Source organism: Natrinema salifodinae (assembly GCF_900110455.1).
Classification (GTDB): Archaea; Halobacteriota; Halobacteria; order Halobacteriales; family Natrialbaceae; genus Natrinema; species Natrinema salifodinae.
The window spans coordinates 1-114458 of sequence record NZ_FOIS01000002.1; the positions used below are offsets into that span (position 1 = coordinate 1).

Annotated in this window: 107 protein-coding genes, 1 tRNA gene and 1 pseudogene (1 of these 109 running past the window's edge); 54 read left to right on the forward strand and 55 right to left on the reverse strand. The window is 62.7% G+C overall.

Annotated elements, in window-relative coordinates; translation table 11 throughout:
- From BMY29_RS05495 to BMY29_RS05530, 8 genes are all read left to right on the forward strand, one after another.
- Positions 1-412, forward strand: a 412-nt coding sequence (locus BMY29_RS05495) for a methyltransferase domain-containing protein (protein ID WP_143067657.1), incomplete at its 5' end; no start/stop codon positions are given.
- Positions 413-724: 312 nt separating this feature from the next.
- Positions 725-1615: a 1,4-dihydroxy-2-naphthoyl-CoA synthase gene (locus tag BMY29_RS05500; protein WP_049990528.1), complete on the forward strand. Its 891-nt coding sequence runs from the start codon at positions 725-727 to the stop codon at positions 1613-1615.
- A gap of 27 nt (positions 1616-1642) precedes the next feature.
- Positions 1643-2944 carry a DUF7350 domain-containing protein gene (locus BMY29_RS05505; RefSeq protein WP_049990527.1) on the forward strand — a complete coding sequence of 434 codons (1302 nt, stop codon included), beginning with the start codon at positions 1643-1645 and terminating at the stop codon, positions 2942-2944.
- 68 nt (positions 2945-3012) lie between these two features.
- Positions 3013-3960 carry a 1,4-dihydroxy-2-naphthoate polyprenyltransferase gene (locus BMY29_RS05510; protein ID WP_049990526.1) on the forward strand — a complete coding sequence of 316 codons (948 nt, stop codon included), beginning with the start codon at positions 3013-3015 and terminating at the stop codon, positions 3958-3960.
- Complete coding sequence (locus BMY29_RS05515) at positions 3957-5054, forward strand: mandelate racemase/muconate lactonizing enzyme family protein (RefSeq protein ID WP_049990525.1); 1098 nt, start codon at positions 3957-3959, stop codon at positions 5052-5054. Before BMY29_RS05510 ends, BMY29_RS05515 begins: the two co-directional genes overlap by 4 nt.
- The gene (locus BMY29_RS05520; protein WP_049990586.1) at positions 5051-6694 is read left to right on the forward strand and encodes a class I adenylate-forming enzyme family protein; all 1644 of its coding nucleotides are present in this window, start codon (positions 5051-5053) and stop codon (positions 6692-6694) included. The genes BMY29_RS05515 and BMY29_RS05520 overlap by 4 nt, the downstream gene beginning before the upstream one ends.
- 100 nt (positions 6695-6794) lie before the next feature.
- Positions 6795-7631, forward strand: coding sequence for an NRDE family protein (locus tag BMY29_RS05525; RefSeq protein ID WP_049990524.1), 837 nt, complete (start codon positions 6795-6797; stop codon positions 7629-7631).
- A 72-nt stretch (positions 7632-7703) separates the two neighbouring features.
- Positions 7704-8054, forward strand: coding sequence for a helix-turn-helix transcriptional regulator (locus BMY29_RS05530; RefSeq protein ID WP_049990585.1), 351 nt, complete (start codon positions 7704-7706; stop codon positions 8052-8054).
- Between the two features lie 362 nt (positions 8055-8416).
- Here the strand turns inward: BMY29_RS05530 and gatA are convergent, their stop codons facing one another.
- Positions 8417-9691, reverse strand: coding sequence for an Asp-tRNA(Asn)/Glu-tRNA(Gln) amidotransferase subunit GatA (gene gatA / locus BMY29_RS05535; RefSeq protein ID WP_049990523.1), 1275 nt, complete (start codon positions 9689-9691; stop codon positions 8417-8419).
- A 2-nt stretch (positions 9692-9693) separates the two neighbouring features.
- Positions 9694-9972, reverse strand: coding sequence for an Asp-tRNA(Asn)/Glu-tRNA(Gln) amidotransferase subunit GatC (gene gatC / locus BMY29_RS05540; protein WP_049990522.1), 279 nt, complete (start codon positions 9970-9972; stop codon positions 9694-9696).
- Positions 9973-10178: 206 nt separating this feature from the next.
- Here gatC and BMY29_RS21580 point away from each other — a divergent pair, with 206 nt between their 5' ends.
- The 8 genes from BMY29_RS21580 (at position 10179) to BMY29_RS05575 (ending at position 17736) form a co-directional block, all read left to right on the forward strand.
- Positions 10179-10304, forward strand: a complete 126-nt coding sequence (locus BMY29_RS21580; RefSeq protein ID WP_275041249.1) for a hypothetical protein — start codon at positions 10179-10181, stop codon at positions 10302-10304.
- Between the two features lie 161 nt (positions 10305-10465).
- The gene (locus BMY29_RS05545) at positions 10466-11407 is read left to right on the forward strand and encodes an alpha/beta fold hydrolase (protein WP_049990521.1); all 942 of its coding nucleotides are present in this window, start codon (positions 10466-10468) and stop codon (positions 11405-11407) included.
- 213 nt (positions 11408-11620) lie between these two features.
- The gene (locus tag BMY29_RS05550; protein WP_049990520.1) at positions 11621-12295 is read left to right on the forward strand and encodes a helix-turn-helix domain-containing protein; all 675 of its coding nucleotides are present in this window, start codon (positions 11621-11623) and stop codon (positions 12293-12295) included.
- A 387-nt stretch (positions 12296-12682) separates the two neighbouring features.
- Positions 12683-14317 carry a 4Fe-4S ferredoxin N-terminal domain-containing protein gene (locus tag BMY29_RS05555; protein ID WP_049990519.1) on the forward strand — a complete coding sequence of 545 codons (1635 nt, stop codon included), beginning with the start codon at positions 12683-12685 and terminating at the stop codon, positions 14315-14317.
- Positions 14314-15729, forward strand: coding sequence for an NrfD/PsrC family molybdoenzyme membrane anchor subunit (nrfD, locus tag BMY29_RS05560; RefSeq protein WP_049990518.1), 1416 nt, complete (start codon positions 14314-14316; stop codon positions 15727-15729). The genes BMY29_RS05555 and nrfD overlap by 4 nt, the downstream gene beginning before the upstream one ends.
- Positions 15726-16040, forward strand: coding sequence for a hypothetical protein (locus tag BMY29_RS05565; RefSeq protein WP_049990517.1), 315 nt, complete (start codon positions 15726-15728; stop codon positions 16038-16040). Before nrfD ends, BMY29_RS05565 begins: the two co-directional genes overlap by 4 nt.
- A gap of 186 nt (positions 16041-16226) precedes the next feature.
- Entirely contained in the window at positions 16227-17318 is a 1092-nt protein-coding gene (locus BMY29_RS05570; protein WP_049990516.1) for an Mrp/NBP35 family ATP-binding protein, read from the forward strand.
- A 91-nt stretch (positions 17319-17409) separates the two neighbouring features.
- Complete coding sequence (locus tag BMY29_RS05575) at positions 17410-17736, forward strand: cupin domain-containing protein (RefSeq protein ID WP_049990515.1); 327 nt, start codon at positions 17410-17412, stop codon at positions 17734-17736.
- A gap of 16 nt (positions 17737-17752) precedes the next feature.
- Here BMY29_RS05575 and BMY29_RS05580 read toward each other — a convergent pair whose 3' ends face one another.
- Together BMY29_RS05580 and BMY29_RS05585 are read right to left on the reverse strand one after the other, a co-directional pair.
- Entirely contained in the window at positions 17753-18934 is a 1182-nt protein-coding gene (locus tag BMY29_RS05580) for an asparagine synthase C-terminal domain-containing protein (protein ID WP_049990514.1), read from the reverse strand.
- Positions 18931-19614 (reverse strand): PHP domain-containing protein, encoded by a 684-nt coding sequence (locus BMY29_RS05585; protein ID WP_049990513.1) that lies wholly within the window; start codon positions 19612-19614, stop codon positions 18931-18933. Before BMY29_RS05585 ends, BMY29_RS05580 begins: the two co-directional genes overlap by 4 nt.
- Positions 19615-19885: 271 nt before the next feature.
- On the opposite strand from BMY29_RS05585, the gene purL reads away from it, so the two are divergent.
- Together purL and BMY29_RS05595 are read left to right on the forward strand one after the other, a co-directional pair.
- On the forward strand, positions 19886-22057 hold the full coding sequence (purL, locus tag BMY29_RS05590) for a phosphoribosylformylglycinamidine synthase subunit PurL (RefSeq protein WP_049990512.1): 2172 nt from the start codon (positions 19886-19888) through the stop codon (positions 22055-22057).
- 194 nt (positions 22058-22251) lie between these two features.
- Positions 22252-22839 carry a response regulator transcription factor gene (locus tag BMY29_RS05595; protein WP_049990511.1) on the forward strand — a complete coding sequence of 196 codons (588 nt, stop codon included), beginning with the start codon at positions 22252-22254 and terminating at the stop codon, positions 22837-22839.
- Between the two features lie 56 nt (positions 22840-22895).
- Here BMY29_RS05595 and BMY29_RS05600 read toward each other — a convergent pair whose 3' ends face one another.
- A complete protein-coding gene (locus tag BMY29_RS05600; protein WP_049990510.1) occupies positions 22896-24812 on the reverse strand; it encodes a PAS domain-containing protein in 1917 nt (638 codons plus the stop codon).
- Positions 24813-25224: 412 nt separating this feature from the next.
- Between BMY29_RS05600 and BMY29_RS05605 the strand changes: the two genes are divergently transcribed.
- Complete coding sequence (locus BMY29_RS05605) at positions 25225-25434, forward strand: hypothetical protein (protein ID WP_049990509.1); 210 nt, start codon at positions 25225-25227, stop codon at positions 25432-25434.
- Positions 25435-25489: 55 nt separating this feature from the next.
- On the opposite strand, the gene BMY29_RS05610 is transcribed toward BMY29_RS05605, so the two are convergent.
- Entirely contained in the window at positions 25490-26767 is a 1278-nt protein-coding gene (locus tag BMY29_RS05610; protein WP_049990508.1) for a GNAT family N-acetyltransferase, read from the reverse strand.
- A 277-nt stretch (positions 26768-27044) separates the two neighbouring features.
- Here BMY29_RS05610 and BMY29_RS05615 point away from each other — a divergent pair, with 277 nt between their 5' ends.
- Positions 27045-27401, forward strand: a complete 357-nt coding sequence (locus tag BMY29_RS05615) for a hypothetical protein (RefSeq protein ID WP_241471292.1) — start codon at positions 27045-27047, stop codon at positions 27399-27401.
- A gap of 38 nt (positions 27402-27439) precedes the next feature.
- Here the strand turns inward: BMY29_RS05615 and BMY29_RS05620 are convergent, their stop codons facing one another.
- The 3 genes from BMY29_RS05620 to BMY29_RS05630 all read right to left on the reverse strand — a co-directional run bounded on the left by BMY29_RS05620 (position 27440) and on the right by BMY29_RS05630 (position 29821).
- Entirely contained in the window at positions 27440-28597 is a 1158-nt protein-coding gene (locus tag BMY29_RS05620; protein ID WP_049990506.1) for a pyridoxal phosphate-dependent aminotransferase, read from the reverse strand.
- A gap of 2 nt (positions 28598-28599) precedes the next feature.
- A complete protein-coding gene (locus BMY29_RS05625; protein WP_049990505.1) occupies positions 28600-29085 on the reverse strand; it encodes an Lrp/AsnC family transcriptional regulator in 486 nt (161 codons plus the stop codon).
- 109 nt (positions 29086-29194) lie between these two features.
- Complete coding sequence (locus tag BMY29_RS05630; RefSeq protein ID WP_049990504.1) at positions 29195-29821, reverse strand: hypothetical protein; 627 nt, start codon at positions 29819-29821, stop codon at positions 29195-29197.
- Positions 29822-29994: 173 nt separating this feature from the next.
- Here BMY29_RS05630 and BMY29_RS05635 point away from each other — a divergent pair, with 173 nt between their 5' ends.
- The 3 genes from BMY29_RS05635 (at position 29995) to BMY29_RS05645 (ending at position 32799) form a co-directional block, all read left to right on the forward strand.
- Positions 29995-30570, forward strand: a complete 576-nt coding sequence (locus tag BMY29_RS05635) for a thioredoxin family protein (RefSeq protein ID WP_049990503.1) — start codon at positions 29995-29997, stop codon at positions 30568-30570.
- 130 nt (positions 30571-30700) lie between these two features.
- A complete protein-coding gene (locus BMY29_RS05640) occupies positions 30701-31495 on the forward strand; it encodes an HpcH/HpaI aldolase family protein (RefSeq protein WP_049990502.1) in 795 nt (264 codons plus the stop codon).
- Positions 31496-31638: 143 nt separating this feature from the next.
- The gene (locus BMY29_RS05645) at positions 31639-32799 is read left to right on the forward strand and encodes a mechanosensitive ion channel family protein (protein ID WP_049990501.1); all 1161 of its coding nucleotides are present in this window, start codon (positions 31639-31641) and stop codon (positions 32797-32799) included.
- 114 nt (positions 32800-32913) lie between these two features.
- Here the strand turns inward: BMY29_RS05645 and BMY29_RS05650 are convergent, their stop codons facing one another.
- On the reverse strand, positions 32914-34038 hold the full coding sequence (locus BMY29_RS05650; protein WP_049990500.1) for an NADH:flavin oxidoreductase/NADH oxidase: 1125 nt from the start codon (positions 34036-34038) through the stop codon (positions 32914-32916).
- 138 nt (positions 34039-34176) lie between these two features.
- Between BMY29_RS05650 and BMY29_RS05655 the strand changes: the two genes are divergently transcribed.
- Positions 34177-35028: a BtpA/SgcQ family protein gene (locus BMY29_RS05655; protein WP_049990499.1), complete on the forward strand. Its 852-nt coding sequence runs from the start codon at positions 34177-34179 to the stop codon at positions 35026-35028.
- A gap of 11 nt (positions 35029-35039) precedes the next feature.
- On the opposite strand, the gene BMY29_RS05660 is transcribed toward BMY29_RS05655, so the two are convergent.
- From BMY29_RS05660 to BMY29_RS05675, 4 genes are all read right to left on the reverse strand, one after another.
- Positions 35040-36290: a tripartite tricarboxylate transporter permease gene (locus BMY29_RS05660; RefSeq protein WP_049990584.1), complete on the reverse strand. Its 1251-nt coding sequence runs from the start codon at positions 36288-36290 to the stop codon at positions 35040-35042.
- 172 nt (positions 36291-36462) lie between these two features.
- Positions 36463-36810 carry a 50S ribosomal protein P1 gene (gene rpl12p, locus BMY29_RS05665; protein ID WP_049990498.1) on the reverse strand — a complete coding sequence of 116 codons (348 nt, stop codon included), beginning with the start codon at positions 36808-36810 and terminating at the stop codon, positions 36463-36465.
- 26 nt (positions 36811-36836) lie between these two features.
- Positions 36837-37880, reverse strand: a complete 1044-nt coding sequence (locus tag BMY29_RS05670; RefSeq protein WP_074854648.1) for a 50S ribosomal protein L10 — start codon at positions 37878-37880, stop codon at positions 36837-36839.
- A gap of 1 nt (position 37881) precedes the next feature.
- Positions 37882-38514, reverse strand: a complete 633-nt coding sequence (locus BMY29_RS05675; protein WP_049991991.1) for a 50S ribosomal protein L1 — start codon at positions 38512-38514, stop codon at positions 37882-37884.
- Positions 38515-38803: 289 nt separating this feature from the next.
- On the opposite strand from BMY29_RS05675, the gene BMY29_RS05680 reads away from it, so the two are divergent.
- Entirely contained in the window at positions 38804-39409 is a 606-nt protein-coding gene (locus BMY29_RS05680; protein WP_049991992.1) for a hypothetical protein, read from the forward strand.
- Positions 39410-39628: 219 nt separating this feature from the next.
- Here the strand turns inward: BMY29_RS05680 and BMY29_RS05685 are convergent, their stop codons facing one another.
- From BMY29_RS05685 to BMY29_RS05695, 3 genes are all read right to left on the reverse strand, one after another.
- Positions 39629-40108: a 50S ribosomal protein L11 gene (locus BMY29_RS05685; RefSeq protein ID WP_049991993.1), complete on the reverse strand. Its 480-nt coding sequence runs from the start codon at positions 40106-40108 to the stop codon at positions 39629-39631.
- A 99-nt stretch (positions 40109-40207) separates the two neighbouring features.
- The gene (gene cutA, locus BMY29_RS05690) at positions 40208-40510 is read right to left on the reverse strand and encodes a divalent-cation tolerance protein CutA (protein WP_049991994.1); all 303 of its coding nucleotides are present in this window, start codon (positions 40508-40510) and stop codon (positions 40208-40210) included.
- 118 nt (positions 40511-40628) lie between these two features.
- Positions 40629-40820 (reverse strand): HEWD family protein, encoded by a 192-nt coding sequence (locus tag BMY29_RS05695; protein WP_049991995.1) that lies wholly within the window; start codon positions 40818-40820, stop codon positions 40629-40631.
- Positions 40821-40972: 152 nt separating this feature from the next.
- Between BMY29_RS05695 and BMY29_RS05700 the strand changes: the two genes are divergently transcribed.
- Positions 40973-44362, forward strand: a complete 3390-nt coding sequence (locus tag BMY29_RS05700; protein WP_049991996.1) for a disk-shape morphogenesis protein volactin — start codon at positions 40973-40975, stop codon at positions 44360-44362.
- A 94-nt stretch (positions 44363-44456) separates the two neighbouring features.
- Here the strand turns inward: BMY29_RS05700 and BMY29_RS20520 are convergent, their stop codons facing one another.
- Both BMY29_RS20520 and BMY29_RS05705 read right to left on the reverse strand, forming a co-directional pair.
- The gene (locus BMY29_RS20520; RefSeq protein WP_143067658.1) at positions 44457-44588 is read right to left on the reverse strand and encodes a rubrerythrin-like domain-containing protein; all 132 of its coding nucleotides are present in this window, start codon (positions 44586-44588) and stop codon (positions 44457-44459) included.
- A gap of 60 nt (positions 44589-44648) precedes the next feature.
- Complete coding sequence (locus BMY29_RS05705; RefSeq protein ID WP_049991997.1) at positions 44649-45875, reverse strand: MFS transporter; 1227 nt, start codon at positions 45873-45875, stop codon at positions 44649-44651.
- Between the two features lie 99 nt (positions 45876-45974).
- Here BMY29_RS05705 and BMY29_RS05710 point away from each other — a divergent pair, with 99 nt between their 5' ends.
- Positions 45975-46565 carry a class I SAM-dependent methyltransferase gene (locus BMY29_RS05710; RefSeq protein ID WP_049991998.1) on the forward strand — a complete coding sequence of 197 codons (591 nt, stop codon included), beginning with the start codon at positions 45975-45977 and terminating at the stop codon, positions 46563-46565.
- Positions 46566-46725: 160 nt separating this feature from the next.
- Here the strand turns inward: BMY29_RS05710 and BMY29_RS05715 are convergent, their stop codons facing one another.
- From BMY29_RS05715 to BMY29_RS05725, 3 genes are all read right to left on the reverse strand, one after another.
- Entirely contained in the window at positions 46726-47196 is a 471-nt protein-coding gene (locus tag BMY29_RS05715; protein WP_049991999.1) for a DUF7992 family protein, read from the reverse strand.
- Positions 47197-47306: 110 nt separating this feature from the next.
- A complete protein-coding gene (locus BMY29_RS05720; protein WP_049992000.1) occupies positions 47307-48584 on the reverse strand; it encodes a M20 family metallopeptidase in 1278 nt (425 codons plus the stop codon).
- Positions 48585-48657: 73 nt separating this feature from the next.
- Positions 48658-49107 (reverse strand): DUF7992 family protein, encoded by a 450-nt coding sequence (locus tag BMY29_RS05725; RefSeq protein ID WP_049992001.1) that lies wholly within the window; start codon positions 49105-49107, stop codon positions 48658-48660.
- 164 nt (positions 49108-49271) lie between these two features.
- Here BMY29_RS05725 and BMY29_RS05730 point away from each other — a divergent pair, with 164 nt between their 5' ends.
- Together BMY29_RS05730 and BMY29_RS05735 are read left to right on the forward strand one after the other, a co-directional pair.
- Positions 49272-49718 carry an SHOCT domain-containing protein gene (locus tag BMY29_RS05730; protein ID WP_049992002.1) on the forward strand — a complete coding sequence of 149 codons (447 nt, stop codon included), beginning with the start codon at positions 49272-49274 and terminating at the stop codon, positions 49716-49718.
- Positions 49719-49776: 58 nt separating this feature from the next.
- Positions 49777-50556: an HAD-IIA family hydrolase gene (locus BMY29_RS05735; protein ID WP_049992003.1), complete on the forward strand. Its 780-nt coding sequence runs from the start codon at positions 49777-49779 to the stop codon at positions 50554-50556.
- A gap of 86 nt (positions 50557-50642) precedes the next feature.
- Here the strand turns inward: BMY29_RS05735 and BMY29_RS05740 are convergent, their stop codons facing one another.
- Together BMY29_RS05740 and BMY29_RS05745 are read right to left on the reverse strand one after the other, a co-directional pair.
- Positions 50643-51434, reverse strand: a complete 792-nt coding sequence (locus BMY29_RS05740; protein WP_049992004.1) for a DUF2182 domain-containing protein — start codon at positions 51432-51434, stop codon at positions 50643-50645.
- Positions 51435-51466: 32 nt separating this feature from the next.
- Positions 51467-52078 (reverse strand): DUF1326 domain-containing protein, encoded by a 612-nt coding sequence (locus BMY29_RS05745; protein ID WP_081985517.1) that lies wholly within the window; start codon positions 52076-52078, stop codon positions 51467-51469.
- A 272-nt stretch (positions 52079-52350) separates the two neighbouring features.
- Here BMY29_RS05745 and BMY29_RS05750 point away from each other — a divergent pair, with 272 nt between their 5' ends.
- Complete coding sequence (locus BMY29_RS05750) at positions 52351-52590, forward strand: glycine zipper 2TM domain-containing protein (protein ID WP_049992005.1); 240 nt, start codon at positions 52351-52353, stop codon at positions 52588-52590.
- A gap of 150 nt (positions 52591-52740) precedes the next feature.
- On the opposite strand, the gene BMY29_RS05755 is transcribed toward BMY29_RS05750, so the two are convergent.
- Positions 52741-53193 carry an acyl-CoA thioesterase gene (locus BMY29_RS05755; protein ID WP_049992006.1) on the reverse strand — a complete coding sequence of 151 codons (453 nt, stop codon included), beginning with the start codon at positions 53191-53193 and terminating at the stop codon, positions 52741-52743.
- A gap of 175 nt (positions 53194-53368) precedes the next feature.
- Here BMY29_RS05755 and BMY29_RS05760 point away from each other — a divergent pair, with 175 nt between their 5' ends.
- The 3 genes from BMY29_RS05760 to purM all read left to right on the forward strand — a co-directional run bounded on the left by BMY29_RS05760 (position 53369) and on the right by purM (position 56829).
- The gene (locus BMY29_RS05760; RefSeq protein ID WP_049992007.1) at positions 53369-55138 is read left to right on the forward strand and encodes a TraB/GumN family protein; all 1770 of its coding nucleotides are present in this window, start codon (positions 53369-53371) and stop codon (positions 55136-55138) included.
- Positions 55138-55767, forward strand: coding sequence for a zinc metalloprotease (locus BMY29_RS05765; protein ID WP_049992008.1), 630 nt, complete (start codon positions 55138-55140; stop codon positions 55765-55767). Before BMY29_RS05760 ends, BMY29_RS05765 begins: the two co-directional genes overlap by 1 nt.
- Positions 55768-55836: 69 nt before the next feature.
- Positions 55837-56829, forward strand: a complete 993-nt coding sequence (gene purM / locus BMY29_RS05770; protein WP_049992009.1) for a phosphoribosylformylglycinamidine cyclo-ligase — start codon at positions 55837-55839, stop codon at positions 56827-56829.
- Between the two features lie 68 nt (positions 56830-56897).
- On the opposite strand, the gene BMY29_RS05775 is transcribed toward purM, so the two are convergent.
- The 3 genes from BMY29_RS05775 to BMY29_RS05785 form a co-directional block, all read right to left on the reverse strand.
- Positions 56898-57341, reverse strand: a complete 444-nt coding sequence (locus tag BMY29_RS05775; RefSeq protein ID WP_049992010.1) for an SPW repeat domain-containing protein — start codon at positions 57339-57341, stop codon at positions 56898-56900.
- 174 nt (positions 57342-57515) lie between these two features.
- Complete coding sequence (locus tag BMY29_RS05780) at positions 57516-58055, reverse strand: macro domain-containing protein (protein WP_049992011.1); 540 nt, start codon at positions 58053-58055, stop codon at positions 57516-57518.
- A 110-nt stretch (positions 58056-58165) separates the two neighbouring features.
- The gene (locus BMY29_RS05785; RefSeq protein WP_049992012.1) at positions 58166-58489 is read right to left on the reverse strand and encodes a hypothetical protein; all 324 of its coding nucleotides are present in this window, start codon (positions 58487-58489) and stop codon (positions 58166-58168) included.
- A 234-nt stretch (positions 58490-58723) separates the two neighbouring features.
- Here BMY29_RS05785 and BMY29_RS20950 point away from each other — a divergent pair, with 234 nt between their 5' ends.
- Positions 58724-58891, forward strand: a complete 168-nt coding sequence (locus tag BMY29_RS20950) for a hypothetical protein (RefSeq protein ID WP_173424951.1) — start codon at positions 58724-58726, stop codon at positions 58889-58891.
- Positions 58892-59061: 170 nt separating this feature from the next.
- On the opposite strand, the gene dpsA is transcribed toward BMY29_RS20950, so the two are convergent.
- On the reverse strand, positions 59062-59607 hold the full coding sequence (gene dpsA / locus BMY29_RS05790) for a DNA starvation/stationary phase protection protein DpsA (RefSeq protein WP_049992013.1): 546 nt from the start codon (positions 59605-59607) through the stop codon (positions 59062-59064).
- Positions 59608-59813: 206 nt separating this feature from the next.
- Here dpsA and BMY29_RS05795 point away from each other — a divergent pair, with 206 nt between their 5' ends.
- Entirely contained in the window at positions 59814-61283 is a 1470-nt protein-coding gene (locus tag BMY29_RS05795) for an aldehyde dehydrogenase family protein (RefSeq protein ID WP_049992014.1), read from the forward strand.
- A gap of 119 nt (positions 61284-61402) precedes the next feature.
- Here BMY29_RS05795 and BMY29_RS05800 read toward each other — a convergent pair whose 3' ends face one another.
- A complete protein-coding gene (locus tag BMY29_RS05800; protein WP_049992015.1) occupies positions 61403-62542 on the reverse strand; it encodes a hypothetical protein in 1140 nt (379 codons plus the stop codon).
- A gap of 171 nt (positions 62543-62713) precedes the next feature.
- On the opposite strand from BMY29_RS05800, the gene BMY29_RS05805 reads away from it, so the two are divergent.
- The 6 genes from BMY29_RS05805 (at position 62714) to BMY29_RS05830 (ending at position 68530) form a co-directional block, all read left to right on the forward strand.
- A complete protein-coding gene (locus tag BMY29_RS05805) occupies positions 62714-63730 on the forward strand; it encodes a carbohydrate kinase family protein (protein ID WP_049992016.1) in 1017 nt (338 codons plus the stop codon).
- 68 nt (positions 63731-63798) lie between these two features.
- On the forward strand, positions 63799-64974 hold the full coding sequence (locus tag BMY29_RS05810; protein ID WP_074854649.1) for a YhjD/YihY/BrkB family envelope integrity protein: 1176 nt from the start codon (positions 63799-63801) through the stop codon (positions 64972-64974).
- Between the two features lie 92 nt (positions 64975-65066).
- Positions 65067-65495 (forward strand): DUF7988 family protein, encoded by a 429-nt coding sequence (locus tag BMY29_RS05815; RefSeq protein WP_049990595.1) that lies wholly within the window; start codon positions 65067-65069, stop codon positions 65493-65495.
- Positions 65496-65699: 204 nt separating this feature from the next.
- Complete coding sequence (locus BMY29_RS05820; protein ID WP_049990596.1) at positions 65700-66773, forward strand: metal ABC transporter substrate-binding protein; 1074 nt, start codon at positions 65700-65702, stop codon at positions 66771-66773.
- Positions 66770-67507: a metal ABC transporter ATP-binding protein gene (locus tag BMY29_RS05825; RefSeq protein WP_049990597.1), complete on the forward strand. Its 738-nt coding sequence runs from the start codon at positions 66770-66772 to the stop codon at positions 67505-67507. Before BMY29_RS05820 ends, BMY29_RS05825 begins: the two co-directional genes overlap by 4 nt.
- Before the next feature lie 3 nt (positions 67508-67510).
- Positions 67511-68530, forward strand: a complete 1020-nt coding sequence (locus BMY29_RS05830; protein WP_049990598.1) for a metal ABC transporter permease — start codon at positions 67511-67513, stop codon at positions 68528-68530.
- A gap of 29 nt (positions 68531-68559) precedes the next feature.
- Here BMY29_RS05830 and BMY29_RS05835 read toward each other — a convergent pair whose 3' ends face one another.
- Positions 68560-69030, reverse strand: a complete 471-nt coding sequence (locus BMY29_RS05835; protein ID WP_049990599.1) for a hypothetical protein — start codon at positions 69028-69030, stop codon at positions 68560-68562.
- 169 nt (positions 69031-69199) lie between these two features.
- On the opposite strand from BMY29_RS05835, the gene BMY29_RS05840 reads away from it, so the two are divergent.
- The 3 genes from BMY29_RS05840 (at position 69200) to BMY29_RS05850 (ending at position 72933) form a co-directional block, all read left to right on the forward strand.
- A complete protein-coding gene (locus tag BMY29_RS05840) occupies positions 69200-71317 on the forward strand; it encodes an acetate--CoA ligase family protein (protein WP_049990600.1) in 2118 nt (705 codons plus the stop codon).
- 2 nt (positions 71318-71319) lie between these two features.
- Positions 71320-72516, forward strand: a complete 1197-nt coding sequence (locus BMY29_RS05845; RefSeq protein ID WP_049990601.1) for a phosphotransacetylase family protein — start codon at positions 71320-71322, stop codon at positions 72514-72516.
- Between the two features lie 123 nt (positions 72517-72639).
- Complete coding sequence (locus tag BMY29_RS05850; protein WP_049990602.1) at positions 72640-72933, forward strand: PRC-barrel domain-containing protein; 294 nt, start codon at positions 72640-72642, stop codon at positions 72931-72933.
- Between the two features lie 19 nt (positions 72934-72952).
- Here BMY29_RS05850 and BMY29_RS05855 read toward each other — a convergent pair whose 3' ends face one another.
- Positions 72953-74404 carry a DHH family phosphoesterase gene (locus BMY29_RS05855; RefSeq protein ID WP_049990603.1) on the reverse strand — a complete coding sequence of 484 codons (1452 nt, stop codon included), beginning with the start codon at positions 74402-74404 and terminating at the stop codon, positions 72953-72955.
- A gap of 170 nt (positions 74405-74574) precedes the next feature.
- Between BMY29_RS05855 and BMY29_RS05860 the strand changes: the two genes are divergently transcribed.
- Positions 74575-74648: transfer RNA gene (locus BMY29_RS05860), tRNA-Lys, on the forward strand.
- A 526-nt stretch (positions 74649-75174) separates the two neighbouring features.
- Here BMY29_RS05860 and BMY29_RS05865 read toward each other — a convergent pair.
- The 8 genes from BMY29_RS05865 to BMY29_RS20400 all read right to left on the reverse strand — a co-directional run bounded on the left by BMY29_RS05865 (position 75175) and on the right by BMY29_RS20400 (position 88612).
- Positions 75175-75714 carry a DUF7342 family protein gene (locus BMY29_RS05865; RefSeq protein ID WP_049990604.1) on the reverse strand — a complete coding sequence of 180 codons (540 nt, stop codon included), beginning with the start codon at positions 75712-75714 and terminating at the stop codon, positions 75175-75177.
- Between the two features lie 73 nt (positions 75715-75787).
- Positions 75788-75955 (reverse strand): hypothetical protein, encoded by a 168-nt coding sequence (locus tag BMY29_RS20955; protein WP_160290104.1) that lies wholly within the window; start codon positions 75953-75955, stop codon positions 75788-75790.
- Between the two features lie 294 nt (positions 75956-76249).
- Complete coding sequence (locus BMY29_RS05870) at positions 76250-79855, reverse strand: helicase-related protein (protein ID WP_206539062.1); 3606 nt, start codon at positions 79853-79855, stop codon at positions 76250-76252.
- A 44-nt stretch (positions 79856-79899) separates the two neighbouring features.
- The gene (locus tag BMY29_RS05875; RefSeq protein WP_074854650.1) at positions 79900-82755 is read right to left on the reverse strand and encodes a DUF1156 domain-containing protein; all 2856 of its coding nucleotides are present in this window, start codon (positions 82753-82755) and stop codon (positions 79900-79902) included.
- A 5-nt stretch (positions 82756-82760) separates the two neighbouring features.
- Entirely contained in the window at positions 82761-83399 is a 639-nt protein-coding gene (locus tag BMY29_RS05880) for a DUF7680 family protein (RefSeq protein WP_074854651.1), read from the reverse strand.
- Entirely contained in the window at positions 83396-86680 is a 3285-nt protein-coding gene (locus tag BMY29_RS05885) for an ATP-binding protein (protein WP_049990607.1), read from the reverse strand. Before BMY29_RS05885 ends, BMY29_RS05880 begins: the two co-directional genes overlap by 4 nt.
- Positions 86681-87380: 700 nt before the next feature.
- Positions 87381-87845 carry a RipA family octameric membrane protein gene (locus BMY29_RS05890; protein WP_143067659.1) on the reverse strand — a complete coding sequence of 155 codons (465 nt, stop codon included), beginning with the start codon at positions 87843-87845 and terminating at the stop codon, positions 87381-87383.
- Positions 87845-88612: a TIR domain-containing protein gene (locus BMY29_RS20400; RefSeq protein WP_160290105.1), complete on the reverse strand. Its 768-nt coding sequence runs from the start codon at positions 88610-88612 to the stop codon at positions 87845-87847. Before BMY29_RS20400 ends, BMY29_RS05890 begins: the two co-directional genes overlap by 1 nt.
- A gap of 174 nt (positions 88613-88786) precedes the next feature.
- Here BMY29_RS20400 and BMY29_RS05900 point away from each other — a divergent pair, with 174 nt between their 5' ends.
- The 3 genes from BMY29_RS05900 to BMY29_RS20960 all read left to right on the forward strand — a co-directional run bounded on the left by BMY29_RS05900 (position 88787) and on the right by BMY29_RS20960 (position 90842).
- Positions 88787-89863 (forward strand): DUF4238 domain-containing protein, encoded by a 1077-nt coding sequence (locus BMY29_RS05900; protein ID WP_074854652.1) that lies wholly within the window; start codon positions 88787-88789, stop codon positions 89861-89863.
- 333 nt (positions 89864-90196) lie between these two features.
- A complete protein-coding gene (locus BMY29_RS21585; protein ID WP_275041250.1) occupies positions 90197-90328 on the forward strand; it encodes a hypothetical protein in 132 nt (43 codons plus the stop codon).
- 358 nt (positions 90329-90686) lie between these two features.
- Positions 90687-90842, forward strand: coding sequence for a hypothetical protein (locus BMY29_RS20960; RefSeq protein ID WP_160290106.1), 156 nt, complete (start codon positions 90687-90689; stop codon positions 90840-90842).
- Here the strand turns inward: BMY29_RS20960 and BMY29_RS05905 are convergent.
- The 5 genes and pseudogenes from BMY29_RS05905 to BMY29_RS20525 all read right to left on the reverse strand — a co-directional run bounded on the left by BMY29_RS05905 (position 90823) and on the right by BMY29_RS20525 (position 95070).
- The gene (locus tag BMY29_RS05905; RefSeq protein ID WP_241471295.1) at positions 90823-91035 is read right to left on the reverse strand and encodes a DUF8065 family protein; all 213 of its coding nucleotides are present in this window, start codon (positions 91033-91035) and stop codon (positions 90823-90825) included. The genes BMY29_RS20960 and BMY29_RS05905 overlap by 20 nt on opposite strands.
- A gap of 48 nt (positions 91036-91083) precedes the next feature.
- Positions 91084-91560, reverse strand: a complete 477-nt coding sequence (locus BMY29_RS05910) for a hypothetical protein (RefSeq protein WP_049990611.1) — start codon at positions 91558-91560, stop codon at positions 91084-91086.
- An 89-nt stretch (positions 91561-91649) separates the two neighbouring features.
- Positions 91650-92394 (reverse strand): annotated as a pseudogene (locus BMY29_RS21700) (recombinase family protein).
- A 780-nt stretch (positions 92395-93174) separates the two neighbouring features.
- Positions 93175-93726, reverse strand: a complete 552-nt coding sequence (locus BMY29_RS05925; RefSeq protein ID WP_049990613.1) for a hypothetical protein — start codon at positions 93724-93726, stop codon at positions 93175-93177.
- Between the two features lie 843 nt (positions 93727-94569).
- Positions 94570-95070 (reverse strand): hypothetical protein, encoded by a 501-nt coding sequence (locus BMY29_RS20525; RefSeq protein WP_143067660.1) that lies wholly within the window; start codon positions 95068-95070, stop codon positions 94570-94572.
- 1081 nt (positions 95071-96151) lie between these two features.
- Here BMY29_RS20525 and BMY29_RS20530 point away from each other — a divergent pair.
- The gene (locus BMY29_RS20530) at positions 96152-97099 is read left to right on the forward strand and encodes a hypothetical protein (RefSeq protein WP_143067661.1); all 948 of its coding nucleotides are present in this window, start codon (positions 96152-96154) and stop codon (positions 97097-97099) included.
- A 618-nt stretch (positions 97100-97717) separates the two neighbouring features.
- On the opposite strand, the gene BMY29_RS05940 is transcribed toward BMY29_RS20530, so the two are convergent.
- Genes BMY29_RS05940 through BMY29_RS05950 form a run of 3 tightly spaced genes read right to left on the reverse strand, consistent with a single transcriptional unit; the run spans position 97718 to position 100684 of the window.
- Complete coding sequence (locus BMY29_RS05940) at positions 97718-99019, reverse strand: helix-hairpin-helix domain-containing protein (protein WP_049990616.1); 1302 nt, start codon at positions 99017-99019, stop codon at positions 97718-97720.
- A 2-nt stretch (positions 99020-99021) separates the two neighbouring features.
- A complete protein-coding gene (locus BMY29_RS05945; protein ID WP_049990617.1) occupies positions 99022-99990 on the reverse strand; it encodes a PD-(D/E)XK nuclease domain-containing protein in 969 nt (322 codons plus the stop codon).
- Complete coding sequence (locus BMY29_RS05950) at positions 99983-100684, reverse strand: hypothetical protein (RefSeq protein ID WP_241471297.1); 702 nt, start codon at positions 100682-100684, stop codon at positions 99983-99985. Before BMY29_RS05950 ends, BMY29_RS05945 begins: the two co-directional genes overlap by 8 nt.
- A gap of 146 nt (positions 100685-100830) precedes the next feature.
- On the opposite strand from BMY29_RS05950, the gene BMY29_RS05955 reads away from it, so the two are divergent.
- Positions 100831-101316, forward strand: coding sequence for a GmrSD restriction endonuclease domain-containing protein (locus BMY29_RS05955; protein ID WP_143067662.1), 486 nt, complete (start codon positions 100831-100833; stop codon positions 101314-101316).
- A 476-nt stretch (positions 101317-101792) separates the two neighbouring features.
- Here BMY29_RS05955 and BMY29_RS05960 read toward each other — a convergent pair whose 3' ends face one another.
- Positions 101793-103151 (reverse strand): ApeA N-terminal domain 1-containing protein, encoded by a 1359-nt coding sequence (locus tag BMY29_RS05960; RefSeq protein WP_049990619.1) that lies wholly within the window; start codon positions 103149-103151, stop codon positions 101793-101795.
- A gap of 441 nt (positions 103152-103592) precedes the next feature.
- Positions 103593-104042: a hypothetical protein gene (locus tag BMY29_RS05965; RefSeq protein WP_049990620.1), complete on the reverse strand. Its 450-nt coding sequence runs from the start codon at positions 104040-104042 to the stop codon at positions 103593-103595.
- A gap of 441 nt (positions 104043-104483) precedes the next feature.
- Between BMY29_RS05965 and BMY29_RS05970 the strand changes: the two genes are divergently transcribed.
- The gene (locus tag BMY29_RS05970; protein ID WP_049990621.1) at positions 104484-105398 is read left to right on the forward strand and encodes a hypothetical protein; all 915 of its coding nucleotides are present in this window, start codon (positions 104484-104486) and stop codon (positions 105396-105398) included.
- A gap of 1 nt (position 105399) precedes the next feature.
- Here BMY29_RS05970 and BMY29_RS05975 read toward each other — a convergent pair whose 3' ends face one another.
- The 4 genes from BMY29_RS05975 to BMY29_RS05990 form a co-directional block, all read right to left on the reverse strand.
- On the reverse strand, positions 105400-106299 hold the full coding sequence (locus BMY29_RS05975) for an AlbA family DNA-binding domain-containing protein (RefSeq protein WP_074854654.1): 900 nt from the start codon (positions 106297-106299) through the stop codon (positions 105400-105402).
- A gap of 409 nt (positions 106300-106708) precedes the next feature.
- Positions 106709-107710 (reverse strand): hypothetical protein, encoded by a 1002-nt coding sequence (locus BMY29_RS05980; protein WP_143067663.1) that lies wholly within the window; start codon positions 107708-107710, stop codon positions 106709-106711.
- 164 nt (positions 107711-107874) lie between these two features.
- Positions 107875-108897, reverse strand: coding sequence for a tyrosine-type recombinase/integrase (locus tag BMY29_RS05985; RefSeq protein WP_074854655.1), 1023 nt, complete (start codon positions 108895-108897; stop codon positions 107875-107877).
- 443 nt (positions 108898-109340) lie between these two features.
- On the reverse strand, positions 109341-110840 hold the full coding sequence (locus tag BMY29_RS05990) for a hypothetical protein (RefSeq protein WP_049990624.1): 1500 nt from the start codon (positions 110838-110840) through the stop codon (positions 109341-109343).
- 490 nt (positions 110841-111330) lie between these two features.
- Here BMY29_RS05990 and BMY29_RS05995 point away from each other — a divergent pair, with 490 nt between their 5' ends.
- From BMY29_RS05995 to BMY29_RS06005, 3 genes are all read left to right on the forward strand, one after another.
- Positions 111331-112290 (forward strand): extracellular solute-binding protein, encoded by a 960-nt coding sequence (locus BMY29_RS05995; protein WP_049990625.1) that lies wholly within the window; start codon positions 111331-111333, stop codon positions 112288-112290.
- A complete protein-coding gene (locus BMY29_RS06000) occupies positions 112287-113144 on the forward strand; it encodes an ABC transporter permease (RefSeq protein ID WP_049990626.1) in 858 nt (285 codons plus the stop codon). The genes BMY29_RS05995 and BMY29_RS06000 overlap by 4 nt, the downstream gene beginning before the upstream one ends.
- Before the next feature lie 132 nt (positions 113145-113276).
- A complete protein-coding gene (locus tag BMY29_RS06005; protein WP_049990627.1) occupies positions 113277-113945 on the forward strand; it encodes a helix-turn-helix domain-containing protein in 669 nt (222 codons plus the stop codon).
- Between the two features lie 142 nt (positions 113946-114087).
- On the opposite strand, the gene BMY29_RS06010 is transcribed toward BMY29_RS06005, so the two are convergent.
- A protein-coding gene (locus tag BMY29_RS06010) for a sensor histidine kinase (RefSeq protein WP_049990628.1) crosses the window boundary here: on the reverse strand, positions 114088-114458 show its final stretch. Its footprint extends 1201 nt past the window's final position; only the last 371 of its 1572 coding nucleotides appear in the window; its start codon lies beyond the right edge, outside the window; its stop codon occupies positions 114088-114090.

The window sequence follows — 114458 nt, forward strand, 5'->3', positions numbered from 1 at the left end:
CGAGAACGTCGAATTCCGTCTCGGTGAGATAGAACACTTGCCCGTCAGCGACGAGACGATCGACGTCATCATCTCGAATTGCGTCCTCAATCTCTCGCCCGACAAACAGCAGGTGTTCGAGGAGGCGTATCGCGTGCTCTGTCCTGGCGGCAGAGTGGCCATTTCGGACGTCGTACTGACCGCGGCACTTCCCGACGAATTGCGGGCCGATCTCGACTCGATCGCGGAGTGTGTCGGCGGCGCGTCGCGGATCGACGAGGTGGAAACGCTTCTCGACCAGGCGGGTTTTCAGGATATCCAGATCGAACCCATCGACGAAACCCGCGACTTCATTCGGGAGTGGGGAGATGACCGAGACTTAGACGATGTCCTCGTCTCAGCGAGGATTACCGGAGCCAAACCGAGCGGATAGATCCGGTTCGCTACGTTCATCGGTCGAATTTTCGATCGGCGTCGCCGTTCGGTCTAGCCTGCTTCGAACGGACTTATCAGTGGGTTCCTCGATCGTTTCCGCGTCCCACGCACATCCCCGACAGTCCTGGCCGATCGCGCAGTTATTCGGACCGTCATTCCGTCGCCGTCACGCCTGCTTTGGGGGACCGAACGCGACGCGGCTGTAGACGGTTCGACTCGCATCGCGATCCCCGGGCGCGCGGTTGGCGGCCGATCGCTTGCCGGCCGCGACGCGAATCTATTTCAGCCACCGCCGACCAAAGACGAGCCAATGGTTTCGGAACTGTTCGATCCCGAGCGCTGGGAGCCGTTCGAACTGAACGACGACTTCCGCGATATCACCTACCACCGGGCGGTCGACTCCGGGACGGTGCGGATTGCCTTCGACCGGCCGGACGTCCGCAACGCCTTCCGTCCGGGAACCGTCGACGAGTTGTACGACGCCTTGGACCACGCCAAGCGCCAGACCGACGTGGGCTGTATCTTGCTGACCGGCAACGGGCCGTCGCCGAAGGACGGCGGCTGGGCGTTCTGTTCGGGCGGCGACCAGACGATCCGCGGCGAGGACGGCTATCAGTACGAGGGCGACGAGGAGCGGGCGTCCGAACAGGGTCGGCTCCACATTCTCGAGGTCCAGCGGCTGATCCGCCACATTCCGAAGGTCGTCGTCTGCGTCGTCCCGGGGTGGGCCGTCGGCGGCGGCCACTCCCTGCACGTCGTCTGCGACCTCACGCTCGCGAGCGAGGAGCACGCGAAGTTCCTCCAGACCGACCCCGACGTGGCCAGCTACGACGCCGGCTTCGGCTCGGCGTACCTGGCCAAACAGATCGGCCAGAAGAAGGCCCGGGAGGTGTTCTTCCTCGGGAAGACCTACGACGCCGAGGAGGCCGCGGAGATGGGAATGGTCAACGAGGTCGTCCCTCACGAAGACCTCGAGGAGACCGCCCTCGAGTGGGGTGAGCGGATCAACGCCAAGAGCCCGACGGCGATGCGGATGCTCAAGTACGCGTTCAACATGACCGACGACGGCCTGGTCGGCCAGCAAGTCTTCGCCGGCGAGGCAACCCGGCTGGGGTACATGACCGACGAAGCCGAGGAAGGCCGGGACGCCTTCGTCGAGGGCCGCGAACCGGACTTTGACGACTTCCCGTGGCACTACTGATCGCGGCGGTACTCGAGTGACCCGACTATGAACCGACGAACGTTCCTCCGACGGACGGCGCCGCTTTCGCTCCCGGCCGCGGCCGGCCTGGCGGGCTGTGCGGCGCCGGGGACCGAACCCGGAACTGACGGTGACGGCGAAGAGTCCGGGTCCGACGAGGGCGGCGAAGACATCACGGGGACCGCGCCGATCCCGATGCTCGACGACCCGCCGGACGCGGTGTACCTGCCGGGCCACCGGAAATCGATGCGGCTACTCGAGCCGGTCGCGGCCGGCGAATACATGCTGACGCCGATGCTCTCGTATCCGCATCCGTTCTGGGTCGTCACCGGAACCGATCGCCAGCTCGAGGAACTCGACGTCGGTCGCGGCGTGCACCTAATGCTCACCGTCTGGGATCCGGACACGGAGCGCGCGCTTCCCGTCGATATCAGCCCGCACGTGACGATCGAGCGGGCGGACACCGGCGACGAAGTCGCGTCGCGGTCGCTGTGGCCCATGCTCTCCCAGGAGATGGGGTTTCACTTCGGAGACAACGTCTCCCTGCCGGCCGACGGGAGCTACGCCGTCCGCGTCGCGCTGCCGCCGGTGCCGATCCGTCGGACCGGCGCATTCGCGGGGCGGTTCACCGAGCGCGCGACCGCGACGTTCGAGTTCACCTACGACCAGGCCTTCCGCGACGAGATCGTCGACGGCATCGACCTGTTAGCCCGGGACCGCTGGGGCGATCGGGGTGCGCTCGAACCGATGCCTCATCGAAACGGGACGGCGGCCGACGGTTCGGAGAACGGGCACGGCGGGCACGACGACGTCCCGTACTCCGCGCTGCCGCCGGCCGACGAGTATCCCGGTACCAGGCTCGTCGATCCGAACGCAGATGCCGACGCGACCGACGAGGACGGCCGCCTGCCGCGCAGCGGCGACGCGGTCGTCGTCGCGACGCTGTTCGAAGCGGGCTCGCGTCTGGTGGCTGGTGACGACAGTGGCGACGCTGGCGATGGTACCGACGGCAGTGACGACGCTGACGATAGCGACGACGGCCGCTACCTCCTCGTCTCGCCGCGGACGCCGTACAACCGCGTGCCGCTCTCGAACACGTCGCTGCGCGCCGTCGTCGAGCGCGACGGCGAGGCGGTCGCCGATCGGATGCTTCAGGCCACGCTGGACGACGAGTACGGCCTCCATTACGGCCGGACGCTCGCCGACGTTCGCTCGGGCGATTCGGTGCGGATCGTCGTCGAGTCGCCGCCGCAGACGGCCCGCCACCAGGGCTACGAGACGGCGTTTTTCGAGATGGAATCGGTCGAATTAGCGGTGCCCGGGGACTGACGCGGCGGTCGGCGGGCGGCGAGTCGCAATGCCAACGTTGACACTCTCTCGAGTGGGACACTCGACCCATGAGTACGGCCGAGGTCGAAATCTCACGGACGAAGGCGTGGCTGATGGCGGCCCGCCCGCAGACCTTGCCCGCGGCCGCGGCCCCGGTGATCGTAGGGACGGGACTCGCGGCCCACGAGGGCGTTTTCGCGCCGCTGCCGGCGTTTTTTGCCTTCGTCGGAGCGGCACTGATCCAGATCGGAACGAACTTCGCGAACGACTACTACGACGCGGTCAACGGCGCCGACACCGAGGACCGCGAGGGATTCACGCGCGTCACGCAGTCCGGGCTCATCTCCCCCGAGAAAGTCAAGCTCGCGACCGTCGTGACGTTCGGCCTGGCGATCCTCTCGGGAACCTACCTCGTCTACGTCGGCGGGCTCCCCATCCTCGTCGTCGGGCTGGTGAGTGTCCTCTGTGGCTGGGCGTACACCGGCGGCCCCTACCCGCTGGGTTATCACGGCCTGGGCGACCTGTTCGTCTTCGTCTTCTTCGGACTCGTCGCCGTGACGGGGACCTACTACGTTCAGGCAGCGGACGTCCTCGCGGCGCCGCTGACGACGACGATCCCCGACGGGACGGTCACGCTCGAGGCCGTCGCCGCGAGCCTCCCCGTGGCCGGCATCTCGACGGCCATCATCATCGTGAACAACGTCCGCGACTTGGAGACCGACGCCGCGACCGGCAAGCGCACCCTCGCCGTTCGGCTCGGCTACCGGTGGAGCCGCGTCGAGTACGTCGCCGCGCTCGCGCTGGCGTACCTCGTCCCGCCCTGGCTCTGGCTCGGCGAGACGGGCTTCGGCCCCGGCGTCCTGCTGCCGCTGGTCACGCTCCCCTACGCCGTCGTAATCGCCCGAACGGTGTGTACGCGAACGGACGGCGAGGCGCTCAACCCCGCGCTCGAGGGGACCGGCAAGCTGCTCGCGGCGTACGCGATCTGTTTCGCCGGGGGTCTGGTGGTGCTATGAGCGCGCACGAGGACCTCTCCCTCGAGTACCGATCGTTCTCGCTCGACCTCGAGGAACCATTCGAGACGGCCGACGGGACGATCGACACCCGGGACGGCTTCCTCGTTCGCCTGGTCGACCAGGCGGACGACGGAGACGCCGCCGACCCCGGCGACGAACCGCCCGTCGGCTACGGCGAGGCGACGCCGCTGCCCGGCTGGACGGAATCGAAAGCGGACTGCGAGCGAGCGCTCGACCGCGCCCGGGAGGCGCTCCGGGAGGGCGGACCGAGCGAGGCGCTCGAGGCCGTCGACCGGCAGGTCGCGGCCAGGCACGCGCTCTCGCTGGCGCTGGCGGACCTGCAGGCGACACGGAAGGCGACGCCGTTGTACCGCTATCTCAGCCAGGGGCCGATGGTCGGCCGGGTGCCGGTCAACGCGACGATCGGCGACGGGTCGCCGGACGAGACCGTCGCCGAAGCGCGCCGCGCGGTCGAGCGCGGCTTCGACTGCTGCAAGCTGAAGGTGGGGCTCCGCAGCGTCGAGGAGGACGTCGAGCGCGTCCGCCGCGCTCGCGAGGTCGTGGGCGATGCGGTCGAACTCCGGGCGGACGCCAACGAGGGCTGGACCTACGAGGAGGCCGAATCGGCGCTGGACGGGTTCGCGGACCACGGCGTCTCGATCCTCGAACAACCCCTCCCCGCGGGTGCCCTCGAGGGCCACGCGGACCTCCGAGAGCGCAGCCGCGGCGTCTCGATCGCGCTCGACGAGGGCCTGCTCGAGCACGGCGTCGACGCGATCTGCGAGGCCGGCGCGGCTGACGTCGTCGTCCTGAAACCGATGGCGCTGGGCGGGGTCGACGTGGCGCGCAAGGTCGCCGCCTGGTTGACCGAACTCGATATCACGCCGCTGGTGACGACCACCATCGACGGAGTCGTCGCGCGGACGGGCGCGGTCCACCTCGCGGCGGCGATCCCCGACATCCCCGCCTGCGGGCTCGCGACGGGCGAACTGCTCGCGGAGGACCTCGGCCAGGATCCCGTCTTACTCGAGAAGGGGTCGGCGGTCGTTCCCCAGGCGAAAGGCCTCGGCGTCGATGGGGTGTGGCGGCGATGATCGGCGACCCGGTCGACTGGCCGACGCGGGACCTGGTCGCCCACCGCGCGGCGACCACGCCCCAGCGGACGGCGCTGATCGACGTCGAGACGGACGCGAACTGGACGTTCCGCGAGTTCGACCGCCGCGTCGACCGCGCGGCGGTGGGTCTCCGGTCCGTCCTCGACCGCGACGGGGACGAGGGGGGAGACGGCACCGAACGGCTCGGCGTGCTCATGGACACCAGGCCGGCCTTCGCGACGCTCTTCTTCGCGGCGATGCGGACCGGGACGACCGTGGTCCCGCTGAACGTCCGCGAGACGGCGGGCGAACTCGCGGGAAAGGTCGATCGGACCGGTCTCGGGGCGATCGTCTGCGAGCGGGCGACCGAGGAAGCCGCGCTCGCGATTACGTCCGAGACCGACGATGGGGGGACCGACGTTGACGTTTACTCGGTGGACGACCCGGAAGTCGATCGGATACGGTCCCTGATCCCGCCTCGGGGGAGCACTGACGTGGATGCCGATCGCGACCGCGAGTCTCGGTCGGTCGATCCGGTTCCGCTCGACCGCGATGACGAACAGCTGCTCATGTTCACCTCTGGCACGTCCGGCCGCCCGAAGGCCGTCCGCCTGACGGTCGGCAACCTGGTCGCGAGCGCGACCGCCTCCGCGTTCCGGCTGGGGGTCACTCCCGACGACCGGTGGCTATGCTGTCTCCCGATGTATCACATGGGCGGCCTGGCGCCCGTCTTCCGCTCGGCGCTGTACGGGACGCCGGTCGTGATCCAGCGCGAGTTCGACGCGGACGCGACGACCCGCGTGCTCGCCGATTACGACGTGACCGGGGTCTCGCTGGTTCCGACGATGTGCAAGCGGCTGCTCGACGCCGGCTGGGAGCCGACCGACGCCCTGCGGTTCGTCCTGCTCGGCGGCGCGCCCGCCACGGACGAGTTGCTCGCGCGTTGTCGCGACCGAGGCGTGCCGGTCCACCCGACCTACGGGATGACCGAGACGGCGTCCCAGATCGCGACGGCGACGCCGGGCGAGACCGCGACCCACGAGGGAACCGTGGGTCAGCCGCTGCTCTTTACCGACGTGACCGTCGTCGGCGAGGACGACAATCCGGTCGATCCGGGCGAGCAGGGCGAACTCGTCGTCTCGGGGCCGACGGTGACGCCCGGCTACCTCGACCGAGACGCGACCGAGGCGGCGTTCGGCGAGCGCGGACTCTACACCGGCGACGTCGGCTACCGCGACGACGACGGCCGGCTGTGGGTCCTCAATCGCCGCAGCGACCGCATCGTTACCGGCGGCGAGAACGTCGACCCGGGCGAAGTGCGCGCGATTCTCCGGTCGCACCCCCGCGTCGCGGACGCCGCGGTCGTCGGCCTCGCGGACACGGAATGGGGCGAGCGGGTCGCGGCGCTCGTCGAGCGCGACTCGCCGGCCGGCTCGGGTTCGGACGGCGACGGGGGCCACGAGTCCCTCAACCTCGACTCGCTGCTCGCTCACTGCGATGCCCGTCTCGCCGGCTTCAAGCGGCCGAAGACGATCGGCGTCGCCGATTCGCTCCCCCGGACCGCGTCGGGCACGATCGACCGCGAGGCGGTTCGGGAACGGCTTCGCCAGGCGGGGACGGACGCGACCGAGGTGACGTGACGCCGGGCGCGCCCGCCGACGCTGATCGGCATTGACGGCGTTTCTCGTCGCCGGTTCCGCTTGAATCGGAGTTAAGACGCTGGCTCTCCTAGTGGGCCCCGTGTGTACGCTCACCCTCGCCTGGCGAGTCTTCGACGACGCGCCGGTCGCGGTCGCCGCGAACCGGGACGAAGCGTTCGGGCGGGAGTCGGTGCCGCCCGCCGTCTATCGCGACGAGCCGCTGGCGGTCGCCCCGCGGGACGCCGAGGCCGGCGGCACCTGGATCGGCTACAACGAGCACGGCGTCTTCGTCGGCATCACGAACAAGTGGACCGACGCCGACCTCGCCGGCGAGCGCTCGCGGGGGCTGCTCGTCGCCGACGCCCTCGCGGCCCGCTCGGCCGCGGAAGCCCGGTCGATCGTCGAGGACGCGACCGCAAACGCCGAGTACGACGGCTTCTATCTCGTCGTCGCCGACGCCGACCAGGCCGTCTGCTATCGGTGGGACGGCTCGCTCTCGGCGACTGAGTTCGAGCCGGGTGTCCACGTCGTCGTCAACGTCGCGGTCGACGACGAGGTCGACGCGCCGTCGATCCGAACCGACGCGGGACGCGACCAGGCGGCGAACGCGCGGGCGGTTCGGGAGGTGCTCGCAGCCGGCCCGAACGAGACGGCCGCGGAGTGGCTCGAGCGAGCGGGCGCGGTCTTAGGCGACCACGAGTACGGCGTCTGTATCCACCGAGACGGATTCGGAACCCGATCGTCGTCGCTGATCGCCCTCGGACCCGAGACCGCGAGCTACGAATTCGCGCCGGGGCCACCCTGTCGGACGAGCTACCGGCCCGTCGATATCGCCGCCGACATCGGTAGCGACCGCGATATCGACAGCACCGCGGACGGCATGGAAGTCGAGGACGACCGAGGAGTCGGCGGCGTTGACGGGGAAGGGCACATTTAAGCGGCTCGCCCCCCGTCGTATGGACATGGACGCACTCCTGCCTGTAGCGACGCGCACGGAGAGGTGGTCGCCGTGAGCGTGTCTGCGGCCGAAGCCGAACTCACCGAGGACGAGCGAGCAGGTCTCGAACTCGTCCGCGAGACCGGCGGCATCCACCAGAGCGACTTCTGGAAGGAACTCGGCGTCTCCTCACGCAAGGGCAGCCGGATCGTCGAATCGCTCGTCGAGAAGGACCTGGTCGACCGGGAGGAAACGGTCTACGACGGGCACAACACCTACTACATCGCGCCGACCGCCCGCGATCTGGATTTCACGCTCCTGATGGCCGGCGACATGCTCTCGCCGTTTATCGGCGAGGAAGAGGTCGATCCCAACAGCGACGCCTTCTCGCAGTGGATCATGAACCTCGCGTACGAGGAGTAACGATCCGGCGCCGTCGACCGACGCGAGAGCGTGGCGACGGCCGCTGGACGATGGCCTGGTCGATCGGATCGACCGATCGGACGAGTTCGAGACCGAGACCGAGAATCAGAGACCGTATTTTGATTTTTGCCTACCGAATCGACGACGCTACTCGTCGCGGTCGAGCGCTTCGATGAATCGCCGGTGCACTTCGCGCACAGCCCGTCCCGCGTCCGGCTCCGGCCGGTGACGGCCTGCAGTTCGAACCGGCCATTCCGTGGAGCCGGAGCAAGGTCTAGCAGGGTTCCGTCGTCGGACTAGTAGCGACCGATCCCTGACCGATCGGCCCGTCGATCGCGACGGGATCGGCGTCGAGCCGCCGATCAGGCGAGCGCGCTTGCGGCCCGGATCAGCCGCGCTTCGCTGAAGGCGGGACCGACGAGCTGGAGTCCGACGGGGAGCCCGTCGGTCTCGCCCGCCGGGACCGAGATCGCGGGCAGGTCCGCGAGGTTGACGGGAACGGTGTTCGCGTCGGCCAGGTACATCTGGAGCGGATCGTCCAGGCTCTCGCCGAGTTCGAACGGCGGGACCGGCATCGTGGGGCTGGCGAGCACGTCGGCCTCCGAGAGGGCCTCGTCGAAGTCCTGCTTAACCCACGCTCGGGCGTCTTGGGCCTTCTTGTAGTACTTGTCGTGGTACCCCGCCGAGAGCGCGTACGTCCCCAGCAGGATACGGCGCTTGACCTCGTCGCCGAAGCCTTCCTCGCGGGTCTTCGCGAACGTCTCGTTCCAGTTCCCCTCGGCGTCGCTCGAGTGGCCGTAGCGGACGCCGTCGAACCGCGCGAGGTTCGAGGAGGCCTCCGACATCGCGATCACGTAGTAGGCTTCGACGGCGTGCTCGACGGAGGGCAGGGAGACCTCGTGGTACTCTGCGCCCCGGTCCTCGAGGTCGGCGATGGCGTCCCAGAAGGTCTCGACGACGCCCTCGTCGGCGCCGTCGAGCAGTTCCGTTGGCACCCCGATCGAGAGGCCGTCGACGTCCCCGGTCGCGGCGTCGACGTAGCTCGCGTCGTCCTCGCGCGGCACCTCACGTGTCGTCGCGTCGCGCTCGTCGCTCCCGGCGATCACGTCGAGCAACTGCGCGGCGTCCTCGACGGTCTCGCCGAAGGGACCGATCTGCTCTAAGCTGTTCGCGTAGGCGACCAGGCCGTACCGGGAGACCAGGCCGTAGGTGGGCTTGATGCCGACGACGCCGCAGAAGGCGGCGGGACAGCGGACCGAGCCGCCGGTGTCCGAGCCGAGCGCGACGTCGGCCTCGCCGGCGGCGACCGCGGCCGCCGAACCGCCCGAGGAGCCGCCCGGAACGCGACCGGGCGCAGCGGGGTTGTCCACCGAGCCGAAGTGGGAGGTCTCGTTGGTCGTTCCCATCCCGAACTCGTCCATGTTGGCCTTGCCGACGATGGTCGCGCCGGCCTCCTTGAGGCGGGAGACGACCGTCGCGTCGTACGGCGGGACGTAGTCCTCGAGCATCGCCGAGCCGCAGGTCGTCCGGACGCCCGCGGTCGAGATGTTGTCCTTGACGGCGACGGTCGTGCCGGCCAGCGGCCCGTCGTCGGCGCCCTCGATCCGCTCCTCGGTGATGAAGATGTTCTCCGACATGGTTACGAGACGTTCGGGCCTTTGAAGTAGCCGTCCTCGGTCTCCGACGCGTTCCGGAGCGCCTCCTCGCTTTCGAGCGAGGGGCGTTCCTCGTCGGGGCGCATCACGTTCGCGAGGTCGGCGTCGCGGTCGACTTCCGGCACCTCGTCTAGGGTCTCGAAGTACTCGAGGATGTCCGCGAACTGCTCGGTGAACCGGTCGACCTCGTCGTCCGCGAGGTCGACGCGAGCGAGCTCCGCGACGTGGCGGACCTCCTCAGGATTGACGGCGTCGTCGCTCATACGTGTCCGCACCGGCCTGCAGGGAGTAAGGGTTTCGATACGCCCGGCGCGGCGGCCTGAACGCTCGCCGAACCGCCGGGAGCCCGCCAAATCAGTTGCACAACGTGATATTGACGATTTCTAATACGTTATTAGCGAACCGATCGGAACGACGCAACCGGGATAACCGACCTATACTCAAGACCGATCCCGTCGCGCGTCCCGGTATGCACTGCGACAACTGCGACGCCGACGAGGTCGCGTACACGCTGACGACCTACGTCGAACCGGACGATCAGGAGGACGTCGAACTGCACTTCTGTTCGACCGACTGCCTCCGCGTCTGGACGTGACGGCGGGGATCGCTGCGCTCGACCGATCGACGAGCCAGCGACGCGTCTCCGACCGTCGTCTCCGTCGGACCAGGCGAGGTCCTCGGCGATCCGCGAGACGCGAGTCACCGTCCCTCGCTACCCCCAACCGATATGACCGCTCGCGGTGCAGGTCGCAGTAAATGAGTTCGACGCCGCGAGCGAGCGCGACGGCGGACGCCCTCGAGGCCGCCGTTCCGCGATCGGTCGATGCGACCGCGACTCGCCGCACCGTCGACGGCGTCGAGCTACACGTCGTCGCCGCCGGCGACGACTCGGCCCCGCTTGTCGTTCTCCTCCACGGGTTCCCCGAGTTCTGGTACGGCTGGCGGACTCAGATCGGGCCGCTCGTCGAGGCCGGCTACCGGGTGCTCGTCCCCGACCAGCGCGGCTACAACCTGAGCGAGAAGCCCGCGGGCGTGCGACCCTACCGGACTCGCGAACTCTCCCGGGACGTCGCCGCCCTGATCGCGACCGAGGGCCGGGACCGGGCGCACGTCGTCGGCCACGACTGGGGCGGCCTGGTCGCCTGGGACCTCGCGCGCCGCCATCCGGCGGTCGTCGATCGGCTCGCGATTATCAACGCGCCGCATCCGACCGCGTACCGCCGGCAGCTGCTCGCGAACCCCGAGCAACTGCGCCGGAGCTGGTACGCCGCCGGCTTTCAGCTCCCGTGGCTTCCCGAACGCATCTGCCGGTACGACGACTACCGGCTGCTCGAACGCGCGCTTCGCGGAACTGCCGCGCCGGGAACGTTCAGCGACGACGATCTGGCGCGCTACCGTCGCGCCTGGGATCGAGCGGGCGCGCTCACCGGCATGCTCAACTGGTACCGCGCAGCGGCGCGGTATCCGCCGCGGCCGTCGACCGAACGGGTCGACGCGCCGACGCTCGTCGTCTGGGGTGCGGACGACGTCGCGCTCGTCTCCTCGCTGGCAGTCGACAGCGCGCAGTTCTGTCGCGATTCGCGCGTCGAGGTGCTGCCCGAAACGAGCCACTGGGTTCCTCACGAGAAACCGGCCCGCCTGGCGACCCTGCTGCGCGAGCACTTCGGGTCGCCGGACGCCGGTCGGGCACGAGGATAGTCGGTAGCGCGTCACGCCGTCCGGTGACGGTCGCGTCTTCGTCGTCGGTTCGATCGCCCAGTCCGCTGCTTCGACCACCGGCACCGCTCCAGGGTCGCGATCGCTCGGACGGGCGTTCGAACGTGTTCGCAGCTAGTGGGATTCCCACGCGGCTGGAATCGAACGAATATATTCGTAGGCACCGGGATATAGATCCGGACGAAACACGTTCGTATGGCTCACGCGACCCTCACTATCACCCTGCCCGAGGAGGTCTGGATCCAGCAGCTATCGACCGACTACCCCGAGTCCACCTTCCAGGTCCTCGCGGCCGTCCCCGGTTCCGAGACCGGCTTCGCCCTCGTTCGGGTCACCGGCGCGTCGGTCCCCGACGCGATCGAGGACATGGACGATCACCCGCAGCTCACCGAACTCACGCTCGCCCAGTGGGCGGACAACGAGGCGACGGTCCACTTCGAGACCACGGCCCCACTCCTGCTGTTCTCCGCCCGCGAATCCGGGCTGCCGATCGAGTTGCCGATCGAAATCCGAGATGGCCAGGCGACGATCGAGGTCACCGGCTCCCGCGAGCGCCTGGCCGAACTGGCCGATCAGCTCGAGCACTTCGGGTTCCAGTACCGGATCGAGCACGTCCGCGAGCGACTCCACGAGAGCCAACTGCTCTCGGAGCGCCAGCTCGAGGTGGTCGCCGCCGCGGTTGAGCAGGGGTATTACGACACCCCGCGTCGCTGTTCGCTGACCGAGCTGGCCGACCACCTCGACATCGCCAAATCGACCTGCAGCGAGACGCTCCACCGAGCCGAAGAGGCCATCATCAAGCGGTTCGTCGACGACCTGCCTGGCGTCGCCGGAGACGGGAGTCTCGAAGATCAGCTCGCGAGTACGTGAGCAGCCTCGGTTCGCTGTGGCATGGGCTATTTGGAAGTCCCGACCGCCGAAACCACGAAATCGGTACTGTTACTTGGCTCGAGCAGACGAGCCGATCTGTGTCATTGATACTCATTCTCTCGGCTGAAATACGGCGCTCAGTCTCCGTCTGACTCTCGGAGAGTACGGCGTTCGTGTTCGTGAGTAGACAGGGTCGTTCGATCCCTCTTCGAAATATATCACCGAACAAGTTCGGGTCGATTCTCACAGGCTGGAAATCGGGTTTACATTTCATCCGAGTTGGGTTGCGAGACGGGGAATGAGGATCACAAATGAACGATTTCAAGTGCATGCCGTCGAGTACCTCCGGCATGACACCAGTGTCATATTCAGAGGTGTTCTGATCTAATGAGCACGGACGATGAATCATTCCACCCGCTCGGGGACGAGTGGGAAGACGAACTCGAGACGATGCTCGACGATACCGAGTACGACAGCCAGCTCGGTATGGACATGGCCCGTGACGCGATGCGCGTCACCAAGGGCGAACTCTCCGAGGCCAAATTCCACGAGAAGTATCACGAGGACGTGATGGAGGAGTTCGGCGAGGACGAGCGCCCGACCAAGGAAGCCTACGAGGCTGCCAAGGAAGAGACCAAGGGCACCGTCTCCCGGATGCTCAGCAAGTTCGACGGCGACGGCGAGGAGACCCGTCGCGAGACGATGAAGAAGATGGGCGTCGGTGCGGCGGCCGTCGGGGTCGGTGCCTTCGGCGACGCCGTCGACGGTCCTCAGAGCCTCGCCGAAGAAGAAGGCCCGCACAGCGAATCTCAGGAGGTCCATGAGCGAGACGTCCAGTGGGGGATGACGATCGACCTCGAGCGGTGTGACGGCTGTCTCTCCTGTATGACCGCCTGTACTGAGGAGAACGACCTCGATCAGGGTGTCAACTGGATGTACGTCATGGCCTTCGAGGACGAACTCACCTCCTCCCCGTCCCCGGAGCCCACCGTGGAGGGCGGGAACAGCGACTTCAACATGCTCGTCCGGCCGTGCCAGCACTGTACGGACGCCCCCTGTGAGAAGGTCTGTCCGACCACGGCCCGTCACACCCGCGACAAGGACGGCCTGGTGCTGACCGACTACGACGTCTGTATCGGCTGCCGGTACTGCCAGGTCGCCTGTCCCTACGGCGTCAACTACTTCCAGTGGGACGAGCCCGACACGTCCTACGACCAGATCGCGGATAATCAGAACGTCGACGACTCCGACGAAGTCACGCACGCCGAGTACGACCACGGCGAGCGCTGGGTCGACAGTCGCTCCCCCCGCGGCACGATGAGCAAGTGTACGATGTGCCCGTCCCACCAGGACGGCAACCGCGGCGACGACATGCGCGGGACGACCGCCTGCGAGGAGGCCTGCCCGCCGAACGCGATCCAGTTCGGGAACGTCAAGGACGAGAAGAGCGACGCCAGCCAGCACCGCGAACACCCGATCAAGAGCCGGGCCGTCATCGACGTCGAACGCGACGTGCCCTCGGTCGACACGATCGACGAGAACCTCAGCGAGGACGACGACCTCGCGTCCGCGACCGAGGCCGTCGAGGACCTCGACACCGAGCTCGTCAGTATCATGAAGGCGATCGAGATCGCCAGCCAGGACACCGAAACCGATCCGGGCGAGGAGGAGAACAACACGATTCTCCAGAAGCAGGAGACGATCCTCGAGTCCCTCGAGGCGCTCGAACAGTACGTCGACCTCGAGAGCGAGGACGTCCTCACCGAACTGCGACTCGGCTCCGGCGAAGCCGAGGACGCTCAGGTCCGGCTCCAGCAGTTCGCCGGCAACCCGAGCGCGAAGTTCAAGCTGCTCGAGGACATCGGCACGCACCCGAACATCACGTACCTCGGTCAGGAACCCGGTCCGGAAGCCGAGCAGGTCGACGGGCCGACGAAGTACGAGGACGTCGGGCTGACTGACAAGCGTCAGGATGTCCTCGACGAGGGAACGGTCGGTCACGTTGACGGTGTCTCACTATGAGCACGAAAACGCCGTCCGAGGAGGACATCCTCCGACCGATCAACACGTTCACGAAGAAGTACGTCATCCTCTATGGCGCCGCAGCCCTGGGGCTCGTGGCCTTCCTCGTGGCCTGGTCCTACCAGCTCCGGGAGGGCATGATCGTCACCGGCCTCGGCGACTGGGGTACCGGTGGCGGCTCGACCTGGGGCCTGTACATCGGCGCGTTCATCTGGTGGGTCGGCGTCGCTCACGGCGGCATCATCCTCTCGGCCGCCGTCCGACTGCTCGGCATGGATCGGTACATGCCGATCGCCCGTATCGCGGAGCTGACGACGATCGGCGGTCTCTCGGCCGCCGGCTTTTACATCCTGGTCCACATGGGCCGTCCGGACCGGATGGTCACGAGCGTCATCGGTCACTACCACATCACGGTCAACAACTCGCCGCTGGTGTGGGACGTGACGGTCATCACGGCCTACTTCGTGCTGTCAGCGACCTATCTCGGGCTGACGATCCGGTACGACGTCGCCCGGCTGCGTGACGACCTCCCTTCGTTCGCACCGAAGGTCGGGGGCGTTCAGCTTCCGGACCTGTACGGACTGGTCTACAACGTGCTGACCTTCGGCTACACGAAGAAAGAAGACAAGATCATCGAGCGGATGGTCTGGTGGCTCGCGGCCGCGGTCATCATCATGGCCCCGCTCCTGCTCCACGGCGGCGTCATTCCGTGGCTGTTCTCGGTCCTCCCGGCGATGCCCGCCTGGACCGGCGGGATCCAGGGGCCGATGTTCCTCAGCATCGCGCTGATGTCGGCGATCAGCGGCGTGACGATCATCTCGTACTCGTTCCGCCGCGCCTACGACTGGGACCACATCATCACCGACGACATCTTCCGCGGGCTGCTCCTGTGGCTCGGGTTCTTCACCCTGTTGTTCCTGTGGTTCCAGCTCCAGTACGTCCTCAACGGCATCTTCCTCGGTCCGCTCGACCGGGCACACGCGTCTGAGGCGAAAATCGCCCACCCGCTCTACCGCATCGCGATCGGGATGATCTTCGCCACGCTCGTGTACATCTTCCTGCAGGCGATCCGCCCGGCGCTGTTCAGCAAGAAGCGGGCCCTCATCGCCAGCTGTGCGATTCTGGCCGGGACGCTGACCGAGAAGGTCCTGTTCGTCGTCGAAGGCTTCATGGACCCGCACTTCAACATCTACGCCGCGACGCCCGGGGAGTACTTCCCGAGTGTGATCGAGTGGCTGTCGCTCGTCGGGACGGCCGGTCTGGTCGCACTTTTATTCCTCAACGTCTCGAAGTTGGTCCCAGTGGTCGAGCTCCACGCGATCGAACACCTGCGCGGTGACCACGATCACGAGCACGAGCACGAGCACGAGCACGAGCACACTGACGCGACCGAACCCGAGGTGGAAGCATGAACACAGCAATCGCAACTCTCCCGTCGAAAGTCCTGTACCACGGCTACGACGGCACCGCCGGCTTCACCGGCTTCGCCAACGAGGGGACCTGGATCATCTTCGCCGTCATCCTTGTCCCGGTCTACATCATGCTCGCGGCCTGGTTCCTCGGTGAACCCCGCGACACGAAGACCGGACTGCTCGGCGTGAGCTACCTGGTCGGTCTGACGACGACGATGTGGGTCTCGATGCTGGTCCTGACGGTACTGATCGGCCTCCTCTTCTACGGCGGCGCGCCGGAGCCGTTCAGCAGCGTCGGCCCGCCGTCGTAACGTCGTCCGTATCGCATCCGAACACGAGTACCGCGGTTTCATTTTTCGCAGCCGAAATCCGACACAGCCACGGCCGGCGTCTCGCAGATGCGTCCGCCGGCAGCCGGAGTCCGTGCCGCCTGTCGAGTCCCGAACCATCACACGTATCCCGTTCCGCACCCTTCCTACGGCTAGCACATCGCCACTATGAGCATCACTGAACACGAACTCGAAATCAAACTCGAGGAGGTCGAAGACCCGGACATCGGCGAGGATATCGTTTCGCTGGGCCTGGTCAACAACGTCTCCATCGACGACGAGACCGCCCGGATCTCGCTGGCCTTCAACGCGCCCTACGCCCCCTCCGAGATGGAGATCGGCAATCAGGTCCGCGACGTCATCGAAGACGCCGGCCTCGAGGCCGACCTGCGCGCACACGTCGACGAGGAACACGGTTTCGACGACGAGGTCCTCCCGCGGGTTCGCAACGTCATCGCCGTCTCATCGGGGAAGGGTGGGGTCGGCAAGACGACGGTCGCGGCTAACCTCGCGGCCGGCCTCGAGAAACGCGGTGCGATGGTCGGCCTGCTCGACGCGGACATTCACGGGCCGAACATCCCCCGTATCCTGCCGGTCGAGAGCGACCCCGGCGTCACGCCCAACGAGGAGATCGTCCCGCCGCGGTCGGACGGCGTTCGGGTCATCAGCATGGGCCTCATGATGGAGGAGGAAGACGACCCCGCGATCCTCCGCGGCCCGATGGTCAACAAGTTCATGATGAAGTTCCTGGAGGGCGTCGAGTGGGGCCGCCTGGACTACCTCATCGTCGACCTGCCGCCGGGGACCGGCGACGCGACGCTGAACCTGCTGCAGTCGATGCCCGTCACGGGCTCGGTCGTCGTCACGACGCCCCAGGAAATGGCCTTAGACGACACCCGCAAGGGGATCCAGATGTTCAACAAGCACGACACCCCGGTGCTGGGCGTCGTCGAGAACATGAGTTCGTTCATCTGTCCGTCCTGTGGCGACCAGCACGGCCTGTTCGGCACCGGCGGCGCGGAGACCATCGTCGACAAGTACGACGTCCCGCTGCTGGGCCAGATCCCGATCCACCCCGACTTCGGGGCCGACGGCAGCGAGGGGGCGCTCGTCAAGGACGACGACAGCGAGGTCCAGAGCCACCTCGAGGACCTGGTCGGCGAGGTCGCCAACCGGATCGGCGAGGCCAACCGCCGGACGGTCGCGGACAACGTCGAGCACGAGCCAGCGAACAAGCTGCCGACCGAGACGGAAGACTGAGTCGGGTCCCGCTCGCGCAGTCCGCTTCTCTTCTGCTCCTTTCCTCTCCGTCCCCCTGTCGTTATGGTGCCGTCCGTCCAACCGTCAGTTCATGCTCGATCGATACGCCGATTCGATCGCCGATCTCGAACCGGACGACGGCGACGTCGAAACCGCGGAACTGGTCGTCACCGACGACGTCCTCGTGAAGGCGTTCGCGCTCGGCCCGGGCGCCGAACTCGAGCCCCACGAGCACGCCGACAGCACGAACGTCTTCCACGTGCTCGAGGGAACGGTGACCGTGATCCAGGGCGAGGAGAGCGAGGCAATCGAAGCGCCAGGCGTCGTTCATCACGAGCGCGGCGTCGACCACGGCGCGAGAAACGAGACCGACGAGACGGTGGTGTTCACGGCGAGCCTCTGTCCGCTGCCGTCCTAACCGGCGAGGACGCGAGTTATTCTCCGTCCGCGTCGGCCCCGACCGGCTCGGGAGCGTCCCCGTCCGCGAGCAGCGACGCGACGTACTTGCCGACGTGGTCGTCCATCCGTCGCTTGTAGCCCGCCTGGCGAGCGAGCCGATCGAGTTCGCGAGCGACCAGACTGCCGTACTGGACCGCCTTCTTGTCCCGGTGGGCGACCTCGTCTGGCAGATACCAGGCCGCCACCTGCCGGAAGCCGCGCTTTCGCCGCTCCTCGTCGGCCAGAAGCTCGTCGGGCAGGCGCAGCGCTGCCTCGACCACGGCGTCGTGGAGGAACGGCGCGACCGGCGCCAGGCCGGTCGCCTCGATCGTCAGGACGTCCCGCGGGAGCTGGTCGGGGAGGCTTCGGATCTGCTCGCGGACGGCGCCGCGGACCGTCTCGGCGTCGACGCGGTGATCGAGCCGGACGACCTTCTCGTAGCCGCCGAACAGTTCGTCCGCGCCCTGGCCGACCGCGAGCGCGTCGAACCCGTCGGCGGCAACGCGCTCGCCGACGAGAGACAGCGGCAGCGCGATCTGGACGTCCATCGCGTTTGTCCGGCCGGTCGCCCGCGCGACCTCGGGAACGGCGCGTTCGAGATCTACCGGTTCGAGTTCGATGACCGTGAGGTCGCGGCCCATCGCGTCGGCGGCCGTTCGTGCGGCCTCGACGTCGTGGCTGTCCGGGAAGCCGACGACGTACAGCGGCGCGTCGAGCAGTTCGGCGACCAGCGCCGAGTCGACGCCGCCGGAGAAGGCGACGGCGATCTCGCGGTCGTCCCGCTGGGCGGCCTCGGTCGCCGTCCGGATCGCGTCGTCGAGGGCTTCGAGCGCGGCATCCCGATCCGCGGGGTCGGGATCAGGGAGCGTCCAGCGGGACGCCTGGCCGGCCACCGGATCGTCGACGGGCGCGACAGTCCCCGCCGGAAAGAGCGTCGGCTCCTCGAGCGCGGTCGGCTCGAACGACCAGGTCGGCTCGTCGGGGTCGGAATCGGTCTCGGCCCCCGATTCGACGAACAGGGGCACCCGCCCGAGCACGTCGCGAACGAGTCGGCCGTCGACCGCGCCCGCGAACCCGGTCGTTCCCGGCAGCGGTTCGCCGGTATCGAGGGCGTCGCGGACGGTCGTCGGCTCGGCGCCGCGGAGCGCGGCGTCCGCGTCTGTGTCCGTATCAGTCATCGGAATAGTTTCAGAACGTGGCCCACTCGGCGCGTGACGCCGCCGGCGAACTGCTGAATGCTGATGTGCCACGGCGTCCGTTTCCCTTCGACGGTCGTCTTCCCCTCCGCGATGGCCGCGAGGATTGCGTCGGCCGATCGTTCCTCGGCGTCGACGCGGGTGACCGCCTGGCCGACCATCTCGCTGATGTGGGCGTCGCTGCCGGCGGTCATCGGCAGGTCTCGCGAGCGGGCGTAGCGCTCGGCCTGGCGGTTGGCTCGGCCGGTGAACAGCCGAGAGTTGTAGACCTCGATCGCGTCGCCCAGCGCGAGTTGCTCGCGGGAGATGCGGGCCATCACGCCGTGGCGAGACTCCTGGAAGGGGTGGGGGATCACCGCCAGGCCGCCCTGGTCGTGGATCGCTTCGATGGTCGACTCGTAGGAGAGCCCTGGCGGGACGGCCTCCTCGAGACCGAAACCCAGGATGTGGCCGGCCTTGCTCGAGATCTCCATACCGGGGATCCCGACGAGACCGTAGTCGGCGGCGCGCTCGGCGGCCGCCAGGCTCGCGTCGATCTCGTCGTGGTCCGTGACCGCGATCGCGTCGAGGCCGACGGCTTCGGCCTGCTCGAGGATGAGATCGACAGGGTCGCGACCGTCGTAGGACAGCGACGAGTGCGTGTGAAGTTCGACCGACAGCACGAATGGTTGTTTTTCGCGATTGATCAAAAGCGCCCCGATAAGCGGACGCCGTCGAACTCCCCGATGCTGGACGATGCTGGGCCGAACGAGGGCGATATCGGCGGCCGTTGCCGCGAGCCGACCGCAGCGACCGCGCCATTACGTTGCGCGGGAGTTCGGAGCGATCGACGACGAACCGCACGGATCGCTGCAACGACGACCTGCCGCCGAATCAATACACGAACGTGCATATGGAAACCCATTTACCGACCGACTTTCATCACTTAGATGAATGAGTCTTGCCGATTCGGACCGCGAACTGGTCGTCGCCGAGTTAGACCGGGAGCCGACTCGGGCAGAGGCGGCGCTGTTCGAGAACCTCTGGAGCGAGCACTGCGCGTACCGCTCCTCGCGACCCCTGCTGTCGGCGTTCGACAGCGAGGGCGAGGGGGTCGTCATCGGGCCGGGTGACGACGCGGCGGTCGTCGCGCTGCCGGGCGAAGACGAGAGTGGTGATGGCGACGGTGAGAACGCGACCTACGTTACGCTGGGCATCGAGAGCCACAACCATCCGTCCTACGTGGATCCGTTCGATGGCGCCGCGACGGGCGTCGGCGGCATCGTCCGCGACACCCTCTCGATGGGCGCCTACCCGATCGCGCTGGCCGACTCGCTGTACTTCGGCGAGTTCGACCGCGAGCACTCCAAGTACCTCTTCGAGGGCGTCGTCGAGGGGATCAGCCACTACGGCAACTGCATCGGCGTCCCGACGGTCGCCGGCAGCGTCGATTTCCACCCCGACTACGAGGGGAATCCGCTGGTCAACGTCGCCTGCGTCGGCCTGACCGACGAGGAGCGCCTGGTCACTGCCGAGGCTCAGGAGCCGGGAAACAAGCTCGTCCTGGTCGGGAACGCCACCGGCCGCGACGGGCTCGGCGGGGCCTCCTTCGCCAGCGAGGACCTGGCGGAGGACGCCGAGACCGAGGACCGACCCGCGGTTCAGGTCGGCGACCCCTACGCGGAGAAGTTGCTGATCGAGGCCAACGAACAGCTCGTCGACGAGGGCTTGATCGAATCGGCCCGCGACCTCGGTGCCGCCGGCCTCGGCGGCGCCTCGAGCGAGCTGGTCGCCAAGGGCGGGCTCGGCGCCGAGATCGAACTCGAGCGGGTCCACCAGCGCGAGCCGAACATGTCGGCACTCGAGATCCTGCTCGCGGAGTCCCAGGAGCGGATGTGCTACGAGGTCGAGCCCGAGAACGTCGACCGCGTGTGCGAGATCGCCGAGCGGTTCGATCTCGGCTGCTCGGTCATCGGCGAGATCACCGAGGGCAACTACGTCGCCACCTTCGAGGGCGAGACGGTCGTCGACGTTGACGCCGAATTCCTCGGCGAGGGCGCGCCGATGAACGATCTCCCGTCTGACGACCCCGAACAGCCCGAGACCGAGCTCCCCGAGGTCGACCTCGCGGAGGCCGTCGAGACCGTCGTCGCCAGCCCCAACACCGCCTCGAAGCGGTGGGTCTACCGCCAGTACGACCACGAGGTCGGCGTGCGCACGAGCGTCGGCCCGGGCGACGACGCGGCGATCATCGCAGTCCGGGAAGCCGACCAGGGGCTCGCGATCTCGTCCGGCGCCGCGCCGAACTGGACCGACGCCGCGCCCTACGAGGGCGCCCGTGCGGTCGCGCTCGAGAACGCGACGAATATCGCGGCCAAGGGCGCGACGCCGCTTGCCGCCGTCGACTGCCTCAACGGCGGCAACCCGGAGAAGCCGGACGTCTACGGCGGCTTTACCGGAATCGTCGACGGCCTGGCCGAGATGTGCGAGACGCTGTCGACGCCGGTCGTCGGCGGGAACGTCTCGCTGTACAACGACTCCGTCGCCGGCCCGATCCCGCCGACGCCGACCCTGGCGATGATCGGCGCGAAAGAGGGCTACGACGCGCCGCCGCTGTCGGTCGAGTCCGAAAGCGAGAGCGAGCTGGTCCTCGTCGGCGACCTCGGCCTCGAGCGCGGCGAGTGCCGCCTCGGCGGCTCCGAGTACCTCGCCCAATTCGACGGCAGCGACCGGTTCCCGGCCCTGCCCGACGAACCCGCGGCCCTGATCGAGGCCCTCGCCGCGGTCGCGGACGACGACGCGACGCTGGCCGTCCACGACGTCAGCCACGGCGGCCTGGCCGTCGCGCTCGCCGAGATGGTCACGGACGAGGCCGGCCTCGACGTATCGCTGCCCGGCGACGACCCCACGGGCGAGCTGTTCCACGAACAGCCTGGCCGCGCGCTGATCCAGACCGAGTCGGTCGACGCGGTCCGAGAGGCGTTCGACGGCGTCGCACCGGTTTACGAACTGGGGTCGGCGACGGGTGACGGCGCCCTCGCGATCGACGTCGGCGACGAGACGATCGCGACGGATGCGGCCGAGATCGGCGACCTGCGCGAGACGATCGAGCGCGAACTCGAGTAACCGCTCCCGCCCCTGCCCCCGGCCGCGGTCCGGTTCCGTTTCGAGACACGTTCACTGTCGCGATCGATCGGCAGCGGATCGACCGTCGGCGATCCGAAATCCGAATTCGGCACGCGATTCCCGTTCGATTCTCCGGTATCTTGATATGCGCCGGGGACGATTTGACCGACGAACCGATAGTCCCAGAGCCCCCGATGCCCACCGATACTCCGTCCGTCCTGATCGTCGAAGACGAACCCGACCTCGCGAGCCTGTACGCCACCTGGATCGGCGACGAGTACGACGTCGAGACGGCTCACGACGGCTCCGAGGCGTTAGACGCCATCGACGAGACGACCGACGTCGTTCTCCTCGACCGACGGATGCCGGGGCTCTCCGGCGACACCGTCCTCGACGCTATCCGTGACCGATCGCTCGACTGCCGGGTCGCGATGGTGACGGCGGTCGAACCCGACTTCGACATCGTCGAACTGGGCTTCGACGACTACCTCGTCAAACCCGTCTCGAAGGACGAACTGGCCGAGACCATCGACCAACTGTTGCTCCGGTCGACGTACGACGAGCAGCTTCAGGAGTTCTTCGCGCTCGCCTCGAAGAAGGCGCTGCTCGACGAGCAAAAGACCGAGGCCGAACGCAAAGCCAGCCAGGAGTACGCCGAACTCGAGGACCGCCTGGCCGTCCTCCGCGTCACGGTCGACGATACGATGCGAGAGCTGCTGGATCAGGGCGGATACCGGCAGCTCTGTCGGGATATCGTGCGCGAATCCGTGGCCCAGGAGTAGCGGGTAGCGACCGGCCGGCCCGCTGCCGCGGACCGGCTCGGGTCGGTGGTAGCTGCTTATTCGATGCGCTGTTCGAGCGTCGTGATATCCCGGATCTCGATCCGCGTCCCGCCGTTTTGCCCGTTGGTGACGGTACACGTCCAGTCGTGGGCCTCGGCGATGGCTCGGACGAGCGCGAGGCCGAGCCCGTCGATCGCGGTGTCGTCGTCGGCGGTCGGGTCGAGCACCCGGTCGTGTGCGGTCGGCGGGATCTCCGCGGCGTCGTCGAGCACGAAGAAGCCGCGGCTGCCGCGGTCGTCGAAGCCGACCAGGCCGATCTGGATCGTCACGTCGCCATCGGCGCCGGCGCGGGCGACGGCGCTGTCGAAGGCCGTCTCGAGGAGGTGGACGAACCGGTCGGGGTCGGCTCGAAGCGCAGCTGCGGCGTCGACGACGACGGCGTCCTCGTCGAGGCGGGAGTCGCGGACCGCGTCCTCGACGGCCGATTCGAGGCGGAGCCGGCTGCGCGGGCCGACGGCGGTGGCGTTGCGGGCGAACTCGCGGACGTCGTCGACGAGCCGTTCGGCCCGGTCGAGGGTCGTCTCGACGGCGTCTTCCGCGAGCGGGAACTCCCACTCATCGGTCTCGATCCCGGCTCCGGCTTCGGTTTCGGTTCTTCCCTCGGCCCCGGTCCCGTCGGCAGCGAGCGCGTCGGCGACGGCCTCGAGTTGGCGTTGCAGATCGTTCGAGAGAACCTCGGCGACGGCCTCGAGGCGCTCGGTCTGGCGTTCGAGTTCGGCCGTCCGGTCTCTGAGAACGCGCTCTCGCTGGGCGCGATCGAGGGCGGCGCGCGTGTTCTCGACGAGCGTCGAGAGGAGTTCGACGTCGGTCTCGTCGAACTGGTCGGGTTCGAGCGAGCCGGTCATGAGCACGCCGTGGGTCCCGATCGGCGCGATGATCTCCGAGCGGATCGGCGTGTCGGGGTTGTAGAGGTCGTCGACGGTCGCGAGGTCGTCGAACCGCTCGACCTCGCCGGCTTCGAAGACGTCCCAGACGAGCCCCTCGCCGGGGTTGAACCGTGGAAGGCCGCCGAACTCGTCGTAAGCGCCGGCGGTGCCGGCGATCGGCTCGAGGTAGCCGTGTTCCTCCTCGAGCAGCCAGACACCGCTGATCGGGAGTTCGAGCAGGTCGCTACCCGAGTGGACGGCGATCGCACAGATCTCCTCGGGATCGTCGGACTCCAACAGCCACCTGGTGATCTCGTGCAGCGACGTGACGACGCGCTCGTACTCGTGGCGGTCGGTGACGTCGCGGACGACGGCGGCGACGGTCGCGGTGTTGTCTTCGACGGGCACGAACCGGAACTCGCCCATCCGATCGTCGCCGTCCGGACCGGTGTAGGGCAACTCGAGTTGGCGACGATCGGCGTTGCCGACGTCGACGTCGGTAATCGCCCGGCCGATCGCGACGGCGTCCTCGTCGGCGATTCCCGCCTGGTCGGTCAGCGTTTCGACGTGTTCGCCGACGAGCGCGGTCCGGTCGGCGCCGAGGACCGCCTCGGTGGCCCCGTTGACCGTGACGATCTCTCGGTTCCGATCGAGCGTGACGACGGCGTCCCGGATCGCCTCGACGACCGCGGCGTGTTGGGCCAGGGTGGTCTCCTGGGCCTTCCGCTCGCTGACGTCGCGCATGTAGACCGACAGACCTGATTCCGAGGGATAAGCTTTCGCCTCGAACCAGGTCTCCAGATGCGTGTGGTAGATTTCGAACGAGACCGGGACCTGTTCGTCCATCGCGCGGTGAAAGCCCTCGGGGAACTGCGTCTCGACGGTCTGGGGGAACTCGTCCCACATGACCCGGCCGATCAGCTCCTCACGGGAGCGTTTCAGCAGCGTCTCGGCCCGTTCGTTGAGGTAGGTGAACCGAAAGCCCGTATCGAGGGCGAAGAAGGCGTCGGTGACGCGGTCGACGATCGGGACCGATCGCGTCGTCACGGCTTGCCACCCCCGCGCTCGCTCTCGTCCGGCGGGCCTGGCTCCCCCTCGTCGAGACAGACCTCGCTCACAACCGTTGGATACATCGACAGGCAGTCACGACATAATTCGTGAACGTCCTATTTCAGTGTCGTGGCCGAACGACGGCGTGCGCTCCAGTCTCACGACGCAGCCGACTTACCGCGCGACCGCCGTCGGGCGGCGCTTCGCCCGGGAACACGGATCCGTTCGTGGCCGCCGTCACGACGACCGTGACGTCGCTGATGACCCGGTGAGGACGCGCAACCGGCATCACGGGCCGAGCCGATCGCGAGTCGGTTCCCGGTTTCGGGTGCGAGAGACACTCACGCCGGAGTGGGCCGGTGATTCAGGCAGGCAGCTTATTACGTCCGACTGGGTAGGGACCGTCGCTATGACTGGGTTCGTCGGCCGACTTTCGGTACTGGGTGGTATCGCGACCGTCATCGCGGTGGGGATCATTCTCCTTGCGGGCGGCTTCGTCGAGTTCGGACTGAACGACGGGTGGCGATCCGGGGTCGTCCCCGGCCTCGCGCTCTTCCTCCTCTCCGGCCTGATCGCGGCCTGGTACGAATCGGGCGACCGCGACGAGAAGTCGTCCTGAGCGAACGCCGGGTTTCTCTTCGCGTCGCGACGTTTTCGCCGACGGCCCCGCTACCTCAGAACCGATCCCCGAGATAGACGTCCGTCTCCGGAAACAGCGCTGCGAGCCTGTCGCGCGTCCTGCTCGACGCCACCTCGAGCCGGCCCGTCCGCTCGAGTGCGTCCGCCGACCGAGCGCCGACGGCGAGTTGCGAAAGCGCCGCGATATCGAACGTGGCGTCGGGCTCGTGGTCCGCGTCATCGCGTTCGCAGTCGACCTGCCCGTCGGCGACCGTGAGCCGAAACGTTCCGTCGTTCCAGTCGACCAGCGGGTCCGTGACGGCGATCACCAGGCTCGCGTCGGAGACCTCGCGATTCTCATCCCCGTCGGGCACGGAGAGTGCGGACAGCGCGTCGGCCACGTCGACGAGTCGAACCATCGGCCCGTTCGCGACGCCGGTCTCGATCTCGTCCGGCTCCCGCGTGACCTCCCGAAGCGGAACGTCCTCGGGAACTCGGAGTCGGACCCGCTGAACCTGCGATTCGTGGCGGTAGCAGAACGACAGCAGCGCCAGGAAGGCCCCGTGGTCGACGAACGCGAGTTCGGAGACCGACAGCGTTCGGTCGCCCGGTTCCCCGTCGATTGTGTAAACGAGATACCCCTGGACCTGCCCGTCGCGCTCGTAGGCGTAAACGAAGGGGTCGCGCTCGTGACCGGCGAACACCCGGTGGCGCCACCACTCCTCGTCGCGCTCGATCGCCAGGCCGTACCGCTCGGCGTGGGCGTCGTAGACCGGTTCGAGGGCCTCGTACTCGTCGGCCGCAAGTCGGCGGAACGATCCTGCGCCCGCGGCCGGGTCGGCGGCCTCGGTCGCGAACGCGAGATCGGCCGGCTCGCACTCGTGGGTCACGATCTCGTTGCTCGTCTCCCAGCCGTACTGCCGGTAGAACCGGTACCGGAACGGCCACAGGACCGAGAACCGGATGCCGCGGTCGCGGTACTCGGCGAGCGACCGGGCGAGCAACTGGCGGACGTGGCCGTGCCGGCGGTACTCGGGCGGCGTCGCGACCGACGCCAGGCCGGCGGTCGGCTGGGAGTCGCCGCGGACGCGAGTCGAGAGCCAGTAGTGGCGGCAGACGCAGCGCGGTCTCCCGTCTCCGCTGGCGTTACCGCCACCGTTCTCGACGGCGGCCGCGTCGGATTCGTACAGCCCGCGACGCGCGCCGAGGGACGCTCGCGGCGTCTCGTGTTCGTCGGGATCGTACGCCGGGATTCCCGATTCGGGACTGAACGCGTAGCTGCGGTACTCGTGGAAGACGTCCCGTTCGTCGGGGATGGGACGATAGTCGACCATGCGAACGAGAGGGCGAGCGACCGGGAAAACTGTTCGTGATCGCGAGACGCCGGGCCAGCGGCTCGAAACGGATACCGCAGCGCAGGCGCTTCCGCGCTCAATAGCGAGGCGATACGCGAAATACAGCTACTGTCAAATAATTATCAGGTCTGCCATTGGTTCTTCTGTAAATCCCTCGAACAGAACACAAGGTGGCAGAATGAGTTTGGTATCTTCACTGAGTGAGCAATCGATTCGACCATACGCGTTCCTCTATCCGCTCGGAGGGTGGATCGTCATGGCAGTTGTCGCCATCCTGAACGGCGGATTCCGAGAAGTAGTCCTTATTCCACGCGTCGGCGAATACGTTGGTCACATCGTCAGCACCGCGCTATTGGTCGTTGCGATCCTCACCATTTCGTTCGTCTATTTCTCTGAAACGTCGATCGAGTACGCCCGAGCGGAGTTGGGACTCATTGGCATCCTCTGGACGGTGTTGACGGTCGGATTCGAGTTCGGAGTCGGGTACGTCGAAGGAACACCTGTTTCGACGACGATAGGGCAATATAACGTACTAGCCGGACGTGTATGGATCGCCGTTCCGATCACGTTGCTTTTCGCACCGCTCTTGTTCGGCTGGTACCTCTCGGTCTGACGACCGACTGCGCACCGTGCTGATCAGAGCATGGCGGATCAGGCCTGGTCGCGGACGAACGCCTCGATCCGGTTCATCGCTTCCCGGAGGTCCTCGAGCCCGGTCGCGTAGGAGATCCGCAGGTGGCCCTCGCCGCCCGCGCCGAAGACGTCGCCGGGGACGACGGCGACGCCCTGTTCGCGGAGCGCCTGCTGGGCGAACTCCTCGGCGGTGAATCCGTCGGGTACCTCGGGGAAGCAGTAGAACGCGCCCTTGGCCTCGAAGACGTCCATGCCGATCTCTCGGAACCGCGAGAGGACGAACCGGCGGCGCCGATCGTACTGGTCGACCATCTCCCGGACGTCGTTCTCGCAGGAATCTAAGGCCTCGAGCGCGGCGTACTGGGCTGTCGTCGGCGCCGAGAGCATCGTGTACTGATGGATCTTGTTCATCGCGCCGATGGCGTCGGCGGGGCCAAGCGCGTATCCCAGCCGGAGGCCGGTCATCGCGTGGGCCTTCGAGAACCCGTTGAAGACGATGGTGCGCTCGCGCATCCCCTCGAAGCTCGCGATCGAGGTATGCTCACCGTCGTAGGTGAGTTCGGCGTAGATCTCGTCCGAGAGAACCGTCAGGTCGTTCTCGCGGGCGAACTCGGCGATCGGTTCGAGGTCCGATTCGGTCATGATCGCCCCCGTCGGGTTGTTAGGGTAACAGAGGACGAGCAGGTCTGCGTCGGCCGCGCCGGCCGCCTCGAGGCCCTCGACGGTGAGCCGGAAGTCGTCTTCCTCGGTCGTCGGCACGGGCAGCACCTCGCCGCCGGCGAAGATCACGCCAGGCTCGTAAGAGATGTACGAGGGCTGGGCGATCGCGACCGTGTCGCCGGGATCGACGAACGCCCGGAAGGCCAGGTCGACGGCCTCGCTCGCGCCGGCGGTGACGAGGATCTCCTCGTCGGGATCGTAGCCGAGATCGAACCGGTCGGCGACGTAGTCGGCGATCGCCTCGCGGAGCTCGCGCGTGCCCCGGTTGGCGGTGTAGGAGGTCTTGCCCTGTTCGAGGGAGGTGATCGCGGCGTCGCGGGCCGCCCACGGCGTCGCGAAGTCCGGCTCCCCGACGCCCAGCGAGATGACTTCGTCGCGCTCCTCGGCGATCTCGAAGAACCGGCGGATGCCCGACGGCGGGACCGCCTTGACGCGATCTGACAGTTCGAAGGTCATGGTTACGGTGAGAACGAGAGCCGGTCGTCGTCCTCGCCGTCGCCGAGCTCGATCCCGTTCTCCTTGTAGGAGGTCATCACGTAGTGGGTGACCGTCTGGGTAATCTCGGGGACGGGCGCGACCTTCTCGCTGATGAATTGGGAGACCTCGCGGATGGAATCGCCCTCGACCTCCATGTCGAAGTCGTAGTCGCCGCTGACCAGGCGCAGCGCTTTGACCTGCGGGAACCGTGCGAGGCGCTCTGCGATGTCGGCGTAGCCCGTCTCGCGGTCGAGGCGGACGTTCAACTCGACCTCGGCGCGGACGCGTTCGTCCTCGAGCTTGTCCCAGTCGACGACCGCCTGGTAGCCGCGGACGACGCCCGCCGCCTCGAGTTCCTCGATTGCCGCCTCGACCTCGTCTTCCTCGAGGTCAGTCATTCGCGCGATGTCGGCCGCGGAGTACCGCGCGTTCTCACGAAGCAACTCGAGCACCTCGCGTTCGCTCATACGGCTTGGATGCGCGAGCGTGTGTAAAGTTCTAACGTTGTTCGTCCGCCGATCGCAGGGACGGCGACGCCGGGTGCGAGCCGACGATCCGCGGAGCATCGATGGCCGGTTACCGGTAGTTCTTGAACAACAGCGCCCGCACGTCGTCTTTCGTCTGGACCTGCTCGACCGAGCCGTCGGGGAGTTCGACCGCGTACCGGTAGTCCGCCGAGTCCGACTCCTCCCACTTGTCGTCGTGGGTCTCGAGCAGGCTCATCATCTCGTCTAGCATGTCGTCGTCGTCGGCCGACCCGTCGCCGTCTCCGCCATCGTCGGCGCCGTCTTCCCCGTCCTCGGTTTCGTCGTCGGCCGTCGTATCCGTCTCATCCGTCTCGTCCTCGTCGTCCCCGTCGTCGGCGGCCGTTCCGTCCGGTTCGTGATCGACGTCGGCGTCCCCCTCGTCGATGACCTCGTCGGCCGTCGTGGCCTGGTCTTCGACGTAGGAGAGCGCTTCGAGGTCGTGGGGATCGTCCTCGCCGTCGATCGCGGCCCCCACCGAGGCGGCGACGTCGTCGGTCGCCGAGGAGTCGAACTCGTCGGGGTCGAGTTCGATATCGCCGTCGGCATTGTCGATGAGATACTGGACGGCGTCTCGTTCGCGGACGAAACCGTACTTGCCGACGACCGATTCGGAGATCTCCTCGCGGAGGTGTTGGATGAAGGCGTACTGTTCGTCGGTAACCTTGAGCGTCTGCATACCCCGTCGATGCGGCTACGAGTACAAATAGGTAGGTCGTCATCCGTCGCTCTCGCGGGCCGAGTCGCACTCGGACGCGCTCGCCTGGCCGCTGTCGTCCACTGCGTCCCGGCTACCATTTTCGGTCCGGTACGAGCGGGATCATTAAGAACAAACGAAACGAACGGTCTCGTATGGTCCTACAAGAGTCCGACTCCGAACTCGCGGCGGGCGACACCGCGCCCGACTTCGAACTGCCCGGCGTCGACGGGGAGACGTACGCGCTCGACTCGTTCGCCGACGCCGAGGCGCTGTTGCTCGTGTTCACGTGCAACCACTGTCCGTACGCCCAGGCGAAGTTCGACCTGCTGAACGACCTGTCCGACGAGTACGACGACGTCGCGGTCGTCGGGATCAACTCGAACGACGCCGAGGAGTACCCCGAGGATTCCGTCGAGAAGATGCGAGAATTCGTCGACGACGGGAGAGTCTCTTACGACGCGTACCTCCGGGACGAGAGTCAGGACGTCGCCCGGGAGTACGGTGCGGTCTGCACGCCGGACCCGTTCCTCTTCGAACGGAACGACGGAGACGAGGACGGCGCGTTCCGCCTGGTCTACCACGGCCGACTCGACGACGCCCTGAACCCCGACGACGAGCCGACTCGGTACCAGATCCGCGAAGCGATCGAGGCCGTCCTGGCGGGCGAGGAGGTCGACCTCGAGTGGCAGCCGTCACAGGGCTGTTCGATCAAGTGGAAGGACGACTGAGCTGCTGAAGCGGCCGCAATCACTGATTCTCGGGCGACCTCGTACCGCGCAGTTGTGGACGGGTACTGAGCGGATACCGGCGTCGGTCGGCCCCAGACTTTAGTCGCGGGCGGGTGTGGGAGTCGCCGGTATGCCTGCGAACCACGACCCGCGCGGCAACGCGCTCCGGGAGTCGCTCGAGAACGACGAAGTCGCGCTCGGCGTTCTCGACAGCACCTACAATCCGACCGTCGTCGAACTCTACGCGGCGCTCGGCGTGGACTTCGTCTGGATCGATCTCGAGCACGGCGGGCCGAGCCCGCGGGACGCGGAGCGACTAGAGGAACTGCTGCGCGCCGTCGACGGCACCGAGACCGAGTTGCTGGTCCGCGTTCCCGACACCGATCCGTCGCTCGTTCGGAAGGTCCTCGACGCCGGCGTCCGAAACGTCTTTCTCCCGCGAGTCGGCAGCGCCGCGGAACTCGAGCGGGCGGTCCGGGCCGGTCGGTTCGAGTACGACGGCGAACCCGGTCAGCGCGGCCTGGCGAACCCGCGCGCGAGCCGGTGGGGACTCACCGACGACTACGAGACGACCGAAGACGAGTCGATCGTCGTCGGCGTGACCGTCGAAACCCGTGAGGCGCTCGACGATCTGGACGAGATCCTCGACGTGCCGGAACTGGGCTTCGTCTTCATCGGTCCGCTGGACCTCTCGGTGTCTCTGGGCCATCCGGGTGAACTCGACCATCCCGATGTCGAGGAGGCCGTCGAGACGATCCGCTCGGCGGCCGTCGACGCGGGTGTCCCCGTGGGCGGGCTCGGCTTCGGCATGGACGACGTCAACGAGAAGGCCCAACACGGCTATCAGCTCCTGAATATCGGGACCACGACCGGTGCGCTACAGTCCGCGGTCTCCGACTGGCTGGCGAAGTACGAGGGCGAGTAACCCGTCCGGACGCCGACCGGGATTCGAGATCGGACTCGGATACGCCACGATGAGGTTCCGAAAAGCGACGCCAGGCGCCGGGTCAGTTGAACATGCCGGGTCGGTGCTCAACTATGCGGGCTCGGTATATCACCGACGCCGCAATGGTTCGTCTCCCTTCGATCGTCCTGTCGCTCCAGTCCCCGCTGCGCCCGGATCCGATCCTGCGCCTTCAGGAGCTGTACTTCTCCTCGTTCGAGACGCAAGTGTTCGCGACGCTGTTCTTGATCGCCCTCCTCCCGCTCGGCGCCGAGGTCGCCTCGCACGTTCGGACGAGGGTGCGCCGTCGGTACGGGCGACAGCTCGCCGAGGCGAGCTCCGTCCTCGTGCTCGCGGCCGTCGTCGTCGCGGACGTCTACGCGTTCAGCGTCGTCTGGCACGTGACGTACATGCTCCGGTACACGCTCGACGTGATGCTGATCGACCGGTGGCTGGCCGCCCGTCAGCTCGTCAGCGCCGCGGTGGCTGTCACCGCCTACCTCGCGATCCGGTTCGTCAACCGGTCGATCGACAAGCTCGCTCAGACGGACGCGATCACGAAACACCAGAGCGAGGTCGCGTACCACGTCACCGACATCTGTATCGTCGGCTTCGCCGGGACGATCCTACTCTCGCTCTGGGGAATCGACCTCACCAACATCTTCATCGGCGCCGGCGCGATCACGGCGGTCGTCGCGCTGACGGCCCGCGAGACGCTGGCGGCCATGCTCGCCGGCTTCATCCTGCTGTTCTCCCGGCCGTTCTACGTTGGCGACTGGATCGCGATCGATGAGACCACCGGCATCGTCACCGACGTCACGATCTTCACCACCAAGATTCAGACGTTCGGCGACCGACACGTCCTCGTCCCGAACGATCAGGTGACCAGCAGCCCGCTGATCAACTACTCGCGGAACGACCAGCTCCGCGTCGACGTCGAAGTCGGCGTCGGCTACGACACGGACCTCGAACACGCCCGCGCCGTCGTCGCGGACGCCGTCGCTGATCTCGAAGAGATCAAGAACGCGCCCAACCCGCAGGTCGTCGCGACCCGGTTCGACGACTCGGCGATCACGCTCGAGTGTCGCGTCTGGATCGGCGACCCAACGATGCGTCGCAAGCTGGACGCGCAGACGGCCGTGATCGAAGCCATCGTGGACGCGTTCGATCGCGAGGGGATCGAGATTCCCTACCCGCAGCGCGTCCACGCCGCCCGCGACGATCCGGGATTTCGGGTTCGATCCGCAACCCCGGAGGAGACGGAGCTCGGAACGGCTACTGATTGAGAGCGGAAGAGAACAGAGAAAAACGAGCGCACCCGCGACGGCGGCCGAGACGACTATCCGTCCGACCGCCGTCGGCCGTTCGACGGTGTCTCTCCGACCGCGGTGTCCGACCGCTTACCGCCGGACCGCGCGCCGGTACTGCACCGGCCACTGCTTCGCCGCTTCCGCCGGATCGCGTTCGAGTTCGTCGGCGGCGTGAAGCCCGAAGTACGGATCGCGCAGGAACTCCCGCCCGACCAGCACCAGGTCGGTCCGGCCGTTGCGGACCAACGCGTCGGCCTGTTCGGGCTCGGTGACGCCCCCGACGGCTCCGACGGCGACGTCGGCGCCCTCACGGACCCGCTCGGCCAGGGGCACCTGGAAGTTCGGCCCGCCCGGAATCGCCTCGTCGGGGTGGAGCCCGCCGGAGCTGACGTCGACCAGGTCGACCCCCAGCTCGGCGAGGTCGTCGGCCAGGCGGACCGACTGCTCGATATCCCACGATTCGGGCTCGCGGTCGTCGAGCCAGTCGGTGCCGGAGATGCGGACGAAGACCGGCTTGTCCTCGGGCCAAACGTCGCGGACTGCTCGAACGACTTCGCGGACCAGGCGCGTGCGGTTCTCGAAGCTGCCCCCGTAGTCGTCCTCGCGGCGATTCGTGACCGGCGAGAGGAACTCGTGGAGCAGGTAGCCGTGGGCCGCGTGGATCTCGGCGATCTCGAAGCCGGCGTCGAGCGAGCGTTCGGCGGCGGCGCGGTAGGCGTCGATCACGCCCTGGATGTCGTCCTGATCGGCCTTCCGCATCGCGGGGCGGTCGCCCTCGAACGGCGGGTAGGCGTCGGGCGACGGCGAGAGGACTTCCCAGCCCGTCGCACCGTCGGGATCGGTCTCGTCGGGCCCGATCGGAACGTTCCCGTCCCACGGGCGGGTCTTGCTGGCCTTGTGGCCCGCGTGGGCGAGCTGGATCGCCGGGACGCCACCCTGATCGCGGACGAACTCGGTGATCGGCTCGAGCGCGGCCGCGTGCTCGTCGCTCCAGATCCCAAGGTCGTGGGGGGTAATTCGGCCGGCTGGCTCGACGGCGGTCGCCTCGGTCATGACGATGCCGGCGCCGCCGACGGCCCGGCTGCCGAGGTGGACGCGGTGCCACTCGGTCGGCAGGCCGTCGTCCTCGCAGGTGTACTGGCACATCGGCGAGACGGCGATTCGGTTCGGCGCCTCCACGTCGCGCAACGACAACGGAGCGAGCGCGTCTGTCATCGCCCGCCCGTAGCCGTGGCGGAAGGAAAACGCCCGTGGACGGGGAGGGCATTGCCGCCTAGTACGCCGCTGTATAGCAGGTCACGCCCGTGATCCGGTCCCACGACCACTTATTTCAGTCCCGAACCGAGTACCGGTATGACCGCGACCCCGTCCGTTCCGGACCTGTTCGACGCCGACCGCCCCGTCCTCGGCATGGTGCACCTCCCGCCGCTGCCCGGCGCACCCGACTTCGGCGACGGAGAAGCGGACGACCGCCAGGCCGTTCGCACTCGCGCGCTCGAGGACGCGCGCCGACTCGAAGCCGGCGGCGTCGACGGCATCGTCGTCGAGAACTTCGGCGACGCGCCGTTCTACCCCGAGGACGTGCCGAAACACGTCGTCGCGGAACTGACCGCCGTCGCGACGAGCCTGACCGACGCCGTCGACGTGCCGGTCGGGGTCAACGTGCTCCGCAACGACGCCGAAGCGGCGCTGTCGATCGCCGCGGCCGCCGACGCCGATTTCGTCCGCGTCAACGTCCACGTCGGTACCGCCGCCACCGATCAGGGCGTCATCGAAGGCCGGGCTCACGAGACGCTCCGCCTCCGGGATCGGCTCGACGCCGCCGTCGCGATCCTCGCGGACGTCCACGTCAAGCACGCCAGGCCGATCGGCGAGCGGGACATCGAACGCGCCGCCCTCGAGACGGTCGAGCGGGGCAAGGCGGACGGCGTGATCGTCTCCGGGTCGGGAACCGGTGCCGAAACGCGGGTGGCGGATATCGAACGTGTCGCCGACGTGCTGGCCGACCCCGACGGCGAGCGCGCGTCGGTGTTCGTCGGTAGCGGCGTGACGACCGAGACGGTCGGCGACTGCTTCGCCGCGGGCGCGGACGGCGTCATCGTCGGCACCGCGCTCAAGCGCGGCGGCGAGACGACCGCTCCCGTCTCCGAGGAGCGCGTCGCGGACCTCGTGGACGCGGCGCGGGCGGCGGACGCGAGCGATTGACAGTCAGTCGGTCAGAGCCCGAGCATCAGGGGGCCGATCAGGACCCCCATCAGATGGACGCGGCGGGCTCGCAGCCGGACTGGAACCATCCCGACCGCGGCCGCCGCGACGAAGATCGCGATCCCGATCGGGCCGGTGAACAGATACGAGAGCACGAGTAACAGGACCAGAACCGCGACCGATACCTTCCAGTACGCGAGCCGACCGATCAGGTCCAGATAGGCGTCCCCGACGGCGATGACGAGCGCGAAGCCGACCAGGCCGGCGAGGACGACGGCCGCGAGCAGAACCGGGAGTGCAAGCGGCGCGCTCGTGCGCTCGAAGGCCACCAGCACGCCGGTCCGCGGCTGGCCGATGGCAGCCAGCGCGAAGAGTGCGAAAATGGTGTTCGCGGTGTCGACGCCGCTGGTCGCGACGATATAGCCCCGGTCGCTGGCGCCCTCCGGCACGACGATCAGCACCGCGACGGCGGCGATGGCCGCCGTGATGCCGGGGACGTACCCGACGATGGCACCCGCGAGCGCGCCGGCGACCGCCGTGGCGCCGACGACGCGCCGCGAGACGTTGATCGTCCCGTTGGCCTGGCGGGGGAGTCCGCCCCCGCGGATCGCGTCGAGCAACACCGGCGCGCCGAACAGCCCCGCGAAGAGGGGTGCGAGGGTGCCGCCAGCCGCGAGCGGCGCATCCGGCGAGAGGTCCAACGTGAGCGCGCCGAGGCCGGCGGCGAGCGCGAACGAGAGCAGGCCGCCGACCCGACCGCGTCGGGAGCGTTCCGTTGCGATCATCGTCACTGCGACCGCCGCGAGGACGAGCGACAGGTGCGCCCGGAGCGTCGGGTAGACGGTCGTGACGGCCCGGGTCACCGGCACGGCGAGGGGCACCGCGGCGAGCACGGCGAGGAGGCTGCCAACCGCGGAGAGCCGGATCGCCTCGTAGCCGCGGCCGGCGAGCACCAGGCGGTGGCCCGGAAGTGCGGTGACGGCCATCTCGGCGTCGGGGACGCCCAGCGCCATCGCGGGGACAGCGTTGCAGAAGGTGTGGACGACGCCGGCGGCGAGCATCGCGCAGCCGACGAACAGCGGCGGCCCGGGAACCGACGGTGCGAGCCCTGCTAGCAGGAGCGCGAAGTTGTTGGCGTGTAGCCCCGGCACGAGCCCGCTGCAGGTCCCCAGCAGCGCGCCGGCGAGCACCCAGGCGAGGAGCCGCAGGGACAGCGCCGGGTCAGCGACGAGTTCGACTGCCTCGACTGGAGCGGCGGCCATCGGCTCGCCTGGCCGCGGCATGGGTTATAGACTCTCGGCTCGGTGTTGCAGCGGTCGAACGGAGACTGGACACGACCTGTGAAGGCGGTAGTGTCGCCACTCATCGGGAAGCGTTGAGAAAAATTCGGGATTCGAAACTCGTCGGAACCGAACCGACGTGAGTGGACGGGACTTATCCGAAGAGCTCGCCGAGGCCCTCGCCGCTGGCCTCTTCGTCTTCGTCGTCGTCCTCGTCTTCGTCCGTCGTGTCCGGCACGTCGCTGGTCTCTTCGGCCTCTTCCTCTTCGGCTGCGGCTTCGCCGCCAGCAGCAGCGCCACCCGCGGCGGCTCCGCCGGCGGGGACGGCAGCGGCCTCGGAGACAGCCTCGTCGATGTCAACGTCCTCGAGCGCGGCGACGAGCGCCTTCACGCGGGACTCTTCGACGTCGACGCCGGCGGCGTCGAGCACGTCGGTGAGGTTGTCTTCGTTGATCTCTTCGCCCGATTCGTTCAGGATGAGTGCAGCGTAAACGTATTCCATTGTAATGTCCTCCGTTGATCAGTTGGTTAGCCGAACATTTCGCCGAGCCCTTCCGCGCCGCCATCGCCGTCGTCTTCGTCGTCATCGTCGGTGTCGGCGTCCTCGGCTTCGGTCTCGGCAGCGTCCTGTTCGTCAGCCGATTCGTCTTCGTCCTCGGCACCCGCCGATTCGGCGGGCGCCGCGACGTCCTGCAGTTCCTCAGGCAGAGCCTCCTCGTCGTCGATCTGGGCCGCGAGCGCACGCAGCTGTGCGTCGGCCTTGCTGACGAGGTCCGGCATCAGATCTTCGTCCTCGATCGCGGCCTGCAGGCCGAGGCTCTTGGCCTCGCCCGTGGCCTTGGCGATGAGCGTCGGGGCCGTCGTCGCGGTCGGGAAGCTCGCGTTGACCGAGAGGTTCCGTGCGCGAGCGGCGGCCGCCTGGACGTCGCTCTGGTAGGCCTCGACGTCGATGTCGAGGTCCTCCGGGCCGAAGAGCACGCCGTCGGCGACGACAGCGCGCAGGTCGAGACCGACCTCCTTCGGCTCGATACCCAGTTCGTTGAGGACGTTCGCCAGATCCGCAGAGACTTCCTCGCCGGCCTCTAAGACCGTCGAGTCCTCCATAACCTGGATCGAACCGTCCTCGATCCGTGCGTTCGCGCCGATGCTCTGGAGTTCGCCGACGAACGGCCCCGGATCGACACCGGTGTCCCCTTCGGGGATGACGATGTCGTTCGGCGCCACTTCGCCTTCGTTGATCGGCGCAGGCGTCTTCGACGCCTCGAGCTCCTTGTACAGCGAGAAGGGGTTCTCGTCGGTCGCGACGAGTCCCACCTGCCCCTCGATGTGGTCGACGAGGTCGCCGAGTCCGGCGTCCTCTAAGGCACGGACCTGCAGCGTATTGCGGCTGACGCGCAACACGGCGGTACCGTGCAGGTCACGACGCATGTCCTGGAGCTGTTTCGAGGGAATGCCGGCGATGCCGACGACGCCGACGCTCTCGTACTCGTCGATGAGGTGTTCGAGCTCGTCGACCTCCTCTTTCTTCCACTGGGGAAGGTTTTCGGTCTTGCGTTCAGCCTGTGCGCTCATATTAGGCCACCTCCACGGAGGGCCCCATCGTCGTCTTCACGTAGACGATGTCGATGTTCTGGGGTCCCTTCTCGAGGTCGGCGTGCAGACGACGCAGGATGACGTCGATGTTGTCGGCGATGTTCTCGGCATCCATGTCCTCGGCGCCGACGAGCGTATGGAAGGTCCGTCGGTCGCGGGAGCGAAGCTGCACGGTGTTTTTCAGTCGGTTGACGGTCTCGACGACGTCCTCGTCCGGCGAGAGCGGGTCCGGCATCTTCCCCCGGGGACCGAGAATGGTACCCAGGTGCCGGGCGATATCTTGCATCATCGCCTCTTCGGCGATGAAGAAGTCCGTCTCGTCGGCCATATCCTTGGCTTCGTCATCGTCCAGATCGGCCACGTCGTCTTCCGAGAGGACCTCGTCCGCGACCTCTTCGGCGCGGACTGCGGTCTCGCCCTCGGCGATGACGACGATTCGCGTCTCCTGGCCGGTTCCGGACGGCAGGACGACGGACTCGTCAACACGGTTCGACGGTTCGTTTAGGTCGAGGTCGCGCAGATTAATCGCGAGGTCCACCGTCTCGGTAAAGTTCCGGTTCGGTGACTCCTCGAGTGCGCGAGCTACTGCGGTTTCAATATCCGAATCTGCCATCGTTCACCTCCGTAGTACGCAGGACTGCTCCTACGGGTCAGTGAAACAGGCGATGCCTGTCTCTTTTGAACCAAATGCCATGGCGAACTTAAACCCGTCGAACTGGCGCGCACCTCCCCGTTCGCGACCGGCCTCGACGTGCTGCACGCGGACATCAGTTCCGGCCGTTCACGGTCCCAGTACGGTCGCATTCGAGCCGCTGAAACCACTGCGAGCGATCGATCCGAGATCCCGCTCACAGTCATGGCAACCGAAAATTCTATTATACGGACTTGTGTACTCCCGTCCCATGTGGCCATTAGACTTATATGCTATAATCGGGCCGGCGGTCCTCGAATCAGTCACCACGCTCGACGTCGGGGGGACGCTCGACGCGTACCGATCGCTCGAACCGCTGCTCCGGCTTGGCGGCCAGTTCGCCGGCACCGCCCTCGTCGCGCTGATCGTACTCGGACTGCTCCAGCGGTCCGCCCCCCACTCGGTGACGAAAGCCCGCCGCAGTCCCGTCATCTCGCTGTGTATCGGACTGCCTGGCCTGGCCATCGTCGGCGGCCTGGCGAGTACGGGATACCTTATCATCGATACGGGCGTCGGGGCGTTCTTCGGGGTGCCGCTGGTCATTCTCGGCGCGTCCGTACTCCCGGTGGTGACGGCGCTCGGGTTCGTCGCGATCGGTCGCACCGTCGCCGCGCGGCTCGGCGTCGACCGGCTGTGGGTCGGCATCCTCGTCGGCGCCCTCTGCAGCGGACTCGCCGGCCTCTCGCTCCCGACGACCGTCGTACTGGCCGGCCTGGCCGGCGCGCTCGGCCTGGGTGCGAGCGTCCGCGTTCTGTTCGGCGGCGTTGGTGCTGCGCGCCCGGACGAGCGTACCGTCCCGCCCGCGAACAAGATCTAATCCGGTCGCTTCGAGCTGTCCTGCGCGTCGAACGATCGCCCTGTTCGTTCTCGGCGACGTGTGCCCCTCGGTCGCGTTCGATCGAGAAATCGATGGGGCCTGTACGCACGTGCGTTAGAATGAAGGTACAAGACACGTACAAAGTACGCGAAGATTTAGCTACGCAGAGATTCGTCTGTGACGGGACGAACGGAAAACCGAAAACTCGGATCGGCTCGGTTACGCTTCAGCGAGGACGTCGTCGTACTCGCCGTCGTCGACGCGCTCCTTGAACTCGCGGGCGTCGTTGCCCTCGATGGTGACGCCCATCGAGGCGCAGGTGCCGACGACTTCCTTCGCGGCGTTTTTCACGTCGTAAGCGAGCAGGTCGGGGTGTTTCTGCTCGGCGATCTGTCTGACCTGATCGACGGAGAGGTCCGCGACGAAGTCCTCCTGGGGTTCGCCGCTGCCGGTGTCGAAGCCGGCCTCGTCCTTGATGAGTTCGGCCGTCGGCGGGACACCGACGTCGATCTCGAAGGAGCCGTCGTCCTCGTAGTCGACGGTGACGGGGACTTCGGTCCCGTCGAACGCCTCGGTCTGATCGTTGATCTCTTGGACGACCGCCTGCACGTCGACGGGCGTCGGTCCGAGCTCGGGACCGAGCGGCGGGCCGGGATCGGCCTGGCCACCCGGAACGAGCACTTCGATGGTTCCAGCCATACCCGTCACAACCCGTGCGCGAGTTTTAAGGATTGCTTTTTCGGGCAGTCTTCGTCTGTGACCATCTGACGTGCTACTTACTTTCGTGATCGAGGTCGATCACTCGACGCTTTCCGCTCGCCACTCGGCGAACGAGTCGAGGACGTCGCTCTCGTCGAAGCGCTCGATACAGGGAACGTCGTAGGGATGGACCTCTCGCACGCGTGTGACGAGGTCGTCGTACGCCTCGTCGGTGGTCTTCGCGAGCAGGACCTCCTCGTCGTCGTGGTGGATCTCGCCGTCCCAGCGGTAGGTCGAGGTCGTCGCGAGCCGGTTGACGCAGGCGGCGAGTCGCTCCTCGACCAAGCGGTCAGCGAGCTCGTCGGCCGCTTCGGGCGGAGCCGTAATGTAGACGGTCGGCATACCTGCGGCTACGACCGAGTCGAGGAAAAGCGCACCGTCACGGTTCGAGTTCGGGCTCCGCCTCGGCTCGGCGGCCGCCCGCGACGGCGCAACGACGCGACGGGAGAAGCGGAGACGATCAGCTATCGGGGCCGTCGACCGGATTGAACGTGCCGTTGATGTCCCACTCGTGGATGCAGTGCGGGTTGCCGACTCGCTTTTCGCCGTCCTCGCGGGCGATCTGCCAGGCCTCGAGGTCGTCGTCCCACGCTTCCGCTCGGTCGCACTCCTCGCAAACTCTCGCGGTCGGTTTTCGTACCTGTGCGCTCATTACCACACCGTGCGAACTCGACGCATATAACGGTATTCGTGTGCGGCAAGTGCTGCCCGCCGGTGACAGGTTCCGATCGGGGTTCCGGACTCGTTTTCACATCTGGTACTCGCGGGCGAAGTTCCAAGAGGGTGGCTTCGGTTGCCGGGGGCATGCACTACGGTCTCGACATCGGACCGGAAGCGGTTCGGGCCGCCACCGACGCGGACGACGACCCGGCGATCGAGTCGCTCCCGCCAGTCGTGGCACCGGTCGACGACGCCGCGCTCGACGCGGCGGACCTCTCGGGGGAGGGACGAACCGTCAACGGGGATGGAACGACGTACGCGGTCGGCGCGGACGCGAGAGCGGTCGCCGAGGTGAGCGACGAGGAGACGGCGTCGCTGTTCGAAAACGGCATCCTCCACGAGGACACGACGGCGTACGCCGCGCCGGCACTGGACGCGCTCATCGACGATATCGTCGACGATGCGACCGCCGAACGACTCTGCTACACGACGCCAGGCGCGCTCGTCGACGCGGCGGTGCCGACCGACGCGCACCGCGAGGCCGTCGAATCGGTCCTGGCCGACCGCGGGATCGACGCGACGCCGATTAGCACCGGCTTCGCCGTCGTCTACGACCAACTCGCCGACGATAACTACACCGGGCTCGGGATCCGCCTCGGCGCGCAGACGAGCAGCGTCGCGCTCGCGTACTACGGCGTCCCGGCGATGGCCGTCTCGATCGCGAAGGGCCGCGATTGGGTCATCGAGCGCGCGGCCGGGGACACCGGTTACGCGCCCGAGCAGGTCGCCGGCGTGCTCGATGACTTCGTGCTCGATCCCGACGCGGCGGCAGGCGGCGTCGAGAGCGCGCTTGCACAGGCCTACGACGACCTGGTAGCCGAACTGATCGACGCGATCCGGACGGCGGCCGACGAGAGCGACGTCCAGCAGGGCCTGGCGGTCCCGATCGCGATCGCAGGCGCAGGTGCGATCGAGGGCGTCGAGTATCTGGTCGGCGGGCGGTTCGACGCCGCGGCCCTGCCGTTCTCGGTCCGGGGCGTGCGGCTCGCGGCCGATCCCGCCGAGAGCGCGGCCAGGGGTGCGCTCGCCGCGGCGCGGGACGACGTCGACGCCTACGAGGAGGTCATCTGGTCCGAGTCCGGCTCCGAGTCCGCGTTCGACTCCGACGGCGGCGGCAGCGCCGGCGATCGGAACCAGGCCGCGGCTGCCAATGCAGCCGCCGGGCTCGAGCGGACCGAACTCTCGTTCGACGACGCGACGGCCGAGGCGGCGGCCGATCGCGCCGACGACGCCATCGACCAGCTGTTCGACCGGCTCGCGAACCGCGACGAGGAGATCGAGGCCGTCCGCGAGGACCTCGAGCAGCTGTTCGACGACCTCGAGTACGTCGAGGAGCGGACGGCCGCGGCCGAATCCGTCGACGCACTCGACGATCGCCTCGAGTCGGTCGCGGACGACCTGGCCGACCTCGAAGCCGAGAGCGAGACCCACGCGAGCGACGAGGCGGTCGACGCGCTCGACGATGACGTCGAGGCCCTTTCGGACGCGTTCGCGGAACTCGAGGCCGACGTCGACAACCTCGACGACGCACTCGAAGCGATCGAGACCACCGCGGCCGACGAACGAGCCGCCATCGACGAGCGCGTCGCCGGCCTGGCGACCGATCTCGACGCCGTCACCGAACGAGCGGACGCGGTCGACGAGCGGCTCGACGCCGTTCGAACCGCCCTCGACGAGTTCGAGGCGACCGCCGCGACCGAAGCGGCACTCGAGGAGGTGGACGAAACCGTCGCGGGCCTGATCGGCGAATGCGAGGCCCTCGAGGCGGACATCGAGCGGATCGAACCGCGCGTCGACGGGCTCGCCGGTCGGTTGGAAGAACTGAACACCCGGATCGACGGCGTCTCGGGCCGGCTCGAGGAGCGATCCGAACGGACCGACGCGCGGTTCGAGGACGTCGAGGAAGCGCTCGACGAGGAGATCCGCGCCGTCGGCGACGACGTCGCGGCCGTCGACGACGCCGTCACGGCGGTCCGCGAGACGGTCGACGACCGCGCCGCGGCGCTCGAGTCCCGCCTCGACACCCTTCGGGACGGACTCGACGACCTCGACGCCGCGACGGCCGACGGTGAGCGCGTCGAGACGCTGGCGGACGACCTCGGAGCGCTCGAATCGGCGCTCGAGGGGCTCGAGGAAACGGCAGCGGACGAGCAGCGCCTCGATTCCGTCGCGGACGACCAGGCGACCATCGAAACGACGCTCGGCGACCTCGACGACGCGGTCGCCGAACTGTCGGACCGGTTGGACGGCCTCGCGGACCGCGCGGCAGACGCCGCAACGGTCGACGCGCTCGCGAGCGATCTCGAGGCGGTCGACGGCGACGTGGCCGCGCTCGAATCGGAATTGGAGGCGCTCGACGATGCGTTCGACCAGCGACTCGACGAAACGGTCGCCGATATCGAATCCCGGATCGACGAGGGGACGGACGCGCTCGAGGCGGAGGTCGCCGCGCTCGAGACGACGATCGAACGGCTCGAGGACAAGACGGTCGACACCGACGAGTTCGCAACGGTGCGCGAATCGCTCGAGGACACCCGCGAGGGGGTCGATGCGGTGGATTCGGAGGTCGACGACGTCGCGATGGACGTCGCGGCCGTCGCGGACCGGGTGGACGGCGTCGAGACCGACCTCGCGGACCGGATCGACGACGTTCGCACGGCGATCGACGACCAGGTCGGCGAGGTTCGGACCGACGTCGACGAGCGGATCAACGGCGTCCGAACGGACCTCGACGAGGAAGTCGGCGACGTTCGGACGGATGTCGACGCCCGAATCGATGACGTCCGGACGGCACTCGACGACGCTGCCGCGGAACTCGAGGCCGAGATCGAGCGCGAAACCGACTCGCTCGCCGACTCCCTTACCGATCTGGCCGATCGCGTCGACGACACCGAGCGACGAGTGGACGACCAGGCCGACCGCGTCGACGAGACCGCGGGAACGCTCGCGGCTGTCGAAACCACGGTCGAAGACGTCAGCAGCGACCTCGAGGCGCTCGCGGACCGGGTCGACGACCTCGACGACGCGGCGAGTACCGAGACCGTCGCCGCGATCGAGGACGACGTCGCGGCCGTCAACGATCGCCTCGAGTCGCTTCGCGCAGCCCACGACGATTTGGTCGGGACCGTCGAGTCGGTCCCCGACGAATCGACCGTCGAGTCGCTCGACGATCGCCTTGCGGCGGTCAGCGAGCGGCTCTCGGACGTCGAAGGTCAGCTCGAAACGGTCGATGAGCGGTTCGGCGGGGACGAGGAATGGGTCGCGGAAATCGACGCGCTCCGGACCGAACTCGAAGCCGTTCGCGCCGACGCGACGACCGCATCCGCCCTCCCGTCCGCGGCCGTCGCCGGCGGCGGCGGTGCGGGTATCGTCGCCGGCGGCGTCACCGCGCTGGCCGGCGAGGCGATGATCGGCGCCGGCGCGGCCGTCGCCGGCCTGGTCCTGCTCGCCGTCGCGGTGTCGCTCGCCGAGTAGTCGGGGCCGAACGCCACTATTTCCGGAGAAAGGACGGGAACGCGGACCGGTGGCACCGCTCGACGGCGGCGACAGGGTCCGACGCGATCCGCGACTAGTCCCGAACCAACTCGACGTTTCGCATCTCGCCCCCGCACTGCCGGCAGGTACTGACGAGCGCGCCGCTGACCGTCTCCCGCCGGCCACACTGGACGCACTCGTACTCGCGACGGTCGTCGTCTGCCATGTGTTAGCACACGAATCTCATCGTGTTAACTCTTTCCTCGGTAAATCGCGATCGCCGGCCCTAATCACGGTCGAGCAGCCAGAGCATGCATCCGAGCAGCGACGCCCCGGCAATCGTCGTCGCCAGGAGCCAGAACGCGGCCCTGAAGCCGACGGTCTCCGAGAGCGCGCCGACGATCGCCGGCGCGATCGCGCCGGCGGCCATCAACAGCGTCCGCACGACGCCCAGGCCGCCGCCGGCGACGTCGTCCGGAATGGCCGCCATCAGGTACGCGCCCCTAACTGGCCGGAACCCGTGCGCTCCGATGCCGACCGTGACGAGGAGCCCGCCCAGCAGGATCGGATTACCCGTTCCGGTCAGCGAGACGAACGCGACCAGGCCAACCGACGCGAGCCCGAGGGTAGTGACGATCAGCGGCAGCCGCCCCACCCGATCGCTCAGGTTCCCGGTTACCAGTTGCACCAGGCTCGCGAGGAAGAGCGCGCTGTAGAGCAGGCTCGCGGTCGCCGTGGTAAGCCCGGCTTCGGTCGTGAGGTATCGCGGCGCGAACGCAACCAGTCCGTTGTAGGTAAACGAGAACAGCACCGTCACGAGGGCGAACGCCGAGAACCGCCAGTCGCGGAAGAGCGCGGCGTACTGCGCGACATCGGTGTCCCGCTCGTTCGCGGTCGCCTCCTCGCCGACGGAATCGTCGGACACCCGCTCGGGGACCCGGACTCGAAACGTCACTGCGAGCGCCAGGCCGACCAGGCCGGCGACCAGAAAGAGCAGCCGCCAGCTCGCGACCGGCCCGAGGGACAGCGAGGCGACGGCGACGACGGCGGGAGGCGCGACGACGCCGCTGAAGGCGCCGAACGTGTCCAGAACGCCGAGCGCGCGCCCCGTTCGCGAGGGATACGCGCGGGCGAGGAGTCGAACGGCGACGGTCTTGTGCACGCCGGTGCCGGCGCCCAACACGAGCATCGCGCCGACGAGGACGAGAAAGGACGAGTCGACCACCAGCGCGAGCGAGGCGGCGGTCGCGACGAGCACGCCCGCGGTGATGACCGTCACGGATCCGAGCCGGTCCGCGAGCACGCCCGAGGGGAACTGCATGGCCGCGTAGACGAGCATGAGCCCGGAGAAGGCGGTCCCGAGGACGGCGTCCGAGACCCCGTAGCTCGCCTCGAACGCGTCGAACAGCGGCGGAAAGGCGTAGCGAAGGAACTTCGCCAGAAACCAGATCGCGGCCGTCAGGACGAGCGCGTCGTATCCCGCGAATCGCCCGGCCGCTCGTCGAACCGTCATGCGTTCTTACCGGGAGTACGCGAGCGGAGGACCGAGAGTCCTCCGGTCGCGGTCCAAATCGAACGCAACGCGGAAGGCCTGGCGACGCGGAGCGACCGTATGGGCTATCACACGTACCCGGTCGAGCGAGCGGACGCCCTCGAGGATCCCGGTCGCTACCGGTACTGTTCCCGCGAGGAACTGCTCACGATGCTCGATCCCACGGACGACGATCGCGTGGCCGATCTCGGCTCCGGCACGGGGTTCTACGCTGACGACGTCGCGCCGTTCGTCGACACGCTCTACGCCGTCGACGTCCAGCAGGCGATGCACGACCGCTATCGCGAGAAGGGCACCCCCGACGCCGTCGAGTTCATCACGGCCGAAGTCTCGTCGCTCCCCTTCGACGACGATCACCTCGACGGCGCCTACTCGACGATGACCCATCACGAGTACGCGGCACCGGTGAACGGGACTGACGCTGACGCCGATGCTGGCGACGGCGCGCTCGCCGAACTCGCGCGAGTGCTCCGGCCCGGCGCTCGCCTGGTCACGGTCGACTGGTCGGCCGACGGCAGCGGGGAGTCCGGCCCGCCGCTGGCGGAACGGTACGATCTCGACGAGGCGACAGCCCAACTGGAGGCCGCCGGATTCGAGATCGAGACCGCCAGCGACCGACCGGAGACGATCGCGATCGTCGCGACCCGATGACGGCGGACCGAACGGGCGGACGATAAATCACTCAAATTCGGCCGATCACGGCGTCGCCGCCTGCCCGCACTCCGAACACCGTGACTGCGGGTACCGGGAGACGGCCGACGGCCTCGACGGCAGTCCGGGATGTGACGGATCAGCCGGGCGCGCTCGCTGCTCAGTCGAAGTCGGGCAGGTCCTCCGGCGGTTCGTACTCCGCCTCCCAGTCGACGTACTCCTCCTTGAGCGTGACCGAGACGATCTGGCCGAACTCTGTCAGCTCGGCGTTGATCGAGGAGACCGTCCCCCAGGTGTCGAGGTCGGGGTGGTACTCCCGGGCCTGCCAATCCTCGGGGATACCGGGCGCGTGATAGCCGACGCGGTCGGCGAAGTCGTCCCAGAAGAAATCGAAGCCGGCGAAGAGATCGAGGTCGCGGGCGATTCCGTACTCGCGCTCCTCGAGATCGGTGTCCGCGCGCCACTCGTCGAACGCTTCCTCCCAGGCGCCCTCCTCGAGGAACGCCTGGAGCTCCTCGCGCCGGTAGTCGATCTCCTCGGTCCCGTCAGCGCTGATGGTCGCGTCCTCGTACTCGTTGGGATCGACGAACTCCAACTCCGGCGGCTCGGGGGGGTCGACCTCGAGTGTCATGGGCGGACGTAGGGCGGGTCACCGGATAAGAATTCCCACCTTTCGGTCGCGATCACGGCCGCGGTTGCGGTCGTCGTCGCCCGCTCGGGACGGCGGCGCCCGATTCGGACTCAGCCGTCGCGTCGCCGCTCGAGTTCGCGTTCGAGTTCGAACGGCAGCCGCGCGTACGCGAACGCGTTCTGGCGGAGTTTGTCGACGGTCGTGTACTCGTCGATCGCGTGAGCCGTTCCAGTGCCGGTCGCGAACTCGACGGTCGGAACGCCGGCCTCCCGGAACACCTGGGCGTCGCCGCTGCCCGTTGCGAACCGGCGGTAGACCGGCGTCGGGAGGACGTCGTCGGCGACCGCGGTCGTCGCGCGGACGATCGGCGACTCGGGGTCCGTGTACGACCCCTCGGTCCACCTGACGTTCGTGAGCGTCGCGGCGGCCCGATCGTCGAGACAGTCGCGGATCCGCGAGACGATCGCCTCGGGATCGACCGACGGCAACACGCGGATGTCGAGTTGCGCCGTGGCGCTCGGGGGAACGGTATTGACGGCGTCACCGCCGGCTAATGTCCCGAGGTTGACGGTCGGCGAGTGAAACAGGTCCACCGCCGCGTTCTCGTTGAGATAGTGCGAGTAGTACTCGACGCTCTCGGCGAGGATCGCGTCGTCGATCCCCTCGGTTGGGACGTCGAACCCGTGAAGCCGGCGTCGGCACGTCTCGACGACCTCGTAGAGGCGATCGATCGCGTTCTCGCCGAGCATCGGCCGCGACCCGTGGGCGGCGCGGCCCTCGTACTCGATCGAGGGCCAGATGTACCCCCGGTCGCCGACCGCGATCGAGTTGACGTCGCGCCGGCCGGTCGCCTCGCCGATGACGCAGGCGTCGGGGTCCAGTCGGTCGCTCTTTAACCGCGCGGTCAGTCCCACGTCGCCGCCGACTTCCTCGTCGCTTACGAAGGCGAACTGCAGCGTCACCGGCGGCACGGTGTCGGTGCGAGCGTACGCGCGAGCGACCTGGACCATCGCGCCGATGGCCCCTTTCATGTCCGTCGTGCCCCTGCCATACAGCCGGTCGCCGACGACGTCGCCAAGCGGATCGTAGTCCCACTCCGCGGCGTCGAACGGGACCGTATCGACGTGGCCGTTGTACATGAGCGTGAAGTCGCTGGCGCCCGGCAGCGTCGCGACGACGTTCGGTTTCATCGGATCGACGGCAAACCGCTCGCAGTCGAGGCCGAGCGATTCGAACTCGTCGGTGAGCCGCTCGATCAGTTCCCGCGTGTTGCCCGGCGGATTCCGGGTGTCCGCGGCGACGATCCGCCTGGTGGTCTCGAGTAGCTCGCGGGTGTTGTCCGCCAGATACGTTCGTACGGAGCCGACGGCGCCGCGCTCGTCGTCCATACCGGTCATATCGGTCGTTGATCGGCTAAAATCTCAGGCTCGATTTCAATTTCCATCTGTGAATCGAGTTATGTTACCCCCAGTCGTAGCCGAACTCCTCGGCGTCGCGGTGGATATAATCGGTCTCGAGCGCTTCGCTCACCATTCGCGCGAGGTCGTCTAGCTCCTCCTCGATGTCCTCGATATCGTCCGCGTCGAGGTCGTCGTGCGTTTCCGGCAACTCCGCCGGAACCGCCGGCGCGCGGTAGCCGACGTCCGCCGCGGCCGGGTTCCAGTAAAAGTCGAGTTCGTCGAGCAGCCCCAGCTCGCGGACGGCCCGGAATTCGTCCTCGGTCAGGTAGGTGTGTGCGGCCCATTCGTCGAAGACGTCCTCCCAGGCGCCCGCTGCCAGGAAGTCGGCCAGCTCCTCCCGGCGCGTGTCGTCACCCGTCCGCTCGTCCGGTTCGTCGACGGCGTCGTAGTCGCCCGGATCCTGCGGGCCGCTGAGCGTCGGCGGATCGGGAATCTCGACATCGAGCGTCATACCCGAACGTTCGCCCGGCGGCGGTATGGGCGTTTGCCCGGCAGGAGACCGGGTCGGGCCGTCGCCGGCGCGCGTCGATACGGCCTGGTTCGGGTCGATCCGTCCGATTCCCGCCTTTGAACGCGTCCCCTATAGTTATTTCAACCGCGATACAACCACCATGTATGGCCAGCGGGAGCGACGGCGGTCGGGAGTACTCCCTCGTCGAGCTGTTCGCTATCAAGTTCGTCCTGGCCGACGTACTGATCATCGCGGTCTTGCTGCTGTCCGGACCGCTGTACGCCATCCTGCTAACCGCCCTGCTCGTGCTCGGCGGCCTCCTCCTGTGGTATCTGGTTGAACGAGCCGGCACCGGGCCGTCCAACGCCGTCGATGCCGACCGGTCCGTCGAACGGCCGGCCGACTACGGCCAGGCGGGCGCGGGGTCCACCTCCGATTTCGAGTCCGATCCCGATCCCGACCCCGTGACGATCCTTCAGGAACGGTACGCTGCCGGCGAGCTCACCGAGACCGAGTTCGAGGCGAAGCTAGACCGACTGCTCGAGGCCGACGAGCGCGCCGAGGCGGCGGGCGTCGAGACGGAGTCGCTGTCGCTCGAACGGACCGACTGAAACCGACCACCGACCGCCATCCCAACACTCAATCGCCGGCCCATCGTAGCGCCGCGTAATGACCGACTACGAGGCAGCGATCCTCGACGTCGACGGGACGATCGTCCGGGGCGAGGAACTGCTCCCCGGCGCCACCGACGGCCTGCGCGCACTCGACGCGGCCGGCTGTTCGCGATTACTCTTCTCGAACAACCCGACGCGGGGAAGCGACCACTACCGCGAGAAGCTCGCACCCCACGGGATCGACGTCGATCCGGAGACCGTTCTCACGTCCGCGACCGTCTCGGCGGCGTACCTGACGTCGACCCATCCCGGCGAACGGGTCTACCTCGTCGGCGGCGAACGCCTCGAATCGATCCTCGAGGAGGCGGCCGTCGAGTTGACGACAGACCCCGACGCGGCCGAGGTCGTGCTGGGATCCTTCGACGAGAATTTCTCGTACAGCGCGCTCCGGTCGGCCCTGCGGGCGCTCGACGGCGACGTTCCCTTCTACGGTACCGATCCGGACGCGACGATTCCGGTCGACGGCGGCGAGATTCCCGGTTCGGGCGCGATCCTCGCCGCGATGGCGGCCGTCGCCGGCCACGAGCCCGACGCTATCCTGGGCAAGCCCTCCTCGGTCGCGGCCACGGCAACCATGGATCGCTTAGACGCCGATCCGACGCAGACGCTGGTCGTCGGCGATCGGCTCGACACCGATATCGCGCTCGGGAACCAGGCCGGCATGGAAACGGCGCTGGTGCTCACCGGCGTCACCGAGCGGGCGGACCTGGCGGCGGCAGACGTCGAACCGGATCACGTCCTCGAGTCGCTGGCCGCGGTCGAGACGCTCCTGTAACGGGAGTCGGTACGACGGGTTCTTTACTCGGTGTTAGAATCGTACGTGAATCGCCGAATTCGGCACTTATCACCCGCGAGAGCGGTCTATATGATCGCGGTCACGATGACGAACGTTCCGGCTGCGCCGGCGAGGATCCCGACCGCACGTGCCAACCGTTCGCCCCACGCAACCGTCCGTTCGAGCGAGATCGCCACCGCGATGAGCGCCATCCAGACGAGGTTCATCGAGCCCACGATCACCATGAACGCGAACAGCGCCCAGCAGCATCCCACGCAGAAGATGCTGAACTGCCAACTCATCCGAACCGCACCGCGAACCCCCGGCCGGTGGTGACCCAGAAGGAACCCGAGCGGCGACCGGCAATACCGCAGACACCGGTATTTGTACGGGGACAGCTGATAGCCCGACAGGAGCAGCAGCGTCCCGCCCAGCAAGAACCCGCCGTAGGCGTCCGCGAGGCCGGCGATCGGCACCAGGGCGTTGACAGCAAGCGGGACGAGTCCGGTCAGCGTCCAGACGAGCGCGTACGTCCCGATAAACGCGCCGAGTCGCGCCGCTTTCCCTGCGGCCGTCGCTCCCTCGAGCGTCTCGGCGTACAGCCGGAAGAGCGGGACCGACGACGGATACATCATGGCGATCATCATCGCGCCCCACATGGCCAGGTAAAGACCGATACCCGTCGCCCCGTTCGAGAGCGCCATCGCCTCCGGCACCCCCGGATCGGACAGTTGCGTGTCCATCCCGCCACCAGACATCGGAAGCCAGCCACCGATGACCGCCGCCCACGCGAGCAACACGATCCCGTACGTGACGAGCGCGACGATCGGGATACGCCGGCGGATAATTCGGTCCCGGAACGAGTCGGCTATCCCCATACGTGATCAGCTGGATTGCCGCCCCTCCGTCGTCAGGCGTTCGCCAGTTCGAAGTCGCCGAGGTAGGCGTTATTCCCCGAAACGTCCCACGCAAACTCGTCGTCGTAGGAGACGGTGGCCGTCGTCGACTTCCCGGTCTGCACCTCGTGGTCGTTCGTCAATGGGTGGGGCGAGATCGTACCGACCTCCTCGTTGAACCCGACTGCGCCGCTCGCATCCATTTCGATGACGTCCCCGATCTCGACGGCGAACTCCGACCCGTCCCGCGAGAAGGAGATCGGAACGACCGCGACGTCGGCGGATCTGACGTGCGTGTCGGCGACGGGCGCCCAGATCCCGCCGGCGCGACCGAAGTAGATGTCCTCGATGGCCTCTCGCTGCTCGTCGTCGGCCGTCTCGTCGACGAGCAACACGACGTCCCACTCCGTCTCGGGGTCGAACATGACGCCCTCGTCGGTGGAGATGAGCATGCCGACGTCCAGTCCGCTCAGGTCGACGTCGCCGTAGATCCCCTCCTCGATGTGCCACGCCAGCGAGACGGTACAGACGTCGTCGTCCGGCGGTTCCAGCCACACGCACTGGCACGCGACGTCGCAGTTACAGGCTTCGACGTAGTCCCCCTTGATGGTCCATTCTCGAGTCATTAGTGGACAACCGTGTGGTATGACAACGCGTGTCTCGATAAAGCTATCCGGTGGTATTCACTACGCCGCCTTGCCAGACGATGGCGAGTTCAGCAGTCAGCGCGACCATCATCCGAACATACGCATCGCGAATTTCCGACTAGTGCTGCGGAAGAAACCGTGTCACATCTCCTGATAATGCCCTGTTAGGTGAGAAACCGCAATCGCGCATCCGATCTCATCGCCTGCGTTCCGGAGATATGCTTATCAGTTACTATCACAACGTACGGCATATGAGAGAACGAGTGAAACAGGCGTTGCTGCGTGCGCGGTACGCAGCGATCGGTGCGGCAGTTGGGGCGGCGATCGGCGGCGCGTTCAGTCGAAACGGCGCGAGTACCGGCGGCGCGATCGGCGGGCTCGTCGGCGCGACTATCGCCGACACGCGCGGAACCGTCGATACGCTGCTCGAAGATGCGAGAGCGACAGAACTCGGCAGTCCATTCTCGGACGAGGACCGAGGTCAGAACTGAGTCTCCGCGTCGAACACTGTTTTTCCGGTCCGTGACGCCGATTCCGATCGGCGGAGACGTCGAACTTGATCCGCGAACCGAATTGTCTCGGTTCGAGTGAGTTGACCAGGCGGCGCCCGGTTCCATCCGGAGAGACGCGTGATAGCCGGGTCAGTGGCCGCCGTTTCCGTTCCGCCCGTCCAGCGCAGCCTGGCGGAGCCGCTCGCCCTCGTCGGTGCTGACGGTCAGTTCGGGGACCGCGGTCGGTTGCTTGTCCTCGTCGATCGCAACGTAGACGAAGTACGATTCGGTGGTCCGCTCGCGCTCGCGGGTCTGGAGGTTCTCGCGCTCGGTGACCAGGCGGACCTTCACGCTCGAGGTGCCGGCGTCGTAGACGTAGGCGGTGATGTAGGCCGTGTCGCCGACGGGGATCGGCCGTTCGAAGTTCATCTGGTTGACGTGGGCGGTAACGCACATCTCGCCGGCAAAGCGTATGGCCGACATCGCGCCCACCTCGTCCATCCACTTCATGACGTTGCCGCCGTGGGCGACGTCGAGCATGTTGGCGTGGTTCGGCTGTACCATCTCCCGATTTTCCACGACCGTCTCGATGAGATCCGTCATTGCCCGACGTTTCCCGACGCCGGCAATCAGTCTTGCCTTCACCGCGTCCCGGGGCGGCCCCGCGTTCCGCGACGGCGGTCGCTACCCGTCCGCTCGGCCACCAGACCGCGATCGGACGTTCGCACCCATTGCGAACTCCGATACTGGTAAAAGTCGCCGTCGAGTTGATCCGGTAATGAGCGATGCAGGCGAGGCCGACGTGCCGGAGCCGCCCGAACCGCCCGACCGCGAGCGCGGTTCCGTCCAGGTTCTCGGGACGGCACACGTCTCGCAAGCGAGCGTCGACGAAGTCCGCGAAACGGTCGAAGAGGAAGATCCCGACGTCGTCGCCGTCGAGTTAGACGAAGGACGCTACAATCAGATGCAGGGCGGGACGCCCGACGACATCGAGGCGGAGGACCTCCTCTCCGGGAACACGGTCTTCCAGTTTCTCGCCTACTGGATGCTGTCGTACGTCCAGTCGCGGCTGGGCGAGCAGTTCGACATCGAGCCAGGCGCCGACATGCGCGCCGGCATCGAGGCCGCCGAGGCCAACGGCAGCGGCGTCGCCTTAGTCGACCGCGACATTCAGGTGACGATCCAGCGGTTCTGGAGTCGCCTCTCGTTCACCGAGAAGTTGAAGATGGTCGGCGGGCTCGCGCTCGGGGTGACCGATCCCCGGACGATCGGGCTCACCTTCGGCGCCGTCGCCGGCGTCCTGCTGGGGCTGCTGACCACCGCGTTCATCGCACCGATGCTCGGCGTCGGGGATATCCTCCAGCTGGGCGTCACCGATCCGACGACGCTGCAGTACGTCGGCGGCGCCGCCATCGGCGCGCTCGCCGGCGCGTTCGTCGGCCTGGTCGCCTTCCCCTCGTTCGACGGCGCCGCGCGACGGACCGGTGGCGCCCTCTCGGGCTTCTCGATACGCGTCCTGGCCGGCCTGGTCCTCGGGATCGGCGGCTGTCTCGCGCTGGTGGTGACCGGCACCTTCGTCGGACCCCTCTCGGCGTCGACCGCCGAGAGCGCCGGCGTCTACGCGATCCGCGGAGCGGCCGGAATGCTGGCCGGACTCGGCGTCGGTGTCGCGATCGGGGCCGTCCTCGGGATCGTCCTCGACGCCGCCGGCGCGGACGTCGAGGAGGTCGACGAGATCGACATCGAGGAGCTGACCGACGGCGACGTCGTCACCGCCATGATGGAGGAGTTCCGTCAGTTCAGCCCCCAGGGAGCGAACGCCCTGATCGACGAGCGTGACGCCTACATCGCGCACAACCTCCACCAGCTTCGCGAGCAGGGGTACGACGTCCTCGCCGTCGTCGGCGCCGGCCACCGGGCCGGGATCGAACGGCATCTCGAGAACCCCAAGGCGATCCCGGCGATGGAATCGCTGTCCGGAACCGCCTCTGGCCGGCGGTTCTCGCCGCTGAAGCTCGTCGGCTACCTGGTCACCGTCGGCTTCCTCGCCTTCTTCTTCCTGCTGATCATGGCAGGGGTTCGGAACACGTTCCTGCTGAAGCTGTTCGGCGCCTGGTTCCTGTTCAACGGGCTGTTCGCGTTCGGCTTGGCCCGCCTGGCCGGCGCGCGCTGGCTCAGCGCGGGCGTCGGCGGCGCGGTCGCCTGGCTGACCAGCATCAACCCGCTGCTGGCGCCGGGGTGGTTCACGGGTTACGTCGAGCTCAAGTACCGGCCGGTCAACGTCCGGGACATCCAGACGCTAAACGAGATCGTCGACGACACCGAGCGGCCGATCGAAGAGGCGCTGTCGGCGATGTTCGACGTGCCGCTGTTCCGCCTGATCATGATCGTCGCGCTCACGAACATCGGGAGCATCATCGCGACGTTCCTGTTCCCGTTCGTAATCTTGCCGTGGCTGGCGCCCGAGATCGGCGGCGTCGATGCGCTGATGGGTGAACTGATCCGCGGCGCCGAGAACAGTCTGGAGCTGCTCCGGAGGTTCCTCTGATGAGTTATCGCGCTCGGCAGCGTTCCGACCCCGAACTGAGTTTCAGCGATCAGGAGCTGCGCGACCTCGCGGTCGCCTGGCTCACGCTCAGCATCGCCTTCGCGCTGCTGTTCGCGCCGATTCACCTGGGCGGCAGTCTCGGGTCGTTCGTCGTCATGGTCGGCCTGAGTCTGGTCACCGTCGGCGTCGCCTTCCTGCTGCACGAGATCGCCCACAAGGTCGTCGCCATCGAGCACGGCCAGGTGGCCGAGTTCCGGGCCGACTACCAGATGCTGTTTCTGGCGATCATGGGCGCGCTCGTCGGCTTCCTCTTCGCCGCTCCCGGGGCCGTCTACCACCGCGGCCAGGTGACCCAGCGGGAGAACGGCCTGATCGCGCTGGCGGGGCCGGTGACGAACCTCCTGCTTGCCCTGCTCTTTCTCCCGCTGATGATCCTCCCCGAGCCGCTCGGGACGATCGGGCAGATGGGGGTCTGGATCAACCTCTTCCTGGCTGCGTTCAACATGATCCCCTTCGGGCCGCTCGACGGAAAATCGGTCCTGCGGTGGCACAAGGGGATCTTCGCGCTAATCTTCGTTCCGAGCGCGGCCCTGGCCGCGTTCGTGGTCTTCCGCGTCGGGATGTTCTGACGCTCCGGTTCTCGCTACCGGTCGCGCCGGACCGGTGACCTTTTGCTCGCCCCGAGAGGTCGTTCGGGTATGACCACGGACGACGAGGGGACCGATACGGAGCGACTCACCTACGCCGAGACCGGCGTCGACATCGACGCCAGCGAGGACGCGACCGCCGCCCTGCTCGCAGCCTTCGGCAGCGACCTGCGGACCGAGTACGCCGGCCTGGTCGACATCGGCGACCGATACCTCGCCCTGGCGACCGACGGCGTCGGCACCAAACTGCTGGTCGCGGAGTCGATCGAGGACTTCTCGACGATCGGTATCGACTGCATCGCGATGAACGTCAACGACCTGGTCGCCGCGGGCGTCGAACCCGTCGCATTCGTCGACTACCTCGCGATCGACGAGCCCGACGAGACCCTGACTAACGAGATCGGCGAGGGCCTGGCCGTCGGCCTCGACGAGGCGGACCTGACGATGCTCGGCGGTGAGACGGCGGTCATGCCTGACGTCGTGAAAGGATTCGACCTGGCGGGCACCTGCGCGGGCCTGGCGGCGAAAGACGACCTGTTCGCGGGCGAGGCGCAGGTCGGCGACGCGCTCGTCGGCTTCCCCTCGAACGGGATCCACTCGAACGGACTGACGCTGGCCCGCGAGGCCGTCACGCGCGACCACGAGTACACCGACGAGTTCCCGCCGACTCCCGAGCGGACGATCGGCGAGGAACTACTGCGGCCGACCCGGATCTACACGGACCTGCTCGAACCGATGCGCGAACACGGCGTCCGCGCCGCGGCCCACGTCACCGGCGGCGGCTGGACGAACCTGCTGCGGATGGGCGAGTTCGAGTACGTGATCGACGACCCGCTCCCGGCTCAGCCGGTCTTCGAGTTCGTCCAGGAGGAGGGGAACGTGACCGACGAGGAGATGCACCGGACGTTCAACATGGGCACCGGCTTCGTCGTCGCGCTGCCGGAAGACCAGGCCGACGACCTCGCCGCCGAAACGGACGGCCGGATCATCGGGCGCGTCGAGGACGGCAGTTCGGTCGAAATTCGCGGCCTCTCGCTGTCCTGAGGGCGCGGACCGGGAGCTGCATCGGTCTAGATCGACAAAAGTTCGGCGAGCGGGGTAGCGCCGGTGATTCAGGCTCGCGTCGCGGCCCGCTCGGGCGTGTCGGCCCTGTTGTTGGCGTACGCGTTGTAGGCCGAGAGCGCGGCGATGACCAGACCGGAGAGCGCGGTCCCGGTCGCGAGCGTGCTGCTTCCCATCTCGATGACGGCCGGGGAAACGAGCAACCACAGCCCGAGCAGGACGGTCAACGAGGCGACGCCGACGCTCGCCAGGCGGTCCCGCGACAGTCGGACGAAGTTGTACCCGGCGAGCAGGAAGACGCCTGTCCCGACGAGCGTATCGTTCCAAATGGCTGCCTCCGTGGCGTCGAAGATGAACGGCGAGGCGACGACGTAGAGCCCGACCAGCGCGGCGAGGGCGCTCACCCACTGCATCACGTCGGTGTTGAGGGTATTGCGGGCGCGGTCGGCGGTGGCGGTGCGGTTCGGGTCCGTGTCCGTCGGTGTATTACTCATGGTGACTTCACGTGCGGTAACCGTCAGACGGAGAAAGCGGTAGTGCCTGCACTCGTCTGGCCGATCAGGCCCAGATTCGTCCTATCTCTGTCGTCACGTTCCCGTTTCCGATCGGCGCCGCGATTCGCTCCGCGTCGACGCGGCGCCCGATGGTCCGCGGTCCGTCCTCAGCGATTACCGTTCCGACTCGCTCGCGTCGGTCAGTTCGGACTGCTCGGCCGCGCCGGTCGCCGCTCGGATCGCGTCGTACTCCTCGTCGCTGTAGGCGATGAACCGCACGTCCTCGAGGGAATCCGGCTCGTAGCCCTCGATCTCCTCGCCGATGATCCCGGCGCCGTCCGCGACGTCGAAGCCGGCGACCCCGCAGCCGAGCGCGGGAAGCACGAGGGACTTACAGCCGAGTTCGTCTGCCTTTTCAAGTGCGTTGCGGGTTGCGTCGCGGATGCTCTCGGCGGTCGCCTGGCCGTCCCCGTAATGTGGCATCGCGGCGGCGTGGATGACGTACTCGGCGTTTAAGTCGTAAGCGTCGGTAACAGCGACTTCGCCGAGGTCGATCGGCCCCTTCTCCGCGGCCTCCTCGTTGATTTTGTCGCCGGCGCCGCGGCGGAGCGCACCCGCGACGCCTGACCCCATCTCGAGGCTCGTGCCGGCTGCGTTGACGAGCGCATCGGCGGACTGTGCGGCGATGTCGCCCTGGACGACGACGTACTCCATACGCGATGGTTCCGGATCGAAGCCAATGAAGGTGATCGTGGTAATCTCGATTACCGGCGACCGGGACCGGGCTGGAATCGAATCGAGACGAGCGTCGGTCGGTCCGCTCGTCAGTCGGTTCGAATCCAATCGTCCCGCGCCGGCCTGGTCGCGATATCGGCGGTGGCGATCCCGTAGAACTTCTCGCGGCCAACCGGGGTCCGAAGCCGCAGGGCGCAGGTGTAGTCGGTCACCTCGAACGCGGTCACCGTGCGGGGTGACCGCTGGTGGGCAAACCGAAAGAGCCGGTCGGCCTCCGCTTCGGCGGTGATGCGGTTGCCGAGCGGCCAACTCAGCGACTCGAGGCGACCGCAGTCGACGTCGACCAGGTGAGCGATCAGGTCTCGACCCCGCAGACCCATTGCTCCCTGTGACCGGTCCTCGTGTGAACTCATATGACGGACGATTCTTCCCATCCCGAAAAAAGATGCTATTTCCGCGTGACTGGTTTTTGCACGATATTCGGTATACCGTTGTACGTCAGAAGACGGCGTTTCGGGAGCTATTACGGCAGAAAATCGTCGGTTCGGACCGGCGGCTCGATCGTCGTCACCGGCTACCAGTTCGGCTCCCCGGAATCTTAGGTCGACCAAAACCTTTTTAGATTTAGGCAAGCCTAACTCAGCGTGATGGACGTACCCGCCCGCAGGGAGGATCCCGAACTCGACGAGGAACTCGAGGAGCCGGCGGCGGTCGTGACGAGCCACGAGACCCGCCCCGGAAAGATCGTGCTCACCGAACGCGACAACAGCGACGGCTGGATCGCGACCGACCTGACCGTCGACCTCGTACCCTGAACTCGTCGCCGCTCGGGACCGTCGCCCGACGCTGACGCCGCTAACCGACCGGTATCGATCGCAAACGACCCTCTCTTCCGCCCTACTCCGTCGACGCTGCGAAAAAACTCGTCTCGGCTATTCTACCGTCGCGACGCGCCGTCGATCATGCTTCGATCTGCTGACCGCACTCAGTGGGTCGCTTCTTCGAGGACCAGGGTGTCGTCCTCGAGGTAGTGCTCGAAGTGGTGGCCGTCTTCCTCGAGCGTGACGAGGATCTCACGCAGGATCTCGCTGGTCGCGGGGTCGCCGAGGTTCTCGGCGAGTTCGATGCTGTCGCGCATCGATTCGATGATGTCGCCGTACATTTCGAGGTCGTTCTCGAACATCGTGCGGACGTCGTAGACGTCCTCACCCTCGAACTCGACGGTGGCCCGGTCCTCCTGGTTCGACGGTCCCGAGACCGGGACGCCGCCGAGTGCTTGGGCGCGCTCGGCGATGACGTCGGCGCCTTCCTCGACGTGCTCGTAGGCCTCTTCGATGAATTCGTGGAGCGGGAGGAACTCCGCGCCCTCGACGACCCAGTGGTGCTTCTTCAGCTGGTGGTAGAGGACGTACGAGTTGGCCAGCTCCGTGTTCAGCGCGTCGACGATCTGCTCGGCCTTCTCCTGTTCGAGCCGAAGCTCGTTCTCCTCGACGGTATCGGCCGACTGCCGGACGGTCTTTTGAGTGCTCATCCTACTCCGAGGTACGCGCGCATTCCACTTAAAGCTTCTCCATGAGTAAACATTTCTTTGGCATACCTAAAAATTCGTTTTTGGATTATGGGTCTAGATTTCCGTCGTGAGCTCGAAGAACGTGTTTCCGAACGACACCGTCAAAACATCCGCTGTTTTTTCGAGCCTGAGTAAACATTTTCAGTACGGAACCCCAAAGGGCGAGTATGGCAACGAGAATCGCCCAGCGGCGGGAGCAACTCTACGTCGACGGCGAGTGGATCGAGACCGAAAACGCGCTATCGGTCTCGGATCTCGCCGAAGGCGGGACCTTCGCACAGGTCGCCGCGGCGGGTCCGGACGAGGCACGGACCGCGCTCGCGGCCGCCCACGAGATCAAACCGGAACTGCGAGAGACGACGGTCGTCGAACGCGCGGAGTGGTGTGAGACGATCGCCGACGGACTGCGCGAGCGCGAGGAGGAACTCGCCGAGATCATCGTCCGCGAAGCCGGCAAGCCAATCTCGTCGGCCCGCGGCGAGGTCGGCCAGGCGGCCGAGCGCTTCGACCGCGCGGCCGAGGAAGCGCGCAACATCGTCAGCAAGGGCGAGTACCGCGAGGGGTCGACCGCGGGCCACGAGGGCTGGCAGGCCATCGTCAAGCACGAGCCGATCGGCGCCGTCCTCTGTATCACGCCGTACAACTACCCCCTGGCGACGACGGCCCTGCAGGTCGCGCCGGCGCTCGCGGCGGGTAACAGCGTCCTGCTCAAGCCCGCCAGCAAGACACCCATCTCGGCGGCGATCCTCGCCGACGTCATCGCCGACGTCGACGGCATCCCGGACGGCGCGTTCAACTTCGTCCCCGGCGACGCCAGCGAGATCGGCGACCTCATGTCCGGCGACGACCGCATCAACGCGATCGCGATGACCGGCTCCTCGGGCGCCGGCAAACACGTCGCCCGCCAGAGCGGCATGGTCAACCTGCACATGGAACTGGGCGGCAACGCCCCGGCGATCGTCTTCGACGACGCCGACCTCACCGACGTCGCGGGCAACTGCGCCAAGGGCTCGTTCAAGTACGCCGGCCAGCGTTGCTCGGCCGTCTCCCGCGTGCTCGCCCACGAATCGGTCCACGACGATCTGGTCGACCAGATCGACGCCCAGATGGACGCCTGGCAGGCCGGCGACCTCTTCGACGAGGACACCGCCTTCGGGCCGCTCATCAGCGAGGACCAGGCGGAGTGGGTCGCGGAACTGGTCGACGATGCCGTCGAGAAGGGTGCGGAGGTCGTCCGCGGTGGCGAGCGTCGCGCCCCGGAGGGCGTCCCCGAGGAACTGTCGAACCAGTTCTTCGAGCCGACGCTGCTGGCGAACGTTCCCCACGACGCTCGCATCGTCGACGAGGAGCAGTTCGGCCCGATCGCCGCCGTGACGACCTTCGAGGACGAGGACGAGGCTCTCGAGATCGCCAACAGTTCGGACCTCGCGCTCGACGCCGCAGTCTTCACCAGCGACTACAAGCGCGCGATGCGGATGGCCAACCGCGTCGACGCCGGCGCGGTCCGGATCAACGGCGCGCCGAGCCACGGCCTCGGCGACGTTCCCTTCGGCGGCAACAAGGACTCGGGAATCGGTCGCGAGGGGCTCGACGCCTCCATCCACGAGATGATGCGCGAGAAGAGCATCATCCTGTAATCGGCCGCACCGATTTTCCGCCCGCGGCTACCCGATCCGCGACCTCCGCCCCCGCTTCCTCTCCCGTCCCCGCTTTCGCTTCGCGCCGAGCGCGCTCGACGCCCGACACCGCTAGTCCTCTAGTCGAACGAGAACGGCTTGGTGGCGACGACCGCTTCAGCCCCGTCTCGAACGGCGACCACGGTGATCGTTCCCGTAGCACCCGCGTCGTAGTCGAACGTCGTTGTCTGTCCGACGGCCGTGAGTTCGTCGGTGTTCCCGTTTCCATCGCGGATTTCGATCCGGTCCGCTCGGTCGCGTGAGACGTACGCCACCGTCACGGTCCGTGACGTCGAATCGACGTCGATGCTCACGCCTGCTTGCGGTGCCGCCGGCTGCGTGCCGCGTTCGGCGAACAGGTCTTGGAACTCGTAGTCCTCGGTCGGGATGGATCGCTCCGCGACGACGACGGCGCCGTCCGTTTCGACCGTCGCGTCGTCGACGGTCTCGCTCAGTTTGCGTTCGAACTCGGCCGTTCGATCGCTGCCGACGGCGGCGGTCGCCGAAAACACCGTCGTGTCCGCCCCGACCGTCCACGAGTACGCGATTCCGGTCCCGGCCGCGTCTTCACCCGGGGCGTCGTGTTCGCCCCACAAGAACGTCGCTTCGTCGGTGGTTTCGGCCAGGTCCGCGAAGCGATCAGCCGCGTCGACGCGGCGATCGGTCCCCTCGACGCCCGCGGACAGAACGGCATCGAGCTCCGCGCCGTCGTCCCCGCTTACGACGAGCGCGTCCGACGAAACGGCGACCGAGGCCGCGTCCCGTTCGAAACGCTCGAACTCGCCGACCGCGGGCTCCGAGTCGTCGATCGCTCCTGGGTCGAACGAACCGGACAGGACGACGTTCCCGGCCGTCCCCTTTGACCCGAATCTGAGGACGGCGTCCACGTCCGACTCATCGGCGCTCAACTGCGCGGCGAGCTCGCCGCTCATCCCGTCCGGGAGCGTCGGAATCGTCGCGGCGACCTCGGGGTCGAGATCGTCCTCGTATCGTCGAACTGCGGCCAGGTCGCGGTAGTGAACCAGCAGTTCCGCGCTTCCTGACGCAGGGACCCAGCGTTCGAGGGGCGTCAGATCGCCGCCGCCGTCGTTCTGTTCGGTCGTCCCGTCGGATTCGTTTCGTGTCTCGTCGTCTCCGGACCCGCCGTCGAGGCATCCCGCGCCGAGCGCGGTGAGACCAGGCCCGGCCGCGAGCAGTTTCCTTCTCGAAACGTCTTTCATGATGATACGATCGGGTCGTAACTGCTACCGTATATAGCTATCCGGATTCGACCGAGCGAGTTCCCGGCGCGGCTCCCGTCACCGAACGCGCGAGCGCACGGCCGTGTTCGCGCCCGGCCACACCAGCGGCTCGTCGAAGGAACTACCGTCGTCGGCGGTAGACCCACGGACATGACACGCGACGTGCTCGTCGCCGGCGAAACGCTGATCGATTTCATTCCCGAACAGGCGGGCCCGCTCGAAGACGTCGCCGGGTTCGAGCGCCGGCCTGGCGGCGCCCCGGCGAACGTCGCCGTCGCGCTCGCGCGCCTCAAGCGGCCGCCGCTGTTCTGGACCCGCATCGGAGCCGATCCGTTCGGCCGCTATCTGGAACGGACGCTGGCCGACCACGGCCTGCCCGACCGTTTGATCGAACGCGACGACGGCGCGAAGACGACGCTCGCGTTCGTCACCCACGACGAGACCGGCGACCGGGAGTTCACCTTCCACCGCGAGGGGACTGCGGACACGCGCCTCGAGCCTGGCCGAGTCGACGACGAGACGCTCGCGGACTGCGAGTGGGTCCACGCCGGCGGCGTGGCACTGGCCAGCGGCTCCTCCCGCGCGGCGACTCTGGACCTGCTCGAGCGGGCTGCGGGCGCGGGCTGTACGATCTCGTTCGATCCGAACTGGCGGCCCGAGCTGTGGCCCGACGAGGGGGCGTTCGCGAGCGTGGCGGCCGACGCGCTCGCCCACGTCGACGTCTGTTTCGCGACGGTTGACGAACTCGAACGCCTGGGTTTCGCGGGTGAGACGCCGACGGCAGTCGCGCAAGCGGCGATCGACGACGGGCCGATTCACACCGTCTTCGTGACTCGGGGGAGCGACGGTGCGGTCGCCGTCGCGGGGGAGGACGCCCCGTGGACCGCGGGATCGGTCGAGCATTCGGGCTTCGCGGTCGACGCCGTCGATGCGACGGGCGCCGGCGATGCCTTCGTCGCGGGTGGGATCGCGGCCCTCCGAGACGGCGGTGACGGCGGGAACGTCGGAGCCGGCGGAGCCGACGGAGACCGCGGGATGCTCGAGGACGCGGTCGCGTTCGCGAACGCCGTCGCCGCGACCGCGACGTCTGGTCGAGGCGCGATGTCGGCGCTGCCGACCCGAGACGCGGTCGCTGCGCTGCTGGCGGAGCAACGGCGGTACGCATAACCGGCAGCCATCGACGGCGCGTGGTTGCAAGCCCGGTCGCTATCCGCCACTCTAACGGACGAACGGACATGGGCCTCAACGTTCGCGGCGCGATCCCCTTCGCGCGGTCCGTCGTGGCGGGCATTCAGGAGAAAAACGTCACGTTCATGGCCGCCAGCATCGCTTACCAGGCGTTCATCTCGCTGATTCCGCTGCTCGTACTCGTCTTCTTCCTCGTCTCGTTCGTCGGGGACGAGGGACTCGCCACCCAGGTATCGTCGACGACCGAGGGCTTCCTCCCCGAGAGCGGCCAGATAATCCTCGAGGAGGGCATCGAAGGTGAAACCGGGAGCGTCGGCACGTCGCTGATCGGGCTCGTCGCGCTCGTCTGGGGGTCGCTGAAAATCTTCCGGGGGCTCGACACCGCCTTCTCGGAGATCTACGCCTCGACGGACGACAATTCCCTGGTCGATCAGGTGCGCGACGGGGCCGTCGTCTTCGGGACGATCGGCGTCGCGCTGGTCGCCGCGGCGCTGACCACGATCGCGTTCGCGTTCCTCCACATTCCCTTCGTCGGACTGCTGAACCCGCTCTTGCTCGTGGTCGGGCTGACCGTCGCCTTCCTGCCGATGTACTACTTCTTCCCCGACGTCGACGTCTCCGTTCGGGAGGTGCTGCCGGGTGTCCTCGTCGCCGCCGTCGGTTGGACGCTCCTCCAGTCGCTGTTCCAGATCTATGTCGCCATTTCGAGCAGTTCCGAGTCCGCGGGCCCGATCGGGGCGATCCTCCTGTTGCTGACCTGGCTGTACTTCGGCGGCCTCATTCTGCTCGCGGGCGCCGTCGTCAACGCCACTCGCTCGGGGCACATCGATATCGAGCCCGAGGCGACGGGCGAGCGAGACGAAGCCGACGCCCTGGACGGCATCCCGGCGGACGCGGAGCGCGAGCCGTTCGTCGACTCGGCCGCGCGCGACCGCGAGCGCTTCGAACGGCAACTTGAGACGCTCCGTCGGGAGCGCGATCAGCTGCAACACGACCGCGACGCCCAGCGGACCCGCCGATACCGGCTCGAGGACCGCGTCAGCGAGCTCGACGCCCGAGTCGACCGCCTCGAAGCGGAGAACCGGGATCTCACGGCGGAGAACGAACGACTCCGGCGCGAACTCGAGGCGAGCCGGGCGTCTTCGTGGCGACGGCGGCTGCGCGGAGTCCTGACGCGAGTGCGGACGCTGAACGTGGGTGTCGTCGAACGGCGGAACGAGTAGCCCGGAATCCGGCCGCCGATCGGCCGGCGTTCGCTTCCCCTCGTCCGTTCCGAGGCGGGACAGCTTAGTGACTCCCCGTTCCACCCCGAATCGTGTCCCATCCCCATCCAGTCCGCGACGCCAGGCGTCGCATCCAGGCCGAGCACGCGTCGGTCATCGAGGGGATCGACGCCTGCGCCGACGCGGTCGCCGAGCCCTGGGATACCTCGCGAACGACCGACCGCGAGGCGGTCACCGACGGACTGCATCGTACCTTCGAGGAAACCGGGCTTCTCGAGACCCTCCCGGCCGTGCTCGCCGATGCGGTCGCGGCGACGGACTACGAACTGCGGGCCAGGCCGGTTCCGGCGCCGCCGTCCGTCGTCGTAACGAGCCGCGGCCCCGTGCTCCGGGCGACGATCGATCCCGGCCGACTCGTGATTCGGTTCGACGTCTTCGACGTCGTTCGCGATTCTGATCCCGATCGGCGACCCGCGTACCGCCGGTCTAATGGCGTCCGCCTCACCGTATCGCTCGAATAACGATCGAAATGCGATACCAACGACGTGCTATCGTCTTCACTACCCTACGGGAATTCGTGTCCCGCCGTCCGGGTCCGGACCGATAATAACTCAGTTCGGTATATCGCCAGTTCTTGTTAACAGTCCCTGATTCCGAATCTGTTAGTTAATAATACACCGTTTTGGGATAATAACCCTTATACCCGGGAGGGACTAGCCCCGGATATGAACTTGACACGACGCGCGCTGGTGAAAGGTGGCGCCGGCGCAGTCGCCGCCGGTACTCTCGCCGGCTGTCTCGACGACGTCGGGACCGCCAACGCGGAGCTCGACGCCGGCTACGCTGCGTTCTTCACCCTCCGGGACTGGACCCAACAGGTGAGCGGGGACGCGATCGATTTCGAGGATCCAGTCGGAACCGGCGAGGCCGGTCACGGCTGGCAGCCGAGCGGGGACCTCACGCGAGACATCGCCGACGCGGGCGCCTTCGTCTACCTCGATACGCCCGAGTTCTCGTGGGCTCAGGACGTCGCGGCGACGCTCGAAGCCGACTACGATACCGTGGCTGTGATCGACGGTCTCGCGGATCTGGATGCTGATGACCTCCTCGACTGGGAGCACGAGGTCGACGCCGGTGACCACGATCACGACCACGACGCGGAGAACGAGTCGCACGAGGAACACGATCACGACGATCACGATCACGGCGACGAGGATGGACACGACGACCACGACCACGATCCGTCGTCGATCGATCCGCACGTCTGGCTCGATCCCGTTCTCGCACAGGATATTGTCGATACCATCGCGACCGGCCTGGCCGACGCCGACCCGGACAACGCCGAGACCTACGAGGACAACGCCGACGCGTACATCGAGGAACTCGACGCGCTCGATCAGACGTTCGAGGAGCTGATCGACGCGGCCGACCGACGGGTCGCCGTCTTCGCCGGCCACGACTCGTTTACTTACCTGCAGGAGCGATACGGGTTCGAAATTCACACCCCGACTGGCGTCTCTCCGCAGGAGCAACCGAGCCAGAGCGCCATCTCCGAGACGATCGATCTCATCGACGAGGAAGGGATCGACACGATCCTCTATGGCCCCTTCGAGGCACCCGACGGGGCGTATCCGCAACTCGTCGAAACGATTCTCGACGACAGCCAGGCCACCGACGCGAAGGCGCTGACGCACCTGTCGGGCACCCTCGCCGAGTGGGAGGACGAGGAGTGGGGCTACCGCAAACAAATGGAAGAAATAAACCTCCCCGCGCTTAGAGAGGCAGTAGGCGCACAGTGACCGTCGTCAATCTCCAGAACGTGACGTTCGCCTACGGCGAGCAGCCGGCGGTAGCGGACGTCTCGCTGACGGTCGAGGCGGGCGACTTCCTCGGACTGATCGGCCCCAACGGCTCCGGGAAGACGACACTCCTGCACCTCATGCTCGGCCTGCGCAACCCCGACAGCGGCACGATCGAGCTGTTCGGCGAGCCCGTCGACTCGTTCGACGACGGCGAGCGGATCGGCTACGTCTCCCAGCAGGCGACCAGCCGCGGCGGCTCGATGCCGGTCACAGTCCGCGAAGCCGTCACCATGGGTCGATTCGCCCACGCGGGCCACGGCCGACTGACCGACGAGGACCGCGAGATCGTCGCCGACGCGATCGAGACGGTCGGCATCGCCGACCTCGCGGATCGGCAGGTCAACCAGCTCTCGGGCGGCCAGCGACAGCGGGCCTACATCGCGCGGGCGCTGGCCTCCGAAGCGGACCTGCTGGCGCTCGACGAGCCCACCGTCGGGGTCGACGCCGAGTCCCGCGACGCGTTCTACCAGCTGCTCGAGTCGCTCAACGACGACGGGATCACGATCATCCTGATCGAGCACGACATCGGCGTCGTCACGGATCGGGCTAACCGAATCGCCTGTATCAACACGGAACTGTACCACCACGGCGACACCGAATCGTTCGTCGAGAGCGACGCCCTGACCGAGGCCTACGGCGCGACGGGCCAGGTCGTTCACCACCACCACTGATCCATGAGTCAGAGCACTTCGATTCGTCGGCAGACGGAACGGCTCGGACTCGGCCTGACCGCGATCCTTGCGGTTGCGATGATCGGTCTCTTGATCATCGACGCCTTGCGATCGTACCCCCTCGTCGGCGGCATCTACGACCAGGCCAGGATCGCGAGCTGGTGGCTGGACCACTACCTCGGGACGAACGTCTTCTATCACCCGTTCATGTGGCGGTCGATCGCGACCGGCGTGCTGATCGGCGTCGTCGCGCCGCTGGTCGGCACCTATCTGGTCCACCGCGAGATGGCGCTGATCGGCGAGACGCTGGCTCACACGGCCTTCGCCGGGGTCGCGATCGGCCTGCTCGTGAGCGCGACGACCGGCTGGAGCGGCTCGCTGATGCTCGTCGCGCTGGTCGTCGGCATCCTCGGCGCGCTCGGCGTCCAGTGGCTGGCCGAGCGGACCGACACCTACGGCGACGTGCCAATCGCGATCATGCTGACCGGCAGCTTCGCCGTCGGGACGCTCATCATCAGCTACGGCCGCGGCATGACCGGGATCAGCGTCGAGGACTACCTCTTCGGGAGCATCTCCGTCGTCACGCCGTCGGGGGCGCGACTGATGGCGGTCCTCAGCGTCGTCGTCGTCGCCGTCGTCGTCGCGACCTACAAACAGTTGCTCTTTATCACCTTCGACGAGCAGGCCGCCCGGGTCGCGCGGCTCAACGTGACCTGGTACAACACCCTGCTGATCGTGATGACGGCCGTGGTCGTCGTCGGCGCGATGCAGATCCTCGGCGTGATCCTCGTCGCCGCAATGCTGGTCGTCCCCGTCGCGGCCGCGACCCAGATCGCCCGCAGTTTCCGCGAGACGCTCGTCTGTTCGATCCTCTTCGGCCAGGTGGCGATCCTCGGGGGCTTCGCGCTCTCGATCTCCCAGGGGCTTCCGACGGGCGGCTCAATCGTCGTCGTCGCCATCGCCTGTTACCTGCTCGCGATTCTGGTGTCGGGCCGCTCGACGGCGGCGATCTCGACGCACTGATCGCCCCGTCACGCCCTTCTCTATCGCCGTTAGTTCGCGCCGGAGCCGCCGCTGACGCTTCGGACGAACTGGAGGATCACGCCGAGGCCGGAACAGGCGATACCGACCGGGACGAGCGCGAGTCCGAGACCGAGGGCGTATTCGCTGCCCCACAGCACGGGGCGACCGACGAGCGCTCCGAACAGCCGAACGAGCAGGACGGGACCGACGAGCAAGACGACGGCCAGGCCGCCGGCGAGCGCGCCGGCCATGAGCAGCCGTCGCGGTCGACCGGTCGGGGCCCACAGCCGCGTGACGAGAGCGAGCAGCCCCGCCTCCGCGAGTGCGAGCGATCCGGCGACACCGTACAGCAGCACGAAGATCCCGGTGAGCCCGGCCGCGAACCCGTCTCCGGGCGGCTCTTCGGGAATCGTCGTGAAGAGGAACGCCGCGGACAGGAGCCCGATGGCTCCCAGCAGTGCGGTACCGGCGGCGACGTGACGAGGACGCAGGCGAAACATGTCGATCTCATTTACGTACAAACACGACGTCGATAAAAGTTACCGACACCGGTTCTCGCCGTTCGGCGATCGAGATCCGACGGTTCCGGCTGCCGTCGGGCGAATTTCGATTCCCCGACGGCGGGAACACGCTACACGTTTAACTCGCTACTCGAATATCGTTCCTACGATGGGACGGTTAGCCGAACTCTTCGATCCCGAGACCGTCGCGGTGGTCGGCGCGACCGACCGCGAGGGCGCCGTCGGCCGGGCGATCGTCGAGAACTTACAGGACGAGTTCGCCGGCGAGATCGTACCGATCAACCCCTCGCGCGACGAGGTCCTCGGGCTCGAGTGTTACTCGGACGCGAAGAGCGCACCGCCGATCGACCTGGCGGTCGTCGTCGTACCGCCTGGCGTCGTCATCGACTCCGTTCGCGAGCTCGCCGAGACGGGCACCGAGCACGTCGTCGTCATCACCGCCGGCTTCGCCGAGACCGGCGGCGAGGGCGCCGAGCGCGAGCGCCGGCTCCGTGAAATCGCCGCGGAGTACGACCTCGACGTCGTCGGGCCGAACAGCTTAGGCGTCATGTCCACGCCGAACGGGATGAACGCCACGTTCGGCCCCGAGAGCGCGCTCGAGGGCTCGATCTCGTTTATGAGCCAGTCGGGCGCGTTCATCACCGCCGTCCTCGACTGGGCCAACGACCAGGGGATCGGCTTCCAGGACGTCGTCTCGCTGGGGAACAAGACCGTCGTCGACGAGACGGACTTCGTCCGCGAGTGGGGCGACGACCCGGACACCGACGTCATCATCGGCTACTTAGAGGACATCGACGACGGCCAGGCGTTCCTCGAGACCGCCCGCGAGGTGACCGGCGACACGCCGATCGTGCTCGTCAAGTCCGGCCGGACGGACGCCGGCGCGCAGGCCGCTTCTTCCCACACCGGCGCGATTGCCGGCAGCGAGCGGGCATACGAGGCGGGGCTCGAGCAGGCCGGCGTCCTGCGGGCCCAGTCGGTCCAGGAACTGTTCGACTACGCGCGGGCCCTCGCCGGGCTGCCCGAGCCCGAGTCCGACGGCGTCGCCGTCGTGACGAACGCGGGCGGTCCCGGCGTGCTCACCACCGACGCCGTCGGCGACTCGACGCTCGAGATGGCCGACTTCGCCGACGAGACGATCGACGAACTCGCCGAGGCGATGCCCGACGAGGCCAACGTCTACAACCCGATCGACGCGATCGGGGACGCCGACGTCGAGCGGTTCGGCGAGGCCTTGGAGATCGCACTGGCGGACCCCAACGTCGGCAGTGCGGTCGTCGTCGCCGCGCCGACCGCGGTCCTGTCCTACGACGACCTGGCCGAGACGGTCATCAAGAAGCTCGAGACTCACGACACGCCCGTCGTCACGTGCCTGATGGGCGGCGAGCGGGCCCGCCAGGCGGAGGAGACGCTGCGGGAGTCGGGGATTCCCAACTACTTCGACCCCTCGCGAGCGGTCTCGGGGCTCGACGCGCTCGCTCGCTACCGCGATATCCGTGAGCGGACGGTCGACGAGCCCGAAACGTTCGACGTCGACCGCGAGCGCGCCCGCGAGATTCTGCAGCGGGCCGCCAGGCGGGACGACAACCGGCTCGGCGTCGAGTCGATGGACTTGCTCGAGGCCTACGGGGTCCCGACGCCGGACGGCGAGATCGTCGACGACCCCGACCGCGCCCGCGAGGTCGCCGAATCGATCGAGGGCGACGTCGTCATGAAGATCGTCAGCCCCGACATCACCCACAAGTCGGACATCGGCGGCGTCAAGGTCGGCGTCTCCGACGACGACGTCTACGACGCCTACGAGGACGTCGTCTCTCGGGCGCGCAACTACCAGCCCGACGCGACGATCATCGGCGTGCAGATCCAGGAGATGCTCGACCTCGACGCCGGGACCGAGACCATCGTCGGGATGAACCGTGACCCGCAGTTCGGCCCGCTGTTGCTGTTCGGACTCGGCGGGATCTTCGTCGAGATCCTGGAGGACACGTCGGTCCGCGTGGCCCCGATCGGCGAGGACGAGGTCCGCGACATGATCGACGAGATCCGGGCCGCGCCGCTGTTGCGCGGCGCCCGCGGTCGCGAGCCGGCCGACGTCGACGCTGTCGTCGAAACCGTCCAGCGGCTCTCACAGCTGGTAACCGACTTCCCGTCGATCCTCGAACTCGACGTCAACCCGCTCGTGGCGGGCCCCGACGGCGCACAGGCGATCGACCTGCGACTCACGGTCGATACGGACGAACTCGACACCGAAACGGACACGGAGTGACCATGACTGACACTGACACCGATCCGGACATCGAATCCACGGACAGCGAGCCCGACACTGAGACCGGCACCGACGCCGGAGCCGACACCGAAACCGGCGCTGCGACCGCCGAACCGACCGCCGCTACCGACGGCGACGCCGACACGCTGCTCGTCGCCTCGCTCGCGGAGAGCACCGGCAAAACGGCGATCACGCTGGCGCTTGCCCGCCTGGCGGAAGCCGAGGGCGAGACCGTCGGCTACATGAAACCGAAGGGGACCAGGCTGCAGAGTAACGTCGGGAAGACCTTGGACGAGGACCCGATGCTGGCCCGCGAGCTGCTCGACCTCGACGCCGAGATGCACGACCTCGAACCCGTGGTCTACTCGCCGACGTTCATCGACCAGGCGATCCGCGGCCGCGAGGACCCGGCCGAGCTCCGCGAGCGCATTCAGGAGGCGTTCGGGACGCTCGCGGCCGACCGCGACCGCATGTTCGTCGAGGGCGGCGGCCGGTACGACGTCGGCGGCATCGTCGACCTCACGGACGCCGACGTCGCGGCGTTGCTGGACGCGCGCGTCCTCCTGGTCGCGCCCTACGAAATTCCCGGGGACGTCGACGACGTGCTCGCCGCCGCCGAGACGTTCGGCGACCGGCTCGCCGGCGTCGTCTTCAACGACGTTCCCGACGCGGCCTACGACGCGCTCGAGACGGACGTGGTCCCGTTCCTCGAAGGCCGGGGAATTCCGGTCTACGGCGTGCTTCCCAGCGAGCGAGAGCTGTCGGGCGTGACCGTTGCGGATCTGGCGGACGAACTCGGCGCCTCGATGCTCGTCGAGGAGGGGCAAGACGTCTACGTCGAGCGCTTCGCGGTCGGCGCGATGGGGCCCGACAGCGCCCTGCGGCACTTCCGCCGGACGAAAGACGCCGCCGTCATCACAGGCGGCGACCGCGCCGAGATCCACACCGCCGCGCTCGAGGCCCCCGGCGTCCGCTGTCTCATCCTCACCGGCGGCCACCGCCCCTCCGGCGCGATCGTCGGCCAGGCGAGCGAGAAGGGCGTCCCGATCCTGGCGGTCCAGACGGATACGCTCACGACCGTCGAGCGCGCCGAGGACGTCGTCCGCAGCGGCCGGACGCGGGACGCCGAGACCGTCGACCGGATGGAAGCGCTGCTCACCGATCACGCGGCGGTCGACGCGATCCTGGGCGACGACTGAGAACTAAGGCCGTCGTTCGACCGTCCGCGCTCGAATCCTTCGGCCCCGGGACCCCCTCACGTTCGGTTCCGTGACTGTCACGTCTGACCAAGAATTAAGAGTCCGCCACGCATGGGGCCAGACATGGACGACGCACCTCAAGAAATCACGTCTCTCGTCGGCCGCGAGGTTTACTCGAACAACGGCGTCTTCGTGGGTGAAGTCGAGGATCTCCGACTGAACGTCGACGGCCAGGCCGTCACCGGACTCGCGCTCGCGAATTTGAACGACGAACTGTTCAAAGACGAGGCTCGCAGCGGGCAGGGTATCATCGTGCCCTACCGCTGGGTCCGGTCGGTCGGCGACATCATCCTGATCAACGACGTGGTCGAACGCGTTCGCGACCCCGACGAGGAAGAAGACGAACTGCTGGCCTGAGTCGGCCTTTTTTGCCGTTTCAGCTGCCGTTCGAGCCTTCGCTGCTTCCTTCGACACCCATCGCGTCGAACAGCGTCCGCTTGACCGCTTCCTCGGTCAGATCGAGCAGCGTGTCGCGCGTGTCCTCCGAAATCTCGATGCCGGTGAAGATGCCCAGCGGAATCTCCGCGCTGGCCTGGGTGGAGTGACCGGCCGTCTCGCCGATATCGCCGTAGGCATCGTCGAGGACCTTCCCGATGTTGATACGGATGTCCTTCGAGCGGCCCGCGAGGAAGATCGTCTCGTCGGCGATGCCAAACACCGCCGTCGTCGTGACGCCCTCTAAGTTCAGGAGGTGGCTGGCGGCCTGGGTCAGCGCCTCGCGGTCGCGGACGAAGCCGGCGTTGGAGACCAGATGACTCCCCTGGACGTCGCGGTTCGTGATCGCCTCCGCGAGCACGTCCAGCGTCTCGGGGGACATCGACGGCGACTCCACCTGCTCTAAGGTGTCGTGGTTCGCGAACGGGTAGAGGTAGGCGGCCGCGGTCAGGTCGGCGGGGGTAGTGTCGCGTTTGAAATCCAGGGTCTCCGCGCGGATGCCGTAGAGCAGGGCGGTGGCGACCTCCTCGGAGACGTTCATGTCGAACTCCTGTATATACTTCGTCATGATCGTCGACGTCGAGGACATGTTCGGCCGGATGTCGACGAACTCGGGTTCGAACTCCGTCTCCGTCTCGTTGTGGTCGATGACGATGTCGACGGGGAGCTCCATCTCGGTCGACGTCGCGTGATCGACCAGGGCGACGGTGTCGTAGATCGAGTGATCTTCGATCTCGTCCCACTGGACCAGATCGATGCCCAGCAGGTTGACGAACGCGCGATTCTCCTGGTGGCCGACGTCGCCCAGATAGATGATGTCCGACTCTATCTCGAGGTGGTCGGCGATCGCCTGCAGAGCCGCCGCGCTGGCGATCGAGTCCGGATCCGGGCTGTCCTGCGTGATGATCGCCAGGCGGGTCGACGTCTCCTCGACGATCTCGGCGAGCTTGCCCGCGTTGTATTCGAGTTCGCCGGACTCGAGCGCGCGCAGGGCGGACTCGGCGATCACCGAGGAGGGGTTGATGACGATGTCGGCCCCGAGCTCGGAGAGTTCGTCGCCCGAGACGGGGTCGCTCGCGCGGGCGACGACGAACTGGTTGTCCGAGACCGCGCGGATGTGTTCGACCGCGCGCTTGTTCGATTCGACGTCGGAGGCAAGGATGAGCACGACGTCGCGGTCGGCGACCAGGTCCGCGGCCTTGGGCTCGCGGATGTCGGCCTGGCGGGCGTCCAAGTCCTGATCACGGAGCGATTCGACGCGGCTCTCGTCGCGGTCGACGATGCGGACGTCTTTGCCCTGCTCGACGAGCTCTTCCGCTACCGCGTACCCCACACTCCCACACCCTAAGATAGCGTAGTCAGAGATCGACGAGATGGTAACCCCCGTACTCATATGCCCGAGTGGTCGGACCGGTCGCACTTAACGGTCCCGAAGATCCGTACGTCCTGAAGTTTCGTCCCGGACGCGTCGAAGTTCAAGAGCGTCGTTATGCGGGTGGATCACTGGCACAGCGCCCGCCAAGGGAAATATATTTTAACGACCGAGCGAAAGTCAGATGCACAGGGCCGGTAGCTCAGTCCGGCAGAGCGTCTGACTCTTAATCAGACGGTCGCGTGTTCAAATCGCGCCCGGCCCGCTTTCTGCGCTCGCGTTTTGGAGTACGGACTAATCGCAAGCAGGCGTAGGGTTGAGCCTGCGCTGACCGGCTTTCTGCGAAGCGTTTCGCAACGTCGGGTTGCTCGGGTCAGGGTCGTCTTGCGATTCGGTGGATTATGTGTTAAAACTGTGGGCATTGTCACACGATCGCGCGCGCGCCGTCCTGGATTGCGGGTACGTCACCGCGTATCTGCGGGTCCTGCGACTCACTCGCAGTTCGGCTCGGGAGACGGGGGGTGTCCGCAATTCTTCTTCCATATCGCTACTTGGATTGCCTGCAGCGCCCGCGAGTAACCCGGCGAAACGGTCGTGCTGTCAGCGAACCCACCCCGCTGTCAATTCGCGCCGTGTTTCCCGGGCAAGGGTCGATGACCGTCGTCCCGTCACGTCACCTGCTCGCCCGCACAACAAAGTGTTTAGATGCGGCGAAGCGAAATGGGTATGACTTCTGTCCGCATCGTCGTCGGGCCCAGACAACTCTTGATCCTGCTGTTCGGGATCGGATACTAGTCGGAATCGCTGGTCTCGTCTGGTTCTGATTCTATATCCCGATCGCTCTCGGTTGCGAGTGCAGCGCTGGCAAACGCGAGATTGCGGCGAGTCGTCTGCCACTCGCGGACCGTCTCAGAATCAATGTCCTCGCTGGTGAGCAACTCCGGTGATTCGGCATCGTATTCGGTTTGGAGGTCCCTGATGCGGTCACGCATCTCCGAGACCCGCGTGCCCAACTCATCAGCTGAAACGTGATCTCGTATATCGGATGCTTGTTCGGTGACAAGTGACTCTGGCGAGCGCCGGTAGGTTGTTCCGCCGTTCTCGCTAATCACGGTCATGACGAATCCTCCCTCATCGAGGTCGTTGAGGTGTTTCCGGGCTGTCTTCGGTGATGTGCCTGCAGCATCGGCAACAGCATCGGCGGAGACCGGGATGTAGGCGCGCCCGATGATTTCGCGGACGCGCTCATAGGACGTGGTTTCGGCTTCCCATTCTGCACTGACTGCCTCGTTGACATCGTCGAACTCACCGGGGTCTCGGTCCTTGGCCATGTGAGCTTAGTACTGACAACGTTGGAATAATTCAAAAGCGCACCCCGCACACCATACCGTCACGTGGTGTGCATTATTCATCGTCAGTCTCGACGTCATCGGGCCACGGTTCCTTCCCGTCCTCGTCCTCGCCGTATCCTCCGATGACCGTATCCTCGTCTGCGTACGGTTCGTTCGGCCATCCACCCTCAATGTCATCGGGCCACGGTTCCCTCCCGCTGTCCTCGTCATCGTCGATCATGTGCAATTATGCACTAGTATGACTCAAAAGAGTACCGTGCACACCACTCACGGTCGGTGGGGTGTGTGATCACTCGTCCCCCGCATCTTGCCGGATCGTTAGCGCCGTTAGAGTCGAAGAACCTCGCGGTCGTATTGAGTACCATGAGCGGCAGTCCTCGTCCTGATGGATTCGAACCGAGAGATGTCGGGAATACCACCAACCCGACAAACCGCTACTCCAGGGATTATAAACTATACTTGCAATACTACCGAAGGCAGCCTACCCTACGATTCTCGCCAAGGTATATGGAGTTCAGTAGCAATCGTTCCGTGCCTTCAGCCATTCACGAAGTGTTCGCTCCGCCTTGCTATGCGGGGGCAAACTAACATCGAGACTTAGCCGCCGTTCTGATTGAGATGACGCGTAGATGCAGGCCTCAGGTGTGATATGCTCGTGATTCTCTTGCCAGATCTTGATTCCTAAATCGGATGCTTGACCAAAGAGCTGGGTAATCTCGGGTCTTACGCCACTGCTGATTTCTTGTTGAATCTCACCTAAGATACACGCAAACAGGTCATGCTGTGGTAACGGAATCACAACTGACGGATACCACTCTAAAACCTCAGGATCAAATGAGATCAGTAATTCGTCGTCTTCTGTATAGAGCGCTTGAACCGTATCCTCGGGAGAATTTGTCGGAATTGGTGGATTGGCTGCATCTGGAATCGTCATGCGGTATAACTTCTTGTAAGGCGCATCTTCGTCCTCAGTGAGGCGTCGTTCCAGCATTTCGAAACGCCAGCCCTGATCTCTCAGGACTTGGCTTTGGGTGAAGAGTCGTTTCACGACGTCTGGCTCAACCATCGGTTCGAACCGCCTGTCGGGATAGCCGATGGAGGAAATGTCGGGATGAGCTTCCGTCCAGCCATCTAATCGTGCCGACTCGATGATTTCCTCCTCAGTGGCCCCCAGACTTTCTTCGGAAAGGCCGACCCGTTTGGATAGTTCTGCGGCTTCAGCCGCTCGGCTTTTGGCGGAGCTGGCGATCGCTTCACTATCTTGCTCCGATTCGCCCATCGCTACTCTCTCCACGTCGCTTTCCAGCCCCTCCAAAATGGGACGAAGGGGACCGACTGCTTGCTCGAACAGGTTAATTCGCTCACGAAGTCTGTCGTAAATGTCTTCCTCGACGGTGTCGTCGTAAACGTAATTCCAGATGAGAACCTCGTCGTTTACCTGTCCGATTCGGTCGATCCGACCGATTCGTTGTTCGACGCGCATTGGATTCCACGGCAAATCATAGTTTACTAGAGCATCACAACTCTGCAAATTAAGGCCCTCGCTTGCAGAATCAGTACATACTAAAACTGATATGTTTCCATCGGAGTCGGTGAACTCACGCTTTACCCGTTCCTTGCTGGTATTGGTCCACTCACCTGTATCCGAGTCGTAGATCTCGCCCCCACGACCAGAGTACGTCCCGACATCGGGATGGCTGAGACAGACTTTATTCTTGATCGCATCGAGTGTGTCCGTGTACTGGGTAAAGATGATGACTGTATCCCGGGCACGGGCGCTGAGTTCGTGGAGGTCCTGGATGAGCTGTTCGAGTTTCGGGTCTTCCGGGACGTCGTACAATTGTGCGATGAAATCCTCTAACTCGCTCAGCTCATACTCTCGAATCCGTTCGCCTGCGTCACCTGTAGCTCCGATCTCGTCCACTGAAACACCGTATTCCCGCTGCAGGACTTCTTCCCGATCGGCTAGGGCACCGGTTCGAAGGTCACTGTCAGAAACGTCCGAAATGTCCCGAAGCTCTGATCGAAGGTTTTCACGCCGGCGCTTGAGTGATTGCTCGATCGCATGCAGACTGCTGGTCAGCCGCTGCCGATACGTCGTCATCACGAAGCCGACCGCGGTCTTCTCTTTGCCTTCCAGGATTTGCTTGGAACGGTTGTAGACGTCGCTGATATAGGTCTCGACGCGGTCGTACAGCGGCTCTGCGTCCCCAAGTTCAACTTCTCGTACTTCGATGTCTCGGCGAGGGACAGTCTGATCAAGTCGGCCAGTCTCCGCGAATTTTCGGAGTGTCTCCCGCGTGTTTCGGAAGACCCGTGACTGAACGGGCGTCGTTTCAGTACCGAGGTCGAGCAGGAACTGAAGGCTCTCACCAGACAGTTGCGAGAATCGGTCCTCCCAATCGCGGGCACCGATTCGACCGATACCGAGGACGCGCTTGAGTCGTCGGCGTTCGCTAAGCGACAACCCGGTATCGTCGATGGCTTCTTCCACCCGCTGGGCGACGTCGTCGTGCGTCTGGACGAACGATTGAATCAACCCCGCCCACGTACGCAGAGTGAGCATCCCCTCGTAGGGCTCGACGTGCCACTTTGAGGAGAGGTCGGGGAGGAGTTCTTCTACGGTTTTGGAACGAACACCGCTGATTTCGTCCAGGAGTTCGGGGAGCTCCTGTTGAACATCGAAGTAGGTGTCAAAGTCCTCACGGTTGTTCCACCCCTCTGGCAGGTCACAGAGACGGAGGAGATCGAACAGCTCCGTGATTTCGAGCTGCATCGGCGTGGCTGTCAAAACGTACATGCACGTCGTGTCTTTCTTGAGTTCGGTGAGGAGGTCGTAGAGGTTCGTGCCATCACGCCCGTGGTGTGCTTCGTCTACGAGCGTCAGATCCCACTCGAAGTCATTCTCCTTGTCCCGCACCACTGATGCTGTCCCTTCCTGTCTGTGAACTGTCGGAGAGAACAGCTCCTTGTTTCCCTCTCTACGAGCCGTGTGCCAGGAGGCGAGCACCACTGTTGGACCATCTCGCTCTGAGACGAATTCACCGATGTGAGATTCATCCCACGGATCAGCTGGCTCGTACTCTGAAAGTGAGTGAACGCGTCCATACGCGTCCCGCAGGATGTGCTGCCCGCCACTGTAATCGTACGAGTAGGAGTTGATGTTGAACTTCTCTAGGAGTTCCTCTTGCCACTGCGGCTGGACTGTCGCGGGCACGAGGAGCAACGCGTCGCTCACTTCACCGATCGACAGTAATCGGGAGAGTGTGAGTCCGGCTTCGATGGTTTTCCCAAGACCGACTTCGTCACAGAAGAGGAGACTCTCCGGGTAGATGCTTGCGGCCGTGTCAGCAGCGACGCGCTGGTGTGGCCACGGGGAGATCGAGCTAATGTCCTCGGCCATGTGTAACGCGCCGGGAAGACGCTCTCTGTCAGAGACGATCTGAGCAACTGCTGCCTCCGATGCCTGCGGCTCTTTCGTCTTTTGTAGCCGTTCGACATGCATCTGGACTTCCTCGTCGGATTCGGGTTGCCAGTCGAGGATGTCCTCCTCGATCGCCTCGTCGATATCCGTGACGACGACGTCTTCGTGTTCTTCGTTCCAGAGACGTTCGAACGTCTCGACGTCCTTCTGGATGTAATCTGCCTCGACGTCGTTCCAGGATCGATGGACTTTGAACCGCTCGTAATTGCGGTACCACGCGTTGTACGTTTCGTTGATGCTCCCCTCGAAGGAGATTTGATTCCCATCGGAATCAGATGCGATCCCGAGCTTCGGGTGGAAGATACCTGCGTCGGTACTGTTCCGGGGCTCACCGATCTTCAGCTGGAGCCGACCCTCGTCCATCATCTGTGCGATGAGGGCGAGGCGAGATTCACCTTCCTCGGAGAGGGGGGCATCCGTCAGAACTGGCTTGTTCTCCTGCCCGAGTTTCTTCGAGGCGATGATCCTGATCTCCCCTTTCGTCTCGAACGCAGATTCGATCCCCTGCAGTGCGTCGGCGAGATTCTGGAGGCTCAGGTATCCTGCAAGGCGGTCATACTGTACCGCTTCCGAGAGCATCGGCTGGTAGAACACAGCAACTAGGGTCTCCTTGCCCCGGAAGTTACTCTCGTACACGCGTTCCCAGCAATGATCTCGGAAGGACATGGTTGAGTGGAGGATTAGAAGTCTTGCAGAGTGGTTCGAGTCTGTTCGCTATTGGACTCTCTGCTCAGGAAGTCCGTATCGATGTCCAAGAGCTGTCCAGTCTCACCGGATGCCAAATTGACGAGCGGGTCGTAGTCCGGATGGTCCTGTGGGATGACTTGGAGCAAGCTTTTCACGGTTTTTGTGAACCAAGAGGAGTTCTGCAGATCGCGTTCCTTCAGCCAGTTCCAGGTAAAGTCACCACCTTTGGTTTCGAGCACGTTCAGAGCCGCATGTACAGCATCAACATTGTAATCGAACGATGTGTCTTGCGGATTCACCGGGTAAGCACGTTCTCGACGTTTTTCACCGGCTTCAAGCGCCGTGTAATCTCGAACTCGGTAATCTTGACCACGAAGTACGAGTGTATCCTTGCTTTTGCTCCAAATTTTGGTTTTATTCTTAATGTCGTCTATTCGAACACCGATTCCTAATCCTAATTGGCGTGCTTCATCATATGGGATGTTTTCGTCTTCGTATACCAACCACGAGAGAATGTACCATGTAGAGAGAGCATCGACTGTTTGTAGGTCACCAGATAACTCTCGTTCTATCAGGACTTCAGTGACTGCCGCTCTTGCCTCGGTGAGAGCTTGTTTCGGTCGGACCTCATTATCTTTATCGTCAACGACCGGGAATTCTTGAGTAAAGACACGTAGCGTTGGTCCGAATGCACTAATGATCATATCTGTCTTAGTCAGATTATGGTCGGATTCAAGGAGTTCTGCAGCCTTTTCCCGGGCTACTTCACGTGTTCTATCTTTAATATCACGCCAAAGAGTAGGGTTTCTATCGGAAGGTTCTCTTTTGGGCTTTCGACAAGTCAATAGTAAGGTACTATCTGCTGATGCGTTCTCTTGCACTCCGACTCGATAAGGGACTTCACTCGTGATAGTATGGGTTGCTGAAATAATAAATCCAGATTGAATAATCGACATGGTAAGAGAATCCCATGCTTCAATCTCCTTGTCAGTAAAGTAGATCGTCAGAGTCCCGCCTTGTTCCAGTACTCTATATGCCTCAGAGAAGACCTCACCCATTTTCTCTTCGTAGCGCTCTCTGGCAACCTCCGATGTAGATTCATCTTCGTCAGGATTGACGATTATCGGATTCTCAACTGCTTCATCTTGCTTATTTGTTTCTTGATCAGCGAAGGTCTCTGAGAATACATCTCCGAGATATTCACGGAACCAAACGTAAAACGCATCAGAGATCTCAGCATACATGACGTTATCCCCATAAGGAGGATCAATTACAACACTCTGAATGGAGCCATCATCGCAAGGGAGATTAGCGGCATCACCCTGATACACGGTAGCCGGTTCCTCTACATGGGAGACGTACTGGACGACCTCCTCATAACTTTCTAAAACGTTCTTGCTTTCTGACTCATAGCTGTAGGTGCCGACTGTCAAGTTACTCTCACCAAAGTGCCATTGGAAAGAGAAATTATTATTCCCAAGCATATTATCAGGAGATCCTCGACGTGGTGTAATTGGGTTAAGTCTCGAACTTCTCCTGATCAGCTTTACAGAAATGAACGAAAGGAGTATCAGAATTAGATTTGCTTTCTCCTCCTCATATTGTGATTGAATTTCAGGCTTTACTTGTTCGAAAGCCTCTAGGTATGTCGCGTGGGCGAGGAGTTGTCGAGGACTATACACATCCCTCCATTGTTCAATACCGTATGGTACAGCACGGTCGTAATACCCTTCGTACCGATCAGTAGAGAGAATAGTCGATAGTCTTAGGTTTGATGAGACTTTCTCGTTAGCCTTTTCGATAGCTTTGACATCTTCTTCTGTAGGTGGGTAATATCTTTTACCACCAATATCATCTTCATATCTTACCCCACAAACCTCAAATTCGAAATCACCATTTTTGAATATCTTAACTAAGTCTGATCTTTCAGTCACTACACCACAATGGGGACATTCTGCATCTCCCCCACTTACTGTTCCCTGATTTGGATCATATCCTTCTCTCGTCTCAGCCTCCTCTGGATCAATTATATCGAAGTTGAGTTCACCATCTTCGACTTTGGGGTAGACGGCGGCGTTCCTTCGTCGATTGAAATACCAACGGTTTGAAATTGGTAGAGGATCACCGCAAGAAGGGCAGGTGATACTGTATGCACGGAAGTAGTGGCTTGGAGAAACCCCATTTCGATCGGGGAAGAAATCGTCTAATTCTTCAGAAGTATACTCCTCAATCGATGACACCCAAGTTTGGATGTCCTCTTCAATTGACCCGACGATCGGTGCATACTCCAAGATGACTTTGTTCAAAAGCCAAGCAACAGGATTCAGCTCATTAGAAATGGTTGGAAGACCATATCTTAATGATTCTAAGGGGATTGTTCCTCCTCCAGCAGTAGGATCCAATACTGTCGGTAATTCTCCATCCCAGTGTTCCTCAATCTGTTGATGGAGATCTTGGAATTTCGATTCGGGAGGGATCCTTCGATGAGGGTACTCATATCCAAAATGGTCCTCGATTGAACCCTCTCTCTGGTTCTTTGTTGAGAATTTTTCTAAAACATAATCTGAGATGTCTCTGTTTAGATCCTCCTTCGGACCGACGCACATTAGTTGTAAGAGTTTGTCATTATCGACATCATCCGGAAGAATGGATGCTAAGATCGCCAACCTCGTAGCTGCTGTAGGACGCCGAGCGAACCATTTGAAGAGATTACGATGAGGTGACATCGTTTCTGGGTTCGCTTCCTTGAGACACTCGATTCCCACAGTTTTGGTGGGTAACACCGATTCTGCCTTTACTGGTTTGTAATCAATACCATCCGAAAGTCTTGAATCTTGGTTTTCAGTCATGTTTGTTAAATATGTCCTGCAAGGAGTTCGCGTAGTGCTCTTACTCCGTTGGGATTAGTAGGAGAGCGACACTTTGCGTGCCAATAGTAGCATTCCTCAGAACTCATCCGAGCGATACTGTCTACCACGGTTGTGAGCTTCTCGTACTTCTGCAACTCCTTCAGAGCAAGGAAAGCAATTGTGAGCCGAACACCATCACTTTCCGACAGTACTACAGAACCTTCTCCGCGAGTAACTATCGCTGGATCAATACCTGCGTCATCAAGAACTGATTTAATCAGGCGGTGAACCGCCTGCTGATGCTTCTCTCGAAGCGTTGTGACTTTCAGCGCACACCACTCGTCCCAGTTCCAGTTGTTCGGAGTCCGCTCTTTTGGAGAACCGATGTCTGTGAAATCCAATCGACCAACGGAGTCTTCGGTTACGTCCGGAAGTGCTTTCGGAATCGACAGCCGCGAAAGTGTATGGTTACTGTTGGCCCGCCGGAGACGCTTTTGGCGGCCATTGGCGAGATCCTCTGGAATAAACTCATAGAGCGTCAGCCCAGCATCGTCCCCGAGACGCCGAGTCAGGGCGAACGTGGGACGTCCACCATGTATGCTGCTTCCGTATGCGAATGATTCTGCTTCCGATTCGATGCTCATCGAACAACCTCCTCAGTCTCTTCCGTCTTCTCCTTCACCGTCGCGGAGACGACCAATTCAATGTTGTTGATTCCACCGAGACCTTGGAGCGCTTCTTGGAGCACTTCCAGCGTGTTCTCCCGCGAGTTGTCGTCGAAGGAACCGGCATCGATCATGAGCACAGCTTCTCCTTCTGCCTCCCCACCTCGGCTGATAAAGCTCTCCGGAATGTGATTCGTACCGAAGTGGTTGGCAAACTCCTCGGCGGAGCCCTCATAACCGGCCTCGAAGATGCTGGTCGATCCTTCTGCGGATTCGGCGACGTATTCGAACACGACCGTGGTTTCTTCCCCGATCCTATCTAAATCCTTGACCTTGTCGCTGATGAACCACGCCCGCTCCCAGACCTGGTCTCCTTCGAGCTCGATCTCGATCGAGTCGATAAGAACTTCGATGTTGCCGCTGGAGACATCGTGGTTGTCCCGCAGTCGCATCTTCTGCTGGTCGATGTCGTTATTCACCGCGGAGAAGGCTCCCGATATCGCACTCGGAGAGTCAGTTCGTGCAGTGAAGGACAGTTCGGACCACTGAGGGGGTTCGATGATGACGTCATCGTCGTCATCGTCTTCCTCAGTTTCATCTTCGACCTCCGTTTCATCCTCCTCTACCTCGTCCTCGTCGAGAGCCGGGAACGTTAGGTCATGCTCGTCGAGTAACGCTTCGCCGTCGGCGAAGACCACGTGATTGTCGCTGATCAGGACGTCCGACATCGACAGGGCCGTGGACATTTCCTCGGCGTCCACGAGTGGTCGTTCCCCCGTCGCCGTCGATACGGTGTCCTCTTCCGAGCAGTATCCCCTCTCCGCAGTCCCGTCCCAGAACACGTAGCTCGTCGTGTCACTCGTAGTTACGCTCCGGGTGGTTTCCCGGAGGGGCTTGGGATCGAGGAGGATACGGACGTCGGTCCGCTTAGCGACCAATTTCCGGATATCCAGCGTCGTCATCGAGTCCGGATCCGACTGCCAGATCCGATTCGTGAACCACGCCGTACCTAGCGCGCCTTCGTCACGAGTGATGAGTCGATCGAGACTGTCGAGGTTCTCAAAGACGACGTCGTGCAAGTCGTCGTTCTCGTTGACGGAGTCGATGACTTCGTTCTTCAGTCCGCCAGTACCGGGGTAGTAGAGGTGCCGGTACGCTTGGCGAACAGATTCGCCGAGCAGCGCTGACGTCTCCTGTAATCGTTCGTCGAGGTCGTCACGCTGAGCGCTGTTGAGTTCCGTCTTCCAGGCCTGCCCGTTCAGAATCCGTTCCATCGCCTTCACACGGCGTGCGTGGTCCAGTGCACCCTCGATTTCCTGCTCTCCAGCAGCGAGGAAGACGACGTTGTTCCGGTACACGCGCTTCTTCTCGCTCCCTGGAGAGTTGCCAGTCGTCGTAGCGAGAGTCTGAAGCAGCTCCGGGGGTTCGTCCTGGTCATTCGAGATCGTGACTGCACTGAACCCCATCACGCACAGACGAACTGTGTCGTACTCATCCGGCACTTCGTACGGGGCTTGCGGGTCGTAGATCGTGTCGAACTCACCACCCCCGAGCGCGCCACGGATGGTCTGTTCTAGTCTGTTTCGAGCAACGCCGTCCTCAATCTGCTGTGCCTCGTTCGTGATGAGCTTCGAGATCTTGGGCTCGCCCTTGAACCGGAGAAGCCCGTTCTCAGTTTCGTAGAGGAAGAACGCCTCTGTCTCCGGACTACTGCCCGTTTCGCTGAGGTTCTTCAGGGCGTCACGGTAGTGGTCGAGTTCCACACTTGGTTCGAGGACCATCTCCCACAGTTCCCGCCGCGACAGACCGCGCCCCCGGTTGCCGCCGGAGACGATGCTTTTCCAGAGAATCGTTGTTCCGAGGTGGGTAGCGATTGGCGGGTGGCCCATTGGCGTCCAGTTCTCGTCCTCGTACTGGCACGCTGCTTTCCCGTCGCTCGTGTAGACGTCGGACTTCGAAGCCGTTCGGAGGTCTTGCTCAATCTGCCCGAACAAGTCCAGCAACGTGGACCAGACATACTCGTCGGATGGGTGCATGTCGAATGCTCGGACGAAATTCCGATCCGCGTTTGCTTCCTGGTTATTCCAGACGCGGTGTACAGCACGCGAAACGAGCTTGAGTGCTCCTCGCGTCCGCTGGAAGTTCGGCAGCGTGTCGATTTCCTGCGCGAGGAGTTCGATGAGTGTTGGGTGGAACGGATAGGTCCGTTCCATCTGCTCGTGGAACTCGGCCTTCGTCACGCGGTCCGGTAGATCCGCTTCGTAGTTGCGGTAGAACGACTGGAACGCGTCCGCCGCTTGTGCCGCCGCACCTTCGTCTATCGATTTGAAGAGCCGGTGCTTCAGAACCTCAGCTACCTCGTCGTCTTCTGTCGGCGTCACCGATCGCTCGGTCCGCTCCGAAATTGCGTCGAGGTCGCTGATGAGTTCTTGAACTTGCTGCGCCTTGTCTTCAAAGGCAGTCGCGGCGACACTCATCACGACCGTCACGTCATCGGAATTCTGAGTCGCTCGCATGAGCGACCAGAGGAACGAATTCGTCTGGTCCGCAAGTGTGGAGTCCTCGACCGCAATGGCTGCGGCCTGTTCGAGGTACTGTGCCACCTCGTCGATGAGTACGAGTCCGGGCTCATCGAGCAGGTCGAACAGTTCCTCGACATCGGACTCTCCAGGGGCAACCCGATCGGAATCGTAGTCACTAAAAAGCGCATACCCATCAGCGCCAGCGAGCTGGTAAGCCAATTCCCCCCACATGGTCTGCGTGCTGGGGGCAGACGGGTCGTCCTTGTTACACCTTGCGTCCATCGCACTAACGTGTCCGCCTTCGAAGACGGCCGTCTCCACCGAGAAATCATCTCGAATCTCGTCGAAATCGCTTGCGACCTCGTCGTCAATGATGAACTCCGAGAGATCGTCGATTGCTTCCGGGTTTCGGGAGAAGTGATACGCAGCGATTTGTGAGTGGGTCTTTCCGCCTCCAAAAACAGTATCGAGAGACAGAAATCCATCCTCTCCACTGTACTCGTCCTCGACTTTACCAACGTAGCGTTTTGCTAAGAGTGTGAGCAGATCCTGAAGCCCATCCGTCGCGTATGTCTTCGTGAAGAAGGTCTCAGGATCAGCGTAGATTTCAGGTGCGCTGTCTGGATTGAACACCACTCCGGATAGTTTCGCTGCGAACTGGTTCTCCGATAGCGTGCCCTCCAGCACGTCTTCGTGCGGTGTGCACGTATTAAAGAGGGAGGGGACGGAAATCGCCATGTCACCAAGATGTATCCTAAGGTATTGTAATCGTTTGTGTTTGTCGAAGGTCTGCTGATTCACAGAAGAATGGGGTGTTTCGACCACTCGCTCTCATTGACACCGCATTTTTCGGCAAACCAGGCATTGAGACACCGTCAACACAGCGTTCGACCGTGTCGGAATCTCCGTGTAACCGAGGCTGACGAAGAGGTTGAAAAAGCATTGCTGGGGTATCGTAGACCGCACACCATTTCCCAGAGTCGGAATGAAATCGCGTTTCTCTCAGCCAATTCATAATCAGATATCAAGATCCCGCTCAACCACCTCCAGTCGCATCCGTACTGGTTCGCCTTCCTCAGCGGCCTATCACTCGGTGTGTTCGAACGCGTTCTGTACATTATCGTCAAAGACGCGTCTCTCTCCTGGATTCGTGGTAGCGCCGTGGATGCATACGTTGAACGCATTACTCATCGCCGGGCTCATCTTCCGGTCAGCTGATAGTCTTGAGGGATACCGATTCTTCGGACAGTTGCTCACGGTCACGGTGCTGGCGATGGCTATCCATGTATTTTTGGAACACGTGGGGTGTAGTCCTGGTTCATCAGGCCTTCACATGACATATAACCACCCAAACCCCGGTAATGCAGTGCTGGAAACTACCGAAGATTGTGAATGCTAGGTAAACTCCGACCTACCCGGACCACGGTAATTCCAGTGATCACAGAAGCTGACTAACCGCGTAGATGGAGATAAGGAGGTAGGGGATAGCGAGTACGCCTGGAATTTTTCGCTCTACACGAGTATGAGTGATGTAGGTCCGCCAGTTTTGCCCTTCGTCAAGGACCTCCCATTCGTCATCGAACGGTTCCGCCGGCAGGTCTTCCTCCATCGAAGTGATGACTTCATACTTCCCGCTGTTCAGTTGCTTATACGAGACGATACTGAGATACCAGAGGACGCAGAGTGCAAATCCGAGTAAGCCGGCGAGAAGTAGTCCGGCCTCTTCGATTATCTGGGTATCAGCAAGCACGGATAGTATGGCGAGCGTCCCGGAGAGTAGAAGGACGTAAAACCGGTTGTTCCGCATCCGTCGGTTGCTGACGTTCAGCGTCGTGTTCACGTAGGTGGTGTACTGGTCGATCACCTCAGTCCGATCAGCATCGGAAGAATCATTTTCATCCATCATGTTGCGTGCTGTTCAATTGCATTCAAGATTGCAGTACCGTCAGCTTCGACAAGTTCGGTGGCATGTTCCTGAACTAACGCCGGTACGCGGTCATTCTCCGCGGGAATCACCCCGATCATAGGCTTCTCCATCTCGTTCGCCATCTCGATCTCCTCTTGAATCCAATCGCTGTGTGCGACGTACATTCCAGCCAGTACGAGCACGACAGAGGTTGATCGCATCTGGTCTCGGATCTTCTTCCGGAGGTGGTTTGGGAGCTGGGCGTCGATTGGATTGTCCGAGGACACGCTATGGTCGAAGTACTCGAATCCGTAGGCGTCGTCGAGGAACTCCTTCACCTCTGTAAAATGGTTCTCGTAAGTCCAAGAGTGGCTGATAAAGACTCGGTGGGCTTGTTTTGGATCGGGAGCGGTGCTATTTTGTGAGCCTCCGATTGCTTTCCCGATAGCTGCAGCACCGAGAACACCGAGCCCCAGTGCAGCTAGCCCTTTCAACGCGTTACCGTTCTGGTTCGACTGAGAGGTGGGCTGAGATAGCTGGTTGCCGCTGACTACAGGATTGGAGACAGAGACGCGGTACTGGGCAGGGAGTTCCGTGATTTGAATCTGATCGAGACCCTGCCGGCGTTCATAGACTCCCCAGAGTCCGTCGATTGTGAGCCCTCGCGCTTCAAACCCAGGAGGGATGGGTCCGACCAATTGCTTATCGACAGCGACCGGGCTCGTTGACCGTTTAGCTCGGTCAAAATAGAGTTGCCAGCTCATTATCAAATGGTTGTATTTTCGGGACAATAAACTTGGCCGGATCGGGGTGAAAGTGGACATGTAAGACGGCATACTGTCATAACTGTTTTAAATTTCTATTAGTTATAATTGTCCCTCTGAAGAAGAGTGAATCCAAGTTAAGCTTATCAATGATTACCATACATGTTTAGAAGAATGCCAGAATACCGAAATCAGCATTATGTGCCTCAGTTCTACCTTACCCGGTTCTCTGATGACGGAGACCGAATCAACCTATATAACGTTCAAGCACAACAAGAATTCAATGAACCGATCTCACGTGTTTGCTCACGTAGCTACTTCTACAGCGATGACACCGACGTTGAGATAGCTATCGGCCAAATTGAAGGGTCTCTGGCAGAAGGATTAACTGAGATTATCAACGCGGAAGCCGTGAGCGAATTCCAGGTCCAAGATGACCTGAAACCGAACTGGCTGCAGGTTATGCAGTTTCTCACCTTTCAAGAAGCCAGAACTGCATTATCAAAGGAGGAATTAGAACGTGACAGCGACTTATTCTTCGAGGAGTTCGTTCGAGCGGGTGTCGAAGCGGGCGAACTTGAACCTGAGTACCTAGACAAGGTTCGAGATGGAGAAATCACATTCGAATGGGATCAAAGCCCGCAAATCCATTCAATGCTGTATCAACTCCACTGCGCTCCATTACTCGCGGATCTCTATGGCACAATATTTGTTAATGACACTAGTTCAGCGTTTGTTACAAGCGATCATCCGGTGGTTCGGCACAACCCCTACTACGCTGATGAAGGGTTTTCACAGTTGGCTGGTTGGCAAGCACGAGGTCTGCAGATTTACTGTCCCTTGTCACCAGATCTTTACCTGCTTCTTCACGACCCAGAGTGCTACGATGTCAATAGCCGCCCGGAAGGATCTCTTACAATTAATGACGAAGATGTGATTCAGGAGTTAAATCGGTTACAGTTGGTACAATGTGAGAACAATGTGTTCTATGGTGAATCTGGAAGGCAGGCTGAAATGCAGCAATTACATGACGAGTTAGAGCCGTTCGTAGACCGGGATCGATCTTCACGTGGTGCATTTGAATCCCAAAGCGGCATAGGAGTTTATACCCATATCGGAATTCCTGAGTTTCAGCCGGATCTTCCTTTTGTCACAGAAAATCCCGGAGTGGAATTCACTCCAGAACGAGTTGAGGGCTCACGCAAAGAGCAAGAGAAGTTTTGGGAGGAGCAATTCGGAGACCTCCTTTGATAAATGTTTTCAACAACCTAGTTATAGTATCAAATAACACAGACACAAATTCATTTGAAGACCCGATACGAAGTGAGGACCGGTGATTGCTGAAATCGCAGCGATCCTGTCTGTAATGGGGTGATTCTACTGGTTACTGTTCTACCGGGAGAGCTTAGCAGAGGGTCGCTACGGAATAGAGTGGACGAGAATCCCCCATTGTCACCCAGTCATCCGTGGGTGCGGCGTGAGTGAGTCAAGAAGCACCCCTTCTATCATGAATTGTTGAGCGAGAAGTGAGATTAACGGACAACCCTGACCCGGTTTATCCGAGCATGTGGGTGATTGCCAAGTATGGCAGCAACACTAAGAGGCGAACGAACCGCGACCGTGCACGGTGACACGATCACACCAAGCGACGAACTCCAAGGACTCAGGTGGACGTACGACATCGAGTACGTCGCACCCACCGGCGATGTCGTATAGTTAGAGCGAGAAGACGGCGAGGAGAGACAACTCGTGCCCGAAGGAGACGAGTGGTACATTGCTCCGCGGTCACGCACGCGGCGGCGCATCGCCTGTGTGCGCCGGCGTCGCGGGCGTCCTTGCGGACCTTGGCGTCTCGCGGGCTTGCTTGCATCGCCACCGTCTCCCCCTCGCCACTCAAATACATTCCACGGCACAGCGTTCTGCGATACGGTCACTCGCCCGCGCTGTCCCGTAGGGGTCCCCCGGTTCGAACCCGCTCCCGCATTAACAGTTGACATGGTAGCGCGCGCCGGGTTCGGGATCGGTCTACTCAATAACGCGAAACGATTAGTCGCACCGCGTTGACCGTCGGATCATGGACATGGTCGTCACACTCACTGTAGCCCTCACCGCGATCGCCGCGGTCCTGACGATCGTCGGTGTTGCGTCGGGCTCGGTGCTCGGTTTGGCGATCGTCGCTGCTGCTGTGGTTATTGCGGCACAACTCGCTCTTATCGTTCGTAGACGTTGACAACCCACTCGTCGCCGTTGTTCTGCTGTAGGAAATCGCTGATGTCACTCATCTCGATCGCGGCTTCGAAGGCTTCCCGGTCGTCGCGCATCGCGTCGATCACGTCGTCACCAAGTCGCTCTCGCGCTTCCTGCTCGGATAAGTCGCCGCGCCGGTACTTTTCGCACGTAGCAATTTTCTCAGCGTCACTCATCTCCGTCATGGTAATTGGTCACTCGCGGCGGTTGCGGTGTGGTGTGCGTTACTCGTCCTGCTCGTCCCACCAATCCTCCTGATCGATGATCCCGTCCCCGCCGTACCCCGAATCGACTCCATGCGGGCGTATGTCGGTGTCCTCGGTGCTCCCACTGACCATGTAGTCACCGTTGCCGCTGGACCTGGTCAACGGCTCGGGTCCATCGTCGTTGGTCTCGTCGGTGTTCGGTTCGCCGAGATTACCGTCCTCGCCGTCGGTCTCGTTACTCTGATCGACGCCGTCGCCGTCGTATCCGAGATCGACACCGCCGTCAACAATCCCGTCTCCATCCCGGTCGTCCCGGTCATAGCGTAACGGGGTGTCCATGGATCCTCCGTCACTCTGCTCAATCAGTCTCTCGTCCAGCTCCCCATTATCGTCCAAGACGTCGTCTAGGTCCTCAAAATACTCGTTTGATTGCTCCTCCTCTTCGTTATCGCTGTCCTCATCGGCGAGTACGTCGGCTAAATCATCGAACGTCATCACTCCCGACAAACTCACTCGGGTCGTATTACCTCACTGACTGGGATTCTCCCACCCCGTGGGACAGAATAGTGATGTGATGATGGCGGTTACTGGGGGATCTCCTGCAGGGCTTCTTCAACTCGCTCGTCGCCTGCGGTCGCGTCGAGATACCACTCGCGTCGATCGTCGTCCTGGTGGATTCGGGACAGGGTCTGCCGTGTCGTGTTGAGTCCCGTCGCAGCCTGCCTGTATGACTCGCCATCCTCAATGTCCTGCAGCGCGTCGCGGATCTCTAAGTAACCGTCCTCGCCCGGGTCCTCTGGATCGATGACTGGTCTGAGGTAGCCCTGCTCGTTCCATTCGAATCCGATCGGGACCTCCCCTAGCCATTTCCCTTCCCCTCTCGCTCGCTTCACTCCGGAGTTGACGCGGCTGATGAGCTTCCGTCGCTCTTCTTCGGCAACAGCTGCGCTGATGTCTGCGATGAGCTTCCCGGTCCCGTCGGGTCGTACGGTGTCGGTCCACCCGTTAGTGATGTTGACAATCGTCTCGTTGTCGGCTGCAGTCTCGAAGAACTCTTGGTAGATGCTGCCGAGTCTCGCTAACCGGCTGATCTCCCAAACGATGACGCGGTCGTACTCGCCCGCGTCGATCGCGTCGGTGAGTTCGCGGAATTGTTCGCGTTCCGGATCGCTCCCCGATTGTGCGAGGTCTACGTACCAGTCGATCCCTCCGGGGTCGATGTCGTTATTTTCGGCCGATGTCGTCTCGCTGGTGCTCGGAGGTTTGTTTGTCGGTGCTCGCGCGGATGTACGCGGCGGCGTTTTCGCCCGTTGTCGGCCCTTCTCTCACACAGGGTAACCTAACAGTCAAATACGTATAAGTAAGGAAAGTCGTGTACAGGGTCGTCGCAACCTGTACACGGTCAGGTGACCGTGTACGGGGGATTGTGTAGTGATAGTCGAAGTGCTGCAAGGAGTATTCGTGCCTGTCTCCGAGTGCTAAATATTCGCTCACATCACAGTGTCCACGGATTCATCAAACTGCTCAAACCAGTTGCGTGCCTTATCCGGAATGTCGTCAATTGAGTAATGCCCCTTGTTCGCTAATTCTAACGCCTGAACTGCCTCACCTTTGGTGACGCATTCGAAACACAGATCCTCAACAGCTTTCTCTCGCGCTCTATGTGTACTCATCGCCTGGTCATCCCTGAGGGCTTGTCGGAATCGGAGCCAGAATATCAAGTGACGGTCCGCTGGGAGTCTCTCCAGGGTCAGGTCAAGACGGGCAGGTACGAACGGGAATGACGAGACAAGTGCGAGTACACGGAGGTAGGCGCGCCGTCGTAACATGCTGTCGACACAGACGTTTGCTTACTTACCTCTTCCCCTGCTACCTGTTCATGTGTTTTTCTTGCTGTCCTCGAAAACTACTAACGAGGTATTAGTTTCTGGTGGCGTGAGCGGTGCGGTCGAGGTGGGCCCGCGGCGGTCTCGTTGACAATTTCGCAACGACCGAACACCATACGCGACCGCGACTGGGCTCATCCGCCCCACTCTTCGGGACCGACCGAGTCGTGACTGGTTATGCGGGCAGTCGGATCGGGACCTCATCCCGAACGGTTGGACCATCTCATATGGCAGCGTCCTCGTCAATCGCCGAATTATCTGCCGCACACCACGCGGTGAGCGGGGCTTGGTCCGAGTGGTGTGCGGCCTGCTCACGGTCTGAGGGATGGGCCGGGTCCTTTGTCTGATCTACTTTCCGCTGTTCGATTGATGGATCGGCTGTGTCGCCAGTGAGCGTTTGCTGCTTGTCCCGCTCCGGTGGTCCATTGTATTGCGCTTCCGGTCGGAGTAATCGCGTCTCCGGATCTCGCACTGCCCCATCTTGGATCTTGTATTGCCCTGTAGCATCTGCCCCGATGATCTCGTCATCTTCTACTTGATTGAAGATGAACAGCCACAGGTCCTCGGTCGTCTGCCACTTCTCGTCATCGGAGTCTCGAACGATGAGATCGTGATGCCTCAGGTAATGTTTCAGTCTCTCCGACAGTCCACTCTTGCTCCATCTCCACGCGATTCCGGGGGGCGCGAGGTACTGCGTGAGTTCATTCCAGTTTGTGCGGATCGTTGCTTTCTCACCGCGGGTGAGGTTCGAGTCGATCGGCGTAGGAGCTGCCATTACACCTCACCACCACTCGGTAGCAAGCGGTACGCCTCGGTCTCGATGAGGTCTTCCTCAATGGTCATCGATTTGTAGGCGAACACGAGGCGACGCGGGCGGTACATCCCATCAGCCGAGTAGGACCGGACAGCATCCCGACTACGCGTTACCTCAGCATATGATCGGACCTGTCCTTGTTCATCAGCGGACCCAGCATTGTTACCGCTGCTATCGGCAGCATTCGGTCTCTTATTGCTTTTCATCGCACCTGGGGTAAATTCGTGGTTATTTAAAACACCTTGGCCTCTGAGCACTTGAGCAGCCAAGAAAAGCGACAAATCCACCCAAATTACCCCTGACGGCATTCACTAGCCCCTCAAAAATTCAGAATCAATGGGTTACACCGCGCGCGCCAGAACAAATCTGCGTCTAAACGGGCCACCAGAACAATGATCTTTCCAAAACTCGCCACCACTGATACCACGGATATCACACCCCCAGCCGATGATGTAATTAGACGCGGGTGAGTGGGGAGAACCGTGCCACGAGACACTGACGATGACAGTGGAGCTGGTGACGATGCAGAGGCGTTCAGCGATTTAGACGAGGTCCTTGACAATGATGGGAATCTTGATGAGAGTCGTATTGAGCAGAGCGACGGGAGGACCGTGGATTCTCCGCACTATGACAGAGACGACCAAAACAGGTTAGCTAACAGTAGTGTCGATTCCCGATACGAAAGCGATCGGGCTGATTAGCTAGGACAACGACAGCAGCGACGACGAGTAACCGACCGTGATGCAGGGCAGCTTCTCGCTGGGTATGGTCACTGACCGCCACTGAAGCTACTCAAGATCATAATCACTCATCTCCAATCTGCTGAACCAGTTGATCACGGGTAGCCTCAACTATTTCTTGGTCCAATTCTTCGTGATCGGAGGTGCAGATGAAATCGACCACCTCTCGCTCGTGAATTTGATCCGTTACATGACGGCGGGTCAGGGTCGATTCTTCAGCTGGGACACGTACAACTGAGTGAATTTCAAGTCTTCCGAGGGCATGATACCGGACTCTGAGTAGGACTGTCCAGACTGGCGGTGGATAGCATGCGACTAGATCAGCTTTTTCGCTGGCATCACTGACATCGATGTATGTCGTTGATTCGTCCCAGTCCCCAAATCCGTCAGCGACTCGTGTTTGTATCTCCTCCCATGTCCATCGGAATGATGAATTTAAGTCTGTAATGGGAACGAGACAGGGGTGATCGTCTGATTCGGTGGGTGGATCTACTGGAAAAGCCTCGATATCTAATAACTCGATGATCGTCTCTGCTAATTGGTCGATCGCATCCTTATCACTCACCCGCATTAGTCGAACACCGAATTCTCCTGTAACCGTATTCTGTTAGCGCATGATGCCCATTGATGGGAATGACTGAGGGATTTCTGTGTCATCTTTGCTGGAACCTGTGTCGACACGACTGGTGTCCTACTTATATATTTCCGATGTGCTGGCTATGATTGTCCTGACGGATGTGTCGCCAGTCATTTCCATCAAGTCCTGTACCAATGATAGTCAGAGTTTGTGAAGAAAATCCACCACAGAATGTGGTAGCCCGCACAGCCACCACACTGTGCGGGATCAGGGGGCCGTTCACGCGTGGACGGCAGTGTCGACAGACGCGCCTGCTGACTTAAGTCTTAGTAAAGTGAGCGCTCCGAGTTTCCGGTCGAGATCTCTGCAAATCTCTGTTTATACCTGGGTTAGTCAACTCCTCTATCACTGCGATCTTCTAATTTCGAACAAATACTTCTCTGATATGTCTGATTTCTTAGAGGCGCGGAAAGCATATAAGCTACAATTCGGTTCGAGTGTCTTGAAGCACGCCGACGCCGGAAGCATCCAATTAGAAAGCAACAGGATGTGCAACCGGGGCTAACTCTGTGGTACCGTAATCTAGGTACCGTTGTAGAAGCCGTTGCGCGCGGCACCGGCGCGCGTAGCCGAGCGTTGAGCGTGTGTCATGGAGCAAGCAACCCATGTCAGCACGCCAAAACTCGATTAGTCCCTACTGTCAAAGAAGCAGCGGGTCAAAGAAACATCCCCGAGAAACAGTACAGCCCGGAGTACGAATCAAGAGTGGATCCTTCAGAAACACCGTCTCCCTTATCGAGGGATCACGTCTGTTCTCCGACTGTAGCTGGAGAGTTAGCTCACCGAATTTAATTTTTGCAGCATCACTTTCCGCGAGTGTACTCCTGATGGAAGTGCGGGTGCTAATTCACCTAGCTGAACGCTGTAACAGAAGGACTAGAGGGAGCACCCACCCCTGCACTTGCCTCGCCCTACTACTTACTGTTGACAACTACACAACAAACATAACAAATAGGTTACTGATCTGTAGTGGGGTTGGATACACCTTCGCTGGAGGGGGGATGGCAGAATGACTGAGAGGGAGCGTCTGAACCTTCGTGTCCCTCCTAAGGCGAAGGAAGCCTTCGACAATGCGCTAATCGATAAATTCGGAAAAAAGACGCCTTACGGAGGGGTTGAACTCGAACGTGAACTTCGAACAGTGCTTGACGAAGGATCTCTCGCAGAACTACGAGAGACCGTCGAGGAAGTGGCCGAGATATTCGGAAAGGAAAATCGAGAAGAAAAAACTCGGTCACTAAACGGTTCAGGATCCGCTCTCGTACAGTACCGAATTGCAGAGGATGTTCGTACGAGAATCATGAATCTGGCTGAAAATTCCGATTACCGGTCAGCCGGTCGGTTCGTTGGTGACATCATGATGACTTATGCTTTGGAAGATGGCGTGGTTGGTCGTCTCAAGGATAAACTTGAACGAGTAAAGAAAGCTGCTGAGCGAGAGGTAGACTCGACTACTGGTCCTAAAGAGCGCCGAACCAACACAATTGTTGAAGAACTGGCTGGAAAGAGCCAATTTGACCTCTCCGATTTTGACCAAGCCGTTGATGAGGAGGCTCGTGGAATCGGTTCTGGCAAACATGCTCGAAAAGAATACCTTCCACGGGTTCTCAATGAGTTAGGGTATACGTGGTCACCCACTGGTGAAGAGATATTCGTAGATCCGAGCGCTGCTGACATTCCAGATACCCGTGATCCAACCACAAAGCCATATCATCTGATGGACGAGGAGGATAAGCATCTGGCACTGAAGTTTGAGGCCTACCGTAACGCGGTCTTGTTGGGAAGAAAAATATTCACTGTAAGCGATGGAAAAGAGACACTCGACGGAAAACCTGCTCGAAACACCGTTAGCCGCTTTGAGATCCCGTTCTGCAGCGAGATATGTGCCGGTGCTATGCCTCACACTATACCACGTCAACGACTGCCCGCCCATGTTAATACCGGCGTCAGCGCATAATCGCCGGAGTAGGCGGGCGAGCGACCGAGACGAATACGGCGTTCCCTCCCGTGTCAACCAGAGGTGGTCGCTGTCGTCGTACGCGGAGTTCTCAGCGTGCTCGTCCAATCAATGCTTGAGTGCATCCGTGGTGCGACTCGTTAGGCTCGTACGCCAATTATCGTGTTCTTCGATGAATCCTCGCGGGGATACGGAACAACTTGTTATCAAAGTCAACCCATTCCGGGCGGGCGCGAGAGACTTCGACCGGGCGGAGCGCGGCGTCAAGGCTCGTCAGTACGATCGTGGTTTCGCGCCAACTCTCTGTTGCGAGCGTGGCTTCGCGCATGCGGCTCTTTCGCGGCGCGTCAAATAGTCTCGGGGAGAGTCGTCACCACTCGACGAAAATCGTTGGTCGTGGTCCCACTCACACCCGGGGTAATTGGCTTCGAGGTACCGGTAGTACCGAGTGAGTGCTTTCGGTTTTCCCTTTCGGGGAAGCTGGCGGAGGTAAACTACAAAGCGCGGACGTAGCTATCAGTGTTGCCGAGGCCGGGAAGTTTGTGGCAGGATCTGCGAAGGTGGCCCTTGACAGTGTGTTGTAGGATATCAGAATCTAGAGACCGATTAGGTCTCCTGTTAGTCCCCTACTGATTCGCCTGTGAAGTCCTCGGCTCTCTCTTTACCAATATTTACAACCTCTTCCACTAGAGTTTCTGGATCAGCATCATAGAGGTCCTGTGGCGTTTCGATACCGAGATCGTGTAGCTGATCAATGTTGTTTTCCGTAATCCCGTTGAATTGTGTTAGCTCGTCTCCATACTGGTCCTGCATCAGTGCGGTTCGGTCGGTGTATTCGCCATACAGATCTACAATAGAGCTTCTGAAGGATTCCCGTGTATTCTCTCGCTTTTCTGGACCGAGGTTTCCAGGGTCGTAGCCGTCGTCACGTCGCTCATACTCTTCAACGATGGAAAGATCAAAAGTAACTTTAGGACGTTGCTTAAACTTCAGTTCCAATTCTATCGCGTCTGGTGATTCGGTGTCCTGGAATAGGGCCCTGATCGAATTGAAGTAGAAGCCACTATCCAAGCAGTCCTGCACGAATTGATTCTCCCTCAGGCTGCTGCCTTTGAATACTGCATCTGTGATGCCTCGGAGTTCCTCATCCAGTTCTTCCTCAATCTCTTCTTCCTCCTCAAACTCAGTTTCCTCTTCCTCAAGTACGCCAGCACTCTCTCCGCTTTGTTTGATACCTAGCTCAAGCACCTGCTCGAATCTCCAGTCTCCTGGTGTATCACGTAGGAATTTGTTGAACATCTCCACACTGTCTTCTGCGGGGATCGTTTCTAGGTTGAAGTTGACTCTCTTGATTCCAGGTTTTCTCTCGCTGAGCCTCTTTGACTCCCAATCGTCAAAGAAGTCGCTGGCGGCATTGAACTCATCAGCGTACCGGTATTCCTGAGTTCCTTGCCAGACCCCGTCTTCGTCTGTCTGTGTGAGGGAAACAGTAATTGAACGCGTTTGTGTGTTCTGGAGAGGTCGTCGAGAAGGACTACGGTCTTCATACTGTAGATTGATTTCAAATCCATCGTCCGTGTTAACAACACTTTGCACTTCCAGATCTTTGTTCCCATTATACTGGTAGCCTTTCCCCCTGTTCCTTTCCAAATCTTGTATGAGGTCTTCTTCGTCCGCTTCGCTCTCGAAAATGAACGCTGTGGCCTTCTTCCTCTTGTCCTTTTCCAGCACGTCTTCTTTCAGCGAATTCGTACGGTCATACCCGATGTACATCCGGCGTGTGAGGTCGGCTAGGTCTTCTGTTTCGCCGGAATGTACTAGAACGTGCGAATGCCTGCGGAAGAATGCTTGTGCTTTATCACGCCCGTACTTTTCCTCGACAATGGCCTTGTAGTCCTGATCGCTGGGGTATTCGTCCATAGTTAGTCCTCCCTCAGGTCGTCTGCGTATGACTTGTAATCTACCTGCGGCAGTTGGTGGAACTGGAAAGGTGTATCTGGTGGCAGAATACTTCCCTCAAGTTTCTCAACTGCCCGCTCATACTGCTCGTCTTCCTCCTCACCGGCTTCTATATACGAGTAAATCCAAACCTCATCGGCGTCGAGCAATTCGTTGTCGCGTAGCGAATAGTACAGGAATTCCAGACTATCTTTGTCTGTACCAGCGGAATTGAACACAATGCTGACATCCCTCGTCTCAACGTCCTTATTGTTCAGTTTAGTCTTCTGAAGCTTTGCGTAGACGAAGTCAGAGAACAGGTATTCAAAAGAGATAGTACTCCTTCGGTCAGGAGCGGCCCTTGGCTCTTGTAGTGACGGATAGTAGAAGTTGAGATCTCCCTCGATAATGTCCTCGCCGTTGGTGTGCGTTTCCTGAATCTCTTTGTACTTTCTTTGTATGCTGGCGAGACGGTTGAGTTCCCTGTTGCCGAGGATTAGGACGTGGCTGGGACCTCCACCTTTCTTGACTCTGCAGCTTTCCACGTATGCTTGGAATTTTTCATGGTCGTATTCGTCGTCGTTAGTGAAGGCTCCGAGAATAGCTGTGTCCCTTCGCCTGTTTTCGTAGTCGTTCAGTTTCTCCTCAAAGTCTTGGGATCTGGTGGAGCACTCCAGAGCTGTTCGGACCTGTTTTGCATCAGCTTGTAGTGAACTTGGACCCCAACTCCCCCATTGCTTTGACTTGGATTCTACGATGACACCCCTCTCGTCCGCGAGATACGAGTCTTTGTAGGCCATATAGCCGTCAATCCCATGCTGGTCTTTGTCATGTTTTCGAGACTTACAGTCAATGTCTCTTCCACCGCCGATGTACTCCCAGCCGAACTCTTTCAGCAGGGCGATCAATCTCTTCTCGGCCCTATCACCAGTGTTGCGGACTTCCTCACCCATTGTATGCCTCCCGAGTTATTTCCTTTACTTCAGACCACAGCGGTTCCTCGGATTCCAGGCTGGAGTACAGTCGAACGGTACCACTCTGGAAGAATCCGAAAGTGGCCTCTTGTGAAGGTGTCTTGATGTTCGCCCGCAGGATGGTAATGTCGCTGCTATGTGAGTCTATTAGTTCTCGGATACGGATATCCCCAACATCTTTGATAGTGTACGTCCCCGACAGTCCGCCTTCCGCTTCGAAGTTCTGGATTCGTATGCTGGAAACATCGATAGACCATTCCCTGTCCTGCAAATTGGCATACAGTCTGCCTATGGGGAGCTGTGTCTCGGTAATTGGGAAGCTGAAGCCGCTGGCTTCACCAATCCTTGAAATCAACTTGCTGGTGTCGCTCTGGTCGGAAAATATGGAAAGCAAGCCAATGTCAAAATCAAGTTGAAACGGTATCAGTAGTGTCTGCTCTATCTCTCTGTCCACCACTTGCTGTGTAGCTACATCGAAGGTTTCTGTCTTGACAGGCGTTTTCTCCACAAAGTAGCCGTCAATCGCCATATCACCTGATTCGGAGATATTGAATCCGTATGATCGACTCTCGTCAAACTGGAAGTTCTCAATCCCCTCAAAGGCTGCCTGGTAATTTTTTTCGCCTGGCTCTAGTATCGCCAGGTTGGCATTGAAAGGTGATTCGGTGATCACGATGGTGAGCAGTAGCGACGCCTCCTGTATAATTCTTGTCATCAAGGCCGGTGTAGGGGCTCCACGGTACGTTCTCCGGGAGTGCTGACTCGGTGTTGAACCGAATTCGGAAGGTACTGAAAGAAGAACCGGGCGAGACATTCCCGGTGGCAGCAATCGAGACAGAGATGGCTGATCTTGGGAAGGTGACTGGTTTCAACGAGGAGATGATCGAAAACGTTTTGGAGTATACGAAAGGTGGAAGTCGGACGTTCCTCACGCTGACGCTGCTCTACGACCAGATCGACTTCGGGAGTATCCAGTACCATCAGGATCACATCTTCCCGAGTTCGCTGCTGGACGAAGACTACCTTCTTGATAATGGGTTCGATCGGGACAAAGCTAAGGCGTTCGATGCGCAGGCAGATCGCCTTGCCAATCTCCAGCTTCTGACTGGACGGGAGAACGAGGCAAAGCAGGATACACCGTTTGAGGAGTGGCTTGAGAGTCAGGACGAGTCGTTTTACGACCGCCACCTCATCCCGACTGACCCTGAGACACATCGGATAGAGAACTTTGATAGCTTCCTCGAACAGCGCTCTGAACTCATCAGAGATGAACTCCAGTCGGTCCTCGGTCCCGTAGAGCACTGAACTGCGCCGGGATACAAGTGGAGCCCTAGGAACAGTAGATTCCCCTGACGATTAGCTGATACGTGCTGTGTATGCAGCAGGTCCGCTGAAAACGTCATCAAATTAGGCCCAATCTGCTAAAACTCATAACACCCCTCATTTCCGCTCCAAGATGTCTTACCAGCCCCTCTGTGGCCCGATTTCACCGAATTAGTGTTTTAGAATTCTGTTTTGGTTCACGGATGTCGGGTGCGCGGATTCCAAATGAGAATCGCACACTGCCTAGCGGTTTTGCTAATTTGTTAGTTTGAGCGCATTCCAAATGAGGTTATCAAATAAAATATGGGTCACAGCCGCTCCGAACGCGCACACCATGCCAGTGTTGTGTGTAGGTGACAGGGGGTGTGTGAACTTTCACACTAGGCGAACCCCAGTAGATTCCGCTATTCCGTCAGACACCTGGAAAAGATGCTCGGGTTGCAAGATGAAAGTAGCAGCTAAGATAACTCGATAATCCCATCGATCCTACTGTACTTATTGTCCAAGATCTCACGTCCCTTCTCCCTATCTATACCAGCAGTCTCAAGCAATACCGCAAGCACAACAATCCGTACAAGGATCTCAGCCCGAGCAATATCTGTCGTCGAGAGCTCTTCAGGAAGGCTGTGAGCAATGTTATGCCGGACACTCTTAATAGTGCTAAGATTCGAGTCGATATCATATGACTCAGGGAACATCTCTTCATGACGGCTAGTGATATCCAATAGTCGGTCCCCGATAGATGGCTCATTCACAATACTTCGGAACAAGTCTCTCGCCCTCTCCCAAACAGCCACCTTCGGCATCTGCTCCAGCGTAGATTCCCGGAAACGCCTGTACACACTCTTACTCATCGTCTTCTGGCGATCAGGGAAAGCTCTCCGATGATAGGCCTCAAGAGCAAACATCATCGACATAAATTGAGTGTTAACGAACATACTGTCGTTGTATCTGGTGCCGAAGTAGTTGTCATGCAGACGGCCCACTTTACTTGAACTCTCCAACCACTGACCTACTACCTTCTTAAACTCGACATCTTGAAGAGTGAAGTTCATCTGCAACGAGTTCGCATCATCCTGTTCACGGTAATACGGCACATCCCAGTGAGCCGAGTGCTTGGAATCATGATGGCCAAACCGGGCAGAGTATAGGTTTAGGAAGGTGGGGAACACAGCCTCTCCGACCCCAAGTGTAACGAGGTTCTGTAACGGTCTGACATAATCTGAAAGGTATTCGCTGTACGTCAAAGGCTCATCAGGGTAAACGGTGAAATAGACCCTGCCAAGTCTCCCATCGAAAGCAGAGGACATGTCCTCATGCATGTTTAGAATGATGTCAGCATCGTCCGTGGAGAGTGATTCAGTGACAGCAGGGCCAACATCAATATCGTGGTCGCCAGGTGTGGTAACACTTCTAATTCCGGTCCATGTGGCGAGGTTGTTGAATGAGAAAGAGCATTCCCAGTACTTTGAATCAGTATCAACTAATCCTCTCCTGATGACGGTCCCCTTCTCATAGGACTCTGTGGTGAATGAAATATCCCTTGTGCTCATGCTGTCGCCAGAACACATGCAGTTGAGGATGGTAACGTATTCTCCCTCTGTCGTCACGCCAAAGATGTTGACTGGGCCGTCCTCAGTCTCAGCATTGTCATCATGTCTCTCGAACATTCTGTAGAAGCTGCCGAGTAGTTCAAGTTCGACACCGTGTACCGGCGAATAAGTCAGTGTGCCTGCTACAGCCTCGTCAGGGACAAGTTCGTCCTCTTCATCCATTTCCTCCAACCACCACTTGCCCCCGACGTCGATACTGTCCATATTATCTTCTTCTGAGGATGGTTCTAAAAACCCCGTGGAGAAATACCAGAAACCACGAATCCAGATTTTCGGTGAAAAGGCCTTACTGATCGGACTTAGCTGAGATCAGGTATTAGTGATCATACTCCTCAAGGGTTTCAACCTCGATATCGTCCAGTCCTAAGGCGTCCTCCAGGCGATCAAGAGAGACCTACGTGGTCACGGTGTCGTCGCTGACATGGACCTCGTCCCGCATCAAGCTCTTGACAACGGCCAGTTTCTCTACAGTGGCGCCAGGCCCTGTAGCGGTTGAAGTCATCTCTTGAGGCTTTTGTGAAAGACATCGTTGGTGAGTCAGAGGACGATTCGACAATTTTCCAAAGAGCGTACTTGTAACTCAGAAATACGGAACAGTCGGTCGAGATATTGATTTGGCGACTGAGAGCAAGGTATAGAGATGTTTTACTCTCTCGGAATGTGGGGTAAGCGTTTTTGAATGACGACATTCACGCTATCATGTCCGTCGGTTGGAGTCAACTCCACCACTTCATAGGTTTCCTCGTCGTAATCCAGTAGTCGAAGCAAATAGTGCGTGCGAGGATAACATTTCGATTCCTTACCTTCTGAATCGCGGAACAAGATGTGAAACGGTTTTCCAGTACCATCGGGATTCCTGTCTACATCGTAGTCGAAATCGACTGTTATAGCCCTATGGCTCTCCTCAAAGAGTCCTCGGTTATTGAGAAAGAACTCATAGGACCACGCGTCGATCTCGAACAAGGCGACTAAGAACCAGTCCAACGGTACCAAGTGGTGAAATCGATCAATGCCGAACTGAGTTTGTTCAGTCTCAACAGGTTCGGTGTAGTGATGCTCCGTCGTGAACGGTGCGATCGTATCAGGTGGGCCCATAATCAAGCGGATGTACCCCTGCTAAATCAGCGTTGAGAAGGATCTCATCATCAGCTTGAAAATGTAACTGTACCACGGTATGGAGGTGTGGAACGCTCTCGTGTACCTGACTCCTGATCCAGGATCATGGTACTAGAGCAAAGTTCTGTGTCGTGGTACAGGATCTTGGTACACTATTCTAGTACTGATCCAAGTACCACGACTTCGTCATAGTTACACGGTACACTACCTTGTTCCTGTTCCGCAGTACCGTTATTCACTGGTATTACACACTATTGCAAGCATAGAACTTCAGGAGGAGTTTCTCTGCCCACACTTAGGGCAGGGATCCGCACAACACGGCTAGTTCCGATAATAAGTCACAGTGGTACCGACCCGAGCATCATTCACATCGTGATCCAATGTCGAATACATTAACAATCATAGATCTAATTAGTAATTATGTCTGACATCGTCACGTATGATCCGGAAGATAGAATTGTTTACTTTACAGGAAAAGACGAACCGAAGGAAATTCATCGAGATGTCTCTTCAGCCGAATTCAAGGAGATAGAGAAAATCGAATCATACTCCCATGAGTGTATGGCTACTGCCGATCGGCTTCTCCATATACTTGGAAGAGGTGCTATATTCGGCCCCAAAGCGCGAGAAGACCTGCAACTGTTGAAAGAGGACGTGATCGAACTCTATTCAGAATTTCCGTCGTATAAGTCCCTGGTTGAGGAATCGGAGTATGCGCGAGTACGCGGATATGATGGCGTCATCTACAAGGTCAAACGGCCGCTGGAAAACGTCTTCGAGTGCATCGGGATTGTCGCGGATCTGATAACCAACGGTCAGCTGATAAAACGATATTATCTCGACGGGCACGATCCGTACCATATCCAACACCTGGCCATAAACATCTGTGCCGCACTGGAGCACCTGGGTATCGTTGCTGTCAATCGTCTTGCCCCTGAAAACGGTGGCATTGATGCCTCCAACCCGCAGTATAACGTGACGAAGGTATACAAGCAGATCATTGAGGAGGGGCTTCACGAGCCAATAAGCGATGACGAGGATCTAATTAACGACGTTAGTATGTCTGAGGTTGAAAGACTGAAAGAAATGCGTGATCTCATTGCACACAAATCGCTCTATCAGAATATCCCCTCTCAAGCAATTCCAGAGGGTCTGAAAGAACAGGCTTACCTCTATGATGCTTCTGACACCAAGGATCTTACACTAATAGCACTGAAACTTCAGATGGTTGCACTAGTAGTGCTCACGAATTATGTATATGACCACGTCAAAACGGGTATTGAACCGTACGTGGAAGCTATTTACCAGAGTAAAGAGAATTCGAAAAATAGCTGAGTCAGTCAAGCAGGTTCACCTGTAGGTCGGCTTCTTTTGCTAGGTTTTCCAACTCTCGCTGCACACGGTCCAGCTTACGATTCAGGTTCCGTCTCTGTTCTTTGTAGAATCGTTTATCTGATTCCTCGTATTTTGGTGCGTACCCATTCATCGCTCGTCCGAAATATACCTCGTTATCCTCTACTTCTCTCAACGCTCGGAATACTTTGCTAACTGCTTCTTGTACATCTTCGTCGCTGTAGAGATGGGTGTTTTCCCGAAGTACTTCTTTCAACGATTCAATATTTAACAGGTGGTAGTTGGGAGGGTTTTCTGATCGGATTGAGAACCGATTCTCTTGACCATTGTAGATGTCGTCGAACCGGTTAATCTCCATTTCTAATTGCCTGACGGCTTGTTGTCTACGATCGTGTTCCACGAACAGTGACTCCATTTGTTCGCGGCTCATCGGTTCTTTCCGATCGTTGATTCGTCGGTATACCGCTGCGTCTCCGGTCAGTACAGGTTTTCTTTTGGCTTCCGGGATTCGAACTGGGAGAATGATCCGGTCTGTGTTGTCGCTGGGTGATTCAATCGGGCTAGGGATTTCGATGTTTACCAGTGGACGAGTATTCTGAATCAACCGGGTTACTGACTGTTTGACCTCATGGCTTGGTGGTTCGAATGGTGAAGGATTTCCGTCGTCATCTACTCCGAATACGATGATTCCGCCGTTAGCGTTCGCAAATGCGGTGATTTCTTTTTCCAGTTTTCGTTGCCATTCTTTTTGAACGGGTTTGATTTCATCTGGTGGGTGGAGAGTCTCTTTGTATTCGAGGTACTGGTTTTCGCTATGTTGGGAGAGTGATGTGACGGTGTCCCAAGTCCATGCGTTGACGTCAGTGGTGAATGGAAGTTCCATATGAGGTGTCAGAGATGTTCTGAGTTTTAAAAGTTTGACAAACTGATTTGCCATCCAATGATATGGCTTCTCATGATGACCTGCTATAAGCACAGATCAGTGTCATCCCCGCAGAAGAGACACTCCATCCTCCAAATCATCAATTAGGCCTAGAAGCAGGGCATCCAGATGGACAAGTGATTTAACCCACAGGTTCCGCAACGACTCTTTGTGTACTTTTCTTTCTCTTGACCCCATATGTGCATATCCATCTAAGAAGCGTCCGTTCTTCGACGGTTTTGCTAAATTGGTCGTAGAACCGCCTTCCAGATTCTTAATAAGTCCCTGTTCGTCCTCCAGACCACTTGCATTGAAAGTGATGCTATATTAGCGTTGGGTGGCTGTTTCACGGCTTACTGATGTGGCACGATTACCAGCCATCATCGGGGACATCGTAGTTTCCCTTAGCAAGATCCTCAATGTTCACAAACTCCTTATCAAGAAGTTCGGCATACAGCTCATCTGGATCCAGATCTACTGCGGGTTTCGCTGGCGTATCAGCCACGTCCAATTCAGACTCATTCACAGGTTTGTTGACATCTAGCTCATCATTGAGGAGGTTTTCTACTGTTTTCACCTCCCAAGAACTGGCATGCGGGGACAGCCGTATCTCCTCGATGAGTGTGTCTAAATTGACAGAGACAATAATCGGGTCCTCCCGATAGTCGTCACTGTATCCGCCAATTGTTGGCTGAGAGCCGCGTCTATACTCCTGATAATCATCGAGGTCTTCAACCAAATCGTTGTATTTCAGCGTTTCATACGCTGATGGATCGAACGGCTCTTCAAATACGATCGCACGAATTTCCTGTTCAGTTGTGTACTCACTATCCTTGTAGCTGAATGGGGCACGTGCATATTCGCGTAGAGAAGACCCATGGTCGTTTGCGAAGTCACAGTAGATAACACGCTTGATTGCCAACTGATCCTCACTGAGATCTTCAATCGCTTCGATTAACTGCCCGACAGTGGATTTAATGACGACACCCTCCCCACCGGGTGTGTAGTCTTCCCATTGCTCTATTGCTTCGTGATCAAGGCCAGTCCAACAGCTAAGGAACGCACATTTGTTCTGTTCCTGAATTACCTCAACTGGGTTCTTGTCCAGCAGACCTTCCACCAAATCAACTTCATCACCCCAATCCCATGCTTTCGTCCACTCCTGATTTGTTTTCTCTGCTTTATTGGCGCGTCTCAGCATTGATTTCAAGGGTAAATATCCCTCCAGTGGGTCAACAAAATGATCAGCTCGTGTGAATCGGAGGGACTCTGAGTCAATCAGGCTCAGCAGCTTGGGGTACGATAAATATCGCCAGATGGGCTGTTCTCGGGCGACAGTGTTTTCGAGATCCGTAAACTGTGACTTGTGCACAGTCGAGTCATTGTGGTATATTACTTGAATCTATCTTACTTGATTATCACCTCCAATAGAATGCTGAGTTACCATAGAAGGGGTTGGATGGGGGTGCTCATTCGCCGCGTAGCTTTGCTCGCCACGCCGGACCCGCGACATTCGCTCATTGAGTCGTTGAGAACCTAGACGTTGTCGAGATACCGTCTTCTCACCTCCATCGATTCCATCTCACTAAGCCGGTCGTAATGCTCATCAAGCACATCGTGGGATACGTCCGTTTTATCCGCCACCACGGACAAAGGAACTCCTTCCCGAAGGTGATGCGTGATCGATCCTCTCCGAACTGGGTGCGGACTCACGCTCGACGGGCACGTTGACGCGGATTCCCAATCGTTACTCTCGCACGTGTCTGGATTCTCTCCGTGTGGACACTCGTTGTTGATCCTGCACGGGCACGTCCAATAGTACACGGTCGCTCTAATTGACTGGATCGAACGTCTCCCGTGACTCGTCGCAAATAGTGGTTGACGGGCGTGTTCATCGATGACGTCGGGTCGATGCTCATCGATGTAGTCGTCGAGGATCATGCACGTCCGAGGTTTGATAGCGACGTGACGGTTCGCTGCACCTTGGTTCTTCAGCGGAGTCTCTGTATCGGGTCGATGCCTGATCCGGAGGGATTGGTTCGCTTCGTCGTAGTCTCGCAAGTCGAGTCCTCTGAGTGTCCCTGCTCGAATCCCGGTTTCCCATAATACACGAATAATCGCGTGTGCGGCGCTGGCATACTCGAACTTCGACAAGTGCGATAGGATTTGTTCGGCGTGCTCGGTTTCGAGGAGTACGTCTCGGGACCGTTTCGCTTCTTTTGGTAAGATGAGTCTCTCATGTAGATCGGGTTCGATTGCGCTGATGCTCGCGGCGAAGCGCAAGTACACGCGTAGCGTCAACAGAGCTGATCGAAGAGTCTCGGGTGAGATCTTTTCTTTACGAACGCCTTGTTGTCGCCACACGCGGTACTCGTGTAGATCGCGGACTGTGAGTTCGTCTAGAGTGTCGATGCCTTCCTCGTCGCACCATTCAACGAATAAGGAGAGACGTCGTCGATGGGCTTCGAGGGTTGAGTTTGCGAGCTCGCTTTGCCTGGATTGCAGGTACATGCTGAGCACTACTTTGGGGTCGATTTGATCGAGTTCGTCGTTCGTCATGGTTGTGTGCGTGACTCGACCCGGAGCCTGACGCGTGCGAGAGAGCTGTAGCTCCACTTTCGACAGTGGTTGACTCTTCAATTTTTGGTCCAGCTTTTGCGAGCAGGAACGGCGGCGTAAGCCGCCGCACGCCCGCGCAGGTAAAAGGTGGGCGTGTTCAAATCGCGCCCGGCCCGCTTTCCTGTCGCGAACAAGTTCGTGAGCGACAGGTAACGGAACCGGCGGAATTTGAACGCAGGGAGAGCGCAACGGAGCGAGTGCGTTCGACCGCGTGTTCACATCGCGCCTGGCCCGCGTTCTGCCGATGACGGCATTCGTGCGGTAGTGATATCAAACCCAACTCGGTAGAATCGTCGAACCACGGCTCGGATGACGAGTGAGAAAGTGGCGGTGACCGGTTACGAAACCCGAATAGCCGAGACGCTACACGCCAGCTACCGCCGTTATCGGTCGTCCCGTACGCCGTCGGGGAACTCGTTGTTCGTCAGGGAGACAGCACCGGAATCGTCGATGATGTGCAGCGAGTAGCCGTCCTCCTCGGAGCGGGCGACACAGCCCTCGATCCGGACGTCGTCCGCGCCGTTAACGACGAGCGGCGTGTGGGTCGTCTCGAATTCGCTGTCGGCGACGCGGTAGTCCTCGCCCCGTAGTTCGAGCCCGCGGCGTTCGTTGGACCCCTGTTGCTCGATAGAGAGGCCATCGAAGCGACACCCGTCGCGCTCGCAGTAAATCGCGTGGCGCATCGTCGTGCCCGGCGCATCGCCGGTGATCCGGACGTCCTGCAGGGCGACTTCTCCGGCGTCACTGCCGAGGATCTGGACCGCGTTGGCGCTTCCGTCGATCTCGATGTCGACGTCTTTGACAAACGTCTGTCCGGCTCCGGCGTCGATCTTGATTCCGTTGTTCGGGCGGTCGCCGACACTGATTTCGGCGTTCGAGATCGTCGTGGCATCGACGCCGTTCATGATCCTGATCGCGTCGCCGTTCGGCTGCGGCACGTCGATCGTGACCCCCTCGACGTCGAACCGGTCGCCGTGATCGAGTCGGATCGGGTGCTGGCCCGCCGAATCGTGGGGATTCTCGTCGACGACGACGACCGCGTCCCTGATCTCGCCGCTCGTCCCGCTGAGCCGGATCGATGCGGTCCCGCTGTTCCAGAACCGGCCGCCGTCGACGCTGACTCGGCCGTTCTCGCCGGAGGCGTACAGCCCGTTGTCCGGGAACCCGCCGAGCGCGCAGTTGCTGAAGACGAGCGTCCCGCGATGGTTTTGATCGATGGTGATACCGGTCGGCCCGCGCCACATGTTCCCCTCGTTCGGCGTCTCGTCGACGTGGCGCCCGCCGTCGGCCGCGCGGAAGCAGTCGACGACTCCGCGCCCATCGGAGTCGGTGATGTTGAACAGGCCCGGGCCCCACGTACCGCTGTCGTGGACGCCCCGAACGGTGACGCGCTTGACGACCAGGCCGTCCTCCACCTGGGCGCTGATGACGCGGATGCCGGTGTCCGGCGCGGCCTGGTCGACGTCGAACCCCTCGAAGCGGAGATTCCGTCCCGGATTGTCGCTCGTCCCCAGCCGGAACAGGCGGTACTGCGGCCCGTCGAACTCGTGGTAGTTCGCCGGGACTAGCGTCGCGTCCTCGCCGACGAAGCCGACGTTCTCGAATCCGGTGAGCCGGAACTGTTCGTCCATGTAGTACCGCCCGTCGGGGAACTCGAACAGCGTGTCATCGCCCGCATGCTCGCGCAAGACGGGCGTGATGGACTCGTTCCCCTCGGGGTCGGCGCCGGCCTCGACGACGTCGACAACGGTGTCGTACTGCGCTTCGGGATCGTCGGCCGCCGCGACGCCGGTGGCCGAGAGCGTCGCCCCAAGACCGACGAGACAGTGTTTCAGGTACGATCGACGACGGTACTGCCGATTGTGCGACTCGGTCGAAGTCACGTGAGGTACCTCTCCAGCGGATCCCTTACGTATGAGCGACGTAATCCAGTTCGGGACTATCACGGTATCTGAACTGTACCGAAATCGTCTCGAATCCGAGTAAAGTGACGGTTCGAACAGTTGTACCGACCGGGAGCGACGCGCAAAGCCGACCGACCGCCAGATCGCGGGAGTTCCCTGACGGACCAAATACCGCTTCGGATGGTCCGTCCGACGACAGACGTGCCATCGCGGACGGACGAAGAGACCAGGCGAGCGGTCGTCGATCGCGTTCGGGTCGAGGCCGCCGGCTCGGAGCCCCCGAGACGGGGTTGCCGGTCTCTGGCGTCGACTCGATCATCGCCGTCGGAACTGCAAGGGGCGGCGTCGAAAAGACGACCGTGGCCGTCTCGCTCGCACGGACAGCCGCCGACGTAAGCGATTTTAGTTACTTATTCACAAAATAGGAACCAATACCAGTTGTATTTACCCTGGATACCGAACGGGAGGTATGCGCACACGCGACGGCCGCGGCGGGACGACTTCGAGGAGCCGTCGGGCGGTCCTCGCCGCGACGGGCGGACTAACGGCGGGCGTCGCCGGACTCGGCGGCTGTCTCGCCGGCACCGACGGCGTCCGCGTCCTCGCCGCGGGCAGCCTGGCCGGCGCATTCGAAAACGGCGTCGGGTCGGCCTTCGAGTCCGAGGTCGACCTGCGGTACGAGGGCGAGTACTACGGAACCAACGCCCTGTTGCGGCTCGTCGAGGAGGGGACGAAGCACCCGGACGTCGTGATCGGTGCCGACGTCGACCTTCTGCGGGAGCGACTCTATCCCGACCGGGCTGACTGGGACGTCGAGTTCGCGGCCAATTCGGTCGTGCTCGTCTACGCGCCCGAGACGGCCCTCGGGGCGCGCCTCGACGCCGGCGAGCCGTGGTACGAGGTCCTTCTCGAGGCCGACGACGGTGCGATCGCGATCGGCGATCCCGACCTCGATCCGCTCGGCTACCGGGCACTGCTCATGTTCGAACTCGCCGCGGACGAGCACGGGCTCGACGGCTTCCGCGACGCGATGGCCGAGACGGCGTCCCGAGAGCCAGACGAACCGCAGTTGCTCGCCGGTGTCGAGGGCGGCGACCGGGCCTGTGCGGTCGCGTACCACAACATGGCCACCGAACGCGACGTCGCCGTCCGCGAACTGCCGGACGCGTACAACTTCGGCAATCCCGCGTACGCGGACCGGTATGCGACGGCGACCTACACCACGGACGACGGCCACGCGGTCGCGGGCTCGCCGGTCGTCTACAACGCCGCGGTCCCGACCGACGCCGACGACCCGGCCGCGGGCCGGGAGTTCGTCTCGTTTCTCCTCGAGAACGGTGACCTGCTCGCCGATCACGGCCTTCGCGTCGACGACTCGCTGCCGCTGCCGCGAGTCCACGGCGATCCGCCGGCGGTGATCGATCCGTGAGCCGGGTCGAGCAGCGTCTCGAGGGCGATTCCGACGGTACCGCGCGAGAGCGACCGCGGATCGGCGCGGGCCGCGATCGACTGCCCGGCGGCCTGGCCGTCCCGGCGCTGCTCGGGGCCGTCCTGCTCGCGTACTTCGTCGTGCCCGTCACCGTCTTCCTGGCGCGGACGCGTCGCGTCGACGTCGCCGCCGGCCTGGCCGACCCGGCGATCCGGGACGCGATTACGACGTCGCTGGTGACGGCGCCGGTTTCGACGGCCATCGCGACCGTCTTCGGCGTCCCGCTGGCCTACGTCCTCTCGCGGGCCTCGTTCCGCGGCAAGCGCCTGGTCGAGGCCGCCGTCTTGCTCCCGCTGGTCGTGCCGCCGATCGTCGGCGGCGTAATGGTGGTGACCATCGTCGGCCGGTATTCCCCGGTCGGGGCCGCGGCCGCGGCGCTGGGGATGCCGCTGACGGACAGCCGTGCCGGCGTGATCCTCGCCCAGACGTTCGTCGCCGCACCGTTTCTCGTCGTCACCGCCCGCGCGGGCTTCGACGGCGTCGATCCCCGACTGGAGGAGACGGCCCGAACGATGGGCTACGGGCGGCTCCGAACGATCCGCCTGGTCTCCCTGCCGCTGGCGCGCAACGCCATCGCCGCCGGGATCGTCTTGACGTTCGTGCGGGCGATCGGCGAGTTCGGCGCGACGATGCTGGTCGCGTACAGCCCGCGGACCATGCCGATCCAGATCCGCGTCTCGTTCATTTCCGGCGGGATCGACGCGATCGTGCCGATCGCGCTCGCCTTGCTCGCGATCGCGGTTATCGTCGTCGTCGCCGTCCAGTTGCTGGTCGGCACACCGCGACGATACTAACCGCCGCGTCAGCGGCGCTGCACGAGCAACGGCTCGCGAACAAGTCAAAACTCATGTAATTCTCGATAACCGGTTCTAAGTGGTTTGGAAGTGGGGTTATGGATATCCTCGTTCTACCGTGGAACGAGATTCATGACTTCCATCGCAGACATCGAGATTCCGGCGGACGGAACCGGGACCGGGCAGTTGTTCGAGGCCGTCCCTTCGCTCACGTGCGAGATGGAGCGAGTGATCGCCTCGAGCGGTCACGGACTCTGGCTCTCGGGTCCTTCCCAGTCCGAAGTCGAGGACGCGCTCGACGAGGCCGACGCGATCGGCTCCTACTCGCAGATCAGTAGCGACGAGGACCGCTGGCTCTACGACATCGAATTCGAACCCGACACCATCGATCCCTTCGAGCTCGTCCTCGAAGAGGGCGGCACCGTACTGAGCGCCTCGGCCTCGAACGGTACCTGGCTGCTCAGCGTCCGCGTCGTCGACCGCGAGAGCGTCAGTTCCCTCTACGACCGCCTCGACGACAAGGACATCACGCCCACGATCGTCCGCCTCTTCGATCTCGCGGAAGAGACCCACTCCCAGTGCGGTCTCACCGCCCGCCAGTACGAGACGCTGGTCGCGGCGATCGATCACGGCTACTTCGAGATTCCCCGCGAGGTCTCGATGCAGGAGCTCTCCGAGGAGCTCGGCATCTCCCACCAGGCGCTCTCGGAACGGCTCCGCCGGGCCTACCGTGCGCTGGTGACGTCCGAGCTCAACGTGACCGAGGAGGAAACTGCCGCACCGCCCGTTCCGACGAACTGAGCCGTCACTCGTCGACCGATCGAAGACCCTCGATCGAGCACCGGACTCGAAATCGGAATCCCGCTCGACCCGACGCGATATTTTCACCGTTCGACGCCCGAGCGCCGACAGTAGCAGCACCCGGTTCGGAAACTACGTATGCTTAATTACCAGGTTCGTCCGTCGCCGGAAGGGTGAATAAAAACGTCGTCCCTTGGTCGGGTTCGGACTCGACCCGGATCTCGCCGCCGTGGCGCTCGACGATGCGTTCACAGAGCGCAAGTCCGATCCCCGTCCCCGAGTGCTCGTTGTTCGTGTGGAGGCTCTGGAAGACCTCGAAGATGCGGTCCGTGTCGTCGGGGTCGATGCCGATCCCCTCGTCGCGAACGGTGATCGCCCACATACTCCCGTCCCGTTCGGCGGAGACGTATACTCGCGGCGGTTCGTCACCGCTGTATTCGATCGCGTTGTCGAGCAAATTCTGGAACACCTGTCGGAGCTGATCCGCATCACCCTCGACTCGGGGGAGGTCCG

Coding starts and splice junctions, on each gene's coding strand:
- BMY29_RS05500 (WP_049990528.1), top strand. CDS start 725: ATGGTTTCGGAACTGTTCGATCCCGAGCGCTGGGAGCCGTTCGAACTG.
- BMY29_RS05505 (WP_049990527.1), top strand. CDS start 1,643: ATGAACCGACGAACGTTCCTCCGACGGACGGCGCCGCTTTCGCTCCCG.
- BMY29_RS05510 (WP_049990526.1), top strand. CDS start 3,013: ATGAGTACGGCCGAGGTCGAAATCTCACGGACGAAGGCGTGGCTGATG.
- BMY29_RS05515 (WP_049990525.1), top strand. CDS start 3,957: ATGAGCGCGCACGAGGACCTCTCCCTCGAGTACCGATCGTTCTCGCTC.
- BMY29_RS05520 (WP_049990586.1), top strand. CDS start 5,051: ATGATCGGCGACCCGGTCGACTGGCCGACGCGGGACCTGGTCGCCCAC.
- gatA (WP_049990523.1), bottom strand. CDS start 9,691: ATGTCGGAGAACATCTTCATCACCGAGGAGCGGATCGAGGGCGCCGAC.
- gatC (WP_049990522.1), bottom strand. CDS start 9,972: ATGAGCGACGACGCCGTCAATCCTGAGGAGGTCCGCCACGTCGCGGAG.
- BMY29_RS21580 (WP_275041249.1), top strand. CDS start 10,179: ATGCACTGCGACAACTGCGACGCCGACGAGGTCGCGTACACGCTGACG.
- BMY29_RS05545 (WP_049990521.1), top strand. CDS start 10,466: ATGAGTTCGACGCCGCGAGCGAGCGCGACGGCGGACGCCCTCGAGGCC.
- BMY29_RS05550 (WP_049990520.1), top strand. CDS start 11,621: ATGGCTCACGCGACCCTCACTATCACCCTGCCCGAGGAGGTCTGGATC.
- BMY29_RS05555 (WP_049990519.1), top strand. CDS start 12,683: ATGAGCACGGACGATGAATCATTCCACCCGCTCGGGGACGAGTGGGAA.
- nrfD (WP_049990518.1), top strand. CDS start 14,314: ATGAGCACGAAAACGCCGTCCGAGGAGGACATCCTCCGACCGATCAAC.
- BMY29_RS05565 (WP_049990517.1), top strand. CDS start 15,726: ATGAACACAGCAATCGCAACTCTCCCGTCGAAAGTCCTGTACCACGGC.
- BMY29_RS05570 (WP_049990516.1), top strand. CDS start 16,227: ATGAGCATCACTGAACACGAACTCGAAATCAAACTCGAGGAGGTCGAA.
- BMY29_RS05575 (WP_049990515.1), top strand. CDS start 17,410: ATGCTCGATCGATACGCCGATTCGATCGCCGATCTCGAACCGGACGAC.
- BMY29_RS05580 (WP_049990514.1), bottom strand. CDS start 18,934: ATGACTGATACGGACACAGACGCGGACGCCGCGCTCCGCGGCGCCGAG.
- purL (WP_049990512.1), top strand. CDS start 19,886: ATGAGTCTTGCCGATTCGGACCGCGAACTGGTCGTCGCCGAGTTAGAC.
- BMY29_RS05595 (WP_049990511.1), top strand. CDS start 22,252: ATGCCCACCGATACTCCGTCCGTCCTGATCGTCGAAGACGAACCCGAC.
- BMY29_RS05605 (WP_049990509.1), top strand. CDS start 25,225: ATGACTGGGTTCGTCGGCCGACTTTCGGTACTGGGTGGTATCGCGACC.
- BMY29_RS05610 (WP_049990508.1), bottom strand. CDS start 26,767: ATGGTCGACTATCGTCCCATCCCCGACGAACGGGACGTCTTCCACGAG.
- BMY29_RS05615 (WP_241471292.1), top strand. CDS start 27,045: ATGGCAGTTGTCGCCATCCTGAACGGCGGATTCCGAGAAGTAGTCCTT.
- BMY29_RS05620 (WP_049990506.1), bottom strand. CDS start 28,597: ATGACCTTCGAACTGTCAGATCGCGTCAAGGCGGTCCCGCCGTCGGGC.
- BMY29_RS05625 (WP_049990505.1), bottom strand. CDS start 29,085: ATGAGCGAACGCGAGGTGCTCGAGTTGCTTCGTGAGAACGCGCGGTAC.
- BMY29_RS05630 (WP_049990504.1), bottom strand. CDS start 29,821: ATGCAGACGCTCAAGGTTACCGACGAACAGTACGCCTTCATCCAACAC.
- BMY29_RS05635 (WP_049990503.1), top strand. CDS start 29,995: ATGGTCCTACAAGAGTCCGACTCCGAACTCGCGGCGGGCGACACCGCG.
- BMY29_RS05640 (WP_049990502.1), top strand. CDS start 30,701: ATGCCTGCGAACCACGACCCGCGCGGCAACGCGCTCCGGGAGTCGCTC.
- BMY29_RS05645 (WP_049990501.1), top strand. CDS start 31,639: ATGGTTCGTCTCCCTTCGATCGTCCTGTCGCTCCAGTCCCCGCTGCGC.
- BMY29_RS05650 (WP_049990500.1), bottom strand. CDS start 34,038: ATGACAGACGCGCTCGCTCCGTTGTCGTTGCGCGACGTGGAGGCGCCG.
- BMY29_RS05655 (WP_049990499.1), top strand. CDS start 34,177: ATGACCGCGACCCCGTCCGTTCCGGACCTGTTCGACGCCGACCGCCCC.
- BMY29_RS05660 (WP_049990584.1), bottom strand. CDS start 36,290: ATGGCCGCCGCTCCAGTCGAGGCAGTCGAACTCGTCGCTGACCCGGCG.
- rpl12p (WP_049990498.1), bottom strand. CDS start 36,810: ATGGAATACGTTTACGCTGCACTCATCCTGAACGAATCGGGCGAAGAG.
- BMY29_RS05670 (WP_074854648.1), bottom strand. CDS start 37,880: ATGAGCGCACAGGCTGAACGCAAGACCGAAAACCTTCCCCAGTGGAAG.
- BMY29_RS05675 (WP_049991991.1), bottom strand. CDS start 38,514: ATGGCAGATTCGGATATTGAAACCGCAGTAGCTCGCGCACTCGAGGAG.
- BMY29_RS05680 (WP_049991992.1), top strand. CDS start 38,804: ATGTGGCCATTAGACTTATATGCTATAATCGGGCCGGCGGTCCTCGAA.
- BMY29_RS05685 (WP_049991993.1), bottom strand. CDS start 40,108: ATGGCTGGAACCATCGAAGTGCTCGTTCCGGGTGGCCAGGCCGATCCC.
- cutA (WP_049991994.1), bottom strand. CDS start 40,510: ATGCCGACCGTCTACATTACGGCTCCGCCCGAAGCGGCCGACGAGCTC.
- BMY29_RS05695 (WP_049991995.1), bottom strand. CDS start 40,820: ATGAGCGCACAGGTACGAAAACCGACCGCGAGAGTTTGCGAGGAGTGC.
- BMY29_RS05700 (WP_049991996.1), top strand. CDS start 40,973: ATGCACTACGGTCTCGACATCGGACCGGAAGCGGTTCGGGCCGCCACC.
- BMY29_RS20520 (WP_143067658.1), bottom strand. CDS start 44,588: ATGGCAGACGACGACCGTCGCGAGTACGAGTGCGTCCAGTGTGGCCGG.
- BMY29_RS05705 (WP_049991997.1), bottom strand. CDS start 45,875: ATGACGGTTCGACGAGCGGCCGGGCGATTCGCGGGATACGACGCGCTC.
- BMY29_RS05710 (WP_049991998.1), top strand. CDS start 45,975: ATGGGCTATCACACGTACCCGGTCGAGCGAGCGGACGCCCTCGAGGAT.
- BMY29_RS05715 (WP_049991999.1), bottom strand. CDS start 47,196: ATGACACTCGAGGTCGACCCCCCCGAGCCGCCGGAGTTGGAGTTCGTC.
- BMY29_RS05720 (WP_049992000.1), bottom strand. CDS start 48,584: ATGGACGACGAGCGCGGCGCCGTCGGCTCCGTACGAACGTATCTGGCG.
- BMY29_RS05725 (WP_049992001.1), bottom strand. CDS start 49,107: ATGACGCTCGATGTCGAGATTCCCGATCCGCCGACGCTCAGCGGCCCG.
- BMY29_RS05730 (WP_049992002.1), top strand. CDS start 49,272: ATGGCCAGCGGGAGCGACGGCGGTCGGGAGTACTCCCTCGTCGAGCTG.
- BMY29_RS05735 (WP_049992003.1), top strand. CDS start 49,777: ATGACCGACTACGAGGCAGCGATCCTCGACGTCGACGGGACGATCGTC.
- BMY29_RS05740 (WP_049992004.1), bottom strand. CDS start 51,434: ATGGGGATAGCCGACTCGTTCCGGGACCGAATTATCCGCCGGCGTATC.
- BMY29_RS05745 (WP_081985517.1), bottom strand. CDS start 52,078: ATGACTCGAGAATGGACCATCAAGGGGGACTACGTCGAAGCCTGTAAC.
- BMY29_RS05750 (WP_049992005.1), top strand. CDS start 52,351: ATGAGAGAACGAGTGAAACAGGCGTTGCTGCGTGCGCGGTACGCAGCG.
- BMY29_RS05755 (WP_049992006.1), bottom strand. CDS start 53,193: ATGACGGATCTCATCGAGACGGTCGTGGAAAATCGGGAGATGGTACAG.
- BMY29_RS05760 (WP_049992007.1), top strand. CDS start 53,369: ATGAGCGATGCAGGCGAGGCCGACGTGCCGGAGCCGCCCGAACCGCCC.
- BMY29_RS05765 (WP_049992008.1), top strand. CDS start 55,138: ATGAGTTATCGCGCTCGGCAGCGTTCCGACCCCGAACTGAGTTTCAGC.
- purM (WP_049992009.1), top strand. CDS start 55,837: ATGACCACGGACGACGAGGGGACCGATACGGAGCGACTCACCTACGCC.
- BMY29_RS05775 (WP_049992010.1), bottom strand. CDS start 57,341: ATGAGTAATACACCGACGGACACGGACCCGAACCGCACCGCCACCGCC.
- BMY29_RS05780 (WP_049992011.1), bottom strand. CDS start 58,055: ATGGAGTACGTCGTCGTCCAGGGCGACATCGCCGCACAGTCCGCCGAT.
- BMY29_RS05785 (WP_049992012.1), bottom strand. CDS start 58,489: ATGAGTTCACACGAGGACCGGTCACAGGGAGCAATGGGTCTGCGGGGT.
- BMY29_RS20950 (WP_173424951.1), top strand. CDS start 58,724: ATGGACGTACCCGCCCGCAGGGAGGATCCCGAACTCGACGAGGAACTC.
- dpsA (WP_049992013.1), bottom strand. CDS start 59,607: ATGAGCACTCAAAAGACCGTCCGGCAGTCGGCCGATACCGTCGAGGAG.
- BMY29_RS05795 (WP_049992014.1), top strand. CDS start 59,814: ATGGCAACGAGAATCGCCCAGCGGCGGGAGCAACTCTACGTCGACGGC.
- BMY29_RS05800 (WP_049992015.1), bottom strand. CDS start 62,542: ATGAAAGACGTTTCGAGAAGGAAACTGCTCGCGGCCGGGCCTGGTCTC.
- BMY29_RS05805 (WP_049992016.1), top strand. CDS start 62,714: ATGACACGCGACGTGCTCGTCGCCGGCGAAACGCTGATCGATTTCATT.
- BMY29_RS05810 (WP_074854649.1), top strand. CDS start 63,799: ATGGGCCTCAACGTTCGCGGCGCGATCCCCTTCGCGCGGTCCGTCGTG.
- BMY29_RS05820 (WP_049990596.1), top strand. CDS start 65,700: ATGAACTTGACACGACGCGCGCTGGTGAAAGGTGGCGCCGGCGCAGTC.
- BMY29_RS05830 (WP_049990598.1), top strand. CDS start 67,511: ATGAGTCAGAGCACTTCGATTCGTCGGCAGACGGAACGGCTCGGACTC.
- BMY29_RS05835 (WP_049990599.1), bottom strand. CDS start 69,030: ATGTTTCGCCTGCGTCCTCGTCACGTCGCCGCCGGTACCGCACTGCTG.
- BMY29_RS05840 (WP_049990600.1), top strand. CDS start 69,200: ATGGGACGGTTAGCCGAACTCTTCGATCCCGAGACCGTCGCGGTGGTC.
- BMY29_RS05845 (WP_049990601.1), top strand. CDS start 71,320: ATGACTGACACTGACACCGATCCGGACATCGAATCCACGGACAGCGAG.
- BMY29_RS05850 (WP_049990602.1), top strand. CDS start 72,640: ATGGACGACGCACCTCAAGAAATCACGTCTCTCGTCGGCCGCGAGGTT.
- BMY29_RS05855 (WP_049990603.1), bottom strand. CDS start 74,404: ATGAGTACGGGGGTTACCATCTCGTCGATCTCTGACTACGCTATCTTA.
- BMY29_RS05865 (WP_049990604.1), bottom strand. CDS start 75,714: ATGGCCAAGGACCGAGACCCCGGTGAGTTCGACGATGTCAACGAGGCA.
- BMY29_RS20955 (WP_160290104.1), bottom strand. CDS start 75,955: ATGATCGACGATGACGAGGACAGCGGGAGGGAACCGTGGCCCGATGAC.
- BMY29_RS05875 (WP_074854650.1), bottom strand. CDS start 82,755: ATGACTGAAAACCAAGATTCAAGACTTTCGGATGGTATTGATTACAAA.
- BMY29_RS05880 (WP_074854651.1), bottom strand. CDS start 83,399: ATGAGCATCGAATCGGAAGCAGAATCATTCGCATACGGAAGCAGCATA.
- BMY29_RS05885 (WP_049990607.1), bottom strand. CDS start 86,680: ATGGCGATTTCCGTCCCCTCCCTCTTTAATACGTGCACACCGCACGAA.
- BMY29_RS05890 (WP_143067659.1), bottom strand. CDS start 87,845: ATGGATGAAAATGATTCTTCCGATGCTGATCGGACTGAGGTGATCGAC.
- BMY29_RS20400 (WP_160290105.1), bottom strand. CDS start 88,612: ATGAGCTGGCAACTCTATTTTGACCGAGCTAAACGGTCAACGAGCCCG.
- BMY29_RS05900 (WP_074854652.1), top strand. CDS start 88,787: ATGCCAGAATACCGAAATCAGCATTATGTGCCTCAGTTCTACCTTACC.
- BMY29_RS21585 (WP_275041250.1), top strand. CDS start 90,197: ATGGCAGCAACACTAAGAGGCGAACGAACCGCGACCGTGCACGGTGAC.
- BMY29_RS20960 (WP_160290106.1), top strand. CDS start 90,687: ATGGACATGGTCGTCACACTCACTGTAGCCCTCACCGCGATCGCCGCG.
- BMY29_RS05905 (WP_241471295.1), bottom strand. CDS start 91,035: ATGAGTGACGCTGAGAAAATTGCTACGTGCGAAAAGTACCGGCGCGGC.
- BMY29_RS05910 (WP_049990611.1), bottom strand. CDS start 91,560: ATGACGTTCGATGATTTAGCCGACGTACTCGCCGATGAGGACAGCGAT.
- BMY29_RS05925 (WP_049990613.1), bottom strand. CDS start 93,726: ATGGCAGCTCCTACGCCGATCGACTCGAACCTCACCCGCGGTGAGAAA.
- BMY29_RS20530 (WP_143067661.1), top strand. CDS start 96,152: ATGACTGAGAGGGAGCGTCTGAACCTTCGTGTCCCTCCTAAGGCGAAG.
- BMY29_RS05940 (WP_049990616.1), bottom strand. CDS start 99,019: ATGGACGAATACCCCAGCGATCAGGACTACAAGGCCATTGTCGAGGAA.
- BMY29_RS05945 (WP_049990617.1), bottom strand. CDS start 99,990: ATGGGTGAGGAAGTCCGCAACACTGGTGATAGGGCCGAGAAGAGATTG.
- BMY29_RS05960 (WP_049990619.1), bottom strand. CDS start 103,151: ATGGACAGTATCGACGTCGGGGGCAAGTGGTGGTTGGAGGAAATGGAT.
- BMY29_RS05965 (WP_049990620.1), bottom strand. CDS start 104,042: ATGGGCCCACCTGATACGATCGCACCGTTCACGACGGAGCATCACTAC.
- BMY29_RS05970 (WP_049990621.1), top strand. CDS start 104,484: ATGTCTGACATCGTCACGTATGATCCGGAAGATAGAATTGTTTACTTT.
- BMY29_RS05975 (WP_074854654.1), bottom strand. CDS start 106,299: ATGGAACTTCCATTCACCACTGACGTCAACGCATGGACTTGGGACACC.
- BMY29_RS05985 (WP_074854655.1), bottom strand. CDS start 108,897: ATGACGAACGACGAACTCGATCAAATCGACCCCAAAGTAGTGCTCAGC.
- BMY29_RS05995 (WP_049990625.1), top strand. CDS start 111,331: ATGCGCACACGCGACGGCCGCGGCGGGACGACTTCGAGGAGCCGTCGG.
- BMY29_RS06005 (WP_049990627.1), top strand. CDS start 113,277: ATGACTTCCATCGCAGACATCGAGATTCCGGCGGACGGAACCGGGACC.